At 37.6% G+C, this 115,343-nt stretch carries 98 protein-coding genes and 1 pseudogene (1 of these 99 running past the window's edge); 28 read left to right on the forward strand and 71 right to left on the reverse strand.

Annotated elements, in window-relative coordinates; all coding sequences use genetic code 11:
• Window positions 1-184: 184 nt before the first annotated feature.
• From abc-f to galU, 4 genes are all read right to left on the reverse strand, one after another.
• Window positions 185-1,774 carry a ribosomal protection-like ABC-F family protein gene (gene abc-f, locus CVS93_RS07160; RefSeq protein WP_107687111.1) on the reverse strand — a complete coding sequence of 530 codons (1,590 nt, stop codon included), beginning with the start codon at window positions 1,772-1,774 and terminating at the stop codon, window positions 185-187.
• Window positions 1,775-1,838: 64 nt separating this feature from the next.
• A complete protein-coding gene (locus tag CVS93_RS07165; RefSeq protein WP_107687112.1) occupies window positions 1,839-2,384 on the reverse strand; it encodes a DUF1287 domain-containing protein in 546 nt (181 codons plus the stop codon).
• A gap of 3 nt (window positions 2,385-2,387) precedes the next feature.
• The gene (locus CVS93_RS07170; RefSeq protein ID WP_107687113.1) at window positions 2,388-3,608 is read right to left on the reverse strand and encodes a glucose-6-phosphate isomerase; all 1,221 of its coding nucleotides are present in this window, start codon (window positions 3,606-3,608) and stop codon (window positions 2,388-2,390) included.
• The gene (gene galU / locus CVS93_RS07175) at window positions 3,605-4,426 is read right to left on the reverse strand and encodes a UTP--glucose-1-phosphate uridylyltransferase GalU (RefSeq protein ID WP_009294249.1); all 822 of its coding nucleotides are present in this window, start codon (window positions 4,424-4,426) and stop codon (window positions 3,605-3,607) included. The genes CVS93_RS07170 and galU overlap by 4 nt, the downstream gene beginning before the upstream one ends.
• Window positions 4,427-4,552: 126 nt before the next feature.
• Here galU and CVS93_RS07180 point away from each other — a divergent pair, with 126 nt between their 5' ends.
• From CVS93_RS07180 to CVS93_RS07245, 13 genes are all read left to right on the forward strand, one after another.
• A complete protein-coding gene (locus CVS93_RS07180; RefSeq protein WP_103604885.1) occupies window positions 4,553-5,194 on the forward strand; it encodes an IMPACT family protein in 642 nt (213 codons plus the stop codon).
• Window positions 5,195-5,233: 39 nt separating this feature from the next.
• Window positions 5,234-6,049, forward strand: coding sequence for a prolipoprotein diacylglyceryl transferase (lgt, locus tag CVS93_RS07185; protein ID WP_107687114.1), 816 nt, complete (start codon window positions 5,234-5,236; stop codon window positions 6,047-6,049).
• A 119-nt stretch (window positions 6,050-6,168) separates the two neighbouring features.
• Window positions 6,169-6,867: a fumarate reductase cytochrome b subunit gene (locus CVS93_RS07190; protein WP_107687115.1), complete on the forward strand. Its 699-nt coding sequence runs from the start codon at window positions 6,169-6,171 to the stop codon at window positions 6,865-6,867.
• Between the two features lie 14 nt (window positions 6,868-6,881).
• The gene (locus tag CVS93_RS07195; protein WP_072595155.1) at window positions 6,882-8,900 is read left to right on the forward strand and encodes a fumarate reductase flavoprotein subunit; all 2,019 of its coding nucleotides are present in this window, start codon (window positions 6,882-6,884) and stop codon (window positions 8,898-8,900) included.
• Window positions 8,893-9,612, forward strand: a complete 720-nt coding sequence (locus tag CVS93_RS07200; protein ID WP_021091811.1) for a fumarate reductase iron-sulfur subunit — start codon at window positions 8,893-8,895, stop codon at window positions 9,610-9,612. The genes CVS93_RS07195 and CVS93_RS07200 overlap by 8 nt, the downstream gene beginning before the upstream one ends.
• A 362-nt stretch (window positions 9,613-9,974) precedes the next feature.
• The gene (locus tag CVS93_RS07210) at window positions 9,975-10,874 is read left to right on the forward strand and encodes a restriction endonuclease (protein WP_107687117.1); all 900 of its coding nucleotides are present in this window, start codon (window positions 9,975-9,977) and stop codon (window positions 10,872-10,874) included.
• 231 nt (window positions 10,875-11,105) lie between these two features.
• Window positions 11,106-11,837 (forward strand): phosphatidate cytidylyltransferase, encoded by a 732-nt coding sequence (locus tag CVS93_RS07215; RefSeq protein ID WP_084041191.1) that lies wholly within the window; start codon window positions 11,106-11,108, stop codon window positions 11,835-11,837.
• Complete coding sequence (gene dxr, locus CVS93_RS07220) at window positions 11,819-12,928, forward strand: 1-deoxy-D-xylulose-5-phosphate reductoisomerase (protein ID WP_107687118.1); 1,110 nt, start codon at window positions 11,819-11,821, stop codon at window positions 12,926-12,928. The genes CVS93_RS07215 and dxr overlap by 19 nt, the downstream gene beginning before the upstream one ends.
• On the forward strand, window positions 12,915-14,150 hold the full coding sequence (locus CVS93_RS07225; RefSeq protein WP_107687119.1) for a uracil-xanthine permease family protein: 1,236 nt from the start codon (window positions 12,915-12,917) through the stop codon (window positions 14,148-14,150). Before dxr ends, CVS93_RS07225 begins: the two co-directional genes overlap by 14 nt.
• Entirely contained in the window at window positions 14,150-15,442 is a 1,293-nt protein-coding gene (locus CVS93_RS07230) for a M99 family carboxypeptidase catalytic domain-containing protein (RefSeq protein ID WP_107687120.1), read from the forward strand. Before CVS93_RS07225 ends, CVS93_RS07230 begins: the two co-directional genes overlap by 1 nt.
• A complete protein-coding gene (gene tsaD / locus CVS93_RS07235; RefSeq protein WP_107687121.1) occupies window positions 15,439-16,446 on the forward strand; it encodes a tRNA (adenosine(37)-N6)-threonylcarbamoyltransferase complex transferase subunit TsaD in 1,008 nt (335 codons plus the stop codon). The genes CVS93_RS07230 and tsaD overlap by 4 nt, the downstream gene beginning before the upstream one ends.
• Before the next feature lie 96 nt (window positions 16,447-16,542).
• Window positions 16,543-18,630, forward strand: a complete 2,088-nt coding sequence (locus tag CVS93_RS07240) for a dynamin family protein (protein ID WP_107687122.1) — start codon at window positions 16,543-16,545, stop codon at window positions 18,628-18,630.
• On the forward strand, window positions 18,623-20,455 hold the full coding sequence (locus CVS93_RS07245; RefSeq protein WP_107687123.1) for a dynamin family protein: 1,833 nt from the start codon (window positions 18,623-18,625) through the stop codon (window positions 20,453-20,455). The genes CVS93_RS07240 and CVS93_RS07245 overlap by 8 nt, the downstream gene beginning before the upstream one ends.
• Window positions 20,456-20,504: 49 nt before the next feature.
• Here the strand turns inward: CVS93_RS07245 and CVS93_RS07250 are convergent, their stop codons facing one another.
• Window positions 20,505-22,958 (reverse strand): molybdopterin-dependent oxidoreductase, encoded by a 2,454-nt coding sequence (locus CVS93_RS07250; RefSeq protein WP_107687124.1) that lies wholly within the window; start codon window positions 22,956-22,958, stop codon window positions 20,505-20,507.
• Between the two features lie 161 nt (window positions 22,959-23,119).
• Here CVS93_RS07250 and CVS93_RS07255 point away from each other — a divergent pair, with 161 nt between their 5' ends.
• From CVS93_RS07255 to CVS93_RS07265, 3 genes are read left to right on the forward strand one after another with little or no spacing between them, the layout of a single operon-like run.
• Window positions 23,120-23,413, forward strand: a complete 294-nt coding sequence (locus CVS93_RS07255) for a putative quinol monooxygenase (RefSeq protein ID WP_107687125.1) — start codon at window positions 23,120-23,122, stop codon at window positions 23,411-23,413.
• A gap of 33 nt (window positions 23,414-23,446) precedes the next feature.
• Window positions 23,447-23,668 (forward strand): hypothetical protein, encoded by a 222-nt coding sequence (locus tag CVS93_RS07260; protein WP_021091847.1) that lies wholly within the window; start codon window positions 23,447-23,449, stop codon window positions 23,666-23,668.
• A gap of 50 nt (window positions 23,669-23,718) precedes the next feature.
• Window positions 23,719-24,606 (forward strand): hypothetical protein, encoded by an 888-nt coding sequence (locus tag CVS93_RS07265; protein WP_107687126.1) that lies wholly within the window; start codon window positions 23,719-23,721, stop codon window positions 24,604-24,606.
• Window positions 24,607-24,774: 168 nt separating this feature from the next.
• Here CVS93_RS07265 and CVS93_RS07270 read toward each other — a convergent pair whose 3' ends face one another.
• The 6 genes from CVS93_RS07270 to CVS93_RS07300 all read right to left on the reverse strand — a co-directional run bounded on the left by CVS93_RS07270 (window position 24,775) and on the right by CVS93_RS07300 (window position 33,048).
• Complete coding sequence (locus CVS93_RS07270) at window positions 24,775-27,513, reverse strand: M16 family metallopeptidase (protein WP_107687127.1); 2,739 nt, start codon at window positions 27,511-27,513, stop codon at window positions 24,775-24,777.
• A gap of 74 nt (window positions 27,514-27,587) precedes the next feature.
• Window positions 27,588-28,304 (reverse strand): transporter substrate-binding domain-containing protein, encoded by a 717-nt coding sequence (locus CVS93_RS07275; RefSeq protein ID WP_107687128.1) that lies wholly within the window; start codon window positions 28,302-28,304, stop codon window positions 27,588-27,590.
• Between the two features lie 194 nt (window positions 28,305-28,498).
• The gene (locus tag CVS93_RS07280) at window positions 28,499-30,451 is read right to left on the reverse strand and encodes a methyl-accepting chemotaxis protein (protein ID WP_107687129.1); all 1,953 of its coding nucleotides are present in this window, start codon (window positions 30,449-30,451) and stop codon (window positions 28,499-28,501) included.
• A 380-nt stretch (window positions 30,452-30,831) separates the two neighbouring features.
• Entirely contained in the window at window positions 30,832-31,605 is a 774-nt protein-coding gene (locus CVS93_RS07290; protein ID WP_087586265.1) for a basic amino acid ABC transporter substrate-binding protein, read from the reverse strand.
• 11 nt (window positions 31,606-31,616) lie between these two features.
• On the reverse strand, window positions 31,617-32,345 hold the full coding sequence (locus tag CVS93_RS07295; RefSeq protein WP_072595138.1) for an amino acid ABC transporter ATP-binding protein: 729 nt from the start codon (window positions 32,343-32,345) through the stop codon (window positions 31,617-31,619).
• Window positions 32,338-33,048, reverse strand: coding sequence for an amino acid ABC transporter permease (locus CVS93_RS07300; RefSeq protein ID WP_107687131.1), 711 nt, complete (start codon window positions 33,046-33,048; stop codon window positions 32,338-32,340). Before CVS93_RS07300 ends, CVS93_RS07295 begins: the two co-directional genes overlap by 8 nt.
• A 150-nt stretch (window positions 33,049-33,198) precedes the next feature.
• Between CVS93_RS07300 and putP the strand changes: the two genes are divergently transcribed.
• Complete coding sequence (gene putP, locus CVS93_RS07305) at window positions 33,199-34,686, forward strand: sodium/proline symporter PutP (protein WP_107687132.1); 1,488 nt, start codon at window positions 33,199-33,201, stop codon at window positions 34,684-34,686.
• A 58-nt stretch (window positions 34,687-34,744) separates the two neighbouring features.
• Here the strand turns inward: putP and mnmC are convergent, their stop codons facing one another.
• From mnmC to CVS93_RS07375, 14 genes are all read right to left on the reverse strand, one after another.
• Window positions 34,745-36,613, reverse strand: a complete 1,869-nt coding sequence (gene mnmC, locus CVS93_RS07310) for a bifunctional tRNA (5-methylaminomethyl-2-thiouridine)(34)-methyltransferase MnmD/FAD-dependent 5-carboxymethylaminomethyl-2-thiouridine(34) oxidoreductase MnmC (protein WP_107687133.1) — start codon at window positions 36,611-36,613, stop codon at window positions 34,745-34,747.
• On the reverse strand, window positions 36,610-38,052 hold the full coding sequence (locus CVS93_RS07315) for an N-acetylmuramoyl-L-alanine amidase family protein (RefSeq protein WP_107687134.1): 1,443 nt from the start codon (window positions 38,050-38,052) through the stop codon (window positions 36,610-36,612). Before CVS93_RS07315 ends, mnmC begins: the two co-directional genes overlap by 4 nt.
• A complete protein-coding gene (locus tag CVS93_RS07320; protein ID WP_021091713.1) occupies window positions 38,049-39,140 on the reverse strand; it encodes a nitronate monooxygenase in 1,092 nt (363 codons plus the stop codon). The genes CVS93_RS07315 and CVS93_RS07320 overlap by 4 nt, the downstream gene beginning before the upstream one ends.
• Entirely contained in the window at window positions 39,141-40,346 is a 1,206-nt protein-coding gene (gene tyrS, locus CVS93_RS07325; RefSeq protein WP_107687135.1) for a tyrosine--tRNA ligase, read from the reverse strand. It lies immediately after the preceding gene.
• A 10-nt stretch (window positions 40,347-40,356) separates the two neighbouring features.
• Complete coding sequence (locus CVS93_RS07330; RefSeq protein WP_107687136.1) at window positions 40,357-42,546, reverse strand: RelA/SpoT family protein; 2,190 nt, start codon at window positions 42,544-42,546, stop codon at window positions 40,357-40,359.
• The gene (locus tag CVS93_RS07335; protein ID WP_021091717.1) at window positions 42,533-42,748 is read right to left on the reverse strand and encodes a DNA-directed RNA polymerase subunit omega; all 216 of its coding nucleotides are present in this window, start codon (window positions 42,746-42,748) and stop codon (window positions 42,533-42,535) included. Before CVS93_RS07335 ends, CVS93_RS07330 begins: the two co-directional genes overlap by 14 nt.
• A gap of 18 nt (window positions 42,749-42,766) precedes the next feature.
• Window positions 42,767-43,483 carry a UMP kinase gene (gene pyrH, locus CVS93_RS07340; protein ID WP_054196984.1) on the reverse strand — a complete coding sequence of 239 codons (717 nt, stop codon included), beginning with the start codon at window positions 43,481-43,483 and terminating at the stop codon, window positions 42,767-42,769.
• Between the two features lie 73 nt (window positions 43,484-43,556).
• Window positions 43,557-44,777 (reverse strand): murein hydrolase activator EnvC family protein, encoded by a 1,221-nt coding sequence (locus tag CVS93_RS07345; protein WP_107687137.1) that lies wholly within the window; start codon window positions 44,775-44,777, stop codon window positions 43,557-43,559.
• Entirely contained in the window at window positions 44,774-45,589 is an 816-nt protein-coding gene (locus CVS93_RS07350; protein WP_107687138.1) for a cell division protein FtsX, read from the reverse strand. The genes CVS93_RS07345 and CVS93_RS07350 overlap by 4 nt, the downstream gene beginning before the upstream one ends.
• On the reverse strand, window positions 45,576-46,247 hold the full coding sequence (locus CVS93_RS07355; protein ID WP_107687139.1) for a cell division ATP-binding protein FtsE: 672 nt from the start codon (window positions 46,245-46,247) through the stop codon (window positions 45,576-45,578). The genes CVS93_RS07350 and CVS93_RS07355 overlap by 14 nt, the downstream gene beginning before the upstream one ends.
• The gene (trmB, locus tag CVS93_RS07360; RefSeq protein WP_107687140.1) at window positions 46,231-47,418 is read right to left on the reverse strand and encodes a tRNA (guanosine(46)-N7)-methyltransferase TrmB; all 1,188 of its coding nucleotides are present in this window, start codon (window positions 47,416-47,418) and stop codon (window positions 46,231-46,233) included. The genes CVS93_RS07355 and trmB overlap by 17 nt, the downstream gene beginning before the upstream one ends.
• Window positions 47,418-47,975: a fibronectin type III domain-containing protein gene (locus tag CVS93_RS07365; protein ID WP_234400110.1), complete on the reverse strand. Its 558-nt coding sequence runs from the start codon at window positions 47,973-47,975 to the stop codon at window positions 47,418-47,420. Before CVS93_RS07365 ends, trmB begins: the two co-directional genes overlap by 1 nt.
• The gene (locus CVS93_RS07370; protein ID WP_199907248.1) at window positions 47,950-48,624 is read right to left on the reverse strand and encodes a fibronectin type III domain-containing protein; all 675 of its coding nucleotides are present in this window, start codon (window positions 48,622-48,624) and stop codon (window positions 47,950-47,952) included. The genes CVS93_RS07365 and CVS93_RS07370 overlap by 26 nt, the downstream gene beginning before the upstream one ends.
• The gene (locus CVS93_RS07375) at window positions 48,557-49,528 is read right to left on the reverse strand and encodes an RluA family pseudouridine synthase (RefSeq protein WP_107687142.1); all 972 of its coding nucleotides are present in this window, start codon (window positions 49,526-49,528) and stop codon (window positions 48,557-48,559) included. Before CVS93_RS07375 ends, CVS93_RS07370 begins: the two co-directional genes overlap by 68 nt.
• A 52-nt stretch (window positions 49,529-49,580) precedes the next feature.
• Between CVS93_RS07375 and CVS93_RS07380 the strand changes: the two genes are divergently transcribed.
• Entirely contained in the window at window positions 49,581-50,687 is a 1,107-nt protein-coding gene (locus CVS93_RS07380) for an FtsW/RodA/SpoVE family cell cycle protein (RefSeq protein WP_107687143.1), read from the forward strand.
• A gap of 37 nt (window positions 50,688-50,724) precedes the next feature.
• Here CVS93_RS07380 and CVS93_RS07385 read toward each other — a convergent pair.
• The 4 genes and pseudogenes from CVS93_RS07385 to CVS93_RS07400 all read right to left on the reverse strand — a co-directional run bounded on the left by CVS93_RS07385 (window position 50,725) and on the right by CVS93_RS07400 (window position 54,745).
• A pseudogene (locus tag CVS93_RS07385) lies at window positions 50,725-52,003 on the reverse strand (aminotransferase class V-fold PLP-dependent enzyme).
• A gap of 69 nt (window positions 52,004-52,072) precedes the next feature.
• The gene (gene thiE / locus CVS93_RS07390; protein WP_107687144.1) at window positions 52,073-52,678 is read right to left on the reverse strand and encodes a thiamine phosphate synthase; all 606 of its coding nucleotides are present in this window, start codon (window positions 52,676-52,678) and stop codon (window positions 52,073-52,075) included.
• A complete protein-coding gene (locus tag CVS93_RS07395) occupies window positions 52,671-53,417 on the reverse strand; it encodes a hydroxymethylpyrimidine/phosphomethylpyrimidine kinase (RefSeq protein ID WP_107687145.1) in 747 nt (248 codons plus the stop codon). The genes thiE and CVS93_RS07395 overlap by 8 nt, the downstream gene beginning before the upstream one ends.
• A complete protein-coding gene (locus CVS93_RS07400; RefSeq protein WP_107687146.1) occupies window positions 53,414-54,745 on the reverse strand; it encodes an aminotransferase class V-fold PLP-dependent enzyme in 1,332 nt (443 codons plus the stop codon). Before CVS93_RS07400 ends, CVS93_RS07395 begins: the two co-directional genes overlap by 4 nt.
• Window positions 54,746-54,855: 110 nt before the next feature.
• Between CVS93_RS07400 and CVS93_RS07405 the strand changes: the two genes are divergently transcribed.
• From CVS93_RS07405 to CVS93_RS07415, 3 genes are read left to right on the forward strand one after another with little or no spacing between them, the layout of a single operon-like run.
• Window positions 54,856-55,692, forward strand: coding sequence for a DUF234 domain-containing protein (locus tag CVS93_RS07405; protein ID WP_107687147.1), 837 nt, complete (start codon window positions 54,856-54,858; stop codon window positions 55,690-55,692).
• Window positions 55,689-56,678: a sensor histidine kinase gene (locus CVS93_RS07410; protein WP_107687148.1), complete on the forward strand. Its 990-nt coding sequence runs from the start codon at window positions 55,689-55,691 to the stop codon at window positions 56,676-56,678. Before CVS93_RS07405 ends, CVS93_RS07410 begins: the two co-directional genes overlap by 4 nt.
• The gene (locus CVS93_RS07415; RefSeq protein WP_107687149.1) at window positions 56,675-57,337 is read left to right on the forward strand and encodes a cysteine hydrolase family protein; all 663 of its coding nucleotides are present in this window, start codon (window positions 56,675-56,677) and stop codon (window positions 57,335-57,337) included. The genes CVS93_RS07410 and CVS93_RS07415 overlap by 4 nt, the downstream gene beginning before the upstream one ends.
• Here CVS93_RS07415 and CVS93_RS07420 read toward each other — a convergent pair.
• The 15 genes from CVS93_RS07420 to CVS93_RS09845 form a co-directional block, all read right to left on the reverse strand.
• Window positions 57,334-58,008 (reverse strand): DUF6882 domain-containing protein, encoded by a 675-nt coding sequence (locus CVS93_RS07420; protein WP_107687206.1) that lies wholly within the window; start codon window positions 58,006-58,008, stop codon window positions 57,334-57,336. The two genes, CVS93_RS07415 and CVS93_RS07420, sit on opposite strands and share 4 nt — an antisense overlap.
• A gap of 14 nt (window positions 58,009-58,022) precedes the next feature.
• Window positions 58,023-61,640 carry a DNA polymerase III subunit alpha gene (gene dnaE / locus CVS93_RS07425; protein WP_107687150.1) on the reverse strand — a complete coding sequence of 1,206 codons (3,618 nt, stop codon included), beginning with the start codon at window positions 61,638-61,640 and terminating at the stop codon, window positions 58,023-58,025.
• 637 nt (window positions 61,641-62,277) lie between these two features.
• Complete coding sequence (locus CVS93_RS07435) at window positions 62,278-63,129, reverse strand: universal stress protein (RefSeq protein ID WP_021091781.1); 852 nt, start codon at window positions 63,127-63,129, stop codon at window positions 62,278-62,280.
• 17 nt (window positions 63,130-63,146) lie between these two features.
• Complete coding sequence (locus CVS93_RS07440; RefSeq protein ID WP_107687151.1) at window positions 63,147-65,345, reverse strand: polyribonucleotide nucleotidyltransferase; 2,199 nt, start codon at window positions 65,343-65,345, stop codon at window positions 63,147-63,149.
• Complete coding sequence (locus CVS93_RS07445; protein ID WP_107687152.1) at window positions 65,335-66,033, reverse strand: phosphoribosyltransferase family protein; 699 nt, start codon at window positions 66,031-66,033, stop codon at window positions 65,335-65,337. The genes CVS93_RS07440 and CVS93_RS07445 overlap by 11 nt, the downstream gene beginning before the upstream one ends.
• Window positions 66,034-68,193: an LPS-assembly protein LptD gene (locus CVS93_RS07450; RefSeq protein WP_107687153.1), complete on the reverse strand. Its 2,160-nt coding sequence runs from the start codon at window positions 68,191-68,193 to the stop codon at window positions 66,034-66,036.
• Complete coding sequence (locus CVS93_RS07455) at window positions 68,186-68,635, reverse strand: RDD family protein (protein ID WP_072595114.1); 450 nt, start codon at window positions 68,633-68,635, stop codon at window positions 68,186-68,188. Before CVS93_RS07455 ends, CVS93_RS07450 begins: the two co-directional genes overlap by 8 nt.
• Window positions 68,632-69,876, reverse strand: coding sequence for a phosphoribosylamine--glycine ligase (gene purD, locus CVS93_RS07460; protein WP_107687154.1), 1,245 nt, complete (start codon window positions 69,874-69,876; stop codon window positions 68,632-68,634). Before purD ends, CVS93_RS07455 begins: the two co-directional genes overlap by 4 nt.
• 233 nt (window positions 69,877-70,109) lie before the next feature.
• Window positions 70,110-70,748 (reverse strand): uroporphyrinogen-III synthase, encoded by a 639-nt coding sequence (locus CVS93_RS07465; protein WP_107687155.1) that lies wholly within the window; start codon window positions 70,746-70,748, stop codon window positions 70,110-70,112.
• A complete protein-coding gene (locus CVS93_RS07470; RefSeq protein ID WP_107687156.1) occupies window positions 70,741-71,901 on the reverse strand; it encodes a multidrug effflux MFS transporter in 1,161 nt (386 codons plus the stop codon). The genes CVS93_RS07465 and CVS93_RS07470 overlap by 8 nt, the downstream gene beginning before the upstream one ends.
• Before the next feature lie 109 nt (window positions 71,902-72,010).
• Window positions 72,011-72,655, reverse strand: coding sequence for a cupin domain-containing protein (locus CVS93_RS07475; RefSeq protein WP_107687157.1), 645 nt, complete (start codon window positions 72,653-72,655; stop codon window positions 72,011-72,013).
• 361 nt (window positions 72,656-73,016) lie between these two features.
• Window positions 73,017-74,309, reverse strand: a complete 1,293-nt coding sequence (locus CVS93_RS07480) for a hypothetical protein (RefSeq protein ID WP_107687158.1) — start codon at window positions 74,307-74,309, stop codon at window positions 73,017-73,019.
• Window positions 74,310-74,381: 72 nt separating this feature from the next.
• On the reverse strand, window positions 74,382-75,914 hold the full coding sequence (gene guaA, locus CVS93_RS07485) for a glutamine-hydrolyzing GMP synthase (RefSeq protein ID WP_107687159.1): 1,533 nt from the start codon (window positions 75,912-75,914) through the stop codon (window positions 74,382-74,384).
• Between the two features lie 10 nt (window positions 75,915-75,924).
• Window positions 75,925-77,313 (reverse strand): sodium:proton antiporter NhaD, encoded by a 1,389-nt coding sequence (nhaD, locus tag CVS93_RS07490; protein WP_107687160.1) that lies wholly within the window; start codon window positions 77,311-77,313, stop codon window positions 75,925-75,927.
• 115 nt (window positions 77,314-77,428) lie between these two features.
• Window positions 77,429-77,596, reverse strand: coding sequence for a hypothetical protein (locus CVS93_RS09845; protein WP_167496277.1), 168 nt, complete (start codon window positions 77,594-77,596; stop codon window positions 77,429-77,431).
• A 30-nt stretch (window positions 77,597-77,626) separates the two neighbouring features.
• Between CVS93_RS09845 and CVS93_RS07495 the strand changes: the two genes are divergently transcribed.
• The 4 genes from CVS93_RS07495 to CVS93_RS07510 are packed head-to-tail and all read left to right on the forward strand — an operon-like array spanning window position 77,627 to window position 83,499.
• Entirely contained in the window at window positions 77,627-78,076 is a 450-nt protein-coding gene (locus tag CVS93_RS07495; protein WP_087580279.1) for a hypothetical protein, read from the forward strand.
• Window positions 78,070-79,887 (forward strand): excinuclease ABC subunit UvrC, encoded by a 1,818-nt coding sequence (gene uvrC / locus CVS93_RS07500; protein ID WP_107687161.1) that lies wholly within the window; start codon window positions 78,070-78,072, stop codon window positions 79,885-79,887. The genes CVS93_RS07495 and uvrC overlap by 7 nt, the downstream gene beginning before the upstream one ends.
• Complete coding sequence (locus CVS93_RS07505; RefSeq protein WP_107687162.1) at window positions 79,884-80,639, forward strand: hypothetical protein; 756 nt, start codon at window positions 79,884-79,886, stop codon at window positions 80,637-80,639. Before uvrC ends, CVS93_RS07505 begins: the two co-directional genes overlap by 4 nt.
• Window positions 80,629-83,499, forward strand: a complete 2,871-nt coding sequence (locus CVS93_RS07510) for a response regulator (RefSeq protein WP_107687163.1) — start codon at window positions 80,629-80,631, stop codon at window positions 83,497-83,499. The genes CVS93_RS07505 and CVS93_RS07510 overlap by 11 nt, the downstream gene beginning before the upstream one ends.
• Here the strand turns inward: CVS93_RS07510 and CVS93_RS07515 are convergent.
• Window positions 83,496-84,767, reverse strand: a complete 1,272-nt coding sequence (locus tag CVS93_RS07515; protein ID WP_107687164.1) for an anthranilate synthase component I family protein — start codon at window positions 84,765-84,767, stop codon at window positions 83,496-83,498. The two genes, CVS93_RS07510 and CVS93_RS07515, sit on opposite strands and share 4 nt — an antisense overlap.
• Window positions 84,768-84,919: 152 nt before the next feature.
• On the opposite strand from CVS93_RS07515, the gene CVS93_RS07520 reads away from it, so the two are divergent.
• Entirely contained in the window at window positions 84,920-85,660 is a 741-nt protein-coding gene (locus CVS93_RS07520) for a sulfite exporter TauE/SafE family protein (RefSeq protein WP_107687165.1), read from the forward strand.
• Between the two features lie 30 nt (window positions 85,661-85,690).
• Here the strand turns inward: CVS93_RS07520 and CVS93_RS07525 are convergent, their stop codons facing one another.
• From CVS93_RS07525 to lpxB, 24 genes are all read right to left on the reverse strand, one after another.
• Window positions 85,691-87,151: a class I SAM-dependent methyltransferase gene (locus tag CVS93_RS07525; protein ID WP_107687166.1), complete on the reverse strand. Its 1,461-nt coding sequence runs from the start codon at window positions 87,149-87,151 to the stop codon at window positions 85,691-85,693.
• Entirely contained in the window at window positions 87,151-88,230 is a 1,080-nt protein-coding gene (gene serC, locus CVS93_RS07530) for a phosphoserine transaminase (protein WP_107687167.1), read from the reverse strand. The genes CVS93_RS07525 and serC overlap by 1 nt, the downstream gene beginning before the upstream one ends.
• A gap of 2 nt (window positions 88,231-88,232) precedes the next feature.
• Window positions 88,233-89,399, reverse strand: a complete 1,167-nt coding sequence (gene xseA, locus CVS93_RS07535; RefSeq protein WP_107687168.1) for an exodeoxyribonuclease VII large subunit — start codon at window positions 89,397-89,399, stop codon at window positions 88,233-88,235.
• Window positions 89,392-90,114, reverse strand: coding sequence for a bifunctional demethylmenaquinone methyltransferase/2-methoxy-6-polyprenyl-1,4-benzoquinol methylase UbiE (gene ubiE, locus CVS93_RS07540; protein ID WP_107687169.1), 723 nt, complete (start codon window positions 90,112-90,114; stop codon window positions 89,392-89,394). The genes xseA and ubiE overlap by 8 nt, the downstream gene beginning before the upstream one ends.
• Window positions 90,115-90,126: 12 nt before the next feature.
• Window positions 90,127-91,533 (reverse strand): CHAD domain-containing protein, encoded by a 1,407-nt coding sequence (locus tag CVS93_RS07545; protein ID WP_234400111.1) that lies wholly within the window; start codon window positions 91,531-91,533, stop codon window positions 90,127-90,129.
• 138 nt (window positions 91,534-91,671) lie between these two features.
• On the reverse strand, window positions 91,672-92,082 hold the full coding sequence (locus CVS93_RS07550) for a Fur family transcriptional regulator (RefSeq protein ID WP_054197019.1): 411 nt from the start codon (window positions 92,080-92,082) through the stop codon (window positions 91,672-91,674).
• A gap of 72 nt (window positions 92,083-92,154) precedes the next feature.
• Window positions 92,155-93,981, reverse strand: coding sequence for a 1-deoxy-D-xylulose-5-phosphate synthase (gene dxs / locus CVS93_RS07555; RefSeq protein WP_107687170.1), 1,827 nt, complete (start codon window positions 93,979-93,981; stop codon window positions 92,155-92,157).
• Entirely contained in the window at window positions 93,974-94,837 is an 864-nt protein-coding gene (gene fliH, locus CVS93_RS07560) for a flagellar assembly protein FliH (RefSeq protein WP_107687171.1), read from the reverse strand. Before fliH ends, dxs begins: the two co-directional genes overlap by 8 nt.
• Window positions 94,834-95,865, reverse strand: coding sequence for a flagellar motor switch protein FliG (gene fliG, locus CVS93_RS07565; RefSeq protein ID WP_021091747.1), 1,032 nt, complete (start codon window positions 95,863-95,865; stop codon window positions 94,834-94,836). The genes fliH and fliG overlap by 4 nt, the downstream gene beginning before the upstream one ends.
• Entirely contained in the window at window positions 95,865-97,562 is a 1,698-nt protein-coding gene (gene fliF / locus CVS93_RS07570) for a flagellar basal-body MS-ring/collar protein FliF (protein WP_084042226.1), read from the reverse strand. Before fliF ends, fliG begins: the two co-directional genes overlap by 1 nt.
• Window positions 97,563-97,566: 4 nt before the next feature.
• The gene (hisC, locus tag CVS93_RS07575; protein WP_107687172.1) at window positions 97,567-98,664 is read right to left on the reverse strand and encodes a histidinol-phosphate transaminase; all 1,098 of its coding nucleotides are present in this window, start codon (window positions 98,662-98,664) and stop codon (window positions 97,567-97,569) included.
• Complete coding sequence (gene pheA / locus CVS93_RS07580; protein ID WP_084042224.1) at window positions 98,664-99,743, reverse strand: prephenate dehydratase; 1,080 nt, start codon at window positions 99,741-99,743, stop codon at window positions 98,664-98,666. The genes hisC and pheA overlap by 1 nt, the downstream gene beginning before the upstream one ends.
• The gene (lysA, locus tag CVS93_RS07585; RefSeq protein ID WP_107687173.1) at window positions 99,727-100,950 is read right to left on the reverse strand and encodes a diaminopimelate decarboxylase; all 1,224 of its coding nucleotides are present in this window, start codon (window positions 100,948-100,950) and stop codon (window positions 99,727-99,729) included. The genes pheA and lysA overlap by 17 nt, the downstream gene beginning before the upstream one ends.
• Window positions 100,951-101,005: 55 nt before the next feature.
• Window positions 101,006-102,070, reverse strand: coding sequence for an LptF/LptG family permease (locus tag CVS93_RS07590; RefSeq protein WP_107687174.1), 1,065 nt, complete (start codon window positions 102,068-102,070; stop codon window positions 101,006-101,008).
• Window positions 102,067-102,615 (reverse strand): aminoacyl-tRNA hydrolase, encoded by a 549-nt coding sequence (gene pth, locus CVS93_RS07595; RefSeq protein ID WP_107687175.1) that lies wholly within the window; start codon window positions 102,613-102,615, stop codon window positions 102,067-102,069. The genes CVS93_RS07590 and pth overlap by 4 nt, the downstream gene beginning before the upstream one ends.
• A 12-nt stretch (window positions 102,616-102,627) precedes the next feature.
• The gene (locus CVS93_RS07600; RefSeq protein WP_021091684.1) at window positions 102,628-103,164 is read right to left on the reverse strand and encodes a 50S ribosomal protein L25/general stress protein Ctc; all 537 of its coding nucleotides are present in this window, start codon (window positions 103,162-103,164) and stop codon (window positions 102,628-102,630) included.
• 117 nt (window positions 103,165-103,281) lie between these two features.
• Window positions 103,282-104,274, reverse strand: a complete 993-nt coding sequence (locus CVS93_RS07605; protein ID WP_107687176.1) for a transaldolase — start codon at window positions 104,272-104,274, stop codon at window positions 103,282-103,284.
• A 6-nt stretch (window positions 104,275-104,280) separates the two neighbouring features.
• On the reverse strand, window positions 104,281-104,907 hold the full coding sequence (gene serB / locus CVS93_RS07610; protein ID WP_085658146.1) for a phosphoserine phosphatase SerB: 627 nt from the start codon (window positions 104,905-104,907) through the stop codon (window positions 104,281-104,283).
• An 8-nt stretch (window positions 104,908-104,915) separates the two neighbouring features.
• The gene (locus CVS93_RS07615) at window positions 104,916-105,413 is read right to left on the reverse strand and encodes a chemotaxis protein CheW (protein WP_085658145.1); all 498 of its coding nucleotides are present in this window, start codon (window positions 105,411-105,413) and stop codon (window positions 104,916-104,918) included.
• Window positions 105,414-105,422: 9 nt separating this feature from the next.
• Window positions 105,423-107,777 (reverse strand): chemotaxis protein CheW, encoded by a 2,355-nt coding sequence (locus CVS93_RS07620; RefSeq protein ID WP_107687177.1) that lies wholly within the window; start codon window positions 107,775-107,777, stop codon window positions 105,423-105,425.
• A gap of 8 nt (window positions 107,778-107,785) precedes the next feature.
• Complete coding sequence (locus tag CVS93_RS07625) at window positions 107,786-108,739, reverse strand: chemotaxis protein (protein ID WP_021091802.1); 954 nt, start codon at window positions 108,737-108,739, stop codon at window positions 107,786-107,788.
• Window positions 108,739-109,530, reverse strand: coding sequence for a UDP-2,3-diacylglucosamine diphosphatase (locus CVS93_RS07630; RefSeq protein WP_107687178.1), 792 nt, complete (start codon window positions 109,528-109,530; stop codon window positions 108,739-108,741). Before CVS93_RS07630 ends, CVS93_RS07625 begins: the two co-directional genes overlap by 1 nt.
• 63 nt (window positions 109,531-109,593) lie before the next feature.
• Entirely contained in the window at window positions 109,594-110,079 is a 486-nt protein-coding gene (gene greA / locus CVS93_RS07635; protein ID WP_072594430.1) for a transcription elongation factor GreA, read from the reverse strand.
• Window positions 110,080-110,082: 3 nt separating this feature from the next.
• Complete coding sequence (gene lpxB / locus CVS93_RS07640) at window positions 110,083-111,117, reverse strand: lipid-A-disaccharide synthase (RefSeq protein ID WP_107687179.1); 1,035 nt, start codon at window positions 111,115-111,117, stop codon at window positions 110,083-110,085.
• A 102-nt stretch (window positions 111,118-111,219) separates the two neighbouring features.
• Between lpxB and surE the strand changes: the two genes are divergently transcribed.
• Both surE and CVS93_RS07650 read left to right on the forward strand, forming a co-directional pair.
• A complete protein-coding gene (gene surE / locus CVS93_RS07645; protein ID WP_107687180.1) occupies window positions 111,220-111,996 on the forward strand; it encodes a 5'/3'-nucleotidase SurE in 777 nt (258 codons plus the stop codon).
• Window positions 111,986-112,636: a ThiF family adenylyltransferase gene (locus CVS93_RS07650; RefSeq protein ID WP_107687181.1), complete on the forward strand. Its 651-nt coding sequence runs from the start codon at window positions 111,986-111,988 to the stop codon at window positions 112,634-112,636. Before surE ends, CVS93_RS07650 begins: the two co-directional genes overlap by 11 nt.
• Window positions 112,637-113,450: 814 nt before the next feature.
• Here CVS93_RS07650 and CVS93_RS07655 read toward each other — a convergent pair.
• Both CVS93_RS07655 and pssA read right to left on the reverse strand, forming a co-directional pair.
• On the reverse strand, window positions 113,451-114,965 hold the full coding sequence (locus CVS93_RS07655) for a 2-isopropylmalate synthase (RefSeq protein ID WP_107687182.1): 1,515 nt from the start codon (window positions 114,963-114,965) through the stop codon (window positions 113,451-113,453).
• 145 nt (window positions 114,966-115,110) lie between these two features.
• Window positions 115,111-115,343, reverse strand: the 3' portion of a protein-coding gene (pssA, locus tag CVS93_RS07660; protein ID WP_072594435.1) for a CDP-diacylglycerol--serine O-phosphatidyltransferase. The gene runs 499 nt beyond the window's last position; the window shows 233 of its 732 coding nt (coding positions 500-732); its start codon lies off the right edge, out of view; the stop codon is at window positions 115,111-115,113.

Raw genomic sequence — 115,343 nt, forward strand, 5'->3', positions numbered from 1 at the left:
TCTTACTAATACTTTAGAAATTTCTTATTAATTTTCTTTCTTATTTATAAAGTCTTTTTATTGGATTTTGATAATTTTTATAAGCTATTTTTAATTTATATGGTTAGATTAATATTTGTAAGAATTTGTAGTAAATATAAATTTTAATCTTGCCCCTACAATCAGGAGCAAGAAATAACAAATTTTAGCTCTCAAGCCCTAAATTTGCTCTATATTCTTCGTAAGTACCTTTAAAATCAACCACTTCGCCATTGCCTTTTAGGTGTAAAATTCTATTTGCAAAGGCGTCTATTAGCTCCCTGTCGTGGCTCACGCAGATAACTGAGCCATTAAAATTATAAAATGCCTCGCCAAGCGCGATGATAGCCTCGAGGTCTAGGTGGTTATTTGGCTCATCCATGACAAGTAAATTTGGTCTGTGAAGCATGAGTTGAGCTAGTCTAACGCGGTGTTTTTCGCCACCGCTTAGCGCGCCCACTGCCTTTTCTTGCTCGGCACCGCTAAAGAGCATCCTGCCAAGGCACTTTCTGATCTCGTCGATGTCCTTGTTTTTGGCATCTTGCAAGTACTCATAAAGCTTTAGCTCGCCATCTATCTTATTTACCGTATCTTGCGCAAAATATCCAAGCTCGATGGTCGCGCCTATATGCACCTCACCCGCATCAGGCTTTATCTCGCCCATTATGATCTTGCAAAGTGTGCTTTTACCAACGCCGTTATGACCGATGATGGCTAGTTTGTCGCCCTTTTCAAGCTTAAAGTTAAAATTTTCAAATATCACCTTATCATCAAATTTCTTACTTATATTTTTTAGCTCAATTAGCTCGTTTCCTATCTCGCGGTTTGCACGAAATAGAATGCTAGGATCACGCCTGCTTGATACTGCGATCTCAGCGATATCTAATTTTTCAAGCTGTTTTGCACGAGAGGTTGCCTGCTTTGCCTTGCTCGCATTTGCTGAAAATCTCGCGATAAATTTCTCCAGCTCCTCTTTCTCTTTTAGCTTCTTGTCATGCTCCATCTCATGCTGCTTTGCGATCAAATTTGCAGCCATATACCAGTCGTCATAGTTGCCTGAAAACTCGCGAATTTTCTTAAAATCCACATCCAAAATGTTTGTGCAAACTCTATTTAAAAAGTGTCTGTCGTGGCTGATAACCACAAGCGTGCCCTCGTGGCGGTTTAGCTCGTTTTCTAGCCATGCGATCGCGTCTATATCAAGGTTGTTTGTTGGCTCGTCTAAAAATAAAATATCTGGCTTTGGAAATAGCACTTGAGCTAGCAAAACCTTAACTTTATCTGAGTTTTCAACCTCACTCATTAGCTTATCAAATTCATTTAGCCCTAGTGAGCTTAAAATTTTTTCTATCCTAGTCTCGTACTCGTAGCTTGGATCTTCCTCGGCGCTTATCATCTCAAGCTCGCTTAAGCGCTCATTTATCTCATCAGTAAATTCCTCGCTCATATAGAGCTTCTCTTTCTCTTTTACAGCGTCATATAGGCGTTTGTTGCCATAAAGCACCGCATCTTTTAGCGTGAAATTTTCAAACGCAAACTGATCTTGCCCAAGCACACCAACTTTTAGTCCATTTTCTATGATGATCTCGCCGCTAGTTGGCTCGATAGCTCCGCTTAAAATTTTTAAAAATGTCGATTTACCAGCGCCATTTGCACCGATTAGTCCGTATCTGTTGTGGCGATTTAGCTTTAAATTTACATCCTCAAATAGCAAACTGCTTGCAAATCTTTGAGTAAGTCCCCTAACTTCTAACATTATTTTTCCTTGAATTTATTTTTTTTGCGATTTTGCCTAAAAATTGATTAAAAAGCCATTTTTGCTACTTTAGCCTAAAATGACCTGTGATCTTGTAGTTATAAAGTATATTTTCTTCCTGCACGCCAGAGCCAATATTGTGGATGACAAGCGGTATTTGGCCTTCAAATTTATCTGAGATCACACCGATGTGAGGTAAATTTCTTGGCAGCATCCATGTGACGATATCGCCCGGCAAAAATTTATCATCACTCACCTCAAAACCTTTTCTTTTTAGATAGGTAGCGATGTTTAAAACACGCCTGTGATCGATGTTTTTATCAGCCTTTTTAAGTCCCCATTTTTTAGGATAGCTTGCGAAATTTCTACTTATATCTTCAAAAATGAGCCTTTGTAGATCCATATCCTGATGCCGCAGTGCCCTTACCACAACGTCGGTGCAAACGCCCTTTTTGATATTCACGTCGCCCATAGGATAAGTAAGACTTTCGTAACTTGGATCGTAACTTATCGTCACGCCGATCTGCGACCTAGCGTCATTTACAAATTTGCTCGCCGAAAAGGCAAAAATTTGCGTGGCAAAAAGAGCCAAAAGTAGAAATTTCTTCATTTTCTACTTTAAAAGCATAGTTTTTAGGATACGTTTTCCTATCTCAACGCCTGGCTGATCGTAGGTGTTGATGCCTAACATGATGCCAGTGGCCGAGGTAAGCAACTCGTAGTAGAAAATGAGCCAGCCAGCGTGAAACTCATCAAGCCTCTCAAGCGTGATCGTATCGACACTTATGCCCTCTTGCACCAGCGCCATAGCAGTCGCGTCGCACTGCAAATTTATAAGCTCATTTAGGCTTAGACCCGCCACAAAATCGCACTCTTCAAGCCCTTTTAGGCTAAAGCTTGGGATAGTCTTGTCGCTTGCGTGATCTTTTATCTTTATAAATGTCACGCTCTTATCTTTTACGCCGTCCATGATAAGCTGCAAAAAGCTGTGCTGATCGCGGCTGCCGACAAGTCCAACTGGCGTAAGGCCGACCCTTTTATAGCCTCTTTTTTTACCAAGGCTCTCCGCCCAAAGCTGCACGTACCAGTCGTTAAATTCAAAAAATCTATCGCAATAGCTAAAAATGACATTTATACTTGCGTTTCTGCTAGTAGCGTAGTGGTAAGCTTTAGCGACTATGGAGCTATCTTTTTGCTCGATGTATTGCTTCTTGCAAGCAAGTGCGCCCTCCAGTAGTGCCTTTATATCGTAGCCACAGATACCAAGAGGCACAAGGCCTATCGCACTTAGCACGCTAAATCTACCGCCAACGTTTTTTGGAATGTTAAAAAATTTGATGCCATTTTCTTTGGCGAAATTTTCTAAATTTGTCCCAGGATCGGTGATTATGAGAAAATTTTTGCCTAAATTTTTAGGCTTAAAGTCATCAAGCAAGCACTTAAAAATAGTGATTGTCTCGATCGTATTGCCTGATTTTGAGCTTATTATAAAAAGCGTCTCGTCAAAATTTACTCCATCAAGCGTGTTTTTGTAGCTGCAAGGATCGACATTATCTAAAAATAAAAGCTCTCTTTTTATCCCCTTTGTGCCATCAAGCATCGATTTTAGCGCCTTTACGCCAAGACTGCTGCCACCGATACCAACTAGCACGACATTTTTGATATGAGCTAGCCCCTTTTCATACTCCTCGATCTCGCCTAGTAAATTTTGCCCAAGCACTGGCAGGTGGTAGTAGCCTATCTCGCCGCTTTCGTACTCGTCATTTATGCGTTTGGCGTAGGAGTCAATGACTTCGCTACTTGCAAAGTTAAATTTAAATGAAGTTTCTATCATTTACTGCGCTCGTAAAAGAAATTTGTAGCCTCGACGAACCCATCGATACTGCCGCAGTCAAACCTCTTACCCTTAAATTTATAAGCCAGCACCATGCCATCTTTTGCCTGCGTTTTTAGCGCGTCTGTAATCTGAATTTCGCCGTTTTTACCTGGCTTTGTTCGCTCTAAGATATTAAAAATATCTGGCGTTAGGATGTAGCGCCCGATTATCGCTAAATTTGTCGGAGCCTCGGCAGGATCAGGCTTTTCAACCATATCATCGACCATTATTAGATCATCTTCTATAAATCTACCACTTACAACGCCGTAAGACTTGGTCTGCTCTTTTGGCACTTCCATTACTGCAACGACGCTACAACGATACTTTTCATAAATTTTAACCATCTGTGAAAGCACGCCCTCACCATTTTCATTTATGCATAGATCATCTGCCAAAATGACTCCAAATGCTTCATCTCGAACTAGAGTTTTGCCTGTATAAATAGCATGTCCAAGCCCTTTCATAGCATTTTGTCTCGTAAATGAAAATGTACATGAGCTCATTAAATTTCTAACCTCGCTAAGCAGCGACTCTTTTGAGCTACCTGCGATCTCTTTTTCTAGCTCGTAGCTGATGTCAAAATAGTCCTCAAGCGCCCTTTTTCCGCGTCCTGTGACAAAGGCCATATTATCCATGCCAGCCTCAAGCGCCTCATCAACTCCGTAGTGAATGAGCGGTTTTGTAAGGATCGGCAACATCTCTTTTGGGAGCGATTTTGTAGCTGGTAAAAACCTCGTTCCATATCCAGCCGCTGGAAATAGGCAAGTTTGTATCATTTTAGTCCTTCATGAAAAATTGCAAAATTCTACTATCTTTTCCTTAATAATATAAATTTCTCTGAATTTACAAGGCTTTAATTAGCAAATTGATAAGATTTTTAAAATTTTAAAAAAAGAGCAAATTTGCAGACGATTGATAGGATTTTTAAAGCCCAGCTTGATATAAAAAAGTCAAATTTTTTGGCATTTTTGTGCCCGATAAGCGAATTTAAAAGCTTGCATGAACGCCTAAAAGAAGAGCATTTTAAGGCCGTTCATGTAGTTTGGGCAACAAGGGAGTTAAACAAATACGGACAAATCGTTGAAAATCAAAGTGATGACGGCGAGCCAAAGGGCACTAGCGGTCAGCCAAGCCTAAATGCGCTAAGGGGCGCTGAGCTAATAAATGTTGGTGTCTTGATAGTTCGCTACTTTGGCGGGATAAAGCTTGGCACTGGAGGGCTTGTAAGAGCCTACTCTGGAGCTGTAAATGAAGTAATAAATAAAGCGATAAAAGATAGTGGCGTGATGAAATTTGAGATAAAAGATGAGATCAAATTTTTTACGCCGTTTTCGCTGATGAGCCGCTTTGAGCACTATTTTGCCACTAAAAATTTAAGTGAGTTTGAAAGAGAATTTAATGACTCTGGAGCGATCTGGAGCATAAATTTAAACGAGGCTGAGTTTGCCGAGCTATTTAAATTTTGCAAAGAATTTGAAGCAAGCGAATTTAAATTTTTAGCCCTTGCACTTAGTGGCAAGAGTTTATTCGCTCATCAAAGCTAAATCATTGTAAAATCGCAAAAATTTAAAAAGAAAGTAAAAATGGAAATTTGGAACGATATTTATAACCACTTTAACCCAGTCGCCTTTAGTATCTTTGGCTTTAGCGTGCATTGGTATGGGCTTATGTATATTTTAGCCCTTGTTTTAGCACTTGCCATGGCAAAGTATCTCGTTAAAAAAGATAAAATCCTAATCTCAAATCAGCTCTTGGATAATTACTTTTTCTGGGTTGAAATAGGCGTTATTTTAGGCGCTAGGCTTGGCTGGGTTTTAGTCTATTCAGGCGAAGTAAGCTACTACTTGACGCAACCTTGGCAAATTTTTAATCCATTTCATAACGGCGAATTTATAGGAATTCGTGGCATGAGTTACCACGGAGCAGTAGTTGGCTTTTTGCTTGCGACATATCTATTTTGCAAAAGGTATAAACAAAATTTATGGCAGCTACTTGATCTTTGTGCGGTTTGCATACCTTTTGGCTATACATTTGGCAGGATCGGAAATTTCTTAAATCAAGAGCTTTTTGGACGAGTTACAGATGTGCCTTGGGCCATAAATGTTTTTGGCCAACCAAGACATCCTAGTCAGCTTTATGAGGCATTCTTAGAAGGTTTAGTTATTTTTATTATTTTATTTTTATATAGAAAATATAAGAAATTTAATGGCGAGCTGATCGCACTTTATGCTATTTTATACACTTTTACAAGATTTATTTGCGAGTTTTTTAGAGAGCCTGATTCAGGACTTGGATTTATTATTTTTAATCTTTCAATGGGTCAAATTTTATCACTTATCATGTGTGGTTTTGGAATTTTTGTTTATGCTATGCTTTATAAAAAATTTTCAAAGCTCTAATATAAGTGTTTAAAAAATATTAAAGTAAAAATCTGCTAGCATTAGCTTTATCAATTAATACTAATATTTAAATTAGTATTAAGAAATGATAATTTATTTCAAATTTCTTAGGAGGGCTCATGACCGGGCTTATAGAAGGTTTTTTGGGAAAACGGTCGTACGACAAAAAAAGTCGCACTCCAGCCGCTTGGGATAGATGGCAAAGTATTACAGGGTTTATTTTGGCCTGTTTTATATTGTGCCATATGGTTTTTACTTCTACTATACTACTTGGTAAAGACGCATTTAACGCTGTCGTAGGGTTTGCGGAGGCTAAATTTTTATTCGGCGAGGCTACATGGTGGATCACTAACGTCATAGCCGCGGTAATATTCGCCGTTTTTATCGCTCACGCGTTTTTAGCTATGAGAAAATTTCCAGCAAACTACAGACAATATCTAATGTTTAGAGGCCACAAAGACCGCATGAAGCACCTTGATACTACGCTTTGGTGGTTTCAGTTTTTAACCGGTTTTGCGCTATTTTTCGCAGCCAGCGCACATCTAGTGGATATAGTCTTTGGCGGACATATTACTGCCGACAAATCAGCGGCTGCATTTCATCAACTAGAAATTTTCTACTTCGCACTACTTGTTTTTATGGTCGTTCACGCCAGTATCGGTATGTACCGCTTGTATGTCAAATGGATAAGCATTGATGGTGCAAATAAGCACGAAATGTTTGCCAAAAGAAATAAGGCAAAAACAATTGTATTTGCCGTTTATGGCATACTTGCTATAATTGCGCTAATCGCCGATTTCGTGTGGATCAGCCATTAAAAAGGAGCTAGAAGATGAATGTAAAATATTATGATGCATTGGTAATTGGTGGTGGTCTAGCTGGTCTTAGAGCTGCTGTGGCTGCTGGAGAAAAGGGCTTAAGCACCGTCGTTTTAAGCCTAATACCTGTAAAACGCTCGCACTCTGCGGCTGCGCAAGGCGGTATGCAAGCCTCTTTGGGAAATTCAAAAATGAGCGAAGGCGATAACGAGGACGTACACTTTGCCGACACCGTAAAAGGTAGCGACTGGGGCTGCGATCAGCAAGTAGCGCGTATGTTTTGTCAAACCGCGCCTAAGGCGATTCGCGAGCTAGCGGCTTGGGGCGTGCCTTGGACTCGTATAACAAAAGGCGAGAGAAGCGCTATCATCAACGCTCAAAAAACGACTATCGTAGAAAAAGAAGAGGTCCACGGACTCATCCACTCTCGCGACTTTGGCGGAACTAAAAAATGGAGAACATGCTTTACGGCCGACGCCACCGGTCACACTATGCTTTTTGCCGTAGCAAACGAAGCTCTAAAGCACAACGTCGAAATCCACGATAGAAAAGAAGCTATCGCGCTAATCCACGCAAACAACCGCTGTTACGGTGCGATCGTTCGCGATCTAGTTAACGGCGAGATCACGGCATACGTCGCAAAAGGCACACTAATCGCCACGGGCGGCTACGGTAGGGTTTATAAGCACACTACAAACGCCGTAGTTTGCGAAGGTATCGGCGCAGCCATCGCTCTTGAGACCGGCGTAGCTCAGCTAGGAAATATGGAAGCTGTTCAGTTTCACCCGACTCCTATCGTTCCAAGCGGTATCTTACTAACGGAAGGTTGCCGCGGCGACGGCGGAATTTTACGCGACGTGGACGGATATCGCTTTATGCCTGATTATGAGCCTGAGAAAAAAGAACTAGCTAGCCGCGACGTCGTAAGCCGCCGCATCATGGAGCATATCCGCGCAGGCAAGGGCGTACCTAGCCCATACGGATATCACGTTTGGCTAGATATCTCGATCCTAGGACGCGAGCATATCGAGAAAAACTTACGCGATGTTCAAGAAATTTGCGAAATTTTTAACGGTATCGATCCTGCCGACACCGAAGTGTATACCGACGAAAACGGTCGCCAACGCGGTAAAGGCTGGGCGCCGATCCTACCTATGCAGCACTACTCTATGGGCGGCATAAAAACTAAGCCAACTGGCGAGAGCCCGACGCTAGCGGGTCTATTTAGCGCTGGCGAGGCTGCGTGCTGGGATATGCACGGATTTAACCGCCTAGGTGGTAACTCCGTTTCAGAAACGGTCGTCGCGGGCATGATCGTTGGTGACTATTTTGCCGACTACTGCGGCAGCCACGAGATAGATATAAATACCGCAGATATCGAAAAATTCGTTAAAAAAGAAGAAGACTATTTAAAGAGCCTGGTCGAAAAAGAGGGCAAATTTAACGTATTTGAGATCAAAAACAAGATGAAAGACATCATGTGGGAGCACGTAGCGATCTTTAGAACGGGTGAAGGTCTAGCCGTAGCGGTAAAAGAGCTAGAAGAGCTTTATAAGCAATCTTTGGACGTCAAAGTCACAAATAAGGCGCTATTTGGCAACCCTGAGCTTGAGGAAGCCTACCGCGTACCAAAGATGCTAAAACTAGCCCTTTGTATCGCAAAAGGCGCGCTTGATCGCACAGAAAGCCGCGGAGCGCACTGCCGCGAAGACTATCCGAAACGCGACGACCTAAATTGGCTAAACAGAACTCTAACTAGCTGGAAAGAGGGCGATACGCTACCGACTATCGTGTATGAGCCACTTGATATTATGAAAATGGAGATGCCACCAGCATTCAGAGGCTATGGTGCGAAAGGTAATATTATTGAGCATCCAGATAGTGCCATCCGCCAAAAAGAGGTCGATGAAATTCGTGAGAAAATGCAAGCTGAAGGTAAGAGCAGACAAGAAATTCAAGAAGCGCTAATGCACTACGATCTTCAACCAAAATATAAAGCACCAAACGAAAGAGCAGGAATAGGATATGAGTAGAAAAATAACCATAAAAGCATTTAAATATAATCCGTTAAGCAAAATTTCAAAGCCGCATTTTGCGACCTACGAGTTAGAAGAGACTGATGGTATGACATTATTTATCGCGTTAAATATGATTCGCGAGAAATTTGACCCAGATCTTAGCTTTGACTTTGTTTGTCGTGCTGGAATTTGTGGAAGTTGTGGCATGCTTGTAAATGGTAAGCCAAGATTAGCTTGTAGAACTCTTACTAAAGATTTTGAAAGCGGAGTAATTGAGCTTATGCCTTTGCCAGTATTTAAGTTACTAAAAGACTTAAGCGTAGATACGGGTAACTGGATGAATGCGATGAGCAGGCGTGTGGAGAGCTGGATACATACAGACCACGAGACAGATATCTCTAAGCTTGAGGAAAAGGTTGAGCCTGAAGTAGCGCAAGAGGTATTTGAGCTTGACCGCTGCATCGAGTGCGGTATCTGCGTGGCTGCATGCGGTACGGCTATCATGAGACCTGATTTCATCGGTGCGGTCGGACTTAACCGCGTAGCTAGGTTTAAAATCGACGCGCTTGATAAACGAACCGATGAGGACTTTTATGAGCTTATCGGCGACGATGACGGAGTGTTTGGCTGTATGACTTTGCTAGGCTGTGAAGACAACTGCCCTAAACACTTACCACTTCAAAGCCGCATAGCTTATATGCGTAGAAAAATGGCTGCTATAAAGTAGAAAAGGGGCTGTAAAAGCCCCAAATTTACTTCTAAATTTATTAAAAAAGACTGCAAATAGATGCCAAAAGGCATAAAAAGATATCAATAGATACAAATAAGAAAAATAAAAATATCAAAAATGGGATTGATAAGAGTGCGCCCATTATATAACCAAGTGGAAATGCGATAAATATAAAGACTATTCCAACACCAGAAATAAAACAAAAAATTAGCGCAAATATCGTAGCAAAGGTATTTACAAATAAGCTAATATTTTCTAAAAGAAAATTTGTTAGGCCAAGACATCTCATGTTTTGATTATAGCTTTTAAGCCAAAAAATTTATATAATTTCAAAAATTTGCTTCATTTAAGGATATAAAATGTTACCAAGCTATAAAGATATGATGCTACCTATTTTAGAATTTGTCGCGCAAAAGAAAGAGGCAAATACTAAAGAAATTGCTAAATTCATAATTGAATATTTCAAATTATCAGATGATGAAATTTTACAAAAAATAAAAAGTGGAACTTTTACATATATAAGCAGGACGGGCTGGGCTTTATCCTATCTGGCTACAACAGCACAAGTAAAATCAAAGCCAGAAAAAGTGCCGCTTCAAAAAGTTGGCAGAAGTCTATTTGCTATAACAAATTTTGGCAAGGAGCTAGTAAGTAGCAAGGACAAAAAGAGCAAATTTCTCACTTGGTACGATGAAATTTACAAACAAGAGATAAGGCAAGAGAAAAAAGAGGCCACGGAAAACACCCCAGATGACAATATAGATGAAGCGCTTTGCAAGATAAAAGAAGAGCTAAAAAGTGAAATTTTATCTAGCATTTTAGAAAAAGAGCCAAGATTTTTTGAATACCTTGTAACAAAGCTACTTGAAAAAATGAATTATGGAGCTGGAAATCTCACAAATAAAGGCCCGGACGGCGGGATAGATGGCATCATAGACGAAGATGAACTTGGGCTTTCTAAAATTTATATCCAAGCAAAAAGATACAAAGACGGCAGTAATATCCGTAGGCCAGAGATTCAGCAGTTTATCGGTGCCATCTCAAATAAAAATACCAAAAAAGGCGTCTTTATCACTACGGCAAAATTTACTAAAGAAGCTGAAAATTTCGCCAAAGATAATCAAAATTTTAGTGTGGTTTTGATAGATGGCGACAAGCTTGCAGAGCTAATGATAAAATACAAAGTCGGCGTTCAAACAAGCCAAATATATGAAATTTGCAAAATCGACACCGACTTTTTTGAGGAAAATAATTTTTAAAATTTTAAGCCATAAAGCACTACTGCGTATATTTATTGCAAGTTACTACTTGGGATCATTTTGGTCTTGCTTTATTTATTTGCTTAAAAACAAATTTAAATCTTTACTAACGCCAAAATAGTCCAAATTTACCAGCTTAAAATGCTTTTTAGATCAAATTTTACTCTTATAAACGCCGTCTAAAATTTAAGTGTTATAATTACAGCGAAATAACGATTTTAAGGAGAGGATATGCAATCTCGCATAATCACTGGCGTTTTGATGTTTGTTGCTATTTTGGTAGTTTTTTTTATTGATAATTATATTTTAAATTTTATCTTGCTCGGCGCTGTGCTTTATTTCGCATTTAATGAGTCGCTCAAGCTTTATAATATCGATCACAAACAGCTAGTTTTTGCCGCGCTTGCTTTTTACGTGCTTACATATTTTACAAATCCAATATTCATAGCGATCCTTGCTATCATGCTAGTTGCTTCGATCCTAGCTCACATAAAAAGTGAAAATTTAAAACTAGTCGCACCTTTTGTATATCCGACCACGCCGATCTTTATGATGTGGATGCTTTACTCAGAGTATGGCGTAGGCTATCTTGTATGGCTTATTTTAAGCGTAGTTGCAAGCGATAGTGGTGCATTTTTTGTTGGCAAAATGTTTGGCAAACATCCATTTAGCCCAAGCTCACCAAACAAAACAATTGAAGGTGCAGCAGGTGGCGTAGCAATAGGCACAGTGATTGGCTGCATTGTTGGAAATTTTGTAACTGAAGGATTTTTCCAAATTTTATTTTCAAGCTTTTTAGTCTGCGTGTTTGCGGTTTGGGGAGATCTGTTTGAGAGCTACCTAAAAAGACTTTGTGGCGTCAAAGATAGTGGTTCGCTCTTCCCAGGACACGGAGGCATGCTTGATAGGATAGATGGCTATTTATTTGGCGTAGTAGCCCTACTTTGGTCGCTCTCGTGGTAATACTTGGCTCAACTGGTTCAATCGGCAAAAATGCCCTTAACCTTTGCGAAAAATTTGGAGTAGAGGTTGAGGCATTAAGCTGCGCTAAAAATGTAGATTTGCTAAATGAGCAAATTTTAAAATTTAAACCAAAATTTGTCTGCGTAGGCGATGAAAAGCTAGCTAAAAACGTAAAAAATATAGAAACTAAAAATATCTTTTTTGGTGAGGCTGGACTGCTGCAAATGCTAGAAATTTCAAGCTCAAAAAAGGTAATAAACGCCCTTGTTGGCTTTGCTGGCCTTGCTCCTAGTTTAAAGACGCAAACTCTTGGCAAAAGGCTTGCCCTTGCAAACAAAGAGAGTCTTGTTGTTGGCGGCAAATTTCTAAAGACTAGAGAGATTTTGCCGATTGATAGCGAGCATTTTGGACTTAAATTTCTACTTGAAAATAAAACTGCACCAAAAAGACTCATCATCACAGCAAGTGGCGGCGCATTTTATAAAAAGCCGATCAAATTTCTAAAAGACGCCACGCCAAGTGACGCACTAAAACACCCAAACTGGGATATGGGTGCAAAGATCACGATTGATAGTGCGACGATGGCAAATAAGCTTTTTGAGGTAATGGAAGCTTACTGGCTTTATGGTATCAAAGATATCGAAGCTGTGATAGAACCAACTTCTGCGATACACGCCGTAGTTGAATTTATAGATGGCTCAAGCACGATGCACCTCTCGCGGCCTGATATGAAGCTAGCTATCGCTCATGCCATGTTTGAAAATGTCAGTGAAAATATCGTTTCACATGCAAATTTACTTGATCTAAAAAATATAAAATTTCATAAAATCAGCCTTAAAAAATACCCCATTTTTTCACTAAAAGATGAAGTCCTGGCAAACCCTGATCTAGGTGTAGTGATAAATGCTGCAAATGAGGTTGGAGTATTTAGCTTTTTAGAGAAAAAATGCTCGTTTTTGGATATCTCAAGGCTCGTTTTAAGCTCTGTTAAAAATTTTAGAAATATTAAAATTTCAAATATTGATGAAATTTTTGAAGCTGATAAAGAAGTTAGAAATTACACAAAAAGGATGTTAAATGCAAAGGTATGAGGGTTATAAATTTGATCCCAAACAAAGCTTAATCGGCGTTCAGTTTTTATTTGTCGCCTTTGGTGCACTGGTATTAGTGCCGATACTTACGGGACTAGATGCAAATGTAGCTCTCTTTACGGCCGGTCTTGGCACGCTACTTTTTCAGCTAATTACTAGAAAAAATGTTCCGCCTATTTTTTTAGCAAGCTCCTTTGCTTTTATCGCGCCACTTCAGTACGGTATCGAAAAATGGGGCATAGCCGTGACGATGGGAGGCGTTATATTTGCTGGATTTTTCTATGTTGTCTTAAGCCTTGTGGTCCGCTTTGGCGGAGAGAAAATTTTGCATAAAATTTTGCCTCCAGTTGTAGTTGGTCCAGTCATCATGACAATAGGCCTAATCCTTGCTCCAAATGCCGTCAAAATGGCAACATCAGCCACTGAAATTTATACCCAAAATGAGGCGATGATCGTCGCTGGCATTTCGCTAGTGGCTACTATTTTGGTAATGATGCTTGGACGTGGCATGTTTAGGCTTATACCTATTTTGCTTGGTATTATCACCGGATACATCGTAGCTTACTGCTTTGGCATGGTTGATTTTAGCCCTATATTTAATGCGCCTTGGTTTAGAATGCCAAATTTCACTACACCAAAATTTGAGTTTGAAGCGATCATTTATATGATACCTATCGCCATCGCTCCAGCGATCGAGCACATAGGCGATATGCTTGCTATATCAAATGTCACAAAAGAGGATTTTCTAAAAAATCCAGGCCTTAAAAACACACTCCTTGGAGATGGACTTGCCACTTCGCTTGCTGCTTTTTTTGGTGGCCCGCCAAACACTACATACTCAGAGGTCACAGGCGCAGTTAGTCTTACAAAAGCTTATAATCCAGCCATCATGACCTTTGCGGCGATCACTGCCATCGTGCTAGCCTTCGTTGGCAAGCTAGGAGCGGTGCTCTCAACTATCCCAGCCCCAGTCATCGGCGGTATCATGCTGCTACTTTTTGGTATCATCGCAAGCGTTGGCATGGAGACGCTTATAAAAAATAAAGTCGATCTTGCAGACCCTAGAAACATGATAATCGTAGCCCTCATCTTTATATTCGCCATCGGTGGCATGGTGCTTGACCTTGGAGCGGTTAAATTTTCAGGTATAGGGCTTGGTGCGGTTACTGGCATAGTTTTAAATTTGCTTTTACCAAAGACAAAGCATTATGAAGGATATTAATGCGTAAATTTTTACTTTTTTTACTAACCTTTACCACTGCTAGTTTAGCCAATACTTTAGACTATGCGCTTATCAAAAAAGGTGAGCCAAGCGAAAACACGATGTTGTTAATCGGCGGTATTCAAGGAGATGAGCCAGGTGGCTTTTTGGCAGCCTCTATCGTGGCCACCGACTACAACATCACAAAAGGCTCGCTTTGGGTCGTGCCAAATTTAAATTTCCCAAGTATAATCGAGCGAAGTCGTGGCACAAAAGGCGATATGAATAGAAAATTTGCCCATGTCGATAAAAACGATCCTGACTATAACTCAGTGATGAAGATAAAAGACGTCATCACCGATAAAAACGTCACGCTCATCTTAAATTTGCACGATGGCAGCGGATATTACAGAGATAAATTTATAAACAAAGACGAAAATCCAGATAAATGGGGCAACACTTGCATAATAGACCAAAGCACGCTTCCTAGCTCAAAATATCCAGAGCTTGAAAGTATCGCCTCAAGCGTAAAAGACGTGTTAAATAAGCACCTAATAGATCCAAAACACCAGTATCACATCAAAAACACACACACTGCGATGGGTGATAAAGAGATGCTAAAAAGCCTAACTTACTATGCTATTACGCAAAATAAGTCAGCCTTTGCAAACGAAGCTAGTAAAAATTTAAACGCCGAGCAAAGGACTTATTATCATCTAATCGCCATTGAAGAATATATGAAAAAGGCTGGCATTAGCTTTACTAGGCCGTTTAACCTTGATGTTAAAAGCGTAAAAAAAGCGATCGAAAAAGAGATCAGACTCGAGCTTGAAAATTCATACGCAATAAGCCTCAAAAATCTAAAGCCTTTAATAAATTTTGTCCCACTTAAAAAAGGCGAGTTAAATTACAGCTCACCAAATCCGCTAATAGCCGTTATAAAAGAAAATGGTAGCTTCAAAGTGCAGTATGGCAACCGCTTTGTTACTAGATTAAAACCACAATATTTTGAGTTTGCAAAACCACTTGATGAAATTTCACTAATAAGTGACGGTAGCGAGCTTACATTAAAAAGTGGCGATAAATTTAGCGTGAAAAAGAGCTTTAAAATAAAATCACTCAAAAACGTGCGCGTAAATGTCATAGGATATGGCACAAAAAGTATAGATGAGAGCGAGCAAGAAGTGACTAAAAATAGCCTAAATAAAAGCTACAGCATCGATAAAGACAGCAAAATTTACCGAGTCGAGTTTTATAAAAACGAAGATGGCAAAGAGAAATTTGCTGGCATGATCTTAGCGGAGTTTAAATGATACTTGGCATCGAAAGTAGCTGCGATGATAGCTCAGTTGCACTCATAGATGAACGCACTTTAGAGAAGATTTATTATAAAAAAATTTCTCAAGAGGAGGAGCACGCTATCTTTGGTGGAGTTGTTCCTGAGCTTGCAGCTAGGCTTCATACGAAGGCACTGCCAGCACTTTTAAATGATATCTTGCCAAATTTTAAAGATATAAAAGCGATCGCCGTGACAAATGAGCCAGGGTTAAGTGTGAGCCTAATAGGCGGTGTCAGCATGGCAAAAGCGCTAAGCGTGGCTCTAAATATCCCGCTAATTGCTGTAAATCATTTAGTTGGCCACATCTACTCACTATTTTTAGATCGCGAAGCCACCTTTCCACTTGGCGTCCTGCTAGTTAGTGGTGGGCATACGATGATCTTAGAAGTAAGCGAAAATGGTGAAATCACTGAGCTTGCAAGCACTAGCGATGATAGCTTTGGTGAGAGCTTTGACAAGGTTGCTAAAATGCTTGATCTTGGCTATCCAGGCGGTGCCGTAGTTCAGCAAAATGCCCTACTTTGCAAAGACAAAGAGAGGTTTCATTTTACCATTCCACTTCTTCACGATAAACGCCTTGAATATAGTTTTTCAGGGCTTAAAAACCAAGTCAGAGTCGAAATTTCAAAGCTAGAAAATATCACACAAAAGGATATCGCTGAAATCTGCTACGCATTTGAAAATACTGCCTGTGAGCACATTTTAAACAAGCTTGAAAAGGTCTTTTGTTTAAGAAATTTTAAGCGTTTTGGCGTAGTTGGCGGTGCAAGTGCAAATCTAAATTTACGAAAAAGGCTTGAGATGCTTTGTCAAAAAAACGAGTGCGAGCTTTTGCTAGCTCCACTTGAGTTTTGCTCTGATAACGCCTTAATGATAGCAAGAGCGGGACGTGAGAAGTACCTAAAAGGCGAGTTTGTAAGCCATAGCGAGCTAAATATAAATCCAAGAGTTAGCTTTAAAAAGCTTGAGTTAAATTAAACTTTTTAAAAAACATAAAATTTTGCGCCTAAATCTTGATAGCTTCGTAAGTAAAAACGTAATAAAATCTAAAAAATTTCAAAAAAAGAATCTTTAATGGACGAGTTTTTAAATCACGCTTGGCATTTAAATAAAATTTATGCCAACACTGATGCAAGCGTACCTTTTTACCCAGATCTACTGGCGCTTCTTTTATCTTGTGATGAGAAAAATTTAGATGAGTTTATGGCTCTTGCTGAGTTTAGAACTATCTTAAAAAAGCTAGGCGTTGGACTTGATATCTTTAGCATACAAAGTGCTCAGCTAGCCACACTAAAAGCACTAAATGAAGCAAAAATTTCAAGCGATGAACTCGTAACCTACTTACAAAAGCTACGTGATGAAAAGATAATTGGCCATGAAAAATTTGATTTTTTAATAAAATTTATAAGCAAAAACTCAAATCAAAATAAAGCTGAAAATTCTAATGTAAAGCCAAAAGATCACTTTCACAAGAGCTTGGATTTTCTAAATGAGATAAATGAAAAAGCAAGCATGCTTGGTGAAGATAAAGAATTTTTACTAGCTTTGAAAAATGCCAAGAAAAGATCAAACGAAACGCTTTTTAACATCGCAGTAAGTGGCGTCATAAACTCTGGCAAATCAACCCTTTTAAATGCACTTTTAAACAAATCCATCCTTGGCACTTCAAATGTGCCTGAGACCATAAATTTAACCATCTTAAAGCACGCATCAAATAGCCATGCAAAGGTAAATTTTTATAGCCCAGACGAGCTAGAAAAGCTTGGACTTTCAAGCGAAAATTTACCAGCCAGTAGCGTAGAGATCAGCCTAGATGAGATCAAAAACTATACATCTTCAAGCTCAAAAACGGCAAATCTCGTAAAAAGCGTTGAGCTTTATGATGACTTGGAGCTTTTAAGAGATAATGTCTGCATTATAGACACTCCTGGCATAGATGATGCGATCGTTTTAAGAGAGCAAATAACTACAAATTTTATGAAAGAGTGCGACCTTTTGGCTCATCTCATGAATGCTTCGCAAAGTGCAACGCAAAAAGACGCACTATTTTTGAAAAAATGCCTTGAAAACTCGCACATCGTAAGAGTTGCTATCGTGCTAACTCACGCTGACGAGTTGGACGCAAAGGATATTAATGAAACGCTTAACTACGTAAAAAAGGCGATCGGCGAGCAGATAAATGATATTAAGATAGATTATTTTGCCCTTAGCGCGAAAGCTTATCTTGATGGCGCTTTAAATAGTGGCGTGCCGGAGTTTAAAGAGTATCTTTATGATGTACTTTTTGGTAAAGACTCTAAAAAATCAGCTCTAATTTTAAGCTCATATCAAAAAGAATTGCAAAATATTTTAAAAACAAAACTCGAAGCCACAAAGGCTGAAATTTTGGAGCTTAAGGCATTTGGTTTAGAGCTAGAAGCTTTGCAAAACGAGCAAGCAAATATCAAAAATTCTCTTAATGAAAATTTCACAAAACTTGAAAAGCTTTTAGAAAGCGAGCTAAAAAAACTCGATGATAAAAATGCAAAAGATATCTATAAAATGGGGCTTGAAGCACTACTACAAAATTTAAATGAAAAGCTTAAGAGCGAGATCGCTTACTGTAAAAGCAAAAGAGAAAATTTAAATCTAAAACGTCTTACACAAATAGCAAAAACTACACTTTGTGACGGAGTTGCGGCACTCATGAGAGAGGCCAGAAATGAAACTTTAGTGCAGACAAAGTCATGCGAGCAAAATATCGCTTTAAGTTTTGATGGCTTTAGTGTGAGTGAAAATAAAATTTTTAGTATAAATGACTTTTTAAAGCAAATGGGCGTAGAGCTTGATTTTGGTGAGCTTTTAGATGAGCTTGAGGCTAAAATTTTAAATAAAAATGAGCCAGATGAGGCACTTTTAGGCTTAAGACAAAATTTACTTAACAATAAAAGCATATCGCAGTTTTGTGAGACACTAGCAGAACATGAAAAAAAGCTACTAAAAGAGCGAGTAAAGGCTTATGAGATGAGCCAAAAAGAGGCTTTAAGCCAAAGACTTTTAGTGCTCAATGAAAAACTTAATGAGCTAAATTTACAAAATCAAAGCTCAATTTCAAAGCTTAAGCAAAAGGCCTCCTTGCAAGATGAAATTTGCTCACTTTTAGAGGATATAAAAAATGTTTAATGAGTTTATAAATGCCTACAAAGCGAGATATTTTAAGGTTTTTACAAATGATTTTAAGGGCGAGCTAGCTAGGTTTGTAAATGACCTAAACGATCCTAGCTTGCATATAAGCGAGCAGATAAAAGAGAGCTTAAATTTACTAATAGACACTCTAAATGAACCACCGCTAATAGCTGTTATCGGTCAATTTTCAAGTGGAAAATCAACGTTTTTAAACGCACTTCTTGGTCAAGATATCTTGCCATCAGGACTAACTCCAGTCACCGCAAAGGCTGTGAGGCTAAAATTTGCAAAGATACCACTTCTAAGCGTAAAATTTATAAATGGTAGCGAAAGCCTGTTAGCAAGTAGCGATCTAGCCGAGCTAAATAAGCTAGGCGAGCAAGTTTCTGGTATGACGCTTTATGCGCCAAGTGAGATTTTAAAAGAGATAAATTTCATCGACACTCCTGGCCTAAACTCGCTAAGAGATGCTGATACAAAAGAGACAAAAAATACGCTAAAAAAGGTTAGTGGTGCGATATGGCTAAGCCTTGCAAATAACGCCGCAAAGGCAAGCGAGCTTGAAAGTATCAAAGAAATTTTAAAAGCCAATGATCTAAAAGCGATCTGCCTAATCAACCAAAAAGACAAGCTAAGTGAGGAGGAGCTTGAAAGTTTACTAAAACACGCTGGGCAAACTTATGGCGAGCTTTTTGAGGATATCATCGCTATCTCGTCAAAGCAAGCTCTTCTTGGCATTACAAATAATGACAAAGGCTTACTTGAAGTTTCAAATTTTAACGAAGCTCTAAAGGCTATTAAAGAATACTTTTTAGACAAGAGCTTTAAAGAAAATTTCATAAAAGCAAGGGCAAAAAAGATCGTAAAACTCCTAACCAACGAGCAAGAAAAACATCTAGAAATTTATGATAATGCGCGGTTGATTTTAGATGAATTTAGTGGCTCATTAGATGAGAGGCTAGAGGCGATAAAAGAGGAGTTTAAACCAAAGATCGCTTTAAGTTATAGTCAAATGAGTGAAGTTATAAAACTTGCTGCCGATGAGGTATTTAAGCTACTTAAACCATTTTCAAAGACAAAATTTAACGCTTCAAAGACGCTTTTAAACAAAGAAATTTATAAGCGTGAAAATTTTGAGGTAATAAGTCTTGATAGCGACGAAGTCTTTTCAAAACTTATCTACGAAGATGTGGTTTTTAATAAATTTTTTAAACGCTACAAAAAAGATTTAAAAGAGCTAGAAAATGCAATAACCTCAGCGTTTAATGAGCTTTATAAAAATTTAGAGGATAAATTTTTAATATACAAATCTTGCTATGAAAATTACGCTAGCTTTAATGATCAAGTCTTGGCTTACGAAACAAAATCCATAAATACATATGCCGGACGGACATATGAAAATTTTTTAAGAGAGTATGAAACGGCTAAATTTAAGGCCATACAAAAGGTCTCTTTGTTTTTTGAAAAGCTTGATATAAAACTAGCCTCAAACTATGAAAACGCGCTCAAACTCGCGGTTTATTTTATAAAACAAAAGATAGAAAAGACGCTAGAGTCGCACCTGCAGATGAATACGCCACTTTATATTCCAAGCGCAAAAGACGTCTATGAGCGCATGCTTGATGCGTTTAGCCTTTATGAGTTTGAAGCTTTAATGTGCTCAAACAGCTCGTTTTTAAATAAAATTTTGCTTGATATAAAAAGCGATTTTAATGAAATTTATACTTTAAAAATAGCAATGCTTGATGGCTTAAAAGCAAGAGTTAAAGAGCAAATTTCAAAGATCGAAGAGCTTTGTGAAAACTCATTGCTATTAAGATAAATAAAATTTTTAAAGCTTAGAAGCTATCCATTTAAGGATAGCTTTTATTTTATGAGTGTATTATGCCAATCTTTGGTGCGTCAAATGCAGTTACGCGCTTTGGCACGCCTTTAAATTTCTCGACATCCACAAGGCTTGTGTGAGCGGTGTTGCTCTGGCTCATCTCGCTTGATGGCACGTCTTTTGTGAGCACATTTAAATTTCCGTGCAAACAAAGGCTCTTTTCGCCCGGTTTTTCAGGGTCATACCATGCACCTTCGCTTACTATTACGACATTTTGTGGCACATCTTCGGTCACAAATGCACCACACAGAATTTCGCCTCTATCATTAAACACACGCACTACGTCGCCCATTTTTATCCCTCTAGCCTCAGCTGTTTTTGGATTTATAAGCACTGGCTCGCGCTCTGCGATCTCGTTAAAGTTGCGAAGCACGGAGTTATTTAGCTGTGAGTGAAGCCTAAATTTAGAGTGCGCGCCGCTAATTGCGATAGGATATTTTTTGTTTTTTGCACCCAGCCACTCAAATGGCTCAAGCCAAGCTGCATGCGGTGGGCAGTCATCATAGCCAAAGCCAGCAACCGTCTCAGAGTAAATTTCTATCTTGCCAGATGGCGTTTTTAACGGATTTGCCACTGGATCGTCGCGGAATTTCTTATAGTTTGTAAAGTAACGTTTTTTCTCATCGATCTTGTCAAATCTAAAATATCCCTTCTCCCAAAATTCCTCAAAACTTGGCATACTCTCATACCCAAGCTCGGCAGCCTTTTTAACGGCATCTTCATATATTGTCTTGACCCACTCTAGCTCGCTTTTGCCCTCGCTAAATGCCTCTTCCCTGCCCCACTCTTTTGCAATCAGTCTTGCGATCTCGAAGTCACTCTTACTCTCACCAAATGGCTTAACAAGTGGCTTCATCGCAAATAGATACTCGCTAGTTGAATTTGCCATTTCAATGTCTGTTCGCTCGTACTCAAGTGCAGCTGGCAAGACTATATCGCTAAATTTAGCTGTACTTGTCCAAAACGGCTCGCAAGTGATGATAGCATTGACATTTCGCATAGCTTTTATCGCTCTATTTGCGTCAGGATGCCTTGTGAAAGTCGAGCCATTTGCGTTAAACATCACTCTAATCTTTGGCAATTTGTAGCTCTTGCCATTTCTTGTTATCTCCTTGCCTGGCTTAAGAAGTGCGTCTATTAGCCTTGAGTTTGGCATGTCATAGCCCTTTGTCTTTGGTACCAGCCCGCTATCAATAAATTTTTGAGGTACCTTTGTCTCAAACGCCGCTAGTTTAGGCGCTATGAAGCTCTCATCAGCATTTTTGTGCATGCCGTCATTTGTGACAAAACCACAACCCTCTTTGCCGATGTGTCCAAGCATCGCATTTAGCGTCACAAGCGCCCAGTATGCCATCTCACCGTGATCTTGCCTTTGTATGGCATAGCCACTAATTATCACTGAGTCGTTTTTGACTAGATCCTCGCTAAATTTAGCTAGATCTTTCTCGCTCACACCACAAATTTTGCTAGCCCAAGCTAAATTTTTATTGACCCCGTCTTTTGTGCCGAGCATATACTCTTTAAATTTATCAAAGCCAACTGTGTATTTTTCTATAAATTCTTTGCTGTAAAGCCCCTTTTCAAAAAGGTAGTTACACATACCTATCATCATCGCCGTATCGGTGCAAGGCACGACTTCAAGGTATTTTGAGTCAAAGTATTTTGCGCTATCGTTGTGATAAACGTCAACGCTATAAATTTTCATCTCGCCGCTCTCGCCTTTTTTTCTGATCTCATCATAGTATTTATATGAGTTGTGAAGCGGCACGCCAATGGCGATCTTGTTTGAAACGACTGGGTTTGTGCCCCAAAATACGATCGTTTTGGCGTTTTTTAAGATAGCCTCCCACTTTGTTGGCACTAGCGCAGGATCGACAAAGCCAGTGACGTGAGGCATAATGACAGTCGCTGCGCCGTATGAGTAGCCACCTAGCTCATTTACGTAGCCACCAAGCACATTAAGTAGCCTTTTTGCGGTCTTTTGGCTGTGGCCAACTTTGCCAAGGCTACCCCACTGATAAACCTGTCCGTAGATCGCTTCAGCACCGTATTTATCAAAATTTTCTTTTAAAATTTTTGCACTTAGCTTTATGGCCTCGTCCCAGCTCACACGCACAAATTCTTCTTTACCACGAAGCTCTGGTTTTGGGTTGTTTGGATTGGCTAAAAAGCTCTTTCTAACAAATGGATATTTTACTCTGCTCTCGTTTTGGATGTAGTCAATGACTGCGTTATTTAGCTCGTTTGGATAAGCATCGCCCTCAAATGGCACGGTCTCAACCACGCGCCCTGCGATAGTTCTTACGTAAAATGGGCCAAATTTATTTGCGCTTAGTCCGCTTTGTTTGTCAAATAACGCTTGCTCTGCGCTTCCAAGCTCTTTTGCTTGAAGGCTAGCCGCGCCTAATGCGCTTAATCTTAAAAAGTCTCGTCTTTTCATTTTCTCTCCGATTTTGGTTAAATTTATTGTTTTTGATTGGTTTTAGAAATTATAAATTTAGGGTTTTGTATCATTTCATCGTTTAAAGGCCTTGTAATGTAATACGCAAACTTGCATCTAAATTGTGCTATTTTAGCCAAAAATTTTTAAAGGATGGGCAGATGATTGGATTTTATGTAAACTTAAAAATTAAAGCTGGTTTTGAAGCAAAATTTGAAGAAATTTTAAAAGAGATCGTGCCAGCTTCAAGGAAAGATAAAGGCTGCATAAGCTACGAGTGCGGCATGATTGTGGGCGGTAAAAATGAATACTGCTTTATGGAAATTTGGGAAGATCTTGCAAGCCAAAAAGAGCATATGAAAAGCGTTCATATGGTGAAAAACGCAGCTGCGCTGGAGGCTTGCAAAGAGAGCCAAGAGGTAAAAATAGTAAATTTTGTAAGCGTAAAGGAATAATATTTGCTTTAAAAAGGGCAAAATCCACAAAAAATGAGCGAAGAAAAAATGCTTGAGATGATAAATGCGACTGCCGATATTATATTTATGGCCGTACTTAGGGGGCGAGTGAGCTTTGAGGCTTGCAAAAAAGATAGAGAATTTATTGACTCTTTAAGAGAAGAGCTACTTGGCAAAAATCCAAATAAATTTAAAATCGCCCAAAACTCATACCAAATGATCGCCATTTTTGAAAAATACCGCAATAAAAAATAATCCACTTAAAATTTAAATCTGTTTGCCGATATTGTGTTAAAGGATTTGACATGATAAACGCACTAAATGGATTTAATCAAAGCTTTAACTACCAAGACGCTTTTAGTAAGCGCCAAGCCACAAACACAAATTTAAACAAAGTAGAAATTCCCACCAAAACTGCGGACATCAAGCATCTACCGCTCTCTGGCTACTCATCAAATGATAAAATTTCTATCTGGGGCAAGATAAATGGCCTTGATAGCGGAGCGAGCAAAGATGAAATCTCTAGCCTTAAAAATTTCGTTGATAGCACGAAGCTTTGGCGAGCAAGCTACATTCTAACTAGCGAGAAAAACGGCTTTAGCGTAGATGAGTTCATCAAAAATCACAAAATGAGCATAAACAATAAAATAATCAATAATGCTTTTGGTGCTCTTTATCTAAGCCGTGAGGCTACAAATTTACTAGACTCTGATCTAAGTATCGATGAGTTTAAAGATAAATGGCTGGAATTTACCGCCGAAAGGATACTTGGCGAGCACGCAAATGTAAAAATTTCTTTTAAAGATGGGGCTTTACATTACGAACAAAGCTCGGATAAAAAACGTATAGAATTTTTGGGTCAGCCTATGTTGCACCGCGTAAGCTACGCTGATAAAAATAGCAAAGATGAGTTTTTAAAATTTTTAAAAACAAGTTATCAAAAGGGCGAGAGCATCGCTGATGTGCTTCAAAATATCGCTCTTACGCCAGTTAGAGAAAATGGCGATGAAGAGATGGAAGAAGAGAAATTTAAGCCTACGCAAGTTACCAAAAAGAGCGTAACTTACACAGATAAAGATATAAAACGTGATTTTTTTGAGGAATTTATCAGGCGCGAGGTCGAAAATGGAGCGAGCTTTGATGAACTAGTACAAAAGCTAAACAAAATAAAGCCAAAGGATATCCTCGCTTAGCTTTGGCCTTATGTTTAAATTTCTAGGGGCTGGCTTAGCTCTTTAAATTCTACTTAGATTTGAATTTAAAGAGCTAATTAGCCAACTAATTTAAAAAGCTAGCTTATCTTAATAAATTTTTACTCGCGTTTAAATTTTAAGAGCCAGCCAGCTTGACTCTTAAAATTTCTACTTTGGATTATTTATACTTATCACCATATTTTTCTCATCAAGATATAGTCTAGCAGCCTCTTTGATGTCGTCATTTGTGATGGCTTTGACCGCATCTATGTACTCCTCAGCCGTATAAAGTGGCGTGTTAAAAATTTTATTTGAGATGATGAGCTTTTGCCAAAACTCAGGCTTTTCGTAATCTTTTTTTATAGAAATTTCACTCTGTGCCTTAAAATCCTCCAAATGCTTTGGCAAGATCGCGCCACTACTCTTGATGCTAGCTATTATCTGCTTTATCTCAGTGATAATCTTGTCCGTGTTTGCAGGATCGCAAGTAAAGCTAATTAGCATATCTGAATGCTCAAAAGGATAGCGTGAGAGCTTGGCATTTAGACTAAAGCCGTATGTCTGCCCCTTATCTTCTCTGATTTTTTCTCGAAGCGCCGTTTTTAAAATTTCACTTAATGCCCTTAGTTTAATCGCTCCTTCAAAGCTATATTTAGCGTCAGAATTTATGATATTTATGCCAACATCGCTTCTTTTTGTGCTTTGATACTCCCTTTTAAAGGTGTGCTGACCCTTGATACTTCGCACGCCATCATCTTTAAACTCTTCAGCTTCACCAAGCTTTGGCAAAGTGGCGATATACTTTTTAACAAGCAGCAAAAGCCTCTCTTCGTCGGTATCGCCGATGATTACAAAAGTATATGAGGCTGCGTTTGTAAATTTATCTTTGATGATCTCTTTTAGCTCATTTAGCTTTAACGCATCGATCTGAGCCATCTCAAGCGGCGCGACACGTTTATTGTTTTCATAAAAAAACTTGCTAAATTCGGTGCTAAATTTATATTCAGGCAAATTTTGCTCTTTGCTTAGCTCATCTTTTGCTCTTTGCTTTATCCTCTCAAGCACGTTTGCATCGGCTTTTGGAGCGTTAAATTCTAAATTTATAACAGCTAGCAGCGAGCTAAGATCGCTTGTGCTTGATGAGCCATAAAATCCTTGCGTAAGACCCTCAATATTCTTTTGATAGCTTACGATCTTGCCATTTAAAATTTTTGATAACTCATAGTTATTAAATTTACCAACACCGCTTTCATTTGTGAGTGCCACTGCAAAGCTGCCAAGCTTTGGATCAGCCAAATTTGATGTGCCTCCTTTGCTGACGGCTGCAAACAAAACGCTATCTTTTTTAGTAGCTAGTGGCTTAAAGATAACTTGCGAGCCATTTTGCATTTTATAGGTATAAATTCCATTTTTTTCATCAAAGCTTCTTGAGCTTATCTCTTTTGGCTCTAAATTTTCATTGCCTAGGCTCTTATCGTTGTTATTAGCAGATAGGTTTGTGTTATAAGCAGGCGCCTTGGCAAAAAGCTTTAAAAACTCATCTTTGCTAAGCCTATAACTATCTTTGCTAAAAATTCTTACACGCTCATCAAAAATGGCCAAAATTTGTCTAAATCTAGCATTCACGTCAGCTAGCGTAATCTCGTTTAATAGCTTTAAACTAAGCTCTTTGTCGTCTTCGTCGCTTAACACAAAGCCACCATTTTCTATCATATTTAAAATTTGTCCTGCGTAAGCACTTGATTTTTTAGTCTTTGAGCGTTTAAATTTTGCATCTACATTTACTGCAAACGCCTTTTTTACATCTTCGAAATCTTCTTTATTAAAGCCAAACTCTTTAATGCCTTTTATAACGCCAAGCATATCTTTAAGGCTTGCGTTAAAATCGCCTCCAAGTACATTTGTTTCAAAACTATAAATTTTCTGCTTTGCTTGAAGTGTTTGAGCTATAAAATCAGTACTTAAATTCGATGAATTATCTGCATTTTTTTGCTCATAAAGCATATTTATTAGGCTTGCGATAAGTGCGTCTTCTAAATTTCTCTTTGCGTCAGCCTCATTTAAAACTGGGCTAAATTTATCAAAATAGCTAAGTCTAACTAGCTCCATTCCAGTTTCATTCGAGTCATAATTAAAAATATTTAAACCGCTTTTAAAGCTGATATTTTTTTCTGGATGAATGTAAGAATTTGTATTTTTTGCTTGGCTAAAGCTTTTTTCGATTAAGCTTTTTATCTCATTTTTGTCAAAGTCGCCAACGGCTACAAAGCTCATAAATCTTGGCTGATAAAGCCTCTCGTAAAATTCTTGCATGTGCTTAGCATCTACACTTTTGATGACATTCATGTCGCCTATTGGCACTCTTTTTAGATAGATACTGCCCTCAAAAATATCCTTTGTTTGAGCCAAATAAAGCCTATATCCTGGCGTATTTCTCTGACGCTCCTCTTCCATTATGACGCCACGCTCCTTATTAAGCTCCTTAGGATCGATTTTAACGCCATCTATCCAATTCGAAAAGACTTTAAACGTATCTTGTAAATTTTTCTCATTTACATTAATCGTTAAGACATAACTCGTCTGATCGTAGCTCGTCTGCGCGTTTAGATCGGCTCCAAATTTCACACCAAGGCTCTCAAGCTGTTTAATGAGCTCATTTTTACTAAAGTCACGGCTGCCATTAAACGCCATGTGCTCCAAAAAGTGAGCAAGACCTTGCTCGCCATCTTTTTCATCAGTTGAACCAGAATTTATAACAAGATAAAAAATAGCTGTTTTTTGTGGAAATTTATTCTCTTTGATATAGTATTTTAGCCCGTTTTTTAGCTCTCCATTTAACATATCTTTATCGTTTTGAAGTGCAAAAAGACCCATTGCTAGACAAAAAAGCAACAAAATTTTTCTCATTATTTTCCTTTTAAATTTTAATCGATAGACAAAGCAGAATTTAGCATAAGCCTGCAAATTTGCAGGCTAGAAGATTATTTTAGATCGTATTTTTTAAGTAAAGCTTCGTAGCTTCCGTCTTTTTTCATGTCATCTAAAATTTGATTTATTTTCTCTATTAACGCACTCTCTTTTCCTTTATCAAAAGCTATTGAAAAGCCCTCGCTGCCATCAACTTCTTTGAAAAATGCTTCAAGTTCTGGATTTTTCTTAATAAAGCCATATCCGATAGAGCTATCAAGGATGACTGCGTCAAATTTGCCAACTTTTAATCCCATGATAAGTGGCACAGTATCCTCTGAAGGCACTACTTTTACGCCATTTATTGCATTTGCTGCTAGCTCTTGGACGGTGCCTTGTTGCACGCCAACTCTTTTGCCAGCTAACTCTTCTTTAGCTTTTAGTGCGTCATTACCTTTTTTCTTTAGGTAGAGGTTTTCAGTTAGATAGTATGGCTTTGTAAAATTGATTGATTTTAATCTATCTGAAGTCGCACTCATCGCACTTATTATGCCATTTATTTTGCCAGCTTTAAGTGCTGGGATAAGGCCGTCAAAACTCATATTTATGATCTTATATGAAAAGCCTGCACGCTTTGAAATTTCATCGATCAGCTTGATATCAAAGCCTGTTATTTTGTTATTTTCATCGATATATTCAAATGGCGGATAGTTCGCCGCTGTGCCAAATTTTAGCTCATTTGCACAAAGAGCAACAAAAGCTGTGAGTAAAAGAGCAAAGATCTTTTTCATAATAGTGTCCTTTAAGGTGATTTAGTGGCTTAATTATCAGTATTTCTCTATTAAAAATTGTTTAAATCCGTAATAAAAGAAAAATGCTATAAATAATCGTATAGCAAAGTAGCATATAAATTTTTATAAATAAGTTCTATCCCTTAATTATCTTAAGGGATAGAATAATAGGAGCTCTAAGAGTAAGTCAAAGATTAAAATTTACTTTTTCTAACTTCGTTTACTATTGCCTTAGCCATGTCGTCAACATCAGATGTTACTTCATTTGCCTTATTGACAATTACTACATTTTCTTTTGTAAGTGTGTCTATTTGAGCAACTGATTGATTTATCATATTAATTCCTTCACTTTGCTCTTTTATAGACTCACTCATTTCATTGATTGATTGAGCTAGTACGTTTGTATTTGCTTCGATCTCTGTTAGAGATTTTTGAGTTCTCTCTGCTAGTTTTCTAACCTCATCTGCAACAACCGCAAAGCCTCTGCCGTGCTCTCCTGCACGTGCTGCTTCTATTGCGGCATTAAGGGCTAGTAGGTTTGTTTGATCAGCTATATCTCTAATAATAGTTATGATGTTTTTAATCTCATCACTTTGTCTAATAACATCAGATGTTTTTTGAGATATTGCATTCATTGAGCTTGACATTTGCTCTACTGCAGCAGCAGATTCTTGAAGTGAGCTTGCTTGTACATTTGCACCTTGAGTTAGTTCTTTCATTGACTGACTTAAAGCCTCAGCCTTTTCTTCTAACACATGAGCTTGATCTAAATTTGCCCTTAACATCTTGGCTATCTCTTCACCAAGAGCGTTTATGCCAACCGCCATCTTGCCATCATCTTCAAGCCTTTTAGTAAAGTCTTGTTTTTTAAAGCTTTCTAGTAGATTTAACACGTCATCACCATTTTCCGCAATAGCATGTTTTAGTGCGATTTGTAAGTCTTTGAAAGTTTGTTTTAGCTGGCTAAGTGCAGGATTTGAAGTATCTGCGTTAAGCTGAGCTACGTAGTTACCTTTGCCGATTTGATTTACAAAAGTATTTGCTTCTTTAATGAAATTATTTTGTTCAGATAAATTTGCCTCGATTTGTTTGATATTCTCATTTATCAGTGCACTCATCTGTCCGATCTCGTCGCTACCACTACGATCTAAAAATTCAGCCTTATTAGATTTATAATTTAAGAAGTCAAAAAATCTAACTAAGCCATTTTTAGTCTGATCTATGCCAGAGATCAAATTTTTACCTATCAATGTAGATACTAGCAACATAAGCAAAATACAAATCGCAATCACTATTGAGCTAAAAATAAGTTGTGTATTTGCCTCACTTTTTATGTGTTGTGCATCTTTTTGCATACTATCAAGTAGTTTAAGCTCAAGCTCTCTCATCGCATCTATTGAAATGCTTATCTTTGAAAACCAGCTCGCTGCATCATAAGATACATCTTCGGTAGCAACTACATTTTTAATAATATTTATAGCATCTATAAAATCTGCCTTTTTTCTAGCGATGGCATCAAATTCATCACTAAATTCTTTTGGGTTATAATCGTCAAAATCCTGCATAAATTTATTTATGACGCTATTTAGTGCAACTACTTTATTGTAGTCCTCTTTGCTTATGCTCTTTTTAGTAAAAACCCCATTTAAAGCAGCACGCAAAATACCAAAAGACTCTTTTATCTCACCAACAATAATGATACGCTTTAGATCATCTACCAAGCTAGGCTCGAGCTTATCACTATATCCATTTATAGCAATAACCTCTTTTCTTAAAATTTTTGTTATACGACTAATTAGATCATTGCCACTTTTTTGATCTACATTTGAGCGGATACTATTTATCTCTGAAACTATTTCATTTTTCTCCTCAAGCTTATCAAGCGCAGCATCTACTTTTTTACGTTGCTCTAATAAATTTTTATTATCCCCTCCTGCTAACACACCTGAGCTAAATCCGCGTTCTTTTTGCATTTCATGGATAAAATTATTTTGATTTATTATTGTATCCACGATTTTCTCACTAAACTCTGCTTTTGAGCGAGTCTTTAAGATACCATTTAGCATGTATGCACTCATGATACCAAGGCCAATAAGACTGACGATAACTATCGCCATAATCTTAGATTTAATACCTAAATTATTCATTTTCTCTCCTTTTAGTTTTTCTTAATATCTGCTTCAAAAAATAAAGTCATACGACTTTAATACTTAAAATTTTACCAACAAAAAATACTTTTGGTTATTTTTATAAAAAATATCAATTAACGCATTTATGTAAAATTTTAATTTATATTTAGCTTTATTAAATAGTAGGAATTTTTTAACAAAATTGTGATACATGCAAATAGAAAATAGCACATTTAAAATAAATGCCGTTCTCATCCTGAGAAGCTCCATTTTTTCTCCTTGAAAATAGTTAAGTTATTTTATTAATTTTACTTTTAAAAGATGTTAAATTTTAAAAATTAGAAAAAAGTGAGTTTTTGCAGAGAATTCCTGCTTCTCTGCAAATTTTGTATTTAGATTTATTTCTTTAATCCATATTTATCTAGCATTTTGTCAAATTCGCCAGATTTTTGTAGCTCATCGATTGCTGCGTCTATCTTCTTGATAAGCTCAGTGTGTTTGCCTTTATCAAACGCCATTGCAAATCCTTCCGTGCCATCAGGAACTCTTAAAAATTCTTCCAAATCTGGATTTTGTTTTAAATACTCAACCCCTATCGGACTATCAGTTAGCACAACGTCGATTTTGCCAGCGTTTAGTGACATGATGGCAGCTGCTACATTTTCAGCAGGTATCGACTTAGTAGTTATGCTTTTGGCTGCTTCTTCTTGAAGTGTGCCAACTTGAGCTGAAATTTTCTTATCCTTAAGGTTGTCTTTATTTACATCTGAGCCTTTTTTGCGGATAAATAAATTCTCTGAAAAATAATATGGCTTAGTGAAATCAACCGATTTTCTTCTCTCATCAGTTGCACTCATTCCGCTTATGGCAATATCGATTTTACCGGTTTTTAATGCTGATATCAGTCCATCAAAGCTCATATTTGCAACATCAAATTTTATTCCAGTTTTTTTGGTGATCTCATTTAATAAATCTATCTCAAAACCAACAATTTTATTGTTTTCATCAAGATATTCAAAAGGTGGATAATCAGCACTCGAGCCAACTTTATAAACTACATTTTTACTAGCTTCTTCGGCATTATTTGCTGTATTTTTTTTATTAGCGTCATCGCCACAACCTAGTAAAAATAAAACCAAGCTTGCCATCAAAAATTTTAAAATTTTACTCATTTTCTACTCCTTTAATGATTTAAAATTTTACCTAAAAACTCTTTTAAGCGCTCATGTTGCGGATTTGTAAAGACATTTTTCGGTGTATCATCAACTGCGATTTTACCTTTATCCATAAAGAAAATTCTATTTGCCACGTTTCTTGCAAAACCCATTTCGTGTGTAACCACAAGCATCGTTATACCCCTTGCGGCAACATCTTTCATAATATCAAGCACCTCTCCGATCATCTCAGGATCAAGTGCACTTGTCGGTTCATCAAAAAGTATCACTTCTGGCTCCATCGCTAGGCTTCTAGCGATCGCGATACGTTGCTTCTGTCCACCTGAAAGCTTGTGCGGATAGGCAAATTTCTTATCACTTAGCCCAACACTTTTTAGCAGCTCATCGGCTCTTTTTTCTGCACTTGCTTTATCTAAAATTCCCGCTTTTATCGGGGCTAAAGTTAAATTTTGCAAGACGTTTTTATTTGCAAAAAGATTAAAGTGCTGAAAAACCATGCTCACTTTTTGGCGAATTTTATTTATATCTGATTTTTTATCTAAAATATCTTCGCCATTTATCTTTATGTGCCCGCTATCTGGCTCCTCAAGGCGGTTTATACAACGTAAAAATGTACTTTTACCACCACCACTTGGACCAATTATAGCTATAACTTCACCTTTTTTTATATCTACGCTAATATCATTTAAAACTCGCAAATCGCCATAACTTTTGTTTAAATTTTTAATCTCAATCATGGCGGTTTAATCTCCTCTCGAGTAGTTTTGCTAAAAGTGTAAAAAATTTAACACTCACATAATAGACAATGCCCGTAAAAATGACTGGCTCTGGACTATAAAAGACCGCTTGCAAGCTCTTACTTTGCATCGTGATATCAACGACGCTTATATAACCCACGACTGATGTCTCTTTAAATAGCGATATAAACTCATTTGCAAGAGCTGGTAAGATATTTTTCGTAGCTTGTGGAAAAACTATCTCGCGCATCGAAACATAGTAGTTTAGTCCCATCGCACGAGCCGCTTCCATTTGTCCTTTATCGACACTGTTTATGCCACTTCGCACGATCTCGGCCACATAAGCAGAGCTATTTAGTCCAAGTGCGATGAGAGCTACATAAAAATTATCACTCCATGTTGCAAAAATGACAACTGAAAAAATTAAAAGTTGAAGTATTACAGGTGTTCCACGTAAGATATCGATATATTCATCAATTATAAAATTTAAGACTTTGATATTTAAAAATTTAATAAACGCCAAAGTAAATCCAAGTGTTATGCCTATGGCAATACCACCTATCGTGAGTCCTAAAGTCACTCCGTAACTTTTGATATAAGCGATCTCTTGAGCCTCACTAAGATCTCTTGGATAGAAAAAATATGCTCCAAGTGAGACGATTATTATAAAAAATAGAAATTTAGCTAAATTTTGAGCCTTCAACTTCGTCCTTCTCTTTAAAATATAGCTTTAAATAATACGAAAAAATTTATATCATTTTGCTTAAAAGTGTTTAAGGATCGGCGCTGAATGTTGTAATTTAAAAAAATTTATATTAACATAAGCCATTTATCTTAATTTGAAAGGAAATTTATGAGCTTTGGGTCTTATTTAGCCATCGCCATCTATTTTGGCTTTTTGCTCTTTATCGGACGATATTTCTACGATAAAAATGCAAGTATGAACGAGTATCTGCTAGATAACCGTCGAATGGGTCCAGTAGTTACTGCACTTAGTGCTGGTGCTTCTGATATGAGTGGTTGGATGCTACTTGGCGTGCCCGGAGCTTTATACGCAACTGGCATAGCAAATGTGTGGATGATAATCGGTCTTATCATTGGAGCTTACTGTAACTATCTATTTTTAGCAAAGAGGCTTAGAATTTATACTGAAGTTGCGAGTGATAGCATCACAATACCAGATTTTTTAGAAAATCGCTTTAAAGATAGGACTAAAATTTTAAGAATCATCTCTGGTCTTATCATTTTAATCTTTTTCACGCTTTATGTAAGTAGCGGCATCATCGCTGGCGGAAAGACATTTGAGAGCTTTTTTGGTTTAAAATTTGCCTACGGAGCGGTCTTTACACTTATTATTGTGGTTTTTTACACATTTTTTGGTGGATTTAAAGCAGTTAGTATAACTGACGCATTTCAGGGGCTTTTGATGTTTTGTGTCCTAGTCTCGATCCCAGTCGTGGCATATCTAAATTTAGACTTGCCAAGTGATACAAATTTGATAAAAGAGATAAGCAAGCTTGATGCAAATCACCTAAATCCATTTAGAGATCAAACTTTTTGGGGAATTTTAGGACTTATGGCTTGGGGATTTGGCTATTTTGGCCAGCCACACATCATTGTTAGATTTATGGCGATACGCGATTCAAAAGAGCTTGCTAAAGCAAGAAGGATCGGCATTGGCTGGATGAGTATTGGGTTGCTTGGTGCGATTATGAGCGGACTTATTGGCTTTGTCTACTTTAGTCAAAGAGGCGGGCTTAGTGATCCTGAGACGGTGTTTTTAAAGCTTGGTGAGCTACTTTTCCCACCATTTTTTATAGGCATTATCATCTCAGCTGTGCTTTCAGCGATAATGAGTACCATCTCAAGTCAGCTTTTAGTTACATCTAGCTCGGTAACAAAGGACTTTATCTTTGCATTCTATAAAAAAGAGATTAGTCAAAATACGCAAACAGCGATCAGTCGCTATGCTGTCGTAGTAGTGGCCATAGTTGCTACCATACTTGCTTTTATCTCGACAGATAATGTTCTAAATGTCGTTGGAAACGCTTGGGCTGGATTTGGTGCGAGCTTTGGACCAGTGCTACTTTTTAGCCTTTACTGGAAGCGCATGAGCGCACTTGGAGCACTTGCTGGCATGATAGCTGGAGGTGCAACCGTAATATTTTGGATCACTTCGGGGCTAAACGCTTATGTTTATGAAATTTTGCCTGGCATCATAGCGTCTTGCATAGCGATCATTAGCGTAAGTATCTGGGGAGATGCGATAAATAAAATGACGAGCGAACCTCACGAGCAAGTCATAAAAGATGAATTTGAAAAGATGAAAACAAGGCTTTAAGCCTTATCTTATAAGAAATTCCTAGTATCTTGTGCTAGGAATTTCTGCTAATTGCCTCTTAAAGTTTTAATCCCTTTTTTAGTTTTCTTATCAAAAATCTAGCTGGATGAAGCTCATGAAATAGCGATCTTTCTATACAAAGTGGGCGACCAAACACAAGATCAGCTATCAAATTTGCTCCAAGTATCGCTGTGCCAAGACCTCGTGAGCCATGAGCAAAATTTACAAAGACATTTTTTTCGTAGCTTGCTTTTGGATTGTTATCTTTATTTTTGCTCCAAAATAGCCCTTTGTAGTTTTGTTTATAAAATTCTTCGTCATACAAGGCGCCAATTATCGGAAATCTGTCTCCACTATAGCTCCTATATCCCACACGTGAGCCGATAATATTCGCTTTTGTGGTGTCAAAAAACTCGCTTACATCGCTTAAATTTTTAGCATTATCCTCAACTTTAGGCGTATCGTAAATTTCATTTCTAGCGTAAGTTGCGCCGATGACTTGTACACCTTTTATGGTTGGACAGATGTAGCCTTTTGCGCTTAGCGGCATGGTATTTTTTAGCACTGGTTTTAGGTGCGTGACTTGACCTCGGACACTGCTTATTTGCATGTCGTAGCCCTTAAAAATTTCACTGCTCTTACTGCCACTGCAAAAAACCAAAATATCGGTCTCTAAATTTTTACCATTTTTAAATTTAACGCTGATCTTGCCGTTTTGTAGATGCTCCCTACTCTCATACTCGTGATTAAATAAAATTTCAAAACTACATGATAAAAATTTACAAATTTCTCTTGGTCTAGCGTATGCTGCCTCTTTTATAAACATCCCAGGATAAGGCTTTAAGTTCTCATCAAATTTAAAAATATCCTCTATGCTTTGAGTTTGCCACGAGCCATATCTTTTAATAAGTTCATCATCAAATGCGTAGTCTATGCAGCCGTTAAATTTAATAAGGCTTTTTGGCAAAGTTGCCTTGTAAAATCTCACTGCTTGCAAAAATGCGTTTAAGTGCATGCGACCTAAATTTACCCCGGGCTTGGTAACTAACGGCATCAAAGCGCCACAGTGATTACCTGAGCCATTTGTAGCCACTTCGCCCTTTGCCTCGGCGATCACCACTTTAAAGCCATTTTTGGCTAGTTCGCCAGCTGTTGCAAGTCCAGCCACACCAGCTCCTATGATAAGCGCTGTTTTGCCTTTTGGCTTAGCCAGTGGTTCACATCTCGTAAACCAAGCATCCTTTAAATTTTCATCCTTTTTCTCTAGCACGGCGCTACTCATCTGGCGTTTTCTAGAGTAACCCTCTTTTAGGCTTAGCAAAAAGCCAGCGCTCTTTAGCCCGTCTTTTACTATTTTTGCGCACGAGTAGGTTCTAGCAATCGTGCCAACCCTGCTTAGTCTTGCGATCTGTCTAAAAATTTCTTCGCTCCAGATCGAGCCATTTTTACTTGGAGCAAAGCCGTCTAGAAACCAGATGTCAGCGCTAAAATCAAGCTCAGGTAAAATTTCTTTAGCCTCGCCGTAGCAAAGATCAAGTGTAATATTTGGGGCAAAATTTATACGGTGCATGCCTGAGATTAGCGGCGGATAAAGCGAGACCAGCTTTTTAGCATAAGCTTTAAAAATACCTAAACTTTCATAAATTTTTAAAATATCTTCTTTTTTAATAGGGCTTTTTTCGATGCTAACAAAGTGAAGTTTTTTAGAGCTATTTTTAAATTTCTTACAAAGTGTGAAGAAATTTAGCCCAGCACCAAATCCTGTCTCAGCGATGACGAAGCTATCTTTGCTCTGCCAAATTTCATCAAGTGCGCTTGCAAATACAAATTCACTCTCAAGCCAAGGTTTGTCGGTATTAAAGTAGATGTCACCAAACTCCTCGTTAAATGGAATTTGCCCTTTAAAGCTTAAATTTGCATTTTTCATCTATTTTTTGCGAAATATCCATCTATGCCGTTTGCTATGCCGTTTGCAAGGGCATTTTGATATGCATCATTAAAGAGCTTTTCGCCCTCTACTGGATGCGTGATATAGCCGATCTCAACAAGAACTGCTGGCATAAGGGCGCCTACGAGCACCCAAAACGGCGCTTCTCTCACACTGCCATCACTTGCAGCATAGACTTTTCTGGTACTTGCTAAAATTTCTTTTTGGATATCGATACCAAGCTTATTTGACGCGATAATCTTCTCGCGGTTTAGCACGTTTAGAAACGTCTGCTGCGAAAAGTAGTTCATCTCTTCGATATCTGATTTGTTCTCAAGCGCGGCTGCATTTTTACTACGTTCGCTTCTTGCAGGCGATAAGAAAAATGTCTCGATGCCGTGCATGCTCTTTGCTTTTGTGGCATTTGGAGCGGCATTTGCATGAATGGAAACAAAAAGATCAGCCATCTTATCATTTGCAAATTTTGTTCTTGTTCTTAAATTTATAAAGATATCGGTCGATCTAGTAAAATAGATCTTGTAGCCACGCGCTTTTAGTATGTCGCCAAGCTTTTTGGCTACGCCTAAAACGGCTGTTTTTTCTTGCAGTTTGCCATTTACTGCACCTGGATCAGTGCCACCATGACCCGGATCAATGACGATCGTTTTGTTGCGTGAAAATTTACTAGCCGCAACTGGTGGCAAAGGTGCTGCCACTGGCTCGCTCTGCGCTGACTCTGGCTTTAAATTTGGCTCAGGCTCTTTGTGTGGCACTTCTTCATTTTTGTTTTTAGTTTTATGAAGTGGTGTTTTTACATTTTCGTTTGAGATAAAATTTTGAGCGCTGATTACAAGCAGATCACCTGTTGCATTTGCTTTTATAGTCTTTTGGATCTTATCAGAAAAAATAACTCTAACGGTATTTTTATCATACTGCGAGATATGAATATAATCAGATATAAAATTTTTATAAGTTAGCGAATTGCCATTTAATCTACCATCAATATCCATAATGTTTTTATATGTATTTTGCTGCTTTAAAAAGGATGTTTTTAGTTTTGCAGTATCGATTTTTGTATTAAACTTAAGCACCAAAGTGTCATTTACCTTGGTTGCACTAAGCAGCGTCAAAGTAGTAGTACTAGGCGTGTCTACACTCTTTACGCCATTTAGTGCATTTAGATCTTTTATATACCCACTTGAGTCAAAACCAAGCGATTTTGAGCTGGTTATAAGCCTTGTGAGTGCTTGTTTTTTTATATTTTTGTCATTTTTTATGATCGCGTCGACATAGATGTCTTTTATATCGTTGTGAAATTTGATCTTTGCACTTCTGCTTGAGCTAGCAAAATTTTTATCAAATTTTGCAAATATCTCTGAATTTGTTGCAGCAAAAAGAAAATTACAAACAATAAAAAAGAGGATTATCGCTCGTTTCATTCACCATGTACCAGCTTGTGCATTAGCTCTTTTACACTTATTAGCTCTTTTAGTTTATATCCGTTTGCTCCCGTGAAAAATAACCCGGTCTCTTTTTTGCCACTAAATGAGTCAAATAGCCTATCAGCGATGCAATATCCAACCTCTTTAGCCCCTTTGCCCCTTTGACAAGGGCTCACACAGTTGCTTATACACTGAATCTTTGGTCCCATCCTTTTTTCTACCAAATTTATCAAATTTGTTCTAATCCCACGAGCCGGATAGCCAACTGGACTTTTTATAAGCTCTATGTCCTTTTCCTCGGCTGCTAGTATCACTTCTTTAAAGCCAATATCTGCGTCACACTCATGAGTGCCGATAAAGCGTGTGCCCATCTGAACGCCGTCTGCGCCTAGTGATATTGCCTTTTCTATGTCGTTTTTATCCCAAATTCCACCAGCTGCGATGAGCGGAAAGTCGCCCCACTCTTTTATCTCGGCTTTTACTTGTGGGATTAGATTAAATAGCGAAAACTCAGGATCAAGGCACTGCTCGTAAGTAAAACCCTGATGCCCACCGCTTAGTGGTCCTTCAAGCACGACAGCATCTGGTAAGCGATCATATCTTTGTAACCAGCGTTTACAGATGATCTTTAGTGCTTTTGCGCTTGAGATAATAGGAACTAGCGCGACTTCTTTAAAATTTTGTGTAAATTCTGGCAAATTCGTAGGTAGTCCAGCACCTGATACGATGATATTTATACCGGCTTCACAAGCATCTTTTACCACTCTTGCGTAGTCATTTGCAGCGTACATTATATTTACGCCAAGTGGCAAATCTCCACAAATTTTTCGTGCATTCTCAATAATTGCTCTAAGACCTCTTGTTGAGTAGAAATTTTCACTTCCAAATGGCTTTGCATTTAGCTCTTTGTTTATAAATTTACGATTTTCATAATATCCTGTGCCAACTGAGCTGATTATTCCAAGGCCGCCTTCTAAGCTGACATTGCCAGCTAGTTTGTCCCAGCTGATACCAAGCCCCATACCGCCTTGAAATATCGGATACTTTATCTCATATTTTCCTATTTTTAATGGCTTTAACTCCATCTATTCAACCTTTACTTTTGCAAATTTACGCTTACCAACTTGCAAGATATATTCACCTGCTCCTAATTTTAACTGCTCATCACTGATCTTTTCTTGATTAATGCTAACCGCATTTGCCTTTATGTCGCGTCTTGCTTGAGAATTTGACTCACTTAGCTCACACTGTGATAAAGCTTCCACGATCCAAACTGGTGCTTTTAGAGTAAATTCTTTTATATCAGTTGGGAGCTGATTTTGAGAGTGCACGCTGTTAAACTCAGCCATCGCATCCTTTGCAGCCTCCTCGCCGTGATACCTTGCTGTTATCTCGTAAGCAAGGTCCTCTTTTGCTTTTTTTGGATGATATTTGCCGTTTTGAACATCACTCATCAAATTTTCTATCTCGCCAAGGCTTTTTGTGCTTAAAAGCTCGTACCAGCGCCACATTAGCTCGTCACTTATGCTAAGCGTTTTTGCAAACATATCATTTGCATTTTCAGTTACACCGATATAGTTTCCAAGACTTTTGCTCATCTTATTTACACCATCAAGCCCTTCAAGAAGAGGCATCATGATTACAGCTTGCTCTTTGCCAACATTATATGTTCGCTGTAAGGTTCTACCCATTAGAAGGTTAAATTTCTGATCCGTACCGCCCATTTCGATGTCGCACTTCATCGCCACGCTGTCATAGCCTTGAAGAAGCGGATACATAAATTCACAAATTGAAATTGGACTGCCAGCTTTTATCCTTTTTTCAAAATCATCGCGCTCTAGCATTCTAGCGACTGAAAATGTGCTAGTTAGCTCTATCATTCCAGCAGCTCCAAGTTCATTTGACCATTTTGAGTTAAACATTATCACGGTCTTTTTTGGATCTAAAATTTTAAAAACTTGCTCTTCGTAGGTTTTAGCGTTTTTTAAAACAGTCTCTTGATCTAGCTTTTTTCTAGTGGCTGATTTGCCAGTTGGATCGCCTATTTGAGCGGTGAAGTCACCTATTAAAAACTGCACGATCGCGCCATGTTTTTGAAGCAAAGCCATTTTGCTTAAAACGACTGTGTGTCCTAAGTGAAGGTCTGGAGCAGTTGGATCAAAGCCAGCCTTTACATAGAAATTTTCACCTTTTTCATAATAGTTTTTTATTAAATTCTCAACTCTTTCAAAGTCAATAATCTCGGCAACACCGCGTTTTATCTCTTGTAAAATTTCAGCTATATCTTGCATTATCTTTCTCCTAGTTATGGTATGGATCGCTTTGCGAAACGAAATCTATAATCTTATATCTATCTTTGATCTTCTCTCTTAGCTCGTTTGCATCGATATTTTCGGCTATCTCAACACTTATTTCAAATGTATCACCGCTAAGGTCATTTGCTTCGTTTAGCGAGATTGTAGCCAAATTTACATCCAGTCTAGCAAGATATGTTAAAAATTCAGCCAACGCACCTTTTCGGTTCTCTAGATTTAATAAAATTTTATATCTATGTGGGGCATTTCTAGTCCATTTGACAAAGATGATCTCATTGCCCTTATCCATAAGTTTCCCGGCACGCTCACAAAGTTTGTGATGCACTGTCACATTGTGTCCATTTTTAAAGCCAACTATGCTATCGCCTCTTTTTGGGTTACAGCAATAGTCGAACTCGACATTTGAAATTTTATGATTTGAGTAGATTACGATATTTTCAAATTTTTGCTTTTTGATCTGATATTTGTCGCCCAAAGAGATCATAAAAGGACGCTCTTTTTTTATATACTTTTTAAGCATATTTACGACCTCTTGCAAAAAATCACTTTCAGTTGCAGCACGAAAAACTTTTTTGCCTAAATTTTCATGCTCTATCCAGTCTAAAATTCTATCTTTTGAAACGCCAAAAACCGACTTTAAAATATCAACTGCAATTTTATAATTTATATCTTTTATCTTTTGCTTGCAGTATGTTCTTATCGTAGCTCTTGCTTTACCAGTTCGAACGCTATTTATCCATGAACAGCGAAATTTTGCCTCTTCGCCAGTTACAATCCTTACAATATCGCCGTTTTTTAGCTCCGTTAAAAGCGGCATTCTGACGCGATTTATATAAGCTTCTTTTGCATAAAGCCCGATCTCTGTGTGAATCTCATAAGCATAATCAAGTGCAGTAGCCCCGCGTGGGAGCGTAAAAACCTCGCCTTTTGGCGAATAGACTGCAATATCTTCTATATAAAGACTATCTTTTGCATATTCATAAAGCTCTTCGACGTTACTTTCAGCTTCATTATTTTGCATACCAATGTCGTTTAGCCAGTCAAGTTTTGGATTTAGTAAACTACCCTCGCCGTTTTTATATTTCCAGTGAGCTGCGACACCGTATTCAGCTGTTTTGTGCATATCGTAAGTACGAACTTGTGCCTCAAAAATACTCTTATTGTCAAAAATAGTTGTATGTATCGTTTGATAACCATTTTGCTTTGGAAGTGCAATATAATCCTTAAATCTTGAAATAAGAGGATTAAAATTTATATGCAAATTCCCAAGCGCAAGGTAGCAATCAAGCGGTTTTTGCACAAGAATTCTAATAGCTAGTAAATCAAGCACCTCTTCAATCGAAATACCTTTTCTTTGCATTTTTAAATAAATCGAATAGTAATGCTTTATGCGTTTTTGTATCTCAAAAGTACCCTCAATAAAGCCATTTTCAAGCAAAATTTGATTTACTTTCTCGTAAAAAGCATTTAGTTTAAGGCTAAGCTGCTGCTTATTTTTATTTAAAAAGCTATCGATCTTGGCGTATTCTTCTGGCATCGCATATTTAAAACTTAGATCTTCAAGTATGTTTTTAATAGATGAAATTCCAAGCCTATGAGCGATCGGAGCATAGACCATAAGCGTCTCTTCAGCAATTCGTTTTTGTTTTTCTACTTTTAATGCATCAAGGGTTAGCATATTATGAAGCCTGTCACAAAGCTTAACCACAAGAACTCTAACATCTTCTATGGAGATTAAAAGCATTTTTCTAAAGGTTAGTGCCGAGCTTGCTAGTTTTTCGTTACTACTTGAGCTCGCAAGCTTGTTTTCTCTTATAGCAACTATCTTTGTAAGTCCTTCAACCAGCTTTGCCACTTCATCGCCAAATTCAGCCTGGACTTCGCTAAGTGTAACTTCAGTATCTTCAACTACATCGTGAAGTAGTGCAGCTATGACCATACTCTCATCTCCACCCATATTTGCTACTATTGATGCTACTAAGATAGGATGGATTGCGTATGGCTCGCCACTTTTGCGATATTGACCAGCATGAGATGTGACACAGCTATCTATAGCTTTATCTAATTTCTCGCTTCGTTCGCAAAGAGAAAAGAGCAGCGTTATAGCTTCTGAAACATTTTTACAAGGTAAAATTTGTTCTATTAGCTGCTCTAAAAAAAGACTATTTTCCTTCAACTATTGCCTCTAAGCCTATTTTGCCCTCAGCTACTTCAAGTAGTGCAATGTCAGCAAATTTCATCTTTGAAGTATCGGCTTCTACAAGCACTACTGCTCCATTTGCTAGTGCTTCTGCACGCTTTGCTACGATAAGTGAGAGTTTATATCTATCGTCGCCAACTTGCTTTAACGCTCTTGCTGTTATTTGTTCTGTTCTCATATTTATCCTTTTTAAAATTTATTTTACTACTGAATATAGGGCTGCTTCTTCTTCATTTATTATTTTTAATAAATTTCCAGCCTTAAACATATTACAAACCAAAATCGGTAGTGAGTTATCCTTTGCTAAAGCTATAGCAGTATCGTCCATAACCTTGATATCATCACTCATTGCCTTTTCATAGTTTAGTGATTTTAAAAGTTTTGCATCTTTGAATTTTTTAGGGTCTTTATCATAAACGCCATCAACCTTTGTAGCTTTTATGATCATATCTGAGCCGATTTCAATAGCTCTTAAAGTTGCTGCTGTATCAGTTGTAAAGAAAGGATTGCCAGTACCTGCAGCAAATATAACGACTCTGCCTTTTTCTAAATGGCGCTGCGCACGTCCAACGATGAAAGTCTCACAGATCGCTTCCATTTTGATTGCACTTTGCACTCTCACCTCTAGCCCACTTCGCTCCAAAGCTTCACGCATCGCGATTGAGTTGATAACAGTTGCTAGCATGCCCATGTGATCGCCGCTCGTTCGTTTGATGATACCATCTTTTGCGGCACTCACACCGCGTATAATGTTGCCACCACCTATTACGATGCCAACCTCGATACCATTTTCGACAAGCTCTTTTATCTCATTTGCTATAAATTTGAGCACCGCCGTATCTATGCCAAAACCATTCTCTCCCGCTAAAGCTTCACCTGAAAATTTAACCAATACGCGTTTTCTTTTACTCATTGTCTTGCTCCTTAAAATTCACGCATTCTAGCCAAAAAGGCTTTAAATTTAGTTAATAGCACTTGCAAAGTGGCTATTTTGAGATCATCTCAAGTGGATCGATGTGGTAGTTTCTTTGCGTCACTTCAAAGGTTAGATCGTTTCTAACTCGACCTATAACGTAGCCTTTTTGTACGACTGAGCCTACTTTAACCGTCGGTGCGATCTGACTTAGGTGAGCGTAGATTGTGTGGATGCCATTTTCGTTTTCAATTATGACAACGTTTTCAAGCATTGGTGTCGCTTTTGCAAAGACTACTTTGCCATTTAGCACGCTTTTGACCTTGGCATCTGGCGTGGTTGAGCGAAGCGTGACTGACTCATTAAAAATTTTGATGTTATATATTGGGTCTACGTAATTTCCAAATTTTTGTTTTACAGTGTAGCTATCAAGAGGAGCGATTGTCTTTGCACCTGAATATTTTTTGACTGAGCTTGTTTGATAGCCTCCACCCATTGGTTGGCTTTTTTCGCCTTTTTTACCACCTTTGCTTGCAGTTGCTTTTTCTTGTTTTTCTCTAGCAGCACGTGCGGCTTCATCTTCTTGTTTTTGCATGATAGCAAGCTGTTCTAGCGTCTTTCTTAGCTCATCTTGCTGGGCTTGAAGCTTGGCTAGCTTTTTACTATAAATTTCCTTATCTCTCTTGAGCCCATTTATAGTATTTTTTTGCGTACTTTCTAAATTTTGCAAGTCACTTTGCTTGCGTCTATAGTTTTTGATGCTCGAGTTTATCTCGTTTATTTTGTTTGATTTATTTTTTATCTTCTCAATCGTATCTTCATAATTCTGGCTAAGTCTTTTAAAATCCTCTTTTGTAATAGCATTTAGTTTGGTTAAAATTTGAGATGAGATGATACTTTCCTTGCTTTGCTTGCCCTCAGTTGCAGACATCAAAAGATCAAACGAGAGATCTTCCGCTATGATCCTTATCATATTTTGCTCAAGCTCTTTTTGTGTGCGTTCTAGCTCTTTGTTTTGTTTTGTTAGATCATCAAGTTCAATAAGTGCCTTTGAAGCATTTGTTTCAAGGACTGAAATTTGACCCTTTAAATTTGTGATATCACCACTTATACCACGAAGTTTTTTTTCACCATTTACGATATCACCGGCCAAATCATCTAGCTTTTTGCTAAGCTGCTCACTCATCGCCTGACTCGATCTTAGCGAGTTTTTGGAGTCTTTTATCTTCTCTTTGGTGTTTGATGCAAAAGCTAAGCTAAAAGCTAGCAAAAATATAAAAATTCCTTTTCTCATATCGTGCTTTTTCTAGCCTTACTCATCACCAAACTAACAGCAAAAATGCTTAAAAACATAGCCACGCCAAATAAAATAAAAATATCCCTTGAGGGATCAAGGCTAGGCAATACTACATCGATGCTTGCGGCATTTTCTCTAAAAATTTCAATGCTGGGCAAGAAAAAGAAAAATGCACCGACTGCAATGGTAGCAACTAGGCTATCAACCATAGCTGATTTATAAAGCATGGCTGATTTTAGCCAAAAAGGTGCTCCAAAAAGCGTCATGATCTCGATGCGCTCCCTATGCTCAAATAGCCAAATTTTAGCCTGCTTTAGCATAAGCATAAGCCCAACAACACAAAGTATCGCCATAAAAGCATACGATATACTTTTGGCTAAATTTAGTATTTTAAAGACCTTATCGTGAGTCTTTGAAAATGTCTCAACCTTTGTGATGCCATCAAATTTTAAAAGTTTTTGCTTTAGCTCATCCATGTACTGCGGTGTCGGAAATTCGCTAAGTTTTAGTGAGTAAAATTTAGGTAGCGCATTTTGCAGTATGGACAAATTTTTAGCAGAGATGTCATTTGAGAGACGGTCGATTATTTTTTGCGGACTTAGTGGCTCGACGCTAGCTAGTGTGCTAACCACTGGCTTTAGCACAGGTTCGCTTAGCTCTTTGTTTGAAACTATGACGATGTTGTAGTCATTTCCCATGAGTCTTTCATAATCTCTCACAACCTTATCAGCAGTTAGACTAAACTGCACGGAAAATAAAAGCGCGATCAGCGGCAAGATAAATCCAAGATGATTCTTAAGCGATCTCATGCACGCCTCCATTTTCTATGACAAAGTGACGGTATGGGATACGAAGCGTCGATGGGATATGGTGCGTGACAACTACCACGCTCGTACCTAAAAATTCCCTAGCTGATTTTAAAAGTGACCAGATGACGTCGCTTGAGTATTCGTCTAAATTTCCAGTTGGCTCGTCGCATAAGAGCAAATTTGGATTGTGCGCTAGAGCCCTTGCCATCGCTACTCTTTGCTGCTCACCACCACTTAGCTCCATTGGATATTTGTCAGCTTTATGAAGCATATTTACATGCTTTAAAAGCTTTGCTACTTGCTTTTTACTCACATTTTGATTGATGCCTTTGATGATAAGTGGCAACATGACGTTTCTTTCCACATTCCATTCATTTATCAAGCGATAATTTTGAAATATAATGCCAACTCGCTGCCTAAGCTCACAAAGTCTTTTATCATCGATGTCGTCCATTTGCGTCATGCAGACATTTAGCTCTCCAGCAAGAGGTGAAATTTCTCCATAAAATGATTTTAAAAGCGTGCTTTTTCCACTTCCGCTCTTGCCTGTGATAAAGACAAAATCATTTGCATAAATATCTAAATTGATGCTATTAATTACGATTTCATCGCGTTCATAAGCTAGGCTCAAATTCCTTGCACTAATTATCTCTTGCATCAGCCAAATACTCCTTCAAAAGCTCGTGTGCAGCTAAATTCTCACGAATTAAGATCGGTTTTTTTATAAAATATTCGCTTTTTTCATCGCTTATTTTGATAAAACATTGCTCAGGTTTGTTAAACGCTCCAAAGGCGACTTTTAGTAAAATTTCACCCTCACTTATGGTGTAAATTTCTTCAAAATGTAAAAAATAATCTTCTTTTTTTATGATGAAATTTTTAAAATTTTTAATGATATTTTTTACATTTGTCTTTTCCTTAAAGCTAAAATCCCCAGCCAAAAGGCTCTCGCCACTTTCAACCTCACAAGTATAAATGACATCGTAAATATCCTTATCTTGGCGTCTCCAGCGGTCTTCATACTTGCTAGTTACCTCTAAATTTCTATTTTTAAAAGCTTCTATTTTTGAGTTTGTGGGCTCTAAAAATTTACTCAAACTAAAGTCGCAATACTCCTTGCTATCAGTCCTTAACTCAAATTTACCGCCTACTTTTAGTATCCTCTCGCACTCAAGTGCAAACGCCGATGAGACCACACGTCTATGCTCTGCTTTATCCCATGGCACTGGAAAATGCAAAAAGACTCTATCAACTAAATTTGAGCCAACAAGAGAGAGTAAAAGCCTTGCGTCTGTATTGATTAGACGAACATTTTCTAGGTCATTTGCCTTGGCTAGCTTTGCCACTTGCTCGATACTTGGTTTATAGACTTCAATGCCTATAACCAAAGCATTTGGATTGTTTTTAGCCTGATAAAGCAAGTGTCTGCCAGAACCAAAGCCGATCTCTATAAAAATTTGATCAAATTTATCTTTTAGCTCGCAAAATGCTGGCACAAACTCTTCAAGGCTTAAAATTTCGCTCACTTTTTTGGTCAAATTTGTCTTTTTTACAGCAAATGCTTGGCTGATTACATCATTGCAATTTTGCTCTTTAAAAAGCTCCAGTGCCTCTTGCAAAAGACCAACTTTAGCTGGCTTTGTAAGCTTTTCACCTTTTACGACGATGCCATTTTTACCGGGTTTTACAACTAGAAAAAAACTCTCTTCTTCATTTTTTGTGTAGATGAGCCTCTCGTTTCGTCCATTTGCCTGCCAAAAAAATTTGACCTTGTCATTTCCCAAAGGAAATGACATATCTTTTAAAGATGAAGTTATAAAATTTGGCATTATTTTATGCTAACTTCTGCTTTTGATGACTTATCAGAAGCGATTCCGTATTCATCGATGGCTACGACGCTGTAAGAGTAGCTGGCACCTGCTTGCACACTATTATCACGTAAACTATTTTCGCTTATTCCGCTAAAAATTTTCTCGCTTGCACCGCTTCTATAAACCGTGTACGAACTAGCTCTATCTACTACGCTCCAGCTTACATTTACGCCACTTCCATCATATTTCGCACTAATATTTGGAGTCTTTGGAGCACCAAGCGTGCTACCAACGATTGGCTCTTCTTGTTTTAGACTCTCAAGGCCATCTTTATCGACAGCCGTAACTCTATAATACCTTGTTGCCGCATTTGTGTTTATAAGATCCTCATAGGTGTTGCTAGTAGTTTTTGCTAGATATGTGTAAGGCAAAAATTTACTAGTTGTTCTATAAACCTTATAGTACGAAAAATCCTCAGCCGGTATATAATCCCACGTTAGGATTATCTTTTTTGGTGCATTCTTTGTTGCCTGAAGATTCGTTACTGATTTAGGGTAACTCCTTTGTCGTTGCACTGATATTTTGGCTTGGTTTTGAGACAACACCTGAAGAAGTTTTAACTAAAATTCTATACTCATAAGACTTGCCAGGTTTTACCTCAGTGTCGATATATTCAGCATTTAGTCTGCCATTTACCTCTACGATTTGGCTAAATTTATTAGCTCCTGCATCACTTCTTTGAATAATATAGCTTGCCACGGTGCTATCAGGATGTGGTCTCCAGATCACTTTTACACGTCCTGGAAGCCCTGTGATAGCTTGCGAAAATGGTACTGAGTCAAGCAGTGGCTTTGTAGTTGCTGTTGCGATCGTGCCCAGTTGAGAGATGGCGTTACTTGAGTAGGTTCTCATTTGGTATGAGTAGGTTGTCTCTGGAGCTAGATTGCGGTCCACATAGTGCGTAGCAAAGCGGTCTTTGATGTCTGCAACTAGCTGCATTTTTGAGTTCGCATCATTTGGATTTGAGCGGTAGAGATAGTATCCAACGACGCTCTCATCGGTCACTGGGTTCCACTCGAAGCCAACTTCTGTCATATCTGAAATAGTTTTTAAACTTGTAATCGTAGGCAGTGACATACTTTGCTGAGTCGGTACGTTAGAGCCGCATCCCGCTAAGAAAGCTGCCAAAAATGGTGTCAATATGCGTAGGGCAAATTTTTTCATCAAAAATCTCCTTGGGAATTTTTTTGTAAATTATTTGATTAAAGTCATCATACGTTTTTGCGATAAATTCCACCCTTTTGCCAGTTCTTGGATGGATAAAATAAAGCATATAAGCGTGAAGCATGACCCTGCTTATTTTATCGCCTTGGCTCTTAAATCCGTATAAATCATCGCCTAAAATATGGCGGTTTATGCTAGATAGGTGCACTCTTATCTGATGAGTCCTACCCGTAAAAAGTTTTGCTGCTATCAAATTTACTCCGCCTTCGCTTAGCAAATTTACAAAGGCACTTTTTGCAAATTTAGCATCTGCGACAATCGCCTTTTTTAGGCGGTTGTTTGGGTTTCTTCCGATTGGCTTTTCTATGATGATGTCCTCTTTTAGAGGCAGGTCGGTTAGCGCTAGATAAATTCGCCCCATGCTTTTATCACTTAGCTGCTCACTAAGTTTTGCGTGGGCAAAGTTGTTTTTAGCAACTACGATAGCGCCACTAGTACCTTTATCTAGTCGGTGGACGATGCCAGCTCTTACGTCGCCATTTAAATTTGAGAGCATAAATCCTTTTTTATTTAGCCACTCAACAAGTGTCGCCTCTTTTACGCTTGGAGCTTGGTGAACGACGATTTGCGGGGGCTTGTTTAGCACTATGAGATCGTCATCTTCATAGATGATAGGGATATCAAAATTTACTTCGTACTCGTTTTGTACCTCTTTTTTTGGAGCAAAATTTACGCAAACTTCATCATTTTCGCTTAGAGCAAAGCTTGGTTTTGAAACTGGTTTTAAATTTACGCTTACAAGGGAGTCTTTTATCAAATTTAAAGCTTGATTACGTGAAATTTGAAGCTCATGTGCTACTGCTACGTCGAGTCTTGAGCTGTTTAAAACATTAAATTTAACCAAAATCAAAGCCTTGTTTGTGATATAATCTAGCCCAAAAATTAAGGTTTGCTTCTTGATAAAACTAGATCGGCGTATTTTAACACATTTTGATTTTATTCAGCCGTTTTTAATAATCCCAATCATCATAATTTCATACATCCTAGTTTCCGAGGCAAACGACATTTTAGCAAACAAACAGCTTATATATTTTGGCATAGGTTTTGCATCATTTTGTGTAGCATTTTTACTGCCCATTAGGCGTATCGACTGGATCATTCCGATGTTTTACTGGGTCTGCATCGTACTACTTTTAAGCGTTGATCTCTTTGGCGTTAGCAAACTAGGAGCTAGGCGCTGGCTAGAAATTCCCTTCGTCCACTTCACACTTCAGCCATCAGAGCTGATGAAGCCAGCCTTTTTGCTGATGCTAGCCTATCTAGTTAAGCAGCGCCCGCCAGAGGTCGATGGTTACGGGCTAAAAGACTTTTTAAGACTTAGTTTTTACATACTTTTGCCATTTGCACTCATCATGAAAGAGCCTGATCTTGGCACCGCGCTCATACTTTTGATAGTTGGCTACACCATCCTTTTTGTAATCGGCGTAAATAAGAAAATTTGGATCTGCATCATCCTTGCCATAGGCTTTTTGGCGCCGGTTTTGTATGAAAATTTACATGACTATCAAAAAAAGAGGATTCACGACTTCATCGCCGAAGAGCCAAGCTACCACGTCAAACAAAGCATCATCGCCATAGGTAGCGGCGGATTAAAGGGCAAGCCAAAGGACGAAGCAACGCAGACGCACTTTAAATTTTTACCAATCGCCACTAGTGACTTCATCTTTGCCTACAACATCGAGCGTTTTGGCTTTTATGGTGGATTGTTTCTGCTTGGGCTTTATGGAGCACTTATAACACATCTTTTAAGTTTAAATTACGGCCTAAAAAATGACTATTTTACACAAGTTACCACCACGGGGATTGCTGCACTTATTTTCGTTTATGTGGGTGTAAATGTCTCGATGACAATCGGTTTTGCACCAGTTGTAGGCGTGCCACTGCCATTTTTTAGTTACGGCGGAAGCAGCTTTGTTACATTTATGGTGCTTTTTGGAATTTTGCAAAATTTGCTAACTTTTAGATTTGATAGAACTTATAGCTTTATAAAAATTCACTTCTAAAATTTTCTCTGCAAGTATCAAGTATATAGTTTTTGCTCTATCCTTCTTTGTGCTTTTTGATGCAAGATTTTATGGCATTTATAAGATATTTTATATCCTCTTTTGTATGCGTGTAGTGAATGCTAACACGTACCCAGCCAGGCTTTTCGTCAAAAATGGCATTATCTTTTAAATGAAGCAAATCATGTCCATACGGCCCAGCGCAATCACAGCCTGCGCGTGTTTGGATGCCAAATTCGCTACTTAAACTAGCAGCAAAATCATAAGGCGAAATGCCTTTTACATTAAATGCAAAAATAGGTAATCTGTCTAAATTTTCAGGGCAATAATTTATCACCTCATCTATCTTTTCTAGCTCTTTGCAAAACATCTCGCCTAGCTCACATTCAGCTACTTTGATATTATTAAGTCCGGTTTCATTTCTTAGCTTGTAGGCTAAATTTGCACGCATTAGTTGCATTATCGGCGGTGTACCGCCCTCTTCTAAATTTTCAACTTCATTAGTAAAAATATGCGATGTCCTGCTTACGTACTTGACTGTGCCTCCAGCTGCAAATGTAGGCAAATTTTTACAAAGCTCTTTTTTGATAGCCAAAAGCCCACAACTCCCAACTCCGCCAAGTAGCTTGTGAGGTGAGAGAAACAGTGCGTCAAAATATCTGCAATCAACATTTTCATAAGCACTAAGAGTGGCCACATCAAGCGCTAAAATGCCATTGTATTTTTTGATTAGTGAATAAATTTTTTTATAATTAGTTTTAACGCCAGTGACGTTTGAGGCAGCACTAAAGCTAGCTATTATCTTTCTTTTTGCATTTTGCTTTAATGTATTCTCAAGCATCGCATAATCTATCTCATTATTTTCATCAAGCTCTATACGTTTTATATCACAAAGCCCTTCTCTTAGGCTAACTTCAACAGAGTGATGCTCATAAGGGCCAATGATCGCTAATGGCAAGTTTAATTTTCTTAAATTTGCTTCACCGATCAAGCCTCTTGTAGCTGGTGAGATATAAATTCCCATTATCTCCTGAAATTTCTTTATCGCAGCCGTTGCGCCTTGACCAGTTGCGACAAGGTAAAAGCTCTCCATCAAGACCCAAAAGCTCCTTTAGTTCAGCTCTTGCGTTTTCATATCTTTTTTGAGTTAGCACCGCACTTGAGCTGCTATCAGAGTGAGTATTGGCATAGGTTTTTAAAAATTTTGAAATTTCATCTTCAATGGGCTTGTAAGCAAGACCTGAAGCCGTGTAATCAAAATAGTAAAGACCTTCTTTTAAAATGATATTTTTTCTTACTTCATCGATATTTAGCAATGTTTTCCTTTTATTTAAAGCAGGGATTATAATTAAATTTTCATAAAAAGCTTGCAAAACAAGTATCTTTTAAAGCAATAAATTTCTTTGTAAATTTTCTATATTTTTCTTTATTGTGCCATCTTTATAGATAGCAGATATTAAGGCGATCATGTCTGGCTTTACTCTAGCAACACTTGCAATGTTGCTAGCATTTATGCCTCCTATGACACATACATTCATTCCCATTTCTTTTGCTTGTGATACAGTTTGAGCCTTGCAAAGTGGAGCATTTGGTTTTGTTGAGCTTTTAAACATAGCTCCAAAAGCCACATAGCTAGCACCATTTTGTTTTGCCCTAAGGGCAAGCTCCAAGCTATCATAGCAGCTAACTCCCACGTAAGCATCATCCCCTAAAATTTCAAACGCCTCTTTTATGCTCGCATCATCTTTTCCCAAATGCACGGACTTTGCCCCGATATTAGCAGCAAATAAAATATCATCATTTACGATAAATCTTGCTCCAAATTTTTCGCATAGGTTGAAAATTTCACCAGCTAGCCTCTCATCTTTGGGTATTTTTTTAGAGCGAAATTGAAAAAATTTTACCCCACACTCTAAAATTTCTTTAGTGTATTGCAAGGCTAAATTTTCAGGCATCAATACATCGTCGCTAATCGCGTAAATTTCAATCACTTATGCCAACTTTATGATTTAGTAGACGTTTGCCAAATTTTGTCGTAATTGCATTTTTAATAGCATTTAAAATGTATTTTTTGGCTAGTTTTATAGCCTCTTCTTTGGTGTGTCCATTTGCCAGCAAGCAGGCCAGCGCACTCGCAAAACTACATCCAGCCCCGTGCATGATCTCTGGTTGTATTAGTGGCTCTTTAAATTTAAGCACGTCACCATTCTTTTTAAAAAGAGTATCTTCGCAAATTTCTGCAACCATGCTTCGCTTTAAGATCATATCGCAAGGCAAATTTTTGCTATCAAGCTCCAAAACTTTAGCTTCATCGATATTTGGCGTAATAATGTCTGCAAATTTAAAAAGCTCTTTTAAGCTTGTTATCGCGTCATCCTCAAGAAGCTTTGAGCCTGATTTTGCTACACAAACTGGATCTATTACTATTTTGATGCCTTGCTTATGAAATTTTTCAAGCCAAGTACCAACGCAAGATATAAGCTCTTTATTAAAAAGCATACCAACCTTGATAGCATCTATATTTAGCTCCTCGTCTACCATTTTGATTTGTTCATTTAGATTTGTAACATTTGTAGCAAAGATATTGCTAACGCCATTTGTATTTTGTGCCGTAAAAGCCGTTATAGCTGTCGCTGCGTAGCAAGAAAACGCCTCGCATGTCTTAATATCAGCCTGCACACCAGCACCGCCAACGCTGTCACTTCCTGCAATGATTAATATATTTTTCATCTATCTCCCATACAACCTGAAATTTTATCAACACTAAAAGGATCATCGACTTTCCAACTACTTGAATACTTTTTAATGCTATTTTTTAATGCATCTACTAAATAATCCACGTCTTGTAGTGTATGCGTATAGTGGAGTCCAGCCCTTACCCAGCCTGGCTTATGGGTAAATAGTGCATCTTCTTTTAAATGAAGCAAATCATGTCCATATGGCCCAGCACAAGAACATCCTGCACGCGTTTGAATGCCATATTCTTTGCTTAAAACTTTAGCTAGTTCATAAGGCGAAACACCAGTCACGTTAAAAGAAAATATTGGCAAACGCTTTGCATTATTTGGATGATAGCAAGTAAGCTCAGGAATTTCTGCTAGTCTTTTTTCCAAATACTCTCCAAGCTCGCTCTCATTTTCATATATTGTTCCAAATCCTATCTCATTTCTTAGCCTATAAGCCAAATTTGCCCTTATAAGTCCTAAAATAGGCGGAGTGCCGGCCTCTTCTAGCTGTTCACTATCTTTTACAAATATAGCATAGTTTTTGCTGACATAACTTACCGTTCCACCGCCAGCAAATGTCGGCTCATCTGAGTTTGCCAGTATTTTTTTTATAGCAAGAAGCCCACAGCTCCCTACTCCACCGAGCAGTTTATGTGGCGATAGAAAAAGAGCATCAAAATAGTCACAGTCAATGTTTCCATAAGCGCTAAAACTTGCAGCATCAAATGCCACAATGCCACCATAAGATTTTATAAGAGTATAAATTTTTCTATAATCGCTCAAAACCCCAGTCACATTTGAAGCCACACTAAAAGTTGCGATGATCTCACGACCGACATTTATCCTTAAAATTTGCTCCAAATGATTAAAGTCGATCCCTCCATTTTTATCAAGCCTGATACGCTCAACCTCACAAAGTGCTTGCCTAAAGCTTATCTCATTTGAATGATGCTCATAAGGGCCAAGCACCACAAGTGGAGAATTTTCATCTGGCTTTAGGGCATATCTTTTTTTGAGCGCTGGCGGTGCATAAATTCCTAAAATTTCTTGAAATTTCTTTATCGCACCGGTAGCTCCATTGCCACAAGCAAAAATATAAAAGCTCTCATCAAGTCCTAGTAAGTTTTTTAATTCACGTCTTGAATCTTCGTATATTTGAGCGGTTTTATAGGCGTTTGATGAGCTGATAGAGTGCGTATTTGCATATGTTTGAAGTATTTTTACCATCTCATCTTCGATAGGTTTATAAGCTAGTCCTGAAGCTGTAAAGTCAAAATAATAAACACCATTTTTTAAAATTATATTTTCTCTAATATGCTCTAAATTTACCAAACCACAACCCTTGTTTTTTGCGTAGCATTATAGATTACTTTAGCTAAAATATACTACAATGCCCAAATAAAGGAGCCAATATAAAAGCTTTAAAATCAACATTTGAGCGAATGAAACACCTTGATATAAATGAACTTATTAAATTTCATCTCGTCTTTGATGAGTTTGATTTAAAGCACTCATATTATGATGTTTTTGAAGCAATCGAGGCTGAAATTTTAAACAACTTCTTAGCCTTGATGCCAAAATTTTACTTCGAATCCGATACAAACTATGCCATAAAATCTGCCCTCATAAAACTTGCACGAAGCGATAGAAAAAAATTTAACGTACGTAAAATTTTACCTCAAAGCCTAGCTAGCAAAGTTTACGCAAAGCTTTTTGAAAAGAATTTTTTACTGATTGAAAAAAGTAGAGAAGTTTTACCAAAAAGATCAAAAAATCAAATGCTAAAAAAGGAAGAAAGGGGCTATAAAGTTGAGGATAAAATACATTTTAATAGCCATTTTTCAAGGTTTTGGTTTAGATTTATAGAGCCAAATTTAAGCTTGCTAAAAGCTGGTAAAAATGATGAAATTTTAGCCATTATAAAAAAGGAATTTGACGAATATGCAAGCCTTGGATTTGAAATTTTATGCGGTGAGCTCATGGCAAAAAAATTTCTGATTAATGGCATATTTTTAAGTAGCTTTTGGAGCAGGAATATAGAGCTTGATATGCTATTAAATATAGATGGTAAGATCATAGTCGGCGAGGCAAAATACAAAGAGAGAAAGGTTTGTAAAAACGTGCTAAATTTACTATTAAAAAAATGCGAAAAACTAAATATCAGGCCAGATATTATTGCTCTTTTTTCAAAGAGTGGATTTAGTAGCGAGCTAAGAAATCTAAAGGATGAAAGGCTAAGGCTTTATGAAATTAGCGATTTTGAGGAACTTTTAAAATGAACGAACACGATATCCAAGCTGGCTTAAAAAGCCTGATAGAGCAGACTTATCTGATAGAAAACGAATATAAAAATTTAACATTATCTTACGCAAATTTGCAAAATTTCATTAAAGATATTGTAGAAATTCTGCCAAATGCTATCTGGGTGTTAGATGAAAATGATGAGATTTTTTTACAAAACTCAGAAGCAGTAAGACTTGGTAAAATTTTTAAAGAGATACCAAAAAAAGAGGGCGAGATAAATGTAGATGGGCAAATTTATCTTTTTAAAACAAGCTCTAAAGACAATAAACTAATAATCTCTGCAACAAACATAACAGTAGAAAAACGCACCGAGCGTCTTGCCTCGATGGGTCAAGTAGCAGCTCACTTAGCCCACGAGATCAGAAATCCAGTAGGCTCTATCTCGCTTTTAGCTTCAACACTGCTTAAAAGAGCTGATGAGCGCATACAGCCTATCGTAAATCAAATACAAAAAGCTACATGGCGAGTCGAACGCATAATCAAAGCCACTCTACTTTTTACAAAGGGTCTTAACATAAATGCACAAATTTTTGACTTTTCGCAGCTTAAAAAAGAATGCGAAGAGGCTATAAATTTTTACGACTACTCAAAGGATATTAAATTTAGCCTAGAATTTCCAGATGGCAAATATATGGGCGACCTTGATCTACTAGCCATCGTCTTTCAAAATATTTTATTTAACGCCATTGATGCCATCGAAGAGAGCGATGATGATGAGGGAGAGATCATTTTAAGCTATGAAAAAACACCAAGTGAGCATAAATTTATCGTTTATGATAGTGGCGAACCTATCAAAGATAAAGCCATAGTCTTTGAGCCATTTAAAAGTAGCAAGCTAAAAGGAAATGGCCTTGGGCTGCACCTTTGCTTGCAGATCATAGAGGCTCACAAAGGCAGTATCGAGATCACACTAAATCCAAAAACATTTTGCATAAATTTACCAATAAAGGAGAAAGAATGAACATACAAAACGAACTTGAGGCTTTTAAAAAATCTCTTCAAACGCTTGATTTAAGAGAAATTTCAAACAATGGAGCAAAAAACGTTGCATTTATCTGTATTGATATGATAGAAGCATTTGCTGGCAGTGGCGCGCTCGCTAGCCAAAGAGTGGCCGCCTTATCAAATGGGATCGCGACACTCTTTGATAGAGCGTGGAGAGATTTTGGTTTTAGAAATTTTATCCTTATAGAAGATAGACACACCAGTGATTCAAAAGAATTTGAGAATTTTCTACCACATGCCATACTTGATACAAATGAGATAAAAACCGTAAAAGAGATAGAAAATCTAAGCTTTTTTAAAGAGTTCAAGACATTTTATAAAAACTCTTTAAGCATTGCGTTTAATAAAGAATTTGAGAAATTTTTAGAGCAAAACCCACAAATTGACACTTTTATTGTTACTGGAGATTGCACTGATATGTGCGTTTATCAGTGCGTCAGTTATCTTAAACTACGGGCCAATGAATACAACAAAAAAGCAAGAGTTATCGTGCCGTTTGATCTTACGCAAACATATGACATACCAGGACATAATGGCGACTTTTACCACGAGATGTTTTCTCTTCATATGAAGCTAGCACTTGGCGCTGATGTGGTAAAGAGTATTAAATTTTAAAGCTTACTTGAAATATTTATGAGCCTATTTAGCTCGTCAAATTTAAAGCTAAGCTCGTATTTATCCGATGCAATTTCATTAGGACTTTCGCTAAATTTCATATCACAGCTTAGTAAAAGTCCTTTTATAAAGATTTTGTGATCTAGCTCGTAAGTGCTTAAACACTCATTTACTATGCTCAAAAGCTCATTTGCTAGCACTGGCTCCTCAAAGACCACATCTGATCTAAAAGCCACATACGCCGCTCCGCCCTCGTACTCTATCCTATAATAATTTTGCTCATCAAAAGCGGTGCAAAGAACCATACTAATCGTATAACCATTAAAATTTTCATCTAGCTCAAATCGTGGCGTACTAAACGCGCTAAGTCCAAATTTCTCGCCAAACGCACGTGCTTTATTTGCAAGCTCAAGTAGCCGCTCATCAAAGCCATTTATATTTTCATAACCCCAAAGCCACGTATTTGACGAGAAGCTTTCAGAGCCAATAAACTGCATGTCAAACTCACGCCCATCAAAGTAAATTTTGCCACTATCAAAATCAACCTGCCAGTTGCTACCTTCAACAAGTAGCTTAAATGCACGTTTTTGAAGTAATGTCGCTTTGCCAACACATGCGCTAAAAAGCTCGCTCCAGTTACTTTTATCTACGCCAAGCTTATCTAAAAACATCGCTTCTCCAGGCCTTAGCAAGCTATTGCTTGAAGTGCTTTTTCTTTAAAGCTATCATTTACAACAAATTTTGTCTTATAGACAAAAATTTGAGCCGTATTTTCATTTTTTATCTTAATAACAAGACGTTTATCATTGTTTGTGCCACTTTTTATATGTTCGTTATAGCCAAGATTATAAAGGCTAGTTATCTTATCTTTGCTAAGCTCACTAAGGCATAAAAGCACCTCTAGCTCAGCATACTCTCTTACTTTTTGAGGGGCGCTCGTCTCTTCATTTTTAGAAAATTTAGAGTTTTGTTTTAGCTTTCTTGTCTTAAAGTCTAAATTTTGTGCATCTTCTAGGCTATAAACCTCGTTTAAATTTGTCCTTACAAATTGATCATCTTTTGTGATATTTATCCTAAAAGCATAAGGCAGGTCGCGTTTTGCTTCATCTTTTACTATATCTTCGATGTTGCCAAGCTCTCTTTCAAAGACTGCGATCTCGATATTTCCGTGAAAATCAAGGACGTTTATAGTGCCCATTTTCTTGCCACTTTTGGTTATCCTTGTGCTAAAGTCCTCGATCTTACCAACTACTAAAATTTCAGCACTTTGTGGCAAACTCTCAAATTCTGAGCTTAGAGTATATTTTATCTTGTTGATCTCGTCTTTATAATCATCAAGCGGGTGGCCTGAGAGGTAGATACCAACGCTCTCTTGCTCAAATTTTAAAATTTGTTTGATGTCAAATTCATCATTTATCGTGACAAAATTTATCTTCACACCGTTCATGCTCTCATCTTCGCCAAACAAGCTCTCAACTGCATTTTTACGGATCTGAGCAGCACTTTTGCAAGCTTCTATGATATTTTCTACATTTTGCATAAGCATCTTGCGACTAAAGCCAAACTCATCAAAGCAACCAGCTTTTATAAGGCTTTCAAAGACCTTTTTATTTACTTTAAATGGATCGATCCTTGAGACAAAGTCGTCCATACTCTTAAACTCGCCATTTGCTTCACGCTCAGTGATAATGTTTTCAATAGCCGCTCCGCCAACACCTTTAATCGCACCAAGCCCAAAGATAATGCCGTCATGATCGCCATTTTTAACGACGCTAAATTCTTTAGTTGATTTGTTGATAGATGGCGGCAAAGTATCGATATTTATACGCTTTATCTCATCGATATAGCGAACGATCTTATCGACGTTGCTCTCCTCGCTTGTAAGAAGTGCAGCCATAAATTCAGCTGGGTAATAGGCCTTAAGATAAGCTGTTTGAAAGGTAACATAAGCGTAAGCTGCGGAGTGAGATTTATTAAAGCCATATCCTGCAAATTTTACAATTAGCTCGAAAAGATCGTCTGCTTTTTGTCCATTTAGCCCTTTTGCCTCAGCTCCTTTTACAAACTCACCCTTTAGTCTGTCCATCTCTTCTTTGATCTTTTTACCCATCGCACGGCGTACAAGGTCCGCCCCGCCAAGGCTAAAGCCGCCTATGGCTTGAACGATTTGCATAACTTGTTCTTGATAGACGATTACACCGTATGTTGGCGCAAGGATTGGCTCAAGCTCTTTAAATGAGTATGTTATCTCCGCCTCGCCATGTTTTCTTTTGACAAAGTCATCAAGCATACCACTTTCCATCGGTCCTGGTCGGTAGAGTGCTAGCATCGCGACGATATCCTCGAAGCAGTCTGGACGCAAGCTAGTTCCTAGCTTTCTCATGCCCTCGCCCTCGATTTGGAAAATTCCTATCGCTTGGCCGCTTTGTATCATTTTATAAACATTAGAATCGTTTTTATCGATCTGCTCCCAAATGATATCCTTGCCAGTTCGTTGTTTTACCAGCTTTATGGCATTATCGATAACCGTTAGTGTTTTTAGTCCAAGAAAGTCAAATTTAATTAAATCCACATCCTCAAGATACTTAAGGCTATACTGCGTAACATATCGATCTTCTGGGCTATTTGGCTGACGAAAAAGCGGAGTTTTATTCCATAGCTCCTCATTTGAGATAACGACACCTGCTGCGTGCTGGCCGGCGTTTCTATTTAGCCCCTCAAGATCAAGTGCAAATTTCCAAATTTTAGCTGCCTTTGGATTTTGACTTATTAGCTCAGCTATCTTTGGCTCTTTTTCATAAGCATCTTTTAGTGTAATACCAAGTTCATCAGGTATTAGCTTTGCCATCGCATCGGCTTCGGCGTAAGGCATATCACAAACCCTAGCAACATCTCTAATGACACCTTTTGCAAGCAATTTACCAAATGTAATAACGCCAGCAACGTTAAATTTTCCATATTTTTGCGTAACATAGTCAATTATTTCGCCACGCCTACTTTGACAAAAATCCACGTCGATATCTGGCATACTAACACGCTCCGGGTTTAGAAATCTCTCAAAAAGTAGGTTGTATGGGATCGGGTCAAGGTCAGTGATCTTTAGCGAGTAAGCGACCAAGCTACCAGCCGCAGAACCACGTCCTGGACCAACTGGCACACCTCTACTTTTAGCCTCATTTATGAAGTCCCAAACGATCATCATATAGCCTGGGAAATTCATTTTGTTTATGATGCCAATCTCTATCTCAAGACGCTTTTTGTATTCGTCATGTAAATTTTCAGGGACAAATTTTAGCCTCTCTTCAAGCCCCTTTCTACATTCATATTCAAAAAATACAGCATCATTTTTAAAGCTATATCTATTTTCAGGCTCTGGAAGTGTTAAATTTCTCTCTTTAGCATACTCAAGTGTAAATTTAAAATTTGGCGGAGTTGGGTTGCCAAGCTTGATCTCAAGATTGCACTTATCCACGATCTCTTGGGTGTTTTCTATCACTTCAGGGATATCTAAAAATAGCTCACTCATCTGCTCTTTGCTTTTTACAAAAAACTCATGGACGCTGTGGCGAAGTCGGTTTGGATCATCTAAAGTTTTGTTCATCGCGATACACATAAAAACCTCATGCGCGTCAGCTCGCTCTTTAAAAGTGTAGTGAGTATCGTTTGTAGCGATAACCTTTATGCCAGTCTCTTTAGCGATGCGTAAAATATCATCATCAATGCGTTTTTGATCGCCGATGCCGTGACGCATGATCTCAAGATAAAAGTCATCTCCAAAAATTTCTTTATACTCAAGCGCGACCTCTTTTGCTCTCTCATAGCCCTTTGCGCCAAATTTCACATTGCGATCACTTAAATTTAGATGCCAACTCACCTCGCCCTGCAAGCAAGCAGAGCTACAAACCAAGCCCTCGCTGTGCTCTTTTAAAATTCTTTTATTTATACGAGGATAGTAGTAAAAGCCCTCGATGTAGCTCATAGAGCTAAGATACATTAAATTTTTATAGCCAGTCTCGTTTTTGGCGATTAGTATAAGGTGAAAGCGCTGTTTAGTACTCTTGTCATCAAGCTGCTCGCCATTATGAACGTAAGCTTCGATGCCAATTAGCGGTTTTATCCCCTCTTTTTTCATCGCCTTGTAAAAATCTATCGCTCCAAACATATTGCCGTGATCAGTAATCGCCGCTGCTGTGTCGCCTCTATCATGAAGCACGTGAGCTAGCTCTTTTATCTTGTTCGCTCCGTCAAGTAGGGAGTATTCGGTGTGTAAATGTAGGTGTGTAAAGCTAGAATTTTCACTCATTTTTTATCCTTTTTTAATGAGTGGATTTTACAAAATTTTGGCTAATAAGGTGCTTGATGAAAACTTAATGGGAGCTTTAAAATTTAGATATTTTTCAGTCTGTGGCTAAGAACGAAGCACGCTGCCATCTGACGCACTATGGTCTTGTAAATTTTAAAATTTTATGAACGAGTAATTTCGGCTCTGATTTTAGTGGCAAGCTTTGCGAGACTTAAAATCAGTAGTCAATTCTTGTGAGTGAGTGAAGTTTTAAAATTTGAAAATAGTAAATTTCTATTTTTGAAATCCCAACTTTAAATTTATAAACTCTTTTATTCAAAAGGGAGGCAAGGGGACTCAAGTTACGATCTGCTTGCAGTTGCGAGCCTACGAAGCAAAGCCGTCTCCTTATCTCTCTTTGATCCTTCGATCCCCTCGAATGTTAGAGGTGCATGCAAATGTGCTAGTGCACTGCATGCGCTTTATCATCAGGCAAGTGTTGAATAAATTTTAAAATTTCATGAACGAGTAATTTCGGCTCTGATTTGAGTGGCAAGCTTTGCGAGACTTAAAATCAGTAGTCAATTCTTGCGAGTGAATGGAATTTTAAAATCTATAAAGTGAAAAAAAATTAGATCGCGGACTAAGCCGCAATCCATTATAGATAAACTGGGATATTTGTGTGTTCCAAGAAAAATCTCGAAGTGCCACCAAGTACCATTTCCATAAGACCATTTTCACCATATCTGCTAGCAACGATTAGATCAGCATTTCTATCAATAGCCGCTTTTAAAAGCGCTTCGCCAGGTATCATCGTGGTAGCGATTACTTCAAATGTGGCTGATATGCCATGAATTTTGAAGTACTCTTCAAGCTTTTTAAGATTTAGCTCGGCATTGTCGCCAAGACTTGCTTTTGAGGTAATGCACTGAACCTTTTTCGCCTTTTTTAAAAGATCTATCGAGCCTGTTAATGCCCTTGAGCTTTGCGTCGTACCAGTCCAGCTTACAAGGATATTATCGGCTTTAAACTCACGCATTTTTCTAGGGATTACAATCGCATTTTTACCACTTTTTAAAACAGCTGACTCAAATGTTCCAGTGATCTTTCCATCAAGTGGCACAGCAGCCACTACTAGGTCGCAAAATTTACTCTCTTGCTCCACTATCGCGCTTCTTTTACCACTGTGAATCGTAAAATTTGCGGTGCAAACGTCTTCAATGATTTCACTAGTTACTTTTATGCCAAGCTCAGCACAAATTTTATTAAAAATTTTCTCATTCTCTTCATGCTCGACAGCTAGTTCAGATTTAGCTGATTTTAAAAATTCTTCAAAAAGCACTCCTCCACGAAGCGTCATTTTCATATTATAAACTACGCTTGGATCAAGCTGGCAAGTCATAATTTCCATGTGTGTGTTAAACCACTGAGCAACCTTTAGGGCACCATAAATTCTTGGCTCGATATCGTCTCCAGCTCCTATTGGAAAAAGCAACTTTTTGTATTTCATCATCTATCCTTTAAAATTTATTCAACTAAAGAGAGCGAAATTTTATTTCCTTTTTGCTCACTCACACATACTTTGACCTGATCACCTACATTTAATGGAGTTTTTATCTTTGAGATATGAAGCAAGCCATCAATGCCATCTTTTAGCTCGATAAATACACCAAAATCAACCACACTCTTTACGGTTCCTAAAAACTCATCACCGATATTAAAATTTGGTTTTGAACGCTCTTTGTCGTGTTTAAACGGCTTTTTGCCAAATGAACGTCCATTGTCTTTTGAAGTGATAGAGATGATGTAGTCTTTTGCGGCATCGACATTTTTCTTTGCTCCACCAGCGATTTTCACCTCGCCTTTTTCTCTATCAAGATCGATTGAGACTTCAAATTTCTCAATGATCTCTTTTATAGTCTTGCCAGCTTGTCCGATTATGTCTACGATTTTGCTTGGATCGACACTAAATAATTCAAGTTTTGGAAGCACATCTTCATTTATTTCTATATTTTTATCCGCTTCTGCCATCAAAGATAAGATATGCTCTCTACCACGTTTTGCTTGATAAAGTGCCTCTTTTAGCACTTCTAAGCTAATGCCACCAAGTTTAATATCCATCTGAAGCGCTGTGATGCCATCGCTTGTGCCCGCTACTTTAAAGTCCATATCGCCATCGTGATCTTCAAGCCCCATGATATCTGTTAGCACTGCGTGTTTATCGCCTTCAAATATAAGACCCATAGCAACACCTGCGACAAGTTTTAAAGTATTTACGCCAGCTGCTCTAAGTGCGAGCGAGCCACCACAAACGCTAGCCATCGAGCTTGAGCCATTGCTTTCTAAAATTTCTGAAACGACTCTTATCGTATATGGAGAAGCTAGATCGATACTTGGAGCAAGGGCACGTTTGGCTAAATTTCCATGTCCAAGCTCACGTCTACCAGGAGCTTTTAGTGGGCTTGCCTCACCTACGCTAAAGCCTGGGAAATTGTAGTTAAACATAAATTTTTCTACAAAAGGTACTTTTTCAGTGAGGATGTCATACATTTGAGCGTCACTGTCAGTGCCAAGAGTAGTGACAACTAGGGCTTGTGTCTGTCCTCTTGTAAAGAGGCATGAGCCATGTGCATTTGGAAGCACATTTGTTTCGATACTAATAGGCCTAACCTCTTCAAGACCACGTCCATCAGCTCTAACACCCTCGTTTATGATCTGCTCTCTAACGATTTTCTTTTTATATTTGCCAAGGACATTTGTGATGACAGACTCGTCCCAGCCCTCTTTTTGAGCGACCTCATCACTTGAAATTTGTTTTGCGATCTTGCTAAGTTCGCTAGCGCGCTCGCTTTTTGCCATTTGATTGATCGCGTTTTTGACTTCGGCTTTATAAAATTTATCGATATAAATAGCGATATTTTCATTTTCTATCTCAGGTTTTAGCTCAAGCGCAGCGTCCTCTTTCTTATGCTCTTTGAAAGCTTCTTCGTAAGCACTGCTAGCTCTTAGTATCGCCTTACCAGCAAAATCAATCGCTTCAACCATCATATCTTCGCTAAATTCATTCATTAGCTGTTTTTGAGCCATGCTATCACTTAGGCTCGGATCTATCATCGGCTCAATCGCAACCATCGGAATGAGCTGTGTAATTTGTTGAGGCAAGCTTCTCATCTCGATCATCAAAAGCTCGTCTTTTGTGCCAGCCACGTATAGATCTATCGCACTTTGTTTTAGTTCAGAGTTGCTTGGGTTGATCACAAATTTTTCATCTATGTAGCCAACTCTCACGCCACAAACTGGGCGATTTACTGGGATGTCACTAAGATAAAGAGCAACTGAGGCTGCATTTAGACTTACAACCTGCAAATCAACCTCAGGATCGGCTGAAAGTACCATTACAACGATTTGAGTTGGATATGCGTAACCTTTTGGAAAGAGTGGCCTAAGAGATCTATCGATGATGCGAGCTGTTAGCGTTTCAAAGTCGCCTGGCTTTGTCTCGCGCTTAACATAACCGCCAGGAATTTTACCAGCAGCGTAAGCTTTTTCGATGTACTGCACCGTTAGAGGTAAAAAATCCTCCTCAACTTGTGTGTCCTCTCTTGCAACAGTTGCTAAAACGACGGTATTTTTCACCCTTAAAAGCACTGCTCCGCTAGCTTGTTTTGCTAATTTATTAAGGTCAAAAATTTCAACCTGATTATTGACTTCTATACTATATTGCATTATTTTTATCTCCTTGTTGTTTTTGTAACGGCAAATAATAAGGGCTCTCTTCTAATATCGACATGATACGCTCACTCGTAGCTTCGATCTTTTTCTCGTAATACGAATCCACATCGATAAAATCAACGATCTTGTTTATCGTGTAAATTTCATCAACCATATCATTTAAATTTGCAAAGACATCAGTAGCAATCACTGGCGTTGCGTATGAGATGGATTTTACCTTCACATCAAGCAACGTCTTTATGCAAATGAGTGCCGTCATACCAGTCTCGCACCCCTCATCGATTAGTAAAATATTTTTATCTTTTAGCTCTCCTATCAAATTTCCTTTTCGGTATTTATAAACGTTTTTTAAAATTTTTTCTTCATATTTTCTATGCGCTTCGCCGTAAATATAGTCATAGCTTATATTAAAGGCTTTTATAAGCTTATCATTTAATACTATATCTTCTGTCTCGCTAACTATTGCAACGTCGCATTCGCTATTATTTGGGGCAGGTATTGGCTCGCTAAAGAGCATCTCGTAGCTTAAATTTAAACTTCTACAAACTGCATCTGCGAGTATAACTGACTCAAGCGACATACAAACAACTATCGTCTTTTTATCTACAAGCTCTTTTTTTGGCAAAATTTCAATTAGCTTGCTAGCTGCTTCTAATCGATCCTTAAATTTAGCCGTTATCATTTAGTTGGCACTCGATTTTGTACTACTTTGTGAAAAGTCATAGTGCAAACCGCCCATTGGATAGAAATTTATCGTGAAATAGATACCATTTTTTCTAGTTGATGCTGAGCCGTTTATTGTTGTTGTTGGCTCGACATCTTGTTGATAAATTATCCCGTAATTCCAGCATTTTCTTTGATGAAGCACACCAACTCTCCAGCTTTTTGTGTAGCTTCGCTCAATATCATATTGCCAGCCGCCAATAAGGCTGTATTGATGAGGTAATTTTACTCCAAGACCACTTGTAAAATAGCTATCTTTTGTCGCACTATTTTTTATTTTGCTATCATTTTTCTTCATGGTGTGAAGCATATTTAGCCAAAATAGATCATTTGTGTATGAAAATCCGCTTTGTACCTTTTTAAGCTCTTTGCTCTTGTGTGAATATTCAAGCTTATTATAAAGGCTTAAATTTTCAAATGGATATAGATAGATAGCATTTTTTAAATTCGAATATTCATCTTCTTTTGTGTAATATCCTTGAGAAATACTATGTTTTATAATCTTTCTACCATTAGAGTTAAAGAAATACTGAGTCAGATAACCAGAAATTTCTTCCTTACTCTGCTCTTGAGTCAAGAAATTTTCATATTCATTTAGATTTTTATCATAGATAAACTCATCATCCAAATTTCCTTTTCTATAGCCTGGCAGTAGGTATTCGGCCCCAAAATTTAGAGTGTGATAAAAGCTTTCATACGCTTTTGCAAGGTCAGTGTGAAGGGTAAATTTGTGGTAATTATTTACAAAATTTGTATGTTTATCTTCTCTTTTATCATCAAATGAATTTATCTTATTCTCGTAATTTATTCTTGAAGCGTATAGATACTCGTAAAATGAAAACGTTAAGCTATCATCAAGCAGTGGCACATGCACTGAAGCTGGAAGCGTAAATTCATACTGAGTCGCTCTAACTCCTATTTTTCTATCATATCTATGTGACTGAAGATCGAGTGAATATAAGATATTTGGCAAGACAATATTATCTGTAAATTTATGATACTGAAGCGATGGAAGCTCTTGAAGCGTGTCTTTGTTCTCATTTTTTGAGCCAATCTTTTCAGTGTCTATGTAGTATTTTGCATAAGCACCAAAATAATGATCGTCATTTGCGATGAAGTAGTTAAATTTAGAAGTTACAAGCGAATCATAATCATCATCCCTGCCCTTTAAATTTAAATAATCTATATCATTTAGCTTCGTTGCGTCTATCCAAATTCCCTCTTGTAAATCCGCTTCACTAAGGTATCTTATAAGCTTATCTCTTTCGTATTTTAGTCCAATGCCTTTATGTGTTTTATTTTTTAGTTCAGCCTTATTTGAAATCTTACTTCTTTGTCTATCTTGATAGCTTTTTTTATCGTCAAACATACCAAAGCTGATTTCGCCCCTTGAATCAGGCGACTCAGTAAATCTAAACGCACCATAAATTCCAGCACCTCTGTTTGTTCTTATCTGCGGATCAAGCTCGAAGTCCCACTCATTATAAGGTGCAAAATAAATCGGCTGCTTGTAATAAAAACCTTCAGATTTTCCGTATCCAAGCTCAGGCGGTAAAAGGCCTGTTCTTCTTGTGGTATCTGTTGAAAAACCAAAATATGGCAAATAAAAAACTGGCACATTAGCTATACGAAAGACTGGGTTAAAAAGGTGTAAAAATTTGCTTTGTTTATTTAGCATAGCTGAGCTTGAGGTGATGCTCCAGTCAGGATCTTGGACATTACAGCTTGAAACCATCGCCTTTTTAACTCTATAGTACTCGCTGTCAGAGCTACTTTCATCGCTTCTCATCCATACTTCCATGTCTTTATTCATCATAAAAAGTGATTCAAAAGCAGTGTCATTATTTTTTAAATTTAGCTTTGCATAGTTTGAGCGAGAGACTTCACTCTTGCCCTTCATCATATTGACGTTACCAAATAGCTCGATAACCGAATTATTTTGATCATACACAGCACAATCAGCTGTCACAAGATAATCTTGTGAATATACAACAACGTTTTTATTAGCTGTAACGATGCCTTTATCTTGCTTTACATCATCAGCCAAAAGCTGCACATCTTGCACTGCTGCACTTAAACTAAAAACACAAACCGGAACTAAAAATAAAATTTTATGCATTTATCACCACTGTTTTTGCTATTTTGTCTTGCCAAGTCTGCCTAGCTGGATTTGCAAATGCCCATGCAAAACCAAGATAAAAACAAGCTTCACTAACCAACCTAAAAATCGCTCTTACTAGGCTTGAAATAAAATTTGGTCTATCTAAAATTTCTACATTAATGCACATCGTCTTTGTTAGCATTTGCCCAAGACTCGCGCCATAATACCAAACAAAAAATGCATGATAAATAATCTTTAGTGCGACTATTTGCCAAAAGAAATTTAAAGTCAAATTTCTAGCTTCATCATAGCTCATAACCGATAAAAAGGCATCCCAGTAAATGATCAAAAACAAAAAAGAAACAATACATTCATCAATTGAGTAAGCTAGCACTCTTTTTGAAAATGGCGCTAGCGAAATTTCTTCTTTTTCAAGTTTTTCAACTATCTGCATACTCATTTCAACGCCTGCCAGGCAATATCTTTTCTATAATGTGCTCCGTCAAATTTTACATTTTCGCAAAGCTCATAAGCTCTATCACGTGCTTCTTTTATACTCTTTGCAGTAGCCACGCAGACTAATACTCTGCCACCATCTGCATAAATTTCTCCGCCTTGCTCGCTAACACCAGCATAAGCAATGTAAGCATCTTTTACATCATTTAAAACTGAAATTTTAGCTTTTGGACTACTTTTATACGGATAGTCCTTACTAGCCATTACGACGCCAACTGCAAATTCATCTTTTAAGCTAATAGGCTTTAGCTCGCCCTTTGCAGCATTTAGTAAAATTTCGCTTAAATTTCCGTCAATTAATGGCATCAAGACCTCGCACTCAGGATCGCCAAATCTCACGTTAAACTCAAGCACATAAGGCTCATTTTTCACGATCATCAGTCCTACAAAAAGCACTCCGCAAAATGGACTGCCCTCGTTTTTCATCCCTTTTAGTGTAGGTTTTACCACCTCTTCTTCGACTCTTTTTATCAGCTCTTTTGAAGCAAGCGGACTTGGAGCATAGGCGCCCATACCGCCAGTATTTGGGCCCTCGTCGTTATCAAGCAGGCGTTTGTGGTCTTGTGCCACTGGCAAGCTTACGAAATTTTCGCCATCACAAATAGCGAAAAAGCTAAGCTCAAAGCCATCCAAAAACTCTTCAACCACCACAAATTTACCAGCCTCACCAAAGCTAGCCCCACTTAGCATGTCACTAACTGCCTCTTTGGCCTCTTCTTTAGAATTTGCGATGATCACGCCTTTTCCAGCGCAGAGTCCATCAGCTTTTACAACCATTGGCACGCTTAAAGTATCTATAAATTTAAATGCTTTTTCTTTGTCATCTGTGTTTAAATATTTTGCAGTTTTTATATTATTTCTAGCTAAGAAGTCCTTCATATAGGCCTTGCTAGCCTCTAGTCTGGCCGCTGCTTTGCTTGGTCCAAATATAAGCAAACCCTCTTTTTTAAAGATATCCACCACACCTTCACTAAGCGGTGCTTCAGGGCCTACGATAGTCAGGGTAATATCATTTTGTTTAGCAAATTTTGCAAGCTCACAAAAGTCTTTTATCTTTAAATTCTCGCCAAGGCGTGAGGTCGCACCATTTCCCGGCGCAAAGTATAAATTTATATTTTTTTCTTTTTTTAGTTTTAGAGCAATGGCGTATTCGCGGCCGCCACTTCCTATTATGAGAATATTCATTTCATCTCCGTAAATTTAAAAAACCCGAGTGGGCGTCGCATAGAAGAGTGGCCCATAAACAAAGCCAATCTTGCAAATAGATGGATACCAAACGGTTGCAACTTCTCGCCTTTTCAGACTCAAACGAAGCCACATCACAAGGCACCCATACCTTTTCGCTAACAAAAAAGTGTTGGACCCCGTAAAATGCTGACTCGCTTCACTCAGGCAATAAAATTATATAAATTCTTTGCTTAAAGTAATGTTTTGGCAAGCGCGATACAGGCGTTTATATCTTGACTTTGGCTCACTATTGGATCGGTAAATTTTAGCTCTTTTGCAGTGACCTTTCCAATGCTTATCGCTTGATAGCTCTCATCCCAGCCAAAATTACTAAGAAAATTTTTGACATTTAGTGGAGAAGCGAAGATCAAGATACTATTTTTTGGTGGTTTTAGCTCCATTTTGCAAGGATTTAAGACATTTTCATAAGCGACAATCGCCTTTATATTTACTCCACCATTTTGCAAAATTTCTAAGAAATTTGAAGCACTATCTTTACCCTTTAGATAAAGAACCTTTTTACCTTTTAAAAGTAGCAAAATTTCTCTTGCGAAGTCATCTCCGTGAGCTTTCTTTCCGGTATAAATTTCACTAAATCCAAACTCTCTTGCGGCTACCGCACAACTATTTGCGATGGCAAAGACTGGCAAATTTATAGCTTTTATGTTGTTAAATTTTAATGCATTAAAAGCATTTTTAGAAGTAGCTACCAGCACATCATAGTCACTTAAATTTAGTTCAAATTTCAAAAACTCTATCTTGCTAACGCTTAAATTTACAACGCTCTCATCAGTCGTTTTTGTATTTGAAATAAGATAAATTTTACGCAACTCTTTTTAACCTTAAAAAAGATATCAAAGCAAATAATGTGCAAGCTAAAATAACAATAGAAGTCGAGTAAAATATATCACCAAGCCCAACTAGCGGAGAGACTACGCCGCCTAAGAAAAATTGGCAAAATCCAAGTATCGCTGAGGCTGAGCCTGCGTATTCTCTGCCTTCATTCATGGCTAGCGATGAAGCAGTTGGCAAGATAAATCCTGTAAAAAGAAGCAATAAGAAAAATGCGATAATGACGCCGATCACTTCAAATTTAAAACAAAGCATGAAAGCAATAAAAATGCTAGCAAACAAGGTGCCAAAAAGCCCGGTTTTGAGCGCTTTTCTCTCATTTAAAAGACTAGCAAGCCTTGCTCCTATAACAAGCCCTAAACCATTTGAAGCAAAGCAAAAGCTATAGCTTACTGGACTTAGAGAATAAAATTCTTGAAAGATAAACGAAGATGACGCTATATAAGCAAACATCGCACCCATCGCAAATGTCTGAATGCTTACAAAAAGTATAAATTTTTTCTTTCTTAAAATTTTGCCAAAAACACTATAAGTCACTAGCAAAGGCATTTTTAAGCGATTTGACTGACTTAAGCTCTCTTTGAAATAAAAATTTGCGATAAAAAGCAAAATGCCAATGATAGTAAGCGCCATAAAGATGCCACGCCAGTCGGTAAATTTAAGCAGCAAACTACCGCCAATTGGTGAAAGTATCGGGGCTAGACCATTTACGACCATCATAAGGCTAAAAAATTTAGTCATCTCGTGACCCTTATAAAGGTCGCTCACAACGGCTCTTGAGATGACTAAGCTACCAGCACTCGCAAGCCCTTGAATAATTCTCATAAAGATAAAAAACTGGATATTTTGCGAGAAAAATATAAAAACAGTGCTTATCGTATAGACGATAAGCGAGATAGTAAGTGGCGTTTTTCGTCCAAATTTATCACTTATTGGGCCAACTATGAGCTGACCTATGGCTAAACCTGCCATCGATGTCGTGATCGTTAATTGCGTAGCTGTAACGCTTGTTTTAAACCACTCAGTAATAGCCGGAAGTGCTGGCAAATAAAGATCTGTGACAAATGGTCCAAAGGCAGAGAGAGCGCCTAAAAATAGCAATAAAAATAGCTTGGAATTTTCTTTTTTCATAGTTTTTCTTTTTTTGGAGCGATTATATTATGGTTTTACTTTTTGCTTTATTAAGTATAAATTTACTATTGTTATTATAGAGAAAAAGCCCTAAAAATAGGGCTTAGTATTACATTTTGTCTTTAGTGACGATTAAGAGCATTTTAAATTTATCTTTTATCTTTAATCCATGTGGTATTTTGCCTGGTAACACGATGGTATCGCCTTTTTTGATATCAAAATGTTCATCACCAATAGTTAGCTTCATCTCGCCATCAAGTGCGATAAGTAGTGCATCGCCTGGAGCTGCGTGAGTTGAGAGCTCTTGGTCTGTGTCAAAACTAAGTAATGACATTGAGCCGTTTTCGTTCTTTACAAGCGTTTTGCTCACGATTTTGCCTTTTTCGTATTCGACTGCATCAACTAAGCTAAAAATAGCCGCCTTAGGTAAATGATCTATCATTAAGTCCTCCTTAAAATCAATTGAAATATATTTCGTCGGTTCGTTGAAAACTAGTTTTCGCCACACTTTTTTCTCTATCAGGCAGGCTTGTTCACCGCCTAAGCGCATCTGCTTTTCGCCGTAGTGCAAGCTCGCGCCACCCTCTACGACCCACGCGAGGCTGTCGCAAAATAGCATCTCATGATCTAGCTCCTCACCCGTATCAAAAGCAAATACATCGACATGAGCATTCTCGCAATCAAAAATTCTCTTGCTAACGACGCTTTTAGCGATCACTTTCGTGTCGGCGTTTAGGTTGTAAATTTTACTCATTTTTCGCCCTTTCATAAAATTTACAAGGCATTGTAGCGAAAATGGTTTTAGGTTTTGTTGATAGAGGTTATCTTTTTGCGCCAAAGCTGCGCAAATTTGACTTAGTAAAAATTAAATTTAATTATAGACATATTTTACCTCATACTACTATGTTGTAAATTTAAAATTATCCATAAACATTGCTAAATTTGATGATACTTCGCTCAAAGCTAATGTTCCAGTCTTGCCCCTTTACGACGATGTCTGAGTGGGGCAGACTGCACTGCGATACCTCGCGCAAGAGTAGCTATAGATTTAGACTTATCAAGCTCATATCCGCTTTGGAGGATGGGCAAATTTTAAATATTTGCCAATTTATTATTTACTCAATTAAAATACCCTTATCGTATTTTAGATTATTGTATTGCTTAAAATCATAGTTAACATCTAGTTTTTTAAAAGTTAAAGATGCTGAAATTAATTTATTATTATCCCCATAAGACTTTCTTCTATCATAAATTTGGCTATTCTTATTTGAGCCATTTAAGATATTCTTAAACTGTGTAGAATCAAATTTTTCCAGATATGGCGATATACATATATCAAAATTCTTATCTGCAGAGTCAAAACTACTGCTTTCTAAAAATATATTAATTAGGATATCCAGAAACTCTTTTTTGAGGCCTTCGTTTGCATATTCTTCAAATGCAAGTTTAATAACACCGTTTGTTACATTACTATATCTTTTATAAGCTGCTATTTCTTCTAAATGTTTTCTCTTATTTGACTTAAACCATGAAATAAAAAATGCATTATCATTGTCATTAATTTCCTTATCAATTTTTATCTTCACATCTTCGCCTATCAAAGCATAAAGATTTTGATGCTTGCAAAGAATCTTGCAAAGAGCAAAAGCTCTATCTTTTTCAATATCTTTAAAAACTTTATCTTTAGTTATAAAGTTTTTAAGATCATAAAAATAATTTTTCAATAAAAAGTTGAATACTTTTAAATTGATTGATAAATTTTCTTTACAATCATCATTATTCAATTTAAAACAAAATTTCCAATAAGCTTTTAAAACACTTTGCACCATAGAAATGTGCATCTTTTCAAAATATTTTCTCTTTAAAAATGGCTCTAACTCATCTGGAGCAAATTTGTATATATCCTTGTTGTTTTTCATATCTTCACTCAACATCTCGATAATATTATTGATAAATATAGGAGGTTTTATAAATATATTCAAGAAAATATTTCTTATGAGACTTATTGTTGTATCTTTATCAGGCTCATACAAAAAGTAATTATCATTTAATGCTGGATGCGATGATAAATTTCTCAAATTTTTCAAATGTCTCAAAGTTTCTTCTGTAGATTTATCAATTAATTTTGTCTCCTTGGTAATCTTTTCCAATAAAGTATTCTCCCACTCAGAAATTGTCTTGCCATTATTTTTGCTATTCTCAATAGTTTCCAATATTCCTTTTGCTTTTTTATCATTATATATATCATATAACTCTTGAAGTTTATAAATTAAATCACATATCACTACTGAATATAACATAACTATAGATGAGCGATAATTTCCATTTGAATAGGTGTTTAAAACTTCACCAAAATATTTACCTGTTCTTGAATCATAAATTTGTTCACTTTCTGAAAAATAAAACAAAATAAGCTCCCTTAAATCTATTTATATAACAAAGATATTTTGATATGTCCCATCTTGTATTATTTTACCTTCTCACTCCCACTCTATCGTTGCGGGCGGTTTGCTCGAGATATCGTAAACTACGCGGTTTATGCCGTTTACCTCGTTTATGATACGACGGCTTACGTTTTCAAGCAGATCATAAGGAAGCCTTGAAAAGCTTGCGGTCATACCATCGCTCGCATCGACCACACGTACGCAAACTGCATTTTCATAGGTACGGTTATCACCCATTACGCCGACAGAATTTACATTTAATAGCACGCAAAATGCTTGCCAAGTTTTGTTGTACCAGCCAGTACTTTTTAGCTCATCGCGCAAGATCACGTCAGCTTTGCGAAGTAGCTCTAGGCTTGGCTTATTTACCTCACCCATGATGCGGATAGCAAGGCCCGGTCCTGGGAAAGGGTGGCGGAAGACTAGATCGCGGCTTAGTCCAAGCTCAAGACCAAGCTTTCTAACCTCATCTTTAAAAATTTCTCTTAGCGGTTCTATCAGCTCAAATGTCATCCAATCAGGCAAGCCTCCAACGTTGTGGTGGCTCTTTATCGTCTTGCTTGAGCCAACGACTGAGCTCTCGATGATATCAGTATAAAGAGTGCCTTGAGCTAAGAATTTCACATCGCCATGCTTCTTAGCCTCTTGCTCAAAAATTTCTATAAATGTCTCGCCTATGATCTTGCGTTTTTTCTCAGGGTCTACCACGCCAGCTAAGCGGCCAAGGAAGGTCTCGCTCGCATCTATACTAACTAGCTCAACGCCTAGCTTTGTTCTAAATGTAGCCTCAACCTGCTCTCTTTCGTTTGTTCTAAGAAGTCCGTTATCAACAAAAACAAGGATCAAATTTTCAGGTACAGCAGCCGCCAAAAGTGCCGCAGTCACAGAGCTATCTACACCGCCACTAACTGCACAAAGCACCTTGTGCGTGCCCACTGTTTTTCTTATCTCGTCTATCTTGTTTTTAGCGAAGCTTCCCATGTTCCATGTACTCTCGCAGCCACAAATATATTTAGCAAAATTCTTTAAAATTTGTGTGCCATACTCACTGTGTTGTACCTCTGCGTGAAACTGGATCGCATAAAATTTACGTTTATCATCGCCGAAAGCGCAATAAGGTGAATTCTCACTCTCAGCGATCACCTCAAAGCCCTCTGGCAGGTCTTTTACATAGTCGCTATGGCTCATCCATACGATTTGTTTTGAAGGTGTATCTTTAAATAGCTCATGCTCTTTAATAACGTTAAGCTCTGCTTTGCCATACTCTTTTTGATCAGCCGCTAAAACTTCAGCTCCGTGAGTGTGAGCAAGTAGCTGCATGCCGTAGCAAACGCCAAGGATAGGGATGTTTAGCTCAAAGACGCCGTTATCGCAAAAATAAGCATCTTTAGCATAAACGCTAGCTGGACCACCACTTAAAATGATACCTTTTGGCTCTTTTGCTTTTATCTCACTAAGCTTTGCGTTAAATGGCAAAATTTCAGTATAAACACCCTCTTCTCTTAGTCTTCTAGCTATTAGCTGAGTGTACTGCGAACCAAAATCCAAAACTATAATCGTATTGTTCATTTATAACCTTTTAAAAATAGATATGAAAAATTTCAAATTGCACATACCAAACAATGATCGATACAATATATCCTAGAACCACCATCCAAGCGTATTTCATATGTGCACCAAAGGTATAAATTCCTTTTAATTTACCCATTACTCCAACGCCAGCTGCTGAGCCAAAGCTGATCATCGAACCACCGATACCAGCAGTTAGTGTCACTAGTAGCCACTGACTCATCGCCTCGCCTACATCAGCTCCCATTGCTGGATTTGCTTTTAAAACAGCTGACATAACAGGAACGTTATCAACGATCGCTGAAAGAAAACCAACGCCGATATTTACAGCAGTTGAGCCAAATTTATCATAAAGTGATACAGCGTAATTTAAAAATCCAGCAAAATGAAGAGCGCCAACTGCAGCTAAAATTCCAAAGAAGAAAAATAGTGTATTGTTTTCGATCTTTGACATATAGTGAAATACATGCATTGGCTCTTCATTTTTGTGAGCTTTTTTGAAATAGTAAGTATAAAGACTAAGTAGTGAGAAGCCAAACATCATTCCCCACATCGCTGGCAAGTGGAAAAGCTGGTGCATCATAACAGCACAAAAGATAGTAAATGCGCCTATAAAGATAACCGCTTTGCCACCTTTTTTCATAACCACTTTTGGCTCGTTTGCTACGTCAAAATGCGGTGCAGTACTTGGCACCACGCGAGAAAGTAAAAATGCCGTTACAAACCAACCTACGATAGATGCTGGAAAAAGTGCGAAAAAGTCGACAAATGGTGCTTTTCCAGCAGCCCAAGCCATAAGCGTAGTGATATCACCAAATGGACTCCATGCTCCACCTGCATTTGCTGCAACGACGATGTTTATCGCACCAGCAACTAGGAAATTTGTATTATTTCTATCTATTGTTAGAAGAACGGTTGAAAGAATAAGCGCTGTTGTTAGGTTATCAGCTACTGGGCTTATAAAAAATGCCAAAATACCAGTTAGCCAAAATAGTTTTCTATAAGTATAGCCTTTTGATACGAGATTATATTTAAGTGCATTAAATACATCTCTTTCGATAAGTGCTTCGATAAAAGTCATCGCCACCATCAAGAAAAATACGATCTGAGCGATCTCTAAAATCAGGTGATTTACCTCATGTTCAAGCAAATGCACATCCATGCCATTTATAAGCATATAAACGCCGATAAGTAGGAACATAAACGTACCGATAAAGATAGCAGGTTTTGCTTTGTCGATATGGAAATTTTCTTCTGCTGCTATGAAAAAATATCCAACAATAAAAATTATAAGCGATAAAATTCCTGCCCATGTAGTAGTTAAGTCAATAGCTGCGGTTTCTCCATCAGCACCAAAAGCCATCGCGAAAAACAAGCCTAGAAGTCCAAAAAACCTCATTATACTCTCCTTGTAGAATAAAAAATCTTAGTATATTACTTAAATGAGCCTAAAAATTAGGTTAGTTAAAATTATTAAGCTTACATTACATTTTTATTTAAATACGAAAATTTTACTAGATTTTGTTTATCTTGTCAGTTTTCTTTTCTTTTACGGGAGCATTTCCATAAAATGGATCATCTTTATAGCCACAACCACTAAATGCAAAAAGAGTAAAAATTAAAATAAAAAATGATAAGATAAGCCCATGAAAAACGCTAAATTTTTGATAAATACTATTCATGAAAATCCTTTGTATAAAGAAAAATTAAGCATGGCAAATGAGTGCCAACAGCTTTTAGAGCTTATGGGGAAAGCAAAACGATTTTATATAGCTTTTTGCTACGTTAGAGAAGGTGTTTTGACCTTTGTTCTTACTCATCCCACTGGGCTTTTAGAGCTTAGGCGTGATAGTAGTATAAATGATATAAAAAGGTTATTAAAAACCTTTTGCAATTTTAATAAAAATAGCGTTTTTAACAGCATTCTTACTCCAAAACCTATTAATGAAATCAACTATACAAAAAACAAAAAAGAAGAAAATATAAGATTTGTCGTGAGCAAATTTTTAAAATTTTTTAATCAAAAAGAGCAAAGTGCCATCTTTTATGCACCAGCTAGCAAAGGTGAGTTTAAAAATTTAGCAAAAGACGAGCAAATACACCAAAAATTTGAAGAGCTAAGAGAAATTTTGCTCAAGAAAAATGAGCAGGCAAGATGCTAATAGACGAGATAAGAACACTTCCAAACGAGCCTGGCGTATATCAATATTTTGACGCACAAAATAGGCTCTTATACGTTGGTAAGGCCAAAATTTTAAAAAATAGGGTCAAAAGCTACTTTAAATTTACCCCAAGCCTAGCTCCAGCTGAAAAACTAAGCCCTAGAATTTCAAAGATGATAAGCGAGGCGGTGCATCTTGAATACATCGTCACGCCAAGCGAAGCAGACGCTCTAATACTTGAAAATTCTTTCATCAAGCAGCTTAAGCCAAAATACAACATCTTGCTTCGTGACGACAAGACCTACCCTTACATTTTTATAAATTTAAATGATGATTTTCCAAGATTTGAGATCACTAGAAAGGTGGTAAAAGGCTCAAATATCCGCTATTTTGGACCATATTTTAGTGGAGCTAGCGAGCTACTTGAGGCACTTTATCTAAATTTCAACCTCGTTCAGAAAAAATCCTGCATCAAAGGCAAAAAAGCTTGCCTTTTTTATCAGCTAAAACGCTGCTATGCTCCGTGTGAAGGCAAAATTTCAAAAGAAAACTACGCTAAGATCGTAAATGAGGCTATCGCGGCCTTACAAAATCCAAATTTACTCATCACTCGCCTTGAAGAGCTCATGCTAAACTACGCCAAAGCCGAAGACTACGAGCAAGCAGCCGCGACTAGAGATAAGATACAAACACTTAAAAACATGCAAACAAAGGTTGAAGTTGATCTTGCTAAACTTGAGGACTTCGAGGCATACTCAGTCGCTTGCGTGCATGATATGATCTGTGCGGTGAGATTTAGCGTGCAAAGTGGCAAGATAACAGGTGTCAAAACTGACATCACGCAGGCCAAAAATGCCCAAAGCGATGAGATAAACGAGGCTTATAAGCAGGCCATTTTAAAAAGCTTCATAGCTGGACAGCCGATAATTAGCACCAAAATTTATGTGCATGAGAGCTTTGAAGATAGTGAGCTGGTGGAGGAAATTTTAAACGAGAGATTTGGACGTAAATTTAGCATCACATGCCCAAAAATAGGCGATAAGCGTAAAATTTGTGAGATCGCTACCAAAAACGCTGAAGTTAGCATCGAAAAATATCTAAAAACGCACGATAACGAGCTACTAAACGAGATAAAAGAGTACTTTGACCTAGCTCACACGCCTTACGTTGTCGAGGCTTACGACAACTCACACCTTTTTGGTGAGGCAAGTGTCGGAGCGATGGTGCGCTATGAACACGGCGAGTGGGCGAAGCAAAACTACCGCCACATGCACTTAAACTCCAAAAACGACTACGATCAGATGAAAGAGAGCCTCACTGCTAGAGCACTTAGATTTGATAAGCTTAGCCCACCTGATCTTTGGGTCATTGACGGCGGCGAGGTGCTTTTAAATTTAGCCTGTGAAATTTTAGTAAGTAGTGGCGCAAATGTCGATGTGATAGCCATTTCAAAAGAAAAGATAGACGCCAAAGCTCACCGCGCAAAAGGCGAGGCGAAAGATAAAATTTACACAAAAAATGGTAGCTTTAGCCTAAGTACAAGTGATAAAAAGCTGCAGTTTTTCCAAAAAATGCGTGATGAAAGCCATAGATTTGTCATCAGCTTTCACAGAAAAACAAGGCAGAAAAATGATATGCAAAGATCAATTCTAAAGCAAGCTGGCGTTTCTGAGGGCAGTATCGCGAAATTAATCAGCTTTTACGGAAGTTTTGATAAAATCAGCGAAGCGAATTTAGACGAAGTGGCAAAAATAACAAATAAAAGCGTAGCAGAAAAGCTTGCAGTGCTCAAAGAAGGAAATTTGAAGTGATAATATATGATGAAAATTTAAAAATATCTGCGATAACGCAAGATTCACTTGAGCTATTGGGTTTTGATAGTTTAGATGATTTTTTGTTGCAATACAAAGATATAAGCGAGCTAGTCATAACAAGCCAAGAAAGTACAAACTACAGCTTCTTAGAATTTTTACAAAATACGAAAGATAATAGTGCTAGAGTAAATTTAAAAAGAAAAGATGGTGGTGCGATCTTACTAGAAGCGAGACTGCAAAATGCTATTTTAAAAAATGGTGAAAAATTTTTTATCGTTCTTTTAGAGAAGCAAGACATAATAAACAACCAAAATCTAATAGCAGCAGTAAAAGTAAAACCTACATTAAGACTGCCTGTTTTTAAACTAAACGCATGGTATCTTTTTGACACACAGACACAATCACTTATCGATGATTCCTGGTTTGAAACATCGCTTAAAATACTAAATTTAAATAAAAAAGATTTTGCATCCTATTTAAATATATTTTTGCACAACGCAAGAGAAATTCTTATCCAGATCCAATCAGCCATAATCGCAAAAGACGAGATAATGCTCAAAAAATACGTAGATGAGATAAGAGAAGCTGCATTAAATTTAAAGCTTAATAACCTTGCAAATGAGCTTAACGCTTTTTTAGATAACAATCAAAATGTAAAAATGAAAGAGATGTCTCTTTTTACCAAAAGACTAATTGAGATAGAAAATATCGTCAAAAAATATAGCAAAAAGAGTATCCATGAAAAATAATAAATTTTATATATTGTTAGCGCCAATAATAATTTCAGCGATCTTTTGCGCATATAGCGGAAATGAAAGCTATAAAAAATTCACAGATCTAAAAGATCTAAATGAAAAACTATATAAACAATCCTTAGTATTTCAAACTATAAAATCCGTAATACAAGAGCACGATACGCTAATAGACAAAAGCCAAGAAGATATAAAAAAGTTGCGAGATAGCACCTTAAAAAATACACAAAAATTTATAAATTCTATAAGAAAAGACGATCGCACCGAGATACGAAATATAAATAAATTAAAAGAATTGCTAGCAAATCTAAACCAAAATGATAAATTTGATGAACTATTTTACGAATTTTTCCAAAATATAAATGGAGAAATAGATAGCGATTTTAAACAAGATTTAGACCGAGACTTTCCGCTTATAATAAAAGCTTATGTCGCAACTTTAAGTAAAATTTACAATCAACTCTCTTTAGCAAACAACACTAAATACTACGTAAAAAATATCTTTATAAATGGCCCTTTATTTTCAATAAACAATAATGTGAGAGAAAATATATATTCCGTAAAAGACAACACGCCAAATCTTGATATGCTTCCAAAAAGTGAGCTAAAAGAGGATATTTATAAAGACTTTAACCAGTTTGAAGCCAATTATCAAGCCAGAAAAATAAGAGAAGTTAAAGCCAAGATCGCATTTTCTGAAAAGCTAAATATCGAAGATATCATCTTAATAAAACAGTATGAAGATGATAAATTTATACTTTTATTAGATAGTGCTATAAACATAAAAAATGAGCTACTAGAACTTACTAAGAGCGAAAAAATAAACTTTGGCATAAAGACCTTTTTCGAGTTTTTACTTTGCGGCTTGCTCATTTTATCTTTGCTTGGTATTTCTGCTAGGTTGAAATTTTTAAAGGTACTTATCGATAAGTCAAAATACATATCAAACTATATCCTATCATCAAAAGAGACAAGTGCGGATAATGCGATATCAAAGCTTGTAAAAGCTTATGAAGATCTAAAAGAAACCTATATAAAAGATAGCAGCTTTTTTCAGATAAAAGATAGATATATTTTATCCGTGAGCAAGAAGCTAGAGTCTATCAATAAAGAAATTTTTACATCGACCGCGGCTTTAAAAATAGAAACAAATAATAGCAAAAAGCAAGTATTTATAGACACGATAGAAAAAAATGCAAATATCATGACCTCGCTTTATAACAATGCTAAAAATATCTCGAATGTTAAAAAATATAGCGAATGCAATAAAACCGAGATATTTGATCCTCAAAAAAGCTTTGAAGAAATTTTGCAAGCAAATATTGTCTATTCGCAAAGCAAAAAGATAAATTTTATAAGCTACCTTGATCCAAGCCTTACAAATGAACTAGAAGGAAATCTAAATTCATTAAAAACCGCATTTAACTCTATCTTTTTGGCATCTTTATCAATGTCTTTAAGACATCAAAATATTATCATCGCTATCAAAAAAGTTCAAAAAGAGTTTGATAGAAGCGGACTTTGTTCTGTAAGCTTTAGCATAAAAAATAGCTCAGCTGCCATGAGCGAAAAGCAAATTTCAGATATATTTTTAGATGATGAGAATAGCTTAAATAATGATGAGAGCGAGTTTTATCTAAAAATCGCTCAAATTTATTTAAAAAATTTAGAAAGCAAACTGGAGATTAACTCGTTTCCAAGTATCGGAAATGAGTTTAAATTTGTAGTCATCTTTAAAACAACATCAAACTATAAAGACTTTGATATAAAATGCAATCATAAATTAGCATTCTTGCAAGATGTAAATGTCGCTTACAACGAAGCTTTTGAGCAGACTACAAAAGACCTTGGGCTCAAAGTAGATATGCTAACAAGCACTAGTCCATCTATTACAAAAAATTATGATGCTATATTTTTAAGAAACACCAATAAGCAAGGCCAAGATATTAAAAATCCGCTCATTTTAAAAGATCCGCTAACTCCGTTAAGCATTACAAGGCTACTTTGCTTAGGCGAAGCTGATATTATGAATAAAAATTTAAACGATAAACCAAAAATTTTAATCTGCGATACTAACGAAATTTACATAGATATAACAGCAAGTGGCTTTAGTAAATTTAACTGTGAAGTTGTTGGAGTTTGTAATAAAAAAGATCTAAAACAAGCCATAAAGCAAGGCGATTTTGACCTTATATTTGTTGGCTCAAAATTTTTCGAAGCTGAAAAAAATAGCCTTCAAAAAAATCTTGATCTTATAAAAACAGCCATACAAAATGCGAAAATTCCAATTATACTAATGCTTTCAAATACTTCAAATATAGATGGAGAGAGTGTCAAAGAATACTTCAATGCCTATATAAAAACGCCAATAAATAGCGACGAACTGGCTCAAATTTTTAGAAAATTTTTGCCAAATTTTGGCGAGATTGCAATAGATGAAAGCTATCTGGCAAAAAGCGAAAATATTATTTTATTTAAGAAATCGCCAATGGAAAATAAAATATTTAGCTCAGCTTTAGGAGAATTTTACAACACACTTGAAACCACAAATAGCTTTGATGAGCTATTAACAAAAATAAAGACCAAAACTTACGGAATCGTTCTTATAGATGAAAATGTAAAAGACTTCAACTATGAAGAGCTAACAAAAGTTGTTGATAAGATAAGACAAAGCCAAAAGGTTGATACAAGAGTGCTGATATTTGGCGCACAAGAAAGAAGTGAATTTCCTTTTGTAAAAGTGCTAGCTAAAAATATCACAAAAGCAGAGCTCTCAGCTACCGTAAGGGAACAAATCGATTCTATGGGCACTAGCTACGCTAAAAGCTCTTATGAATTTATTAAGTTTAACGCTTAAAACTCTTTTGCGTTATTTTTAAATACATTTAGCACGCTTGCTCGTTTATGGTAAATTTCGGCGTATTCTCTTTCGCTCTTTGAGTCATAAACTATACCAGCTCCAGCCCCCACAAATACATCACTAAAGCCATTTTCACCTGACACAAAGATGGCTGAGCGAATAAGAATAGCAACCTGAGCATCGCCATTAAAATGCAAAAATCCAATGCCGCCGCCATAGATATTTCGCTCATAAATTTCAAGCTCGTTTATGATCTGCATCGCTCTGATCTTTGGCGCACCGCTAAGCGTGCCAGCTGGGAAGATGCTAGCTAAGACATCAAAAAGATCAAGCCCTTTGGCGCACTTGCCATAGACATCGCTTACGATATGAATTACTTTTTCATATTTTTGGATATGCATAGTATTTTTTACGGATACACTTTTTGGCTCTGAAACCCTGCCGATGTCATTTCTAGCAAGATCAATTAGCATTTTGTGCTCAGCCAGTTCCTTTTCGTCACTTAAAAGCTCATTTTCAAGTGCCGCATCTGCATTTGCATCACTTCCTCTAGGCCTTGTGCCTGCGATCGGAGCTACAAAAATTTGCTCACTTTTCATCTCAAAAACAAGCTCTGGCGAAGAGCCAACCACATCACCATAAGGTGTAGGAAAATGAAACATATATGGACTTGGATTTGTAAGTGAGAGCTTTTTATAAAATTCCAAACTGCTCATATTCGTTGAAATTTCAAGCAACTCACCAAGCACCACCTGAAAGACATCGCCGCTTCTTATATACTCTTTTGCTAATTCAACCATATCCTCAAAGTGTTTCTTTTCTTTATTAAGATCAGTTCTTATACTAAATTTACTCTGCTCTTTACTTTTGTTTTCAACTTTCGCATCAAGCAAAAAGTCATAATATTTATTCTTATCTCCATAAAATGTATAAATTTTACTCATCTTATCAAAGTGTAGATAGGCCTTTGCATCGGCATAGATAAATTTTGGAAATTCATACTTTTTAGCTTTCTCATCACCGATATACTCAAAATATCTCACGCCGTCATATGCAAAAACACCAAAAAGTCCCGCAAACGGAGCTAAAGATTTATTACGATTTGTATCAAAATAACTTCTAAGCCCATAAAAATCCATATCCTTTTCATCGATGTATTCGCAATCAATGCCTATAATCGTTTGCGTCTTATCCTCAGCTAGGTAGCTATTTTTAAATTTTTCTCTAATCACTTCATAATAAAACAGTGGTTGTTCTAAGAGCATTTTTTTCCTTTAAATTTTTGATGATTATAAAAAAAGTTCGCTTTTAGTTTTTAAAATTTTTATCAAATTTCTAAATTTATGCCCAAATTTCACCTTTTTACTATTTTTTTAACACCGCTTGGCTAAAATTTGGCACTCATAAAAGGAAATTTATGCTTTTTGTTGAACTTTTTATAATTGGTATCGGCGTTGGATACATCGCTGGCTTTTTTGGCATCGGTGGCGGCACGGTCGTCGTTCCTATAATGGTCGCCTTTGGATATGACATAAAAACTGCTATTGGCATAAGCGTCATGCAGATGATATTTAGTGCGACATTTGGCTCATACCTAAACTATAAAGCCGGGCTTTTAAAACTAAACCGCGGTGTATTTTTAGGTCTTGGAGGTCTGGTGGGGGCAAGTTTTAGTGGCATTATCGTATCGCACGCACCGGCACTCTTACTTGAGTCTATGCTTCTATCAACCTTTATCTTTTCGCTCATAAAGCTATACTTCACACCAAATAGTGACGGCACAAATGCGAATAATTCGCTCTTTTTGCTATTTTTAGTTGGCGTTTTTGTTGGCATTTTTGCCATTAGCATCGGCATCGGCGGAGGCGTCTTTATCGCGCCGATCTTGGTAGGCTTTTTACGCTACGAGCTAAAAAAAGCCGTTTCTATGGGTGTATTTTTCGTTATGTTTGCAGCTATCGCGGGTTTCATCTCGCTCTCGCTAAATGGCCATATCTCATACGCTGAGGGCGTATTTTTAGGTCTTGGCTCGCTAATAGGCGCATACTTTGGCACTAAAAAGACGCAAAATACCGACAAAAAAACACTTAAAAAATGGTTTTTGGTCTTTTACATAGCGATGATATGTTTGATATTAAAAGATATGTTTTTTGAGTAAGAGCATGGCTAAATTTGCCACGCTCTTTTTTTAAATTTCTTCAAAAAAATAGGCTTCGCTTAATTTAAAAGCAAGCTTATCTAGCTCGTCTTTACTTAAATTTACGCTCTTTGCGATATCTTTTAAACTAGCTTTGCCATCAAATTTTAAAGCTGCCTTGATCTCTTCATGGTTTAAATTTAACTTGCCATTTAGCTCATTTGCCAAAGATATGACTGGCGAGCTAGCCTCCAGAAAATACCCAAGATAGGCCGCAGCTCTAGGCTTTAGCCTAGTTTTTTTAGGCTCATAAGCAAGTGCAGCAAGCTTTGAAGATGAAATTTTGGTGTTTTGATCATTTAAAATTTCAAGTAGCCCCATAAATGCTTCGCCTTCGCTCTCACCAAGTGCGGCCTTTACTTTACTTAAATTTAGGCTTTGCGGATAGGCTTTGCTTAAAATTTCTTGTGTTTTTGTCCTTGGCTGCTCGCTAAAATATGCAAAATAAATCCTATCAAGCTCGCTCTCTCCAAGTACCGCATCAAAGTCCTCAGCACCGCCAAGCCTCTCCTTGTGAGCGATGAGGCTTTTTCTAAATGATCTATTAAATAAAAAATCGTTTAGTTGCTCTTTTTTGATGCGAGAGTTGTAATTTTGCTCGATATGTGCGTCAAAGCGGTAAATTCCAGTTGAGCTTGCAAAGATATCATTTAGCGAAGCGTCTATGACGTAGCAAAGTCCATGCTTATCGATATGTTTAGCAAATTTATGAAAGTATGTTGGCTCGTTGCTTGCCTCTAAAAAGTCATGCAATATATAATAATCATTGCCTTTTGCGATGATTCCTTGCAAGAAATTTAGCTGGGTTAAAAGTAGCTTCATACTATCCTTGTATACAACATCACTTTGACTTTGCAGGCTAAATTTTAAATAATCTTGTAAAAATTTTAGCTCATCTTTGATAAGAGAAAGGGCTTCTTTGCTCTCCTTGCCAGCACTTACAAAAAGCATAAAATCCCTTAATATATCAAGGCTTTTCCAACCTGGATATGTATTGTAAGAGACATAAGCGATGCCATCTTTACTAAGTAGTGCTTTAATCGTGGCAAGCAGTGCATCTCTTACATTTGGGCTCACCCAGCTATAAACACCATGAGCGATAATATAGTCAAATTTCCCAAGCTCTTTTATATCGCTTTCGTTCATGTGCAAAAAATTTCGCTCAAACAAAGTAAAATTTTCTAAACCTATCTGCTTTGCTATCTTGTTACCTTCAGTCACTTGATGGCTTGAGATATCGATACCAACGACTTTTGCGTTTTTATGTGAAATGGCAAATGGCAAGATATTACCACCATATGATGAGCCAAGCTCAAGCACTCTAGCCTCTTTTAGGCTAGCTGCTTTAAGCCCCAGAAATTTAGCAACCGCTTCTATCCTAACTGGCGAGCAGTCGCTAAATGCGGCCGAGAAATAAGGAATTTCATCATAAGCTTTTTTCGCTTGATTCATCAGCCGTGCTTTCTTGCAAATTCTCTCATAAACTCGCCAAGTTTTTCAACGTCGCTTTGGCTAACGGCATTGTAGATAGATGCTCTTATGCCACCAAGATGTCTGTGACCTTTTAGCCCTAGCATGTCCTCTTTTAGTGCTTCTTCAACGAAAACTGGCTCAAGCGCGTGATCTTTTGGTATCGTAAAGCTCACGTTCATATCTGACCTGCTTGATTTTTTGGCATGGCCCACGTAAAAGCCATTTGAGCTATCTATGATGTCATAAAGCGTGCTTGCTTTTTTAGCATTTATTTTCTCAACCTCTGCAAGTCCGCCAAGATCTAGCAGGTGCTGCATGGTTAAATTTAAAAGATAAATTCCAAAAGTTGGCGGTGTGTTATAGAGCGAGTTTGCCTCTACGTGCGTTTTGTAGCGTAAAAACATAGGGACATTTTGGCTACTCACGCGATCAACCAAGTCTTTTCTTATAATGACGATAGTCACGCCGCTTGGGCCTGCATTTTTCTGAGCACCACCGTAAAGCAAGCCGATACTGCTAAAATCAAGCGGTCTAGCGAAAAAATCGCTCGAAGCATCGACAACAAGGGGCGATTTAGTCTTTGGCATAGCCTTATACTGTGTGCCATAAATCGTATTATTTGAGCAGATGTAGGCGTAGTCGGCATTATCGCTAAATTTCACATCAGGGATGTAAGAGAAATTTTCATCCTCACTGCTTGCTACGATATCTACATTTACACCAAGCACTTTTGCCTCTTTGATTGCTTTGTTTGTCCAAACACCGGTGTTTGCATATTCAGCCTTGCCACCTTGATATAAATTCATCGGTATCATACTAAATTGCAAGTGCGCGCCACCTTGTAAGAACAAAATTTCATACTCATCGCCGATGTTATAGAGCTTTCTTATCTTATCCATCGCGCCAAAGTGGATCTCCTCAAAGGTCTTGCTTCTGTGGCTGATCTCCATGATCGAGTAGCCCTCGCCTCTGTAATCGGTAAATTCGGCCTTTGCATGCTCTAAAACGCTTAGTGGTATCGCGCTTGGACCTGCGCTAAAGTTGATTTTTCTACTCATTTTTACTCCTTGATAATTGCTTTTTTATGTGTATTTTGCGAAATAAGCTCGATCTCATCATTTAAATTTAAATCCCTAAGATCAGCTCTCTTGCCATCTTTTCTAACCTCGATAAGCCCTTTTGTGCTCTCAAAAAAGAGCTCTCTCATCTCATAAGCCTTCTCTAGCGAGCTAAGGGCCGAGCCAAGGACTAAAATCTTTCTTTGCACGACGTTTGCTATGGCGTTTTGCTTGTTTGCTACCTCGCTAAATTTTAGCTCGATCCTAGCTTTTAGAGCGTTTGATGAAAATTTAGAAAGTAGTAAATTTAGCAAATTTTGCTTTTTGGTGATCTTTAAGCTTAAAGCGCTATCAAGATCGTCGCTGAGCCTGTCAAGATACTGAAAAAAAGCCTCTTCATCAGGTAGCAGATCAAGCATGGCTGCACTTGGCGTAAGCGATCTGCGGTCTGCTACAAAGTCGCTTATAACGTAGTCGATCTCGTGTCCGATAGCGCTTATGACTGGCGTTTTTGTAGCGTAAATTTCACGCGCCAAGCTCTCGTCGTTAAAGCACCAAAGATCCTCTTTACTACCACCTCCGCGAGCCAAAACGATCACATCTACGCCGTATTTATCGGCTCTGCGCAAGGCTTTTATAAGCGAGCTTGGGGCATTTTCACCTTGAGTTAAAGCATCAAAGATATAAATTTCGCTTAATTTCCAACGGCTCGTCACGACCTTTAACATATCCTGAAGCGCCGCCGAAGTAGCGCTTGTGACAAGGGCTATTTTTTTAGGTAAATTTGGTATCTCTTTTTTTGTAGCAATGTCAAAAAGGCCCTCATTTTCGAGCTTTTCTTTAAGCTGCCTAAACGCAAGCTCAAGCTCGCCCTCACCATCAGGCAGCATCGCACTAGCTACTAGCTGATACGACCCGCTTGGCGAATAAATGGTCACTTTGCCATAAATTTTTACTTTTAACCCATCTTTTGGCAGGAATTTCACCTTTTGGTTATTCATGCGATACATCACAGCTGAGATGCTTGACTTTTCGTCCTTTAGCGTGAAGTACCAGTGCCCAGAGGCATGCTTAGTAAGGCGCGAAATTTCGCCACTTACCTCGACATAGTCAAGTGTGGCTTCAAGCAGTGCCTTTGCTTTTTCGTTTAGCTCAGATACACTAAGCATTGATTTCTCTTACCTTTTTAGCGATAAATAGTGTCGAGATATCCATGCTAAAGCCCTTGCAAAGTTCTATCTCAAAGCCAGCTTCGACTAGCTCGTCGCAAAAGCTCTTTGCGTCCAAGAAATTTTCGATCGAGCTTGGCAGATACTCGTATGCCTCTTTATTTTTTGAGATAAAGCCGCCAATCTTTGGCAAAATTTTACTTAGGTAAAAATCTCTTAGCGAGGTTATAAGCCCATTTTTCTGGCGTTTTGTAAATTCAAGTACGACTACATAGCCATTTAGAGCAAGCACTCTATTAAACTCCTTAAGCGCAGCCTTTCGCTCGACCACGTTTCTGATACCATAGCTTATGCTTAAAATTTGAGCTTCACCACTTGCAAGCGTTGTATTATCAGCGTAGGCTTCTATAAATTTAAAATTTGGAAATTTCGCTCTCGCCTCTTTTAGCATACCGCTTGATGGATCGATGCCAGTAAGGCTTTTTATCTGCACGCCAAATTCTTTTGAGATTTCACTCCAAAGCCCCATCATATCGCCAGTACCACAAGCCACGTCGACGATATTTATGCTTCTTTCTTTAAAAATTTCTAGCATATATCTGCAGGCGAATTTCCTCCAGCTCACATCCACGCCAAGACTTAGCACTCTGTTTGCGACGTCATAAGTCGGAGCGATCTGGTTAAACATATCAACGATTTTTTCTTGTTTTTGCATAAATTTGCCCTTTTATATGTAGTAAATTTTTAAATTTCTTGAAATTTTGCGAGTTGCTTTTATAAATTTAAGACGCTTTTTTAGTATCTCTTCTCTACTTTTATAAATTTGCTTGTAAATTTTACTCTCGAGCCTCTCTTTATCTGGCATTTCCGGAAGTCTTTTAAGGATGCCGAGCCAGACGTCATAGTCTTGAAGATTACCAAAAATTTCTTGCATCTGTTTTAGCTTCTCTTCATACTTTTTAAGCCCTTCAAAATAGAAGATTTCACATAAAAAATCATATGTGTATCTCATCTTTTTAAGCTCTATCCTAAGATCATGAAAGCTCTCATTTGGGCAGTCTTGATTAAGACTTTTTAGCCTTTTTTGAGCTAAAACTAAAAGCATTCTAAGCTTAAAAGAACCAAGGCGCGAAAGGCTTACATCAAAGAGTTTTGACTTATAAAATTCACCCTCGTTTAAAAATATCTCCCACTCTTTTAAAAATGCGTAGTTTTCTTCGTCACCAAGGTAGCTTTTTACATTTTCATACTCTAAATCTAGAGCCTTTTTTACAAAATATATAGGCTCATTTGCATGTTTTTGCTCGTTTAAAAAGCTCAAAAATACATCCAAATCTCGCTTTTTGTTTGTCGAGTTTGCAAGCATTTTAAAATTCTCACCAAAAAAAAGTGTCACTTTCTCATCAAAAACGCCACTAAAAATTTTAAGGATCGATCTAACCTTTCTTAAATTTACGCGAAGCTCATGCAAAACTTCTTCATCTTTGTCTATCAAATACTGGCTTTTTAGCCTTTTTATTACTTTAAAAATACTAACAAAAAGGACTCTTAGCGCCTCTCCGCTTTTTAGATTTGCAGCAAAATTTGGCAAAATTTCTTTTTCTTTTATGATCTTATAGGCTCTTTTGTAGTCGATTTGTTCATTTTCATTAGCATGAATGGCAAGAAATTTGTTCTTATATCTTTTATCGCAAGTTACATCACTTAGGCAAAAATTTTCTAAAAACGGTGGCAGCTTGAAAAATACGGCTTCATTTTCATCGCTAAATTCGATCTCAAATGTACAAAGCCCGTTTAGTTCATTTTTAAAAATATCAATATTGCAAGGATTGTTATTTAGTTTAAAAATATATCTATCTTTTAAGATGACGCTACCAATGCGGTTTTTAAGAGCCTTTTTAAACTCCACTTTTTCGCAAAATTCTTCATTTTCTTCTCTGATTAGATCTTTGCCTATCTTTACAGTTTTTATAAATTTATCCTCTTCACTTCGAAAGCGGATCTCTTCATTTTGCGTTATCTTGGTATAAAATTGAGAAATTTCAAGATGCTTAAAGACTACTCCAGCTTCTTTTAAAAAATCTAGAATTTGAGAATTTTTGAGTAAAAATTTACGCTCTATCTCCAAACTCACATTTTTCTCCAAAATTTTTTGTTCATTTTAGCAAGTTAGTGCTTAAAACAATGAGAAAAATGCTAAATCTAGGCTTATTTTAAAAGTATTTTTACAAGAAAAAGATGAAATTTATGCTGCTAAATAGCAACATAAATTTTATTTACAGTGTTTACAGCTTTTTACGCTAGCTACGATGTTTAGACGTTCTATTATATTTCCGATCTTCTTTTCTAGCGCTTCTTGATATTTGCCAAGCTCAGCATCATCGTAGCTCACGTCCTCAACGCTTCCACAGCTTTCGCAAACTACATGGATATGTGGATATTCGTAGATGTCATATCTAGCTTTTTGATTAACGATATTTACTTCAACTACGAGGCCTTCGTCTTTTAAAGTATTTAAATTTTTATAAACTGTCGCAAGAGAAACTGATGGACTCTCTTTTAAAATTTCATCATAAAGCTCATCAATCGTTGGATGCGTATGACGATCAAGAATTCTTAAAACGCTAAGGCGTTGTGGCGTGACTTTTAGCCCAGATTGCTTTAATAATGATACGTATTGCATAATGCTTTTCCTTGTTTTTATTTTGGCTTATGCTAGCAAAAATAATATTAAACGTTACTTTATTAAATGATATTAATTATTCTCTAGTAAATTTTTGGTAATCTGCTCGGCACTTATACCAAGATATTTTTCAACCTCAGCAGTTGAACCATGTGGGATAAATTTATCTTCATACTCAAAGCTAATGACGCTTATATTTGAGATTTTATTTTCTTGTAAAAATGCACTTACTATCTCACCAATACCGCCTTTTTTGGCACTATCGCTAAAGATGTACCATTTTTTAGTGCGCTTTGCAAGATCCAGTAAAAGCTCACTATCAAGCGGTTTTGCAAAGACAAGATCAACCAATATCACATCAAGCTTGCCAGTTAGTAAATTTCTGACCAAATTTGCTCTGCCAACGCCGTTGCCATAGCCTAAAAATACAATATCACTATTTGCATCAGCTAAAATTTCACCCTTGCCAAACTCAAGTGGCTGAGCTTCAAACTCATCTCTTAAGATAAACGCTCCGCGTGGATATCTAAATGCACTTACACCCTTGTAAGAGTAGGCAAATTCCATAACATTTTTCATGCTCTCTTCGCACCTTGGAGCAAAAAGAACCATGTTTGGCACGGCATTTAAAAAACTGATATCAAAAGCACCCTGATGCGTTTCGCCGTCCTCGCCCACAATACCAGCCCTATCCATCGCAAAAGTGATGTTTAAATTTAAAATAGAAGCGTCATGAATGACTTGATCATAGGCCCTTTGCATAAAAGTTGAGTATATCGCGACAAATGGCTTAAAACCCTCTTTTGCCATAGCTGACATCGAGGTGACTGCATGCTGCTCGGCTATCGCTACGTCCCAAAAACGATCTGGAAATTCTTGTATCAAAGCGTCCATGCCAGTGCCTGTTGGCATCGCGGCCGTTACGCCAACGATGTCGCTATGCTCTCTTGCCATCTTTAAAAGCTGCTCGCTAAAGATCGCCGTGGCTGACTTGTTTGACTGTCTTTTGATAAATTCGCCACTTTTTAGATCAAATGGCCCAACTCCGTGCCAATTTTCATAATAGCCCTCGGCAAATTCATACCCTTTGCCCTTTAGCGTCTGTACATGCACAATGACTGGTTTTTTCATACTTTTTGCCGTCTCGAATGTACTAAGAAGCGCGGCTAAATCGTGTCCATCAACTGGCCCAATGTACTCAAGCCCAAGCTCTTCAAAAAACATGCCAGGAGTGATGAGTCTAATGCCCTCTTCGATACGTCTAGCCATATATGCAGCCGAATCTGGCATATAGCTTAGAAATTTCTCAACTCTGCCCTTAAATTTTTGATAAAACTGTCCTGCCATCATCTGGCTTAGATACTTGCTAAGTGCACCTATTGGCTTGCTTATACTCATCTCGTTGTCGTTTAGGATGATGACGCAAGGATATTTTCTATCCCCTAGCTCATTTAGCGCCTCGTACGCCATGCCGCCACTTAGAGAGCCATCGCCTATGACAGCTACTGGGATACGATCTTCATTTTTAAGTTTTATCGCCTTTGCAGCACCAACTGCAAGCGATATGGACGTCGAGCTATGCCCTGCTACAAAGTAGTCAAATTTACTTTCGCTTGGCTTTGTATAGCCGCTGATACCATTAAATTTTCTAAGCGTATCAAAGCTCTCCCAGCGTCCAGTTAGTAGCTTGTGTGCGTAGCTTTGGTGGCTTACATCGAAGATAAATGGATCTTTTGTCACATCAAAAATTTTATGCATTGCTACAATGATCTCAACTGCACCGATATTTGAGCTAAGATGACCGCCATTTTTGCTAACAGTGGCTAAAATTTTATCTCTGATGTCATGACAAAGTGCGTTTAGTTCATCAACATCTAAACTTTTAACGTCTTTATTCATTATTTACCAGCATTTTTAGTTTTTCTAGCCTTGTTTGCATAGTCGCATCGATGTTTCCGCCCTCGCTTATGATCACCACGCCACCTTTACTTATGGCATCATCAGCGCTTATTTTGACGTGTTCATTCTTGCTAAATTGCTCTTTTATATATTTGCTATCTTCGGGATTTACGCGAATTTCTATATTTTTAACATTACTTAGCTCTTTTATAAGCGAGCTTGCTAAATGATGAGCGATCTGATTTGAAGAGGTTGAAATTTCTTTATCGATTACTTCTTTTGCGATTTTTATAGCAGTTTGCCCGAGCTCTTCTTCGATCTTCTTTAAAAACTCATCAAATTTAACGTACTGCTCATCTAACTTTGCAGCTGAAGTGCTAAATCTAGCCTCTAACTCATTTATCTTCGCTTCATTTGCTGCATTTGCTTGGGCGATACCCTCATTTTTACCATCTTCTTTTGCGCGAGAAATTTCAGCCTCAAGGCGTTTAGCAAATTCGCTCTCTTGATTTTCTATTTGCATTTGAAGTTTAATGATGTTGCTACTTAGCTCGTCTGTTTTTTTAAGCAATTCTTCAATAAAGCTTGACTCGCCTGCTTGCTGTATTTGTGGACTTTGAGCCTGAGAAGCAAAGTGGTTTTGTGGGCTTGCTTGTGTTTGGTGGCTAGCTTGAGGAACAAAATTTTCACCCTTTTGCCCAAAATTTTGCTCGCTTAGCTCTTCACTAAGATTATTTTCTTCTATCAATACAGGAGCACTATCTGCGGCTCGCTCTCCAACTCCAAGCACCTTAAATCTGTAATTTTCTATAAAGTGAGCCGGAGAAGTCTCACTGGTTATTACGCTGCTTTTCATTCTATCATCTCATCTGCTTCGCCGACTTGGAATACACCTTGATCAGCTAGAGTTTGCACTGTCTCTACTATGCGTCTTTGAGCCTCTTCAACATCTTTTACACGCACCGCACCAAGATATTGCATCTCCTCTTTAAAGGCTTCTGCTGCACGCTGAGACATATTTGATAAAAATTTATCCTTTATACCATCGCTTGAGCCTTTAAATGCGACCATAAGGTCTTTTTTATCAACATTTTTAAGAATTTCTCTAATCGCAGTTGCGTTAAGATTGATAATATCTTCAAAGGTAAACATAAGCTCTTTAATCGTTGTTGCAAGTTTATCATCGCTTTGTTCGATGCGTTCGATCGTGCTTTTGCTGGCTTTTTGCCCAAGCCTATTAAGCACTTCTGCCACAGCTCTTGGACCGCCAACCTCGACTTTGTATGATGTAAGACTTTCAAGCTTGCCCTCAAGTACAGTTGAAACACGCTTAATTACCGATGGGCTAATATCACCAAGATTTGCCATTCTAATAACGACTTCGCTTCTTAGCTCATCTGAGAAAAAGCTAAGCGTTTCAGCAGCGCTCGTTGAGTCCATGTGAGCTAGTATTAGCGCGATGGTTTGAGGGTGCTCTTTTATGATAAAGTCTGCAAGCTGTTGTGGTTTTATCTTATCAAGATAGCCAAAGCTTTTTGAGTTTTCCATGCTTTTTGCAAGCTTGTCTAAAATTTTCTGAGCAGCCTCTGGACCAAATGTGCGGTAAAGAATTTCTTTTGCGTACTCTAAACCACCACTTCTCATATATTGATTTGACTGCATTAATGCGTAAAATTCTTCTAGCACGGCACTTGCAACTTGTTTGTCTATGTTTTTTGCGGTTGCGATATAGCCTGAAATTTCAGTGATGACATCAACATCCATGTGAGAAAATATAAGAGCAGTTGCCTCTTCGCCAAGCTGAATCAGCAAAATAGCAATCTTTTCAGGCATCGATAGATCATCATAAATCATTTTTTGCTTGTCATTTAGCTTTATTGACATCAAATTTCCTTACGCATATTAAAGTCGCTGTCATTTTTTACCATATCTTGAAGTAGCATTGCTATCTCTTCATTTCTCTCTGTGATGACCGCTCTCATTTTCTCAAGTAAAACATCGTATTTTAGTTCATCTTCATTAAACTCGCCACTAAGTCCTAGTTGCTCTTCGACCTTTTTGCGAGCAGCTTTAAATTTCTCAAGCGTATCTTCAGCATCTACCTCAATATCTTCAAGACCATCTTGAACTTGCTCCTCTTCTTCTTTTGTCTCTTCAAGCATCTTTTGCATAAATGGCACAATGACTTTTTTGTAGAAGATGTAGAGCAACAATGCTGCAAAAATATATTTTAGTAGCGGCATAAATGGCACTACATAGTTATTCACAAAGCCATCCATCTTCTCGCTAGTGCTTATATCTTTGCCGGTTTTAAACTCAAAGTTATCCAAGCTTACTTCATCGCCTCTATTTTGGTTATAGCCGATTGATTGTTTGATTAAATTTGTGATTGATTCTCTTTGCTCTTTAGAAAGTGGAGTAAATTCTACCTCACCAGTTGGCTTGCCGTCACTATCTTTTTTACTTTGATAAAGTCCGTCTATAACGACAGCTGCACTCACTCTATTTATGCTAGCAAACTGTCCTTTAATGCTTGTTACTTTCTTTGAAATTTCATAGTTTGTCTGCTGTGAGCTTTTGTTGTACTGCTCTTTTAAAGTGCTGTCATCTAGCCCTTGAACAGGGCCTATGTTGCTAACCGCACCTGGTACGCCGCCCACTTCATTTGGAGCTGAGCCTTGGCGCTTTTCTTCGATATTGCTCTCACTTCTAACGACGTTATTTGGGTCATAAACTTCACTTTTTGTATCTTTTTTGTCAAAGTCAAAGTCGATATTTACCTTTGCTACGACCTTGTCCGCACCGCCCACGATAGGAGCTAGCACATTTACGATCTTTTGCTCGTAATTATTTTCAAACTCGCGCTTATAGCGGATCTGCTGAGCTATAGCATCACTATCAAACTCACCATCTTCATCGCCAAGTGCGACGCCGTCTTGATTTACGATCTTTACATTTTCTGTGCTCAAGTTTGTAACAGAGGCAGCGACAAGATTTTTAATACCAAAAATTTGTTTCGCATTTAGGCTAACGCCTGGCTTTAGCTCAACCACGATAGAAGCTGTTGGAAGTGCTTGTCTTTCAGTGAAAACACTCTCTTTTGGAATGGCTATTCTTACGGTTGCTTTTTGGATAGATGAGAGGCTCTCGATCGTTCTGGCTAGTTCGCCCTCAAGCGCTCTTTGAAATTTTACTCTCTGCTCGGCATCAGTCGCACCAAATTCTTGCTTATCAAAAATTTCAAAGCCGATTTTGCTCTCTTTTGGTATTCCAAGCGTTGCAACAGCGATACGCTCTTTATAGACATCGCTCGTTGGCACAAGAATAGTACCTTCGTTTGCTAATTTATATTTAATGCCATCTTTGTTTAGCTGATCAAGTATTAAGGCAGAATCGTTTGGACTAATGTTTTCAAAAAGGACGCTGTAGCCTGCAAAATTTTCATTTTTGCTTTTATAAAGTGTTAAAAATACCAAAAATGCCACGACCAAGACGATCGAGCTAGCTGCAACGATTTTTTGCTTTAATGAAAGCTTTTGATAAATTTGACTTATTTGATGAAGTAATGCTTTAAAATCCATATTCCTACTTTAAAATTTGCTTTAATTCTTCAAAAACTCTATCATTTTGCCAGCTAAGGCCGATGGTGATTCTCACCGCATTTAAGGCGTAGCTTTTTAGATCTCGCAAAATTATACCCTTTTTTAGCATCTTTTCGCATATCTGGCTTGATTTTGGCTCGTTAAATTTAAAAGTTATGAAATTCGTATAGCTTGGGATAAATTCTATGCCATTTTGCTTTGCAAATTCTTCATATCTCTTCATTTGCTCGAAGTTATTTTGCATGGCTTGCTGCACAAACTCATCATCCCCAAGTGCTACTATCGCAGCTCTTAAGCTTGGAGTTGTGATGTTAAACGGAGCTCTTAGTTTTGAAAGAGCGCCTATAATCTCTTCATTTGCTACGCCGTATCCCACGCGCATACCACCAAGTGCGTAGGCCTTTGAGAAAGTGCCAAGATAGATGGCATTTTTAAATTTCACCACCTCGCTTGGCTTTATCTCTTTTTTACTATCTTTAAATTTTGCAAATTCGTTGTAAGCACAATCAAGCACAACAAGCGTATTTTCATCAACGCTTGTTATAAATTTAAAAACCTCATCCGCGTCCAAACACTCGCCTAATGGGTTATTCGGCAAGCAAAGAAAGATGACAGAAATTTCATCTTTATGCGCATTATAAATTTCTAAAAACTCGTTCAAATTATGCTCCACACTCTTTGTGCGGTAAATTTTAGCTCCAGTTTGTTTTGCATAAATTTCATACATCGCAAATGTCACGCCAGCCATCAAAACGCCACTTTGCTTGTTTGCCTTTGCGTGAAGCGCGTATTCTATGATCTGGTCACTTCCAGAGCCAATGATTAGATTTTTGCTAGTTACGCCAAATTTCTTAGCCAGTCCTTCTTTTAGCTCAAAGTAGCTATCGTCTGGATAGAGATGCGCTTTTTTAGCGACCTCTTTTAGAGCCTCTTCTACGCGTTTGCTCGTGCCAAAAGGGTTTTCGTTGCTAGCTAGCTTTATCACATCTTTTGCCTCGATGCCAAACTCTCTAACTACAAGCTCTATCGGCTTTCCAGCCTCGTAATTAACTAAATCATCTAAAAAATCATTAAACTTCATTACTCTTCTCCGTTTAAATAACTCCCTAACCAGCTTATCTCAGCACCGCTCTCTTTTGCTAATTCAAAGGCATTTTGTACCTTCTCATCGTCGATATGCCCTTCAAAATCAAGATAAAACATTGATTTAAACTCGCGTTGTTTTATAGGGCGTGACTCAAGTTTTGTGATATTGATATTTTCATTTTTAAAGATAGAAAGCAGATCAGCAAGGCGTCCTGGACTGTGGTCAGTCTTTGCAAGGATTGAAGTTTTTGAGTTCTCAACTCTTGCATTTTTAAAATCGCTTAAAATCAAAAATCTCGTTCTATTTGCCATATTGTCTTCAATCGTCTCATAAACTATCGGCACATTATAAATCTTAGCTGCGATCTTTGAGCAAATGGCGGCTGAATTTCTATCCATTGATGCCATATATGCAGCTGCTGCGGTTGATTTTGCTGGAACAAATTCAATTTCGTTTAGCATATGATCTTCTAAAAATTTACGGCATTGATTATACCCTTGCGGATGTGAATAAATTCGCTTTATCTCTTTTAAATTTTCATTTATGCTAACAAAGCTATGATGGATATCCACATAAAGCTCAGCAACTATTTTTATATCACTAAATTTACTCAAACAATCAAGCGTAGCGCCAACAGCGCCTTCGGTATTGTTTTCAATAGGCACAACGCCGTATTTTGCCTCTTTTTGAGCTAATTTTGTAAAAACTGCCTCGATGGTCGCAAGTGGTAAATATGAACTCATCGCACCAAATCTACTCTGAGCCGCCTGATGCGTGTAAGTGCCTTCAGGCCCTAGATATACGATCTTTTGAGGCATTTCTAAATTCCTACTCACAGCAAAAATTTCAAGATAAATGGCCTCGATCGCAGCTTTATTTAAAGCCTTATCTTTACTAAGGCTAGTTAAGCGGTTTATGATAGCTCGCTCTCGCTCAGGACGATATATAGGCGTTCCGCTAGTTTGTTTTAGCTTGCCGATTTGCTCAACTAAAATCATCCTTTCATTTAGTTTATTTAAGATGAGATCATCGATCGCATCGATCTCTTTTCTAAGCTCATTTAGCTCTTGCATCAGCGCTCTCCAAAAATTCTCTCTCAAGTGCCACGACATCTTCGAAGCTCTCACGTCTTCTTATCAGCCTATCTTTGCCATCAAGCACGCAAACTTCAGCGGCTCTGTTTCTTGTGTTGTAGTTTGAACTCATACTAAAACCGTAAGCTCCAGCACCTTTTACCACGATGATATCGCCACTATCGCACTCTGGCAGCTCTATATCTTTTGCTAAAAAGTCGCCACTTTCACAAACTGGACCAACCACATCGCATGGGCCTAAATTTTTATCTTTGCCACAAACAAAAATTTCATGGTGAGCACCATAAAGGCTTGGTCTAATAAGATCATTCATCGCGCCATCAGTGATGACAAATCTCTTTTTGCCATTAAATTTTTCATATAAAACGCTTGCGACAAAGTAGCCAGCATTACCTACGATAAAGCGCCCTGGCTCGCAAACGATAGTTGCGTCTTGACCCTTTAGTGCGCCCAAAATTCCTTGTGCATAGTCATATAAATTTATCTCTTTTTCATCGTTATAGATGATGCCAAGTCCGCCACCAACATCAAAAAATTTGATATCAATCTCAAGTGCTCTTAGCTCTCTTAAAAGCTCGCTAACGATATTTGCAGCGTCTATTATCGGGCTTAGCGAAGTTAGTTGCGAGCCGATATGAAAATGTATACCAGTTGGTTCAAGAGAGTCTGAAGCTTTAGCGTGGATGTACATTCTTTTGGCTATTTCAGCATCAACGCCAAATTTATTTTCATTTAGCCCTGTCGAGATATATGGGTGAGTTTTTGCATCAACACCTGGATTTACTCTAATGCTAATTCTTGCCTTTAAGTTTAGCCCTTTTGCGATCTCCTCAAGCCTTAAAAGTTCAGCAAAACTCTCAACATTTATGAGTAAAATTTCATTTTTTAAAGCCTCTTTTAACTCTTCATCGCTCTTGCCAACACCGCTAAAAATGATCTGATATCTCTTTGCGCCTGCTAAAAGTGCTCTTTTTACTTCGCCGATGCTAACACAGTCAAATCCGGCTCCAAGGTCGGCTAGAAATTTCAAAACACTTAGATTTGAGTTTGCTTTTACCGCATAACAAATGAGAGATTTTCTAGCAAAAAATGCATTCTTTAGTGCTTCATAGCGGTTTTTTATGTGGTTAAAATCATAAATGTAAAGTGGGGTTTTGTATCTACGTGCAAGCTCTTTAAAATCCATAAAATAGCCTTTATTAAAATGGCTTGATTTTACAAAAAGCTTGCCAAAATTTGGCTTAACGATGCGATTTTATGAGATAAATGGCGTATGCAAAAAGTAAAATAACTGGCAAAACTATGCCAATCTCTGGCAAGATCACAGAAGTTTGTGCAAATTTTGCAAGAATAAAGAGCAATCCCCAAACGACAAGAGTTATCACAACAAAGATAAAAGTCGAAAGTGCAAGATTAAAAAATCTACCAGTTACAGGCAAATGATAGTAAAAAATGAGCAATAAAAATGGTGCAAAAAATGGAGCGATAGCAAGGTTGTAAAAAGCTGTTTTTGCGCTATCAAGGCCGATGCCTTCATTTTTAAATGTCTTTATAAAATTTATCGCATCTGGGATATTAAATTTTGAGTTTTCAACGCTAACAGCGCTTTCAATACTCTTTGGCTTAAAGCCTTTTAGTGCATCTAAGTTCTCGCTTTGTATTTTATTAAAACCAGCCTCACCAAGCTCTAAAATTTGAGGCAAAAGAGTTTGATTAGCATCTTTTAAAATCCACTCATTGTCTTTAAAATTAGCGTGATTTGCAAATGTAGTTGAGAGTAAATTTGTGCCATTTATCTCAAAAATTCTAACATCATTTGCTATTTGATTAACAGAATTTAGCTCCTTTATGTAGATAAATTTGCCTTCAAATTTTAAAAATGAATCATTTGTGCTTTTTGAGAAAGCCGTATTTTTAGCGATACTTTTTTGATAGTCGTGCGCATAGGCAAATGGAGTAAAATTTAAGCCAACATAAAAAATAGTTACAAAAAGTGCAATAAAAAATGGTGGAAAAATTAAGCTATTTTTACTAATACCAAGCGCATAAAAACTGATTAGCTCATTTGATCTGACCATATTTACATGTAAAATTATTAGTGCAAAAATAAGCGAAAGTGGCAAAACATAACCAATAGCGCTAAGTGATGTAAGCCCAACATAAAGGAGCTGAAGGTTAGCAGATGGTGGCAGATCTTTTAAATTTGTAAGTAGATCAATGCCTACATAAAATAGTTCAAGTGCTAAAAATACGACAAGAAAAGATTTTATATAGACCCAGCCAACGTATCTGGCGTATAGTTTCATTTGATAAGACCTTTTTTTATCGTAAATTTTTGCGAAATTTCGTTGATGTCGCTCTTTAGTAGCTCACAAACTGCATTTTTTGTATAGGCTAAAATTTCATCTAAAGCCTTTTTCTCCTCATCACTAAACTCTCCAAGGACAAAATTTTTAGCATCACCAAGGTGCCCAATGCCAACACGCACCCTTTCGTAGTCGTTGCCTATTAATCCATCAATCGATTTTATGCCGTTATGCCCACCACTACTGCCACCTTTTTTAAATTTAACCGCACCAAAACTAAGATCAAGATCATCGTGTATTACGATTATTCTATCTGGTTTATAAAAATCTTTGACCACTTTTACACTTTGTCCTGAGAGGTTCATAAAAGTTGTTGGTTTTAGCAAGATAATGTCATTGAATTTAAAAACTTCGCCTTGGAATTTGGCTGAGCTAACATCTTTGTAATTTGAGTCTTTTAGGAGATCTATAAGCATAAAGCCTATATTATGCCTAGTATTTTCATATTTGGAGCCAGGATTTCCTAGCCCCGTTATTAGTGTCACAAAAGCCCTTTTTTATTTAGCTTTAATAACTCCAAGTACCGCAACACGGTCAGCGTCTACAATAGTAACGCCTTTAGGAGCTGTGATATCACGAACCAAAATAGTATCGTCGATGTCAAGTTTACTTACATCAACGTCAAATGAATTTGGCAAATTTTCAGCTGTGCATTTTACGCAAAGACGTCTTTTTGACTGGATCAAAACGCCCTTATTTTTAAGACCAATAGGTGTTCCAACTGGCTTAACTGGGATCATATATTTCGATAAAACGCCTGGAAGTGCTACTTTTAGATCTACGTGTTTAAGATCGCTTGTAACAACATCTCTTTGGTAATCAACAATAACGACATTATAAACTTTTCCGCCTACTTTTACATCAAAAGCAAGACTCTCTTTTTTGCGTGCTTCTTTAATAAAGTCATTTACTTTAAAAGCAGCTGCAACATTCTCTAATCCCTTGCCATAAATGTTGGCGATTAGATAACCATCTCTTCTCAAAGCCTTTGCAGACTTTTTACCGATACTCTCTCTAACGATTCCTTCTAACATCGTTTTCCTTTCATAAAAAATAGGTGCTGATTTTATCCAATGCTTTATAAATTTCACATAAAGCTTATTTAAGAATGATCACTTTCGCTATTTTTGTATTAGCTTGGACTTCTTTGTTTAAAGTGATTTCATAATATCATCAAATGCTGATACAAACTGCTTTAAACCATCGCTTAATAAATCTTTATAAACGACATTTATATCTATCTCATTATTTTTTATAATCTGGAAAAAGCTTGAGATATTTTCTTTACTAGGCACATTTTTTGCCTCTGCTTTTTCTTTTATAAATTCTTTTATCGTCTCTATTGGTGCTGTATTTATAGAATTTTTATACATTAGCTCTCTAACATAATAATCCCCTCTTAAACCGCTACCTTTTACGCCTGTGCTTGCAAAAAGAGTTCTTACATTTTCTAGTCCAAAATCTTCGATCAGGTGGTATATATTTGCAGCATTCATTATACCAATTTGTCCCGTTGGCAAGCTCTTTGCAGCCATAACCTCATCAAGCTTTCTATCAAATCTACTTACAAAAACGCTTATCACACCTTTTGGCATAGTAGTATCTATAAAGCGACTTGCGTAAGCCTTACTACCTTCTTTAAATGCTTCAAGACAGTTTTTAGCCTGATCTGGTGAAAATATAAGTGTAGCATTTACGCTAATTCCTCTTGCTATAAGCGCACTCATCGCCTCATAACCATCTTTTGTAGCTGGAATTTTTATCATAACATTTGGCATTGATATTAGATTATGAAGCCTGATACCTTCTTCTATCGTTGCAACTGTATCGTCACTTAAATTTGGATCAACCTCAATGCTTACAAAGCCATCATCGCCATTTGCATAATTTTTTAACATTTTACATGCGGCGATTTTTATATCTTGAGTAGCCAAAATTTCATAAAGATCTTTTGGGTGGCGTTTATTGCTAGTTTCTATTATCTTTTTATAAGCAGGTGACGAAAATGCTGTTTTAAAAATAGCTGGGTTACTTGTAGCGCCGTTTATAACATTATTTTCCAATAAAGAGTTAAATTCGCTTTGTAAAAAATTTCTCTCTATAAAATCACACCAAAGAGAGAATTTAGCTTCGTTGTCATACATTAATTTCTACCTTATAAATTTTAAAATTTCACGCAAGTCTTTAACATCAACACAATGTGTCGCTTCTTTTTTTAAGATATCTTTTGCACAAAATGCAATGCTAAGGTCGCACTTTCTAAACATCGATATGTCATTGGCCCCGTCCCCAACACACATTATCTCGTCCTTGCCTAAATTTAATAGTCCACATAAGCGGTCAATCATATCTCCCTTTGAACTACCAAACATCATTTCTCCGCCAACTTCACCACTTAAAATTCCATCTTTATGATGCAAGATATTTGCAAAATTTGCATCAAAATTAAGCTTTTTTTGCATTACATCGGTTGCATTATGAAATCCACCGCTAAAAACCACAACTTTGATACCTTTTTGCTTTAAAGCTTCTATTAGCTCGCCAGCTCCTGGCATTATGGGTAAATTTTTGCAAATTTCATTTACTTTTAAAAGTGGCAATCCTTTTAAAAATTTTACTCTTTTTGTAAGACTTTCAAAAAAATCAAGCTCACCGTTCATCGAACGCTTAGTTATGTTAGCTACTTCTTCACTAGCATTATTAGCGGCGGCGAGAATATCTATCGTCTCGCCGTCCATTATTGTAGAGTCAAAATCAAAAACACAAAGTTTTATCAAGCTATACCCTAAAAATCACGTTTTAAAAGGCTTTCGACCTTCAAGATCGTAAGGATATTTTGGTCGCGCTTACCGATACCATAAATCATGCCTTTGTCTTTTACTAAAGTCTCTGGTGGCGGATCGATCCTATTGCGGTCTATTCTAATAGCCTCCGTCAAGCGGTCTATCACAAAGCCAGCGATATTATCCGCATCTTTCATAACGATATATCTTGTGCTTGGGCTTTGTTTTGTGACATTTAGTGAAAAACGCTTACGCAAATCAATAAGCGGAATAACATTTCCACGTAGGTTAAATACGCCAAGAACATAATCAGGCACACTAGGAACACGTGTATATTCAATAGGCTTGATTATCTCTTGGATATTTAAAATAGGTATTGCGTACTCTTCCTCACCGACAACAAATCCTACTAGCTGAACTATATCCTCATTATTTTTTAACTCAGGACCATTTATTTGCTGTTTTTGTTTGCTTAAAACTTGATTTAGTTTATTGTTCATCCCTTACCCCTAAGCTAATTTTATATTCTTTCTAACGACATTTTCTAGGTACTCGGCTGAATATGGTTTTGTAATATACTCAGTCATTCCAACTTCTACGCCACGTAATCTATCTGTTTTTGAAGTCCTTGATGTAACAGCAATAAGTGGTAAATTTCTGTACTTAGAGTATTTTCTAATTTCGCCAGCCAGTGTATATCCATCCATTCTTGGCATCTCAATATCTATCAAAATCGCATCAAAGGAGTGCTCTCCGGATTTTACGATATTTAGTGCCTCAACACCGTTTGTGGCTTCTATTATTGTTACCCCGGTTGGCTCAAGCGCTTTTTGCATGATAGTTCTATCCATTTTTGAATCATCAACTATCAAGACTTTATAATCGCTTGGTTTTTCCTTTGCTTTTGTGCTATCTTCTATTTCGGCTCTAATATCTACCTTGATATCTTTTGCCATCTCCATCATAGCACCAACATCAATAATCAATGTCACACGGCCATCACCTCTAATAGTAGCACCAGCAATACCTGGGATATTTTGTAAATAATCACCCATTGATTTAATAACAATCTCTTCTTGTCCAACCAAAGTATCGACAATAATACCTAGTTTTGCTTCAGCAACACCGATTATTACGACATAAGTTTGATCTCCACCATCAAATGCCTTTTCAACACCAAATACATCAGAAAGTCTAACAAGAGATAAAACTTCATCTCTTAGCCTTAGTACATTTTTGCCATCGATCGTGTAGATATCATCAATAGGCACACGAACAGTTTCAAGAACACTAGCAAGTGGAATAGCGTAAAATTCTTCTTGCGTTCCAACAAGTAGCGACTGAATAATCGCAAGTGTGAGTGGAATTTTAAGCTTCATAACTGTGCCTTTTCCAACTTCACTTTCAATATCAATGATACCATTTAGCTTTTCAATATTTGTCTTAACAACGTCCATACCAACACCACGACCAGATACGTTTGTAACTTTTGCCGCAGTTGAAAATCCTGGTCTAAAGATAAGTCCAAATGCCTCTTTTTCACTCATCGCATCAGCTTCGCGCTCAGTGATGATGCCTTTTTCTATCGATTTAGATTTAAGCATGTCAGCATCTAGACCCTTACCATCATCAACTATCTCAACAACGATATGATTACCTTCATTGTAAGCTTTTAGCTGAACAAGACCTTTTTCAGGCTTGCCTGCGGCCTTTCTTGTCTCAGGATCCTCGATACCGTGATCGCATGAATTTCTGATGATGTGAACTAGTGGATCGCCGATCTCTTCTACGATTGACTTATCAAGCTCAGTCTCTTCACCTGAAATTTCAAGATCGATTTGCTTACCAAGGTCGCGGCTAAGATCGCGTATCATACGTGGGAATTTATTAAAGACTTTTGCTATTGGAAGCATTCTTGTCTTCATAACGGCAAGCTGAATATCAGTCGTTACCAAGCTTAGACTTGAGACTACTTGATTTAGCTCTTCAAGGAATTTCTCACCCTCATATCTCTCTTCCACGTCATCATAAATTTTTAATAAGCGGTTTTTACCAAGAACAAGCTCGCCTATTAGGTTCATTAAGTGGTCAAGTCTTTTTACTTCAACACGTATAGTTTGTTCCTGAGCCACTGCACCACTACTTGCTGCTGGGACCTTTTTATCTCCGTCTTTTTCCTTACTCTCTGCTTTTGCAGCTGGAGCTGAAGTACTACTTGCAGCTGGGGCTATCTCGCTAGGAGATTTTGGAGCTATACCTTTTGAAGCACGCCTTGCTTGATCCTCAGCTTTTCTAACCTTTAAGAGTCTTTCTATCTCAGCTTCAACTTCTGAATCACTTAGCTTTGAAAGCTCGGCATCGCTTATCTCTGGCGCTTCTTCAGCAGGCACGGTTGGCTCTGGCTCTTTTGCCGGCTCTGGTGTTGGCTCAGCTACTGGCGTGGCAGGAGCTTCAGGAGCTGCTACCGGAGCCTCACCTTCAGAAATTTGGGTAAGTCTTGCACAAATGTTTTTAATATCAATACCAGCAGCTGTATCATTTCCATGATCCCTAATGCTGCTTAACAAGCCTTTCATCATATCAACTGACTCAAGGACCACGTCCATAATGTCTGGAGTAATCTTTAGCTCGCCTTTTCTAGCTTTATTTAAAACATCCTCCATATGGTGAGTAAGCTCTGTTAGAACATCAAAATTTAAAAAACTTGAACTACCTTTTACTGTGTGAGCAACACGGAAAATTCTATTTAATAATTCCAAATCTTCAGGGTTTGACTCAAGCTCAACAAGGTCATGATCTATCTGCTCAATAAGTTCGAAAGCTTCTATTAAAAAGTCTTCCATTATTTCTTTCATATCATCCATGTTTCACCTCATTTTGCAGATTTAGAATGTGCTTCAATAACTTTTAGCACTTCTTGATAAAATATGCTTGCATCAAATTTTGTAAGATACGCCGCACCACCAGCTTCTTTGCTCTTGATTTCACTAAAATCATTACTCAATGAGGAGTTAAATACTATTGGCACTTCTTTAAATCTTTCATCATTTTTAAGAGTTGAAGCAAAGCGGTATCCATCCATCTGTGGCATTTCGATATCACTTAAGATAACTCTAAGCTCTCTTGATAAGTTGTCTCCGTATCTTTGATAAAGCTCTTCCATTCTCTCCAAACCCTCAACGCCGTTTTTAGCCTCAACTACGCTAAGTCCCATCTTCTCAAGTGCATCTTTTACTAGTTTTCTAGCAGTTGAGCTATCATCTAAAACTAAAGCAGCACCTTTTAATTTTTGATCGTCTGTTACATCAAATTCGATCTTTGGTGAGTAAATTCCAAGCTCTTCTACTATGCTTTCAAGATCAAGAATAAGTAAAACTTCATCATTTTCTATTCTTGTTACGCCTGTTATTTTGCCTTTATCTAAAGCGCCAGAACCTGAAGCAAAATTTGCAGGCTCAATATCTTTCCAGCTTATACGCCTAATCCTTTTTGCCTCATGGACGATAAAACCGATCAAAATACCACTAAACTCAGCAATAATAACACGTGGCTTTATAACTACGCCTTCGGTTGGCTCGATAATATTCATCCATCTTGCCAAATTTATGACAGGGATCACCACACCCCTTAAATCAAAAATTCCCTCGATATACTCAGGAACGCCAGGAAGCTCTGTAAGATTTGGCATCTTAATGATCTCCCGCACCTTTGCGACATTGACTCCGTATATTCCTTCATATACTTTGTTTTCGGTCTTTTTAAAGATACGAAAATCAACAAGTTCCATCTCGTTTGAGTCCGTTTTTAGTACGTTATCTCCAAACATCAATGTCCTTTCAAACTCATTTTGAGCAAATTTAATTTTTGCTGGGCGTATTCTACAACAAAATAACTTTGCTCACATGCAAAACAAGGTAGATTTATATAAAACTTATCGTAAATGTTAAATTTCTCGCCTTGATGATAGTGTCCCTCTATCACAATACCAGCCTCATATCCTTGCAAATGCTTGCCCATTAACTCCTTAAAATTAGGAATTTTATAGTCTAAATTTTTCTTAGTAAGTCTAGCTAGTATTGCTTTTGATATTTTAAAATGTAAAATTTTATCCAAAGCATTCATAAATTTTAAAAACCATCTTACACGTAAAAATCTAAGCGCATATTTATCTATAAAAGGTAAAAATATATCACCATGCGCGATCTGGACGCGCTCTTCATTGATCGTTTTAAAATTTGCTGGTTGATCGTAAATATCATAAACCCTAACGCTTTTATAGCGCAGCATCTCACGCCCATCCCAAATTTCTCTTGTTTTATTAAATAAATTTGAAAGTCTAAAATCGTGATTGCCCTCGAAGTAAAAAATTTCTACCTTTTGTGAAATTTTATTTATAAGGTTTAAGTGCTCAGAGTAAAATTCTATTGTGTATTCGCCCTCGCCCGTTAGAAAGTCAAACATATCACCTAACAAAAAAATTTGTGGCGGCTCTTTGATCTCACCATTATCAATGGCTCTTAAAAATTTTAAAAAACCATTTCGGTTTACGTTTTCATGGGCATCAGCTAAAAAGATTGCACCTTCTTTTATAACGGGGGCATATAGATATCTGCTCAAATTTTGCCTTAATTAAAAAATAGCAGAGCCAAAAAGCAGTTTCTAGCTCTTTGTCCCATCTTTTTAGTCAAATTTTATAGGCTTGTAGCAAATTTTTACGATCTCAACGTCGCTTCTGCCTTTTGGTAAATTTAGCACAACTTCATCACCCTCGGCCTTACCTAAAAGCTGCTTTGCAAGAGGTGAGTTTATCGAGATATAGCCTTTATCGATGTCGCTTTCGCTAATGCCAACTATCGTATATGTATGCTCTATTTCGGTTTCCTCGTCCATTATCGTCACACTTGAGCCAAACCTAACTCTATCGTGCTCATAGCTACTTGGATCGATCACTTCGGCATTTGCTAAAAGTGCGCTAAGCTCAGCGATCCTAGCGTCTATAAAGGCTTGCTTCTCTTTTGCAGCGTGATACTCAGCATTTTCTTTTAGATCGCCGTGGCTTCTTGCGATGTCGATCTCAGTTACTATTTGAGGGCGTTGCACCAGCCTTAGGTCTTTTAGCTCAGCTTCTATCTTCTCATATCCGTGCATTGTCATTGGTTCACTCATTTTTTACTCCATATTTTTTAAAATTTTTACTACATTTTTACTGCTGCCATACCCTAAATAAGTCCTTAATTCATCGCAACCTTTTAAAAATTTCTGCCTATCGCAGCACTCATAAGCTCTTAGCAAATTTTCAGCCGTTGCAAACTCTTGGATAAATTCCTCATGAAGTGGCTCTTTGCCCATGAAGTCAAACATTATATTTGCAAGTCCTGCATGCTTGATCTTTACAAATTTCCTAGCAATGAAAACGTCTATGGCTTTTGCCTTGTAAGCTAGCACAAATGGTGTGCCAATGAGCGCTGCTTCAAGTGTAGCCGTACCTGAGCAAACAAAGGCAAAGTTGCTCTCATACAAGGCTTCAGGCGTGTTTGAGATGACCTCAAAATCGCTCACGTCACCATAAATTTCACCCACTTTATCAAGTAAAAATGGTGGCACGACAAGTAGCCTTTTTGCTTCTATCTTTTTAGCAAGCTCTCTATAAACTGGCATCAGCCTTGAAATCTCTGACCTTCTTGATCCCGGCAAAAAAGCCACTTTGCCACTACTACTTAGGCTAGTTTTTTTAAGCTTTATCTCATCCATCAAAGGATGTCCCACGTATGTCGATCGGCTATAAAATTTAGAGTCAAATGGCAAAATCGAAGCTAGGTTGTCACAGTATCTCTCCACAACGCTCACTCTTTTTGGCTTCCACGCCCAAACTTGTGGCAAGATGTAGTATGTCACAGCTACTTTTGCGCCAGCCTCTTTTATCGCCTTTGCAAGTGGCAGATTAAATGCTGGGCTGTCGATTAGCAGCACTGCATCAGCCTCTTTTGCCATCTGGCTCATCACTTTTATCGCTTTTTTTGCTTTAAAAATGAGCGGCAAAACCTCGACAAAACCCATAGCTGAAAACTCGCTACTTTTCATATATGGCGTGCCAAGCTCTTCGCTAAAAATTCCCATTAGCTCAAATTCGCCCTCGAAATTTTTCAAAATTTCTTTTAAATGCAAATTTGCCGATGGCTCAAGAGCGGAGACTAAAATTTTCATTTACACACTTTCATCAGGTCTTTTTTTAGGGGCATTATACGCAAAAATTCTTTAAAATTTTAAGAAAGCTGTGATAAAATCCAAGCCTTTAAAGGATAAAATTTGAAAGAAATTTTGATAACAAATGACGATGGATTTGAGGCAACTGGCTTGCTTGCCTTAAAAGAAGCTTTAAGCGAGCTAGATGGCGTGAACGTCACGATCGTAGCTCCAAGCTCTGAAAAATCAGCCTGCGCTCACTCTTTGACACTCACAAGACCACTTAGGTTCATAAAACTTGATGATAATTTTTTTAAACTCGATGACGCAACGCCAAGTGACTGCGTCTATCTCGCACTTCACGCACTTTATAACAAAAAGCCAGATCTAGTGATAAGCGGCATAAATCACGGAGCAAATTTGGGTGAAGATATAACCTACTCTGGCACGTGCGGAGCGGCGATGGAGGGCGTTTTGCAAGGCATTAGAAGTATTGCCTTTTCGCAGTTTTATGCAAATAATTCATTAAATGAACTTGGCTTTGAGCTAGCAAAAGAGGTGGTGAAATTTATCGTATCAAAGGTGCTAGAGGGTGAAATTTCGCTAAATCAAAGAGAATTTCTAAATGTAAATATCCCAGCCGTAACTAGCAAAAATTTCAAAGGCTACTCCATCGTCCCAGCTGGCAAACGCACCTACGCCACGCATGCTACGCTTAATCGCAACCCAAGAGGTATCGAGTACTACTGGCTTGGAAATGCTGCGCTTGAATACGAAAAAGGCGAGCCAAGTGACATCAGCAAGGTAAATGAGGGCTTTGCCACGATAACGCCCATAAAACTAAATATGACTTCATATGAGAGCTTGGAGAGCCTAAAGGGGAAATTTGATGCAAAATGATAGATTTACAAGGATAAGATGGCTCTTTGGTGAGGATGGTTTTAGCAGGCTTCAAAGCGCAAAAGTGCTAGTTTGTGGAGCTGGTGGTGTGGGTGGAATGTGCGTAGATGCGCTTGCTAGAAGCGGGGTCGGAAGCATCACGCTGATCGACAAAGACATTTTTGACGTGACAAATCAAAACCGCCAAATTTACAGCGAAAACGTAGGCGGCGTAAAGGTGGAGGAGTTTGCCAAAATTTATCCTTGCATCACGCCTATGCAGACGCTGATCACGCCTGAGTTTGTCACTGGATTTGACTTTAGTAAATTTGACGTGGTGATCGATGCTATCGATGATATCACCGCCAAGATTGCCCTTGCAAACGCAGTAGATCCTAGCAAATTTATAGCCTCGATGGGTGGGGCAAAAAGGGTTGATCCAACCAAGATCAAGGTGGCCTGCGTTTGGAAAACTTCGGTCGATCCACTAGCTAGAAAATATAGATATGAGCTCAAAAAATCAGGCTTTAGCGGTAAATTTGACGTGGTCTTTTCAACAGAAGAGCCACTTTGCAAGCCACTTGGAAGCTTCATGGGCGTGACTGCTTGCTTTGGGCTAAATTTAGCTTCACTAGCTGTTAAAAAGATAGTTGGGCAGTAAGTCAAAAATTTACTCTCCAAGCAAAATTTTAAATTAAAGCTGGCATTTTTGGATATAAATTTAATAGCCAGCTCTACAAAATACGAATTTAACAATCCAAGATGAGAATCTAGCAAATTTTAAAATTTATAAGCGAGTAATTTCGGCTCTAAAATTTGAGATAAGCGGTAAGCAAAGCCAAGATTTTTAATCGAAACATTAACCCATAAGCCCTAAATCTTGGCTACAGCGTGGAAATCGCTTTTTTAGTAACAGGGGCTTATGGAAATTTTATAAAATCAAAAGAGAAAAACTAAACAAGACAAGGTAAATTCTCTTTGATTTTATGGAAGTATCATACAAATTTTAGTAGTCAATTCTTGCGAGTGAATGAAAGTTTTAAAATTTGCAAAGACGGCTTGATTAAATTTGCAATTTTTTATTCAAAAGGGAGGCAAGTGGACTTAATTTTACTTCTCAGGCTCGCAACTACGTGGCAGACACGAAGTCCATCCCCTTATCCCCCTCCTTGCCCCTTTTTTAATCCACCCCCTCGCACATTCAAGGGGCATGTGCTAGTACTTCGCACTGCATGCGGTCTAAACTCTATCAAATTTAAAATTTAAGAGTGAGCATATCACGCTTCTAAATTTAGTGGCGAATATTTATGAATCCTAAAATTAGTAAGTTGCTAAGGCAAATGAGTAAGATTTTAAAATTTGTAAAGATAGTAAAATCTATTTTTTTAAATAGAGACTTTGAATTTTAAAAATTTATATAGTTTTCGGATTAAATTCAAATCAGCCAGCTGCAAATTTAGCAGCCAGCTAAAATTTTAGTTTTTATGTATGCGAAGGTAGCTATTTAGTGCGCCAACATAGGCTTTTGCGCTTGCCATCATAGTATCTATGTCAAGTCCATGGCCTATTACAGCCGTTTTGCCCTCAAACTCGACCTTTACATCAACCTTTGCAAGTGCGTCTTTACCTTGGGAAACAGATGCCACTTTATAGTCTTTTAGTGTACCGCTAATGCCACTAATACGATCAACTACCTTAAATATCGCATCAGCGGTACCATTTCCTAGAGCTGAGTCGCTGATGATCTCATCATTGTGTTTTATGCTAATTGAAGCGCTTGCAAGGCTTCCGCCGCTACTTTGAAGAAGAGCCGTGATCTCATAAGCTTGTGGAATTTTTGTAATCTCTTCAGCTACAAGAGCTCTGATATCATCATCAAATATCTCTTTTTTCTTATCAGCTAGCTCTTTAAATTTTTCAAAAGCCTTATTAAGAGCATCGCTATCAAGGTCAAATCCAAGGCTAGCAAGCTTATCTTTAAACGCGTGGCGACCACTATGCTTACCTAAAACAAGAGAATTTTTCTCAAGGCCTATACTCTCAGCGCTAATTATCTCATAGGTCTCTTTATGTTTTAGCACGCCGTCTTGATGTATGCCACTCTCATGAGCAAATGCGTTTTTACCAACGATAGCTTTGTTTGGTTGAGGCTCAATGCCTATAATACTAGCAATCAGTCTTGAAGTTGGATAAATTTCTTTTGAGATAATGTCTGTATAAAGTGGAGCAAAGACGTCTTGGCGAGTTTTAATAGCCATCACGATCTCTTCAAGTGCAGCATTTCCAGCACGCTCACCTATGCCATTGATCGTACCTTCGACCTGCCTTGCGCCAGCTTTTATAGCCGCTAACGAGTTTGCCGTAGCCATGCCTAAGTCATTATGATTATGTACAGAGATTATCGCTCTATCGCCTACAAATTTTACTATTTCACTAATGCGAGCAGTTATCTCTTCAGGATATAAATAACCAACTGTATCAGGGATATTTAAAGTTCTTGCACCCGCATTTATGGCAGCATCACAAATTTCTTTTAAAAAGCTCATTTCACTTCTACAAGCGTCCTCGCAGCTAAACTCCACATCATCGCAAAAGGTTTTTGCGTATTTTATAGACTCGATTGCACGTTTTATTACTTCATCTGGGCTCATTTTTAGCTTGTACTCCATATGAATTGGGCTTGTCGCTATAAATGTATGAATTCTCTTATTTTTAGCTGGAGCCAATGCCTCGCCAGCTGCCTTAATATCACGCTCAACTGCGCGTGCAAGAGAGCAAACCTTGATATTTGAGGCTTGCTTTGCTATTTGATTTACCGCATCAAAGTCCCCTGGGCTTGCTGCTGCAAATCCAGCCTCCATAACATCCACACCAAGCCTTTCAAGCTGAAGTGCGATCTGTAATTTTTCAGCTGTATTCATCGATGCACCAGGGCTTTGCTCACCATCTCTTAAAGTCGTATCAAAGATTATAATTTTATTCTTATCCATTTTTGTCCTTTTTTTATTTTTATATTTAAATTTTAAATTTAATGAGTTAAATAAATAGAAATTTGCTACCTAAGTAGCAGCAGTAGAGAGTTTTTGATTTCGATTTTTGGTAAAAATTTACGTGATTTTATGACGCCATTTTCGCTCATTCGCTCTCCTTTTTTTTGGAATTTTTACTAAACATTATAGTGGCTCTTACTATACCATAAAGCATATAGACGCTCATAACCAAAGTCGCACTTTCAAATGGATATAGATAAAGCATCGAAAACGCAACTACAAGAGCTACTAAAATTCTTATCACATGGGTTTGTTTTAAATTTATTTTTTTAAAACTTGGATAGCGGATGTTGCTAACCATTAAAGCTGCCAGAGTAG

The sequence above is a fragment of the Campylobacter concisus genome (assembly GCF_003048535.1).
Lineage (GTDB): Bacteria > Campylobacterota > Campylobacteria > Campylobacterales > Campylobacteraceae > Campylobacter_A > Campylobacter_A concisus_S.

What these genes read in the sequence shown, in the direction of transcription:
- CVS93_RS07655 (WP_107687182.1), bottom strand. Translation starts at nt 114,965, where the DNA reads ATGGATAAGAATAAAATTATAATCTTTGATACGACTTTAAGAGATGGT.
- CVS93_RS07215 (WP_084041191.1), top strand. Translation starts at nt 11,106, where the DNA reads ATGCAATCTCGCATAATCACTGGCGTTTTGATGTTTGTTGCTATTTTG.
- CVS93_RS07290 (WP_087586265.1), bottom strand. Translation starts at nt 31,605, where the DNA reads ATGAGTAAAATTTTAAAATTTTTGATGGCAAGCTTGGTTTTATTTTTA.
- CVS93_RS07255 (WP_107687125.1), top strand. Translation starts at nt 23,120, where the DNA reads ATGATTGGATTTTATGTAAACTTAAAAATTAAAGCTGGTTTTGAAGCA.
- pheA (WP_084042224.1), bottom strand. Translation starts at nt 99,743, where the DNA reads ATGCAAGAGCTAAATGAGCTTAGAAAAGAGATCGATGCGATCGATGAT.
- pyrH (WP_054196984.1), bottom strand. Translation starts at nt 43,483, where the DNA reads ATGAGTAAAAGAAAACGCGTATTGGTTAAATTTTCAGGTGAAGCTTTA.
- fliH (WP_107687171.1), bottom strand. Translation starts at nt 94,837, where the DNA reads ATGAAAAGCAGCGTAATAACCAGTGAGACTTCTCCGGCTCACTTTATA.
- CVS93_RS07625 (WP_021091802.1), bottom strand. Translation starts at nt 108,739, where the DNA reads ATGTTTGGAGATAACGTACTAAAAACGGACTCAAACGAGATGGAACTT.
- CVS93_RS07520 (WP_107687165.1), top strand. Translation starts at nt 84,920, where the DNA reads ATGCTTTTTGTTGAACTTTTTATAATTGGTATCGGCGTTGGATACATC.
- CVS93_RS07405 (WP_107687147.1), top strand. Translation starts at nt 54,856, where the DNA reads ATGAAACACCTTGATATAAATGAACTTATTAAATTTCATCTCGTCTTT.
- tyrS (WP_107687135.1), bottom strand. Translation starts at nt 40,346, where the DNA reads ATGCAAGATATAGCTGAAATTTTACAAGAGATAAAACGCGGTGTTGCC.
- galU (WP_009294249.1), bottom strand. Translation starts at nt 4,426, where the DNA reads ATGATACAAACTTGCCTATTTCCAGCGGCTGGATATGGAACGAGGTTT.
- CVS93_RS07165 (WP_107687112.1), bottom strand. Translation starts at nt 2,384, where the DNA reads ATGAAGAAATTTCTACTTTTGGCTCTTTTTGCCACGCAAATTTTTGCC.
- CVS93_RS07190 (WP_107687115.1), top strand. Translation starts at nt 6,169, where the DNA reads ATGACCGGGCTTATAGAAGGTTTTTTGGGAAAACGGTCGTACGACAAA.
- CVS93_RS07335 (WP_021091717.1), bottom strand. Translation starts at nt 42,748, where the DNA reads ATGAGAACAGAACAAATAACAGCAAGAGCGTTAAAGCAAGTTGGCGAC.
- CVS93_RS07420 (WP_107687206.1), bottom strand. Translation starts at nt 58,008, where the DNA reads ATGTTTTTAGATAAGCTTGGCGTAGATAAAAGTAACTGGAGCGAGCTT.
- CVS93_RS07605 (WP_107687176.1), bottom strand. Translation starts at nt 104,274, where the DNA reads ATGTATGACAACGAAGCTAAATTCTCTCTTTGGTGTGATTTTATAGAG.
- serC (WP_107687167.1), bottom strand. Translation starts at nt 88,230, where the DNA reads ATGAGTAGAAAAATCAACTTTAGCGCAGGTCCAAGCGCGATACCACTA.
- guaA (WP_107687159.1), bottom strand. Translation starts at nt 75,914, where the DNA reads ATGAACAATACGATTATAGTTTTGGATTTTGGTTCGCAGTACACTCAG.
- tsaD (WP_107687121.1), top strand. Translation starts at nt 15,439, where the DNA reads ATGATACTTGGCATCGAAAGTAGCTGCGATGATAGCTCAGTTGCACTC.
- CVS93_RS07315 (WP_107687134.1), bottom strand. Translation starts at nt 38,052, where the DNA reads ATGAAACGAGCGATAATCCTCTTTTTTATTGTTTGTAATTTTCTTTTT.
- CVS93_RS07395 (WP_107687145.1), bottom strand. Translation starts at nt 53,417, where the DNA reads ATGAAAAATATATTAATCATTGCAGGAAGTGACAGCGTTGGCGGTGCT.
- CVS93_RS07270 (WP_107687127.1), bottom strand. Translation starts at nt 27,513, where the DNA reads ATGAGAAAAATTTTGTTGCTTTTTTGTCTAGCAATGGGTCTTTTTGCA.
- CVS93_RS07350 (WP_107687138.1), bottom strand. Translation starts at nt 45,589, where the DNA reads ATGAGATCGCTTAAGAATCATCTTGGATTTATCTTGCCGCTGATCGCG.
- CVS93_RS09845 (WP_167496277.1), bottom strand. Translation starts at nt 77,596, where the DNA reads ATGAATAGTATTTATCAAAAATTTAGCGTTTTTCATGGGCTTATCTTA.
- uvrC (WP_107687161.1), top strand. Translation starts at nt 78,070, where the DNA reads ATGCTAATAGACGAGATAAGAACACTTCCAAACGAGCCTGGCGTATAT.
- CVS93_RS07445 (WP_107687152.1), bottom strand. Translation starts at nt 66,033, where the DNA reads ATGATAACGGCTAAATTTAAGGATCGATTAGAAGCAGCTAGCAAGCTA.
- fliG (WP_021091747.1), bottom strand. Translation starts at nt 95,865, where the DNA reads ATGTCAATAAAGCTAAATGACAAGCAAAAAATGATTTATGATGATCTA.
- putP (WP_107687132.1), top strand. Translation starts at nt 33,199, where the DNA reads ATGAGCTTTGGGTCTTATTTAGCCATCGCCATCTATTTTGGCTTTTTG.
- CVS93_RS07250 (WP_107687124.1), bottom strand. Translation starts at nt 22,958, where the DNA reads ATGAAAAGACGAGACTTTTTAAGATTAAGCGCATTAGGCGCGGCTAGC.
- CVS93_RS07450 (WP_107687153.1), bottom strand. Translation starts at nt 68,193, where the DNA reads ATGCATAAAATTTTATTTTTAGTTCCGGTTTGTGTTTTTAGTTTAAGT.
- dnaE (WP_107687150.1), bottom strand. Translation starts at nt 61,640, where the DNA reads ATGAGTGAAAATTCTAGCTTTACACACCTACATTTACACACCGAATAC.
- CVS93_RS07260 (WP_021091847.1), top strand. Translation starts at nt 23,447, where the DNA reads ATGAGCGAAGAAAAAATGCTTGAGATGATAAATGCGACTGCCGATATT.
- CVS93_RS07275 (WP_107687128.1), bottom strand. Translation starts at nt 28,304, where the DNA reads ATGAAAAAGATCTTTGCTCTTTTACTCACAGCTTTTGTTGCTCTTTGT.
- CVS93_RS07510 (WP_107687163.1), top strand. Translation starts at nt 80,629, where the DNA reads ATGAAAAATAATAAATTTTATATATTGTTAGCGCCAATAATAATTTCA.
- CVS93_RS07170 (WP_107687113.1), bottom strand. Translation starts at nt 3,608, where the DNA reads ATGATAGAAACTTCATTTAAATTTAACTTTGCAAGTAGCGAAGTCATT.
- CVS93_RS07230 (WP_107687120.1), top strand. Translation starts at nt 14,150, where the DNA reads ATGCGTAAATTTTTACTTTTTTTACTAACCTTTACCACTGCTAGTTTA.
- CVS93_RS07245 (WP_107687123.1), top strand. Translation starts at nt 18,623, where the DNA reads ATGTTTAATGAGTTTATAAATGCCTACAAAGCGAGATATTTTAAGGTT.
- fliF (WP_084042226.1), bottom strand. Translation starts at nt 97,562, where the DNA reads ATGGATTTTAAAGCATTACTTCATCAAATAAGTCAAATTTATCAAAAG.
- CVS93_RS07475 (WP_107687157.1), bottom strand. Translation starts at nt 72,655, where the DNA reads ATGAGTAAAATTTACAACCTAAACGCCGACACGAAAGTGATCGCTAAA.
- CVS93_RS07225 (WP_107687119.1), top strand. Translation starts at nt 12,915, where the DNA reads ATGCAAAGGTATGAGGGTTATAAATTTGATCCCAAACAAAGCTTAATC.
- CVS93_RS07345 (WP_107687137.1), bottom strand. Translation starts at nt 44,777, where the DNA reads ATGAGAAAAGGAATTTTTATATTTTTGCTAGCTTTTAGCTTAGCTTTT.
- trmB (WP_107687140.1), bottom strand. Translation starts at nt 47,418, where the DNA reads ATGCCAAATTTTATAACTTCATCTTTAAAAGATATGTCATTTCCTTTG.
- CVS93_RS07515 (WP_107687164.1), bottom strand. Translation starts at nt 84,767, where the DNA reads ATGCTCTTAGAACAACCACTGTTTTATTATGAAGTGATTAGAGAAAAA.
- hisC (WP_107687172.1), bottom strand. Translation starts at nt 98,664, where the DNA reads ATGAAGTTTAATGATTTTTTAGATGATTTAGTTAATTACGAGGCTGGA.
- CVS93_RS07525 (WP_107687166.1), bottom strand. Translation starts at nt 87,151, where the DNA reads ATGAATCAAGCGAAAAAAGCTTATGATGAAATTCCTTATTTCTCGGCC.
- CVS93_RS07355 (WP_107687139.1), bottom strand. Translation starts at nt 46,247, where the DNA reads ATGCAAGAGATAATTAGTGCAAGGAATTTGAGCCTAGCTTATGAACGC.
- greA (WP_072594430.1), bottom strand. Translation starts at nt 110,079, where the DNA reads ATGAGTGAACCAATGACAATGCACGGATATGAGAAGATAGAAGCTGAG.
- CVS93_RS07415 (WP_107687149.1), top strand. Translation starts at nt 56,675, where the DNA reads ATGAACATACAAAACGAACTTGAGGCTTTTAAAAAATCTCTTCAAACG.
- purD (WP_107687154.1), bottom strand. Translation starts at nt 69,876, where the DNA reads ATGAATATTCTCATAATAGGAAGTGGCGGCCGCGAATACGCCATTGCT.
- CVS93_RS07210 (WP_107687117.1), top strand. Translation starts at nt 9,975, where the DNA reads ATGTTACCAAGCTATAAAGATATGATGCTACCTATTTTAGAATTTGTC.
- lysA (WP_107687173.1), bottom strand. Translation starts at nt 100,950, where the DNA reads ATGGATTTTAAAGAGCTTGCACGTAGATACAAAACCCCACTTTACATT.
- CVS93_RS07370 (WP_199907248.1), bottom strand. Translation starts at nt 48,624, where the DNA reads ATGAAAAAATTTGCCCTACGCATATTGACACCATTTTTGGCAGCTTTC.
- CVS93_RS07410 (WP_107687148.1), top strand. Translation starts at nt 55,689, where the DNA reads ATGAACGAACACGATATCCAAGCTGGCTTAAAAAGCCTGATAGAGCAG.
- CVS93_RS07240 (WP_107687122.1), top strand. Translation starts at nt 16,543, where the DNA reads ATGGACGAGTTTTTAAATCACGCTTGGCATTTAAATAAAATTTATGCC.
- dxs (WP_107687170.1), bottom strand. Translation starts at nt 93,981, where the DNA reads ATGAATAAAGACGTTAAAAGTTTAGATGTTGATGAACTAAACGCACTT.
- xseA (WP_107687168.1), bottom strand. Translation starts at nt 89,399, where the DNA reads ATGCTTAGTGTATCTGAGCTAAACGAAAAAGCAAAGGCACTGCTTGAA.
- CVS93_RS07440 (WP_107687151.1), bottom strand. Translation starts at nt 65,345, where the DNA reads ATGCAATATAGTATAGAAGTCAATAATCAGGTTGAAATTTTTGACCTT.
- CVS93_RS07550 (WP_054197019.1), bottom strand. Translation starts at nt 92,082, where the DNA reads ATGCAATACGTATCATTATTAAAGCAATCTGGGCTAAAAGTCACGCCA.
- lpxB (WP_107687179.1), bottom strand. Translation starts at nt 111,117, where the DNA reads ATGAAAATTTTAGTCTCCGCTCTTGAGCCATCGGCAAATTTGCATTTA.
- CVS93_RS07590 (WP_107687174.1), bottom strand. Translation starts at nt 102,070, where the DNA reads ATGAAACTATACGCCAGATACGTTGGCTGGGTCTATATAAAATCTTTT.
- lgt (WP_107687114.1), top strand. Translation starts at nt 5,234, where the DNA reads ATGGAAATTTGGAACGATATTTATAACCACTTTAACCCAGTCGCCTTT.
- CVS93_RS07620 (WP_107687177.1), bottom strand. Translation starts at nt 107,777, where the DNA reads ATGGATGATATGAAAGAAATAATGGAAGACTTTTTAATAGAAGCTTTC.
- CVS93_RS07455 (WP_072595114.1), bottom strand. Translation starts at nt 68,635, where the DNA reads ATGAGTATGCAGATAGTTGAAAAACTTGAAAAAGAAGAAATTTCGCTA.
- ubiE (WP_107687169.1), bottom strand. Translation starts at nt 90,114, where the DNA reads ATGCAAAAACAAGAAAAAATCGTTGATATGTTTAACCAGATCGCTCCG.
- CVS93_RS07470 (WP_107687156.1), bottom strand. Translation starts at nt 71,901, where the DNA reads ATGAAAAAAGAAAATTCCAAGCTATTTTTATTGCTATTTTTAGGCGCT.
- CVS93_RS07280 (WP_107687129.1), bottom strand. Translation starts at nt 30,451, where the DNA reads ATGAATAATTTAGGTATTAAATCTAAGATTATGGCGATAGTTATCGTC.
- CVS93_RS07600 (WP_021091684.1), bottom strand. Translation starts at nt 103,164, where the DNA reads ATGTTAGAAGGAATCGTTAGAGAGAGTATCGGTAAAAAGTCTGCAAAG.
- nhaD (WP_107687160.1), bottom strand. Translation starts at nt 77,313, where the DNA reads ATGAGGTTTTTTGGACTTCTAGGCTTGTTTTTCGCGATGGCTTTTGGT.
- CVS93_RS07195 (WP_072595155.1), top strand. Translation starts at nt 6,882, where the DNA reads ATGAATGTAAAATATTATGATGCATTGGTAATTGGTGGTGGTCTAGCT.
- CVS93_RS07295 (WP_072595138.1), bottom strand. Translation starts at nt 32,345, where the DNA reads ATGATTGAGATTAAAAATTTAAACAAAAGTTATGGCGATTTGCGAGTT.
- CVS93_RS07615 (WP_085658145.1), bottom strand. Translation starts at nt 105,413, where the DNA reads ATGAACAATAAACTAAATCAAGTTTTAAGCAAACAAAAACAGCAAATA.
- abc-f (WP_107687111.1), bottom strand. Translation starts at nt 1,774, where the DNA reads ATGTTAGAAGTTAGGGGACTTACTCAAAGATTTGCAAGCAGTTTGCTA.
- CVS93_RS07320 (WP_021091713.1), bottom strand. Translation starts at nt 39,140, where the DNA reads ATGGAGTTAAAGCCATTAAAAATAGGAAAATATGAGATAAAGTATCCG.
- CVS93_RS07200 (WP_021091811.1), top strand. Translation starts at nt 8,893, where the DNA reads ATGAGTAGAAAAATAACCATAAAAGCATTTAAATATAATCCGTTAAGC.
- CVS93_RS07495 (WP_087580279.1), top strand. Translation starts at nt 77,627, where the DNA reads ATGGCAAATGAGTGCCAACAGCTTTTAGAGCTTATGGGGAAAGCAAAA.
- CVS93_RS07435 (WP_021091781.1), bottom strand. Translation starts at nt 63,129, where the DNA reads ATGAAATACAAAAAGTTGCTTTTTCCAATAGGAGCTGGAGACGATATC.
- CVS93_RS07265 (WP_107687126.1), top strand. Translation starts at nt 23,719, where the DNA reads ATGATAAACGCACTAAATGGATTTAATCAAAGCTTTAACTACCAAGAC.
- CVS93_RS07650 (WP_107687181.1), top strand. Translation starts at nt 111,986, where the DNA reads ATGCAAAATGATAGATTTACAAGGATAAGATGGCTCTTTGGTGAGGAT.
- mnmC (WP_107687133.1), bottom strand. Translation starts at nt 36,613, where the DNA reads ATGAAAAATGCAAATTTAAGCTTTAAAGGGCAAATTCCATTTAACGAG.